This window comes from Mycoplasmopsis equigenitalium (assembly GCF_024498255.1).
Classification (GTDB): domain Bacteria; phylum Bacillota_I; class Bacilli_A; order Mycoplasmatales; family Metamycoplasmataceae; genus Mycoplasma_H; species Mycoplasma_H equigenitalium.
Genome location: NZ_CP101808.1, coordinates 346,030 through 461,372, shown reverse-complemented (window position 1 = coordinate 461,372; position 115,343 = coordinate 346,030). Strand labels below are relative to the sequence as shown.

Annotated in this window: 87 protein-coding genes, 10 tRNA genes and 2 pseudogenes (1 of these 99 running past the window's edge); 51 read left to right on the top strand and 48 right to left on the bottom strand. The window is 31.3% G+C overall.

Features of this window, described 5'->3' with window-relative positions; genetic code table 4:
• Positions 1-441 precede the first annotated feature (441 nt).
• The gene (locus NPA09_RS02105) at positions 442-1,008 is read left to right on the top strand and encodes a hypothetical protein (RefSeq protein WP_129721646.1); all 567 of its coding nucleotides are present in this window, start codon (positions 442-444) and stop codon (positions 1,006-1,008) included.
• A 309-nt stretch (positions 1,009-1,317) separates the two neighbouring features.
• On the opposite strand, the gene NPA09_RS02100 is transcribed toward NPA09_RS02105, so the two are convergent.
• From NPA09_RS02100 to NPA09_RS02085, 4 genes are all read right to left on the bottom strand, one after another.
• Positions 1,318-5,757 (bottom strand): lipoprotein 17-related variable surface protein, encoded by a 4,440-nt coding sequence (locus tag NPA09_RS02100; protein WP_129721648.1) that lies wholly within the window; start codon positions 5,755-5,757, stop codon positions 1,318-1,320.
• A gap of 220 nt (positions 5,758-5,977) precedes the next feature.
• Positions 5,978-9,541, bottom strand: coding sequence for a lipoprotein 17-related variable surface protein (locus NPA09_RS02095; protein WP_129721650.1), 3,564 nt, complete (start codon positions 9,539-9,541; stop codon positions 5,978-5,980).
• Positions 9,542-9,560: 19 nt separating this feature from the next.
• Positions 9,561-11,756, bottom strand: coding sequence for a lipoprotein 17-related variable surface protein (locus NPA09_RS02090; protein WP_129721652.1), 2,196 nt, complete (start codon positions 11,754-11,756; stop codon positions 9,561-9,563).
• Between the two features lie 153 nt (positions 11,757-11,909).
• The gene (locus NPA09_RS02085) at positions 11,910-22,397 is read right to left on the bottom strand and encodes a lipoprotein 17-related variable surface protein (protein ID WP_129721655.1); all 10,488 of its coding nucleotides are present in this window, start codon (positions 22,395-22,397) and stop codon (positions 11,910-11,912) included.
• A gap of 532 nt (positions 22,398-22,929) precedes the next feature.
• On the opposite strand from NPA09_RS02085, the gene NPA09_RS02080 reads away from it, so the two are divergent.
• Positions 22,930-23,005: transfer RNA gene (locus NPA09_RS02080), tRNA-His, on the top strand.
• Positions 23,006-23,096: 91 nt separating this feature from the next.
• On the opposite strand, the gene NPA09_RS02075 is transcribed toward NPA09_RS02080, so the two are convergent.
• Both NPA09_RS02075 and NPA09_RS02070 read right to left on the bottom strand, forming a co-directional pair.
• Positions 23,097-23,639, bottom strand: coding sequence for a hypothetical protein (locus NPA09_RS02075; RefSeq protein WP_129721657.1), 543 nt, complete (start codon positions 23,637-23,639; stop codon positions 23,097-23,099).
• 282 nt (positions 23,640-23,921) lie between these two features.
• Positions 23,922-25,457: an NCS2 family permease gene (locus NPA09_RS02070; RefSeq protein ID WP_129721659.1), complete on the bottom strand. Its 1,536-nt coding sequence runs from the start codon at positions 25,455-25,457 to the stop codon at positions 23,922-23,924.
• A 278-nt stretch (positions 25,458-25,735) separates the two neighbouring features.
• Between NPA09_RS02070 and rplJ the strand changes: the two genes are divergently transcribed.
• The 5 genes from rplJ to nrdE all read left to right on the top strand — a co-directional run bounded on the left by rplJ (position 25,736) and on the right by nrdE (position 30,720).
• Complete coding sequence (rplJ, locus tag NPA09_RS02065; protein WP_129721661.1) at positions 25,736-26,239, top strand: 50S ribosomal protein L10; 504 nt, start codon at positions 25,736-25,738, stop codon at positions 26,237-26,239.
• 26 nt (positions 26,240-26,265) lie between these two features.
• Entirely contained in the window at positions 26,266-26,646 is a 381-nt protein-coding gene (rplL, locus tag NPA09_RS02060) for a 50S ribosomal protein L7/L12 (protein ID WP_129721663.1), read from the top strand.
• Between the two features lie 326 nt (positions 26,647-26,972).
• Positions 26,973-28,061 carry a class 1b ribonucleoside-diphosphate reductase subunit beta gene (gene nrdF, locus NPA09_RS02055; protein WP_129721665.1) on the top strand — a complete coding sequence of 363 codons (1,089 nt, stop codon included), beginning with the start codon at positions 26,973-26,975 and terminating at the stop codon, positions 28,059-28,061.
• Between the two features lie 2 nt (positions 28,062-28,063).
• A complete protein-coding gene (gene nrdI, locus NPA09_RS02050; RefSeq protein ID WP_256541805.1) occupies positions 28,064-28,546 on the top strand; it encodes a class Ib ribonucleoside-diphosphate reductase assembly flavoprotein NrdI in 483 nt (160 codons plus the stop codon).
• A 32-nt stretch (positions 28,547-28,578) separates the two neighbouring features.
• Positions 28,579-30,720, top strand: coding sequence for a class 1b ribonucleoside-diphosphate reductase subunit alpha (gene nrdE, locus NPA09_RS02045; protein ID WP_165036216.1), 2,142 nt, complete (start codon positions 28,579-28,581; stop codon positions 30,718-30,720).
• A gap of 27 nt (positions 30,721-30,747) precedes the next feature.
• Here the strand turns inward: nrdE and NPA09_RS02040 are convergent, their stop codons facing one another.
• The 3 genes from NPA09_RS02040 to mraZ all read right to left on the bottom strand — a co-directional run bounded on the left by NPA09_RS02040 (position 30,748) and on the right by mraZ (position 32,818).
• A complete protein-coding gene (locus NPA09_RS02040; RefSeq protein WP_129721669.1) occupies positions 30,748-31,227 on the bottom strand; it encodes a PTS sugar transporter subunit IIA in 480 nt (159 codons plus the stop codon).
• A gap of 251 nt (positions 31,228-31,478) precedes the next feature.
• A complete protein-coding gene (gene rsmH, locus NPA09_RS02035) occupies positions 31,479-32,384 on the bottom strand; it encodes a 16S rRNA (cytosine(1402)-N(4))-methyltransferase RsmH (protein ID WP_129721671.1) in 906 nt (301 codons plus the stop codon).
• Positions 32,384-32,818: a division/cell wall cluster transcriptional repressor MraZ gene (gene mraZ, locus NPA09_RS02030; RefSeq protein ID WP_129721673.1), complete on the bottom strand. Its 435-nt coding sequence runs from the start codon at positions 32,816-32,818 to the stop codon at positions 32,384-32,386. The genes rsmH and mraZ overlap by 1 nt, the downstream gene beginning before the upstream one ends.
• A 178-nt stretch (positions 32,819-32,996) precedes the next feature.
• Between mraZ and NPA09_RS02025 the strand changes: the two genes are divergently transcribed.
• The 13 genes from NPA09_RS02025 (at position 32,997) to NPA09_RS01965 (ending at position 39,356) form a co-directional block, all read left to right on the top strand.
• Positions 32,997-34,154 carry an endonuclease/exonuclease/phosphatase family protein gene (locus tag NPA09_RS02025; protein ID WP_129721675.1) on the top strand — a complete coding sequence of 386 codons (1,158 nt, stop codon included), beginning with the start codon at positions 32,997-32,999 and terminating at the stop codon, positions 34,152-34,154.
• Between the two features lie 29 nt (positions 34,155-34,183).
• Entirely contained in the window at positions 34,184-35,431 is a 1,248-nt protein-coding gene (gene obgE, locus NPA09_RS02020) for a GTPase ObgE (protein WP_129721677.1), read from the top strand.
• A 71-nt stretch (positions 35,432-35,502) separates the two neighbouring features.
• Positions 35,503-35,579, top strand: a tRNA-Pro gene (locus NPA09_RS02015).
• Positions 35,580-35,585: 6 nt separating this feature from the next.
• Positions 35,586-35,662, top strand: a tRNA-Ala gene (locus tag NPA09_RS02010).
• A gap of 4 nt (positions 35,663-35,666) precedes the next feature.
• Positions 35,667-35,743, top strand: a tRNA-Met gene (locus tag NPA09_RS02005).
• A gap of 22 nt (positions 35,744-35,765) precedes the next feature.
• A tRNA-Ile gene (locus NPA09_RS02000) sits at positions 35,766-35,841 on the top strand.
• 1 nt (position 35,842) lies between these two features.
• Positions 35,843-35,935: transfer RNA gene (locus NPA09_RS01995), tRNA-Ser, on the top strand.
• A 37-nt stretch (positions 35,936-35,972) separates the two neighbouring features.
• Positions 35,973-36,049: transfer RNA gene (locus NPA09_RS01990), tRNA-Met, on the top strand.
• Between the two features lies 1 nt (position 36,050).
• Positions 36,051-36,127: transfer RNA gene (locus NPA09_RS01985), tRNA-Asp, on the top strand.
• Between the two features lies 1 nt (position 36,128).
• Positions 36,129-36,204, top strand: a tRNA-Phe gene (locus tag NPA09_RS01980).
• A gap of 286 nt (positions 36,205-36,490) precedes the next feature.
• Positions 36,491-38,167 (top strand): N-acetylmuramoyl-L-alanine amidase-like domain-containing protein, encoded by a 1,677-nt coding sequence (locus tag NPA09_RS01975; protein ID WP_129721678.1) that lies wholly within the window; start codon positions 36,491-36,493, stop codon positions 38,165-38,167.
• Between the two features lie 6 nt (positions 38,168-38,173).
• Positions 38,174-39,049, top strand: coding sequence for an N-acetylmuramic acid 6-phosphate etherase (locus NPA09_RS01970; protein WP_129721679.1), 876 nt, complete (start codon positions 38,174-38,176; stop codon positions 39,047-39,049).
• Positions 39,042-39,356 carry a PTS sugar transporter subunit IIA gene (locus NPA09_RS01965; RefSeq protein WP_129721680.1) on the top strand — a complete coding sequence of 105 codons (315 nt, stop codon included), beginning with the start codon at positions 39,042-39,044 and terminating at the stop codon, positions 39,354-39,356. Before NPA09_RS01970 ends, NPA09_RS01965 begins: the two co-directional genes overlap by 8 nt.
• 2 nt (positions 39,357-39,358) lie before the next feature.
• Here the strand turns inward: NPA09_RS01965 and NPA09_RS01960 are convergent, their stop codons facing one another.
• Complete coding sequence (locus tag NPA09_RS01960) at positions 39,359-40,111, bottom strand: MurR/RpiR family transcriptional regulator (RefSeq protein WP_129721681.1); 753 nt, start codon at positions 40,109-40,111, stop codon at positions 39,359-39,361.
• Between the two features lie 44 nt (positions 40,112-40,155).
• Between NPA09_RS01960 and NPA09_RS01955 the strand changes: the two genes are divergently transcribed.
• From NPA09_RS01955 to NPA09_RS01930, 6 genes and pseudogenes are all read left to right on the top strand, one after another.
• Complete coding sequence (locus tag NPA09_RS01955; protein ID WP_129721683.1) at positions 40,156-40,767, top strand: hypothetical protein; 612 nt, start codon at positions 40,156-40,158, stop codon at positions 40,765-40,767.
• The gene (locus NPA09_RS01950; protein WP_129721685.1) at positions 40,767-41,087 is read left to right on the top strand and encodes a PTS sugar transporter subunit IIB; all 321 of its coding nucleotides are present in this window, start codon (positions 40,767-40,769) and stop codon (positions 41,085-41,087) included. Before NPA09_RS01955 ends, NPA09_RS01950 begins: the two co-directional genes overlap by 1 nt.
• Positions 41,077-42,561 carry a PTS transporter subunit EIIC gene (locus NPA09_RS01945; RefSeq protein ID WP_129721687.1) on the top strand — a complete coding sequence of 495 codons (1,485 nt, stop codon included), beginning with the start codon at positions 41,077-41,079 and terminating at the stop codon, positions 42,559-42,561. The genes NPA09_RS01950 and NPA09_RS01945 overlap by 11 nt, the downstream gene beginning before the upstream one ends.
• Before the next feature lie 20 nt (positions 42,562-42,581).
• On the top strand, positions 42,582-42,950 hold the full coding sequence (locus tag NPA09_RS01940) for a hypothetical protein (protein WP_129721689.1): 369 nt from the start codon (positions 42,582-42,584) through the stop codon (positions 42,948-42,950).
• Positions 42,950-44,035 carry a DUF871 domain-containing protein gene (locus NPA09_RS01935; RefSeq protein ID WP_129721691.1) on the top strand — a complete coding sequence of 362 codons (1,086 nt, stop codon included), beginning with the start codon at positions 42,950-42,952 and terminating at the stop codon, positions 44,033-44,035. Before NPA09_RS01940 ends, NPA09_RS01935 begins: the two co-directional genes overlap by 1 nt.
• A 19-nt stretch (positions 44,036-44,054) precedes the next feature.
• Positions 44,055-45,159, top strand: a pseudogene (locus tag NPA09_RS01930) (anhydro-N-acetylmuramic acid kinase).
• 91 nt (positions 45,160-45,250) lie between these two features.
• Here NPA09_RS01930 and NPA09_RS01925 read toward each other — a convergent pair.
• Both NPA09_RS01925 and ptsP read right to left on the bottom strand, forming a co-directional pair.
• Complete coding sequence (locus tag NPA09_RS01925; RefSeq protein ID WP_129721697.1) at positions 45,251-45,853, bottom strand: thymidine kinase; 603 nt, start codon at positions 45,851-45,853, stop codon at positions 45,251-45,253.
• Positions 45,853-47,574 (bottom strand): phosphoenolpyruvate--protein phosphotransferase, encoded by a 1,722-nt coding sequence (ptsP, locus tag NPA09_RS01920; RefSeq protein WP_129721699.1) that lies wholly within the window; start codon positions 47,572-47,574, stop codon positions 45,853-45,855. Before ptsP ends, NPA09_RS01925 begins: the two co-directional genes overlap by 1 nt.
• A gap of 144 nt (positions 47,575-47,718) precedes the next feature.
• On the opposite strand from ptsP, the gene NPA09_RS01915 reads away from it, so the two are divergent.
• Positions 47,719-49,107 (top strand): phosphotransferase, encoded by a 1,389-nt coding sequence (locus NPA09_RS01915; RefSeq protein WP_129721701.1) that lies wholly within the window; start codon positions 47,719-47,721, stop codon positions 49,105-49,107.
• 23 nt (positions 49,108-49,130) lie between these two features.
• On the opposite strand, the gene rplA is transcribed toward NPA09_RS01915, so the two are convergent.
• The 3 genes from rplA to NPA09_RS01900 all read right to left on the bottom strand — a co-directional run bounded on the left by rplA (position 49,131) and on the right by NPA09_RS01900 (position 52,612).
• Positions 49,131-49,820, bottom strand: a complete 690-nt coding sequence (gene rplA / locus NPA09_RS01910) for a 50S ribosomal protein L1 (protein ID WP_129721703.1) — start codon at positions 49,818-49,820, stop codon at positions 49,131-49,133.
• Positions 49,820-50,428 carry a 50S ribosomal protein L11 gene (gene rplK / locus NPA09_RS01905; RefSeq protein WP_129721705.1) on the bottom strand — a complete coding sequence of 203 codons (609 nt, stop codon included), beginning with the start codon at positions 50,426-50,428 and terminating at the stop codon, positions 49,820-49,822. Before rplK ends, rplA begins: the two co-directional genes overlap by 1 nt.
• Positions 50,429-50,695: 267 nt before the next feature.
• Positions 50,696-52,612 carry a M13-type metalloendopeptidase gene (locus NPA09_RS01900; protein WP_129721707.1) on the bottom strand — a complete coding sequence of 639 codons (1,917 nt, stop codon included), beginning with the start codon at positions 52,610-52,612 and terminating at the stop codon, positions 50,696-50,698.
• A gap of 90 nt (positions 52,613-52,702) precedes the next feature.
• Between NPA09_RS01900 and NPA09_RS01895 the strand changes: the two genes are divergently transcribed.
• Positions 52,703-55,591, top strand: coding sequence for a lysylphosphatidylglycerol synthase domain-containing protein (locus tag NPA09_RS01895; protein ID WP_165036218.1), 2,889 nt, complete (start codon positions 52,703-52,705; stop codon positions 55,589-55,591).
• A 61-nt stretch (positions 55,592-55,652) separates the two neighbouring features.
• Here NPA09_RS01895 and mgtE read toward each other — a convergent pair whose 3' ends face one another.
• Positions 55,653-57,053 carry a magnesium transporter gene (mgtE, locus tag NPA09_RS01890; protein ID WP_129721711.1) on the bottom strand — a complete coding sequence of 467 codons (1,401 nt, stop codon included), beginning with the start codon at positions 57,051-57,053 and terminating at the stop codon, positions 55,653-55,655.
• Positions 57,053-57,637, bottom strand: coding sequence for a diadenylate cyclase (locus NPA09_RS01885; protein WP_129721713.1), 585 nt, complete (start codon positions 57,635-57,637; stop codon positions 57,053-57,055). Before NPA09_RS01885 ends, mgtE begins: the two co-directional genes overlap by 1 nt.
• 122 nt (positions 57,638-57,759) lie before the next feature.
• On the opposite strand from NPA09_RS01885, the gene NPA09_RS01880 reads away from it, so the two are divergent.
• Positions 57,760-58,944 carry a phosphoglycerate kinase gene (locus NPA09_RS01880; RefSeq protein WP_129721715.1) on the top strand — a complete coding sequence of 395 codons (1,185 nt, stop codon included), beginning with the start codon at positions 57,760-57,762 and terminating at the stop codon, positions 58,942-58,944.
• 164 nt (positions 58,945-59,108) lie between these two features.
• Here the strand turns inward: NPA09_RS01880 and NPA09_RS01875 are convergent, their stop codons facing one another.
• Positions 59,109-59,651: a hypothetical protein gene (locus NPA09_RS01875; RefSeq protein WP_256541860.1), complete on the bottom strand. Its 543-nt coding sequence runs from the start codon at positions 59,649-59,651 to the stop codon at positions 59,109-59,111.
• A 70-nt stretch (positions 59,652-59,721) separates the two neighbouring features.
• Positions 59,722-59,952: a hypothetical protein gene (locus tag NPA09_RS01870; RefSeq protein ID WP_129721719.1), complete on the bottom strand. Its 231-nt coding sequence runs from the start codon at positions 59,950-59,952 to the stop codon at positions 59,722-59,724.
• A 603-nt stretch (positions 59,953-60,555) separates the two neighbouring features.
• Here NPA09_RS01870 and NPA09_RS01865 point away from each other — a divergent pair.
• The gene (locus NPA09_RS01865) at positions 60,556-61,653 is read left to right on the top strand and encodes a hypothetical protein (RefSeq protein ID WP_129721721.1); all 1,098 of its coding nucleotides are present in this window, start codon (positions 60,556-60,558) and stop codon (positions 61,651-61,653) included.
• A gap of 40 nt (positions 61,654-61,693) precedes the next feature.
• On the opposite strand, the gene NPA09_RS01860 is transcribed toward NPA09_RS01865, so the two are convergent.
• Positions 61,694-61,784: transfer RNA gene (locus tag NPA09_RS01860), tRNA-Ser, on the bottom strand.
• Between the two features lie 79 nt (positions 61,785-61,863).
• Between NPA09_RS01860 and NPA09_RS01855 the strand changes: the two genes are divergently transcribed.
• From NPA09_RS01855 to atpC, 11 genes are all read left to right on the top strand, one after another.
• On the top strand, positions 61,864-62,763 hold the full coding sequence (locus NPA09_RS01855; protein WP_256541859.1) for an ROK family protein: 900 nt from the start codon (positions 61,864-61,866) through the stop codon (positions 62,761-62,763).
• A 124-nt stretch (positions 62,764-62,887) separates the two neighbouring features.
• Positions 62,888-63,718 carry a hypothetical protein gene (locus NPA09_RS01850; protein WP_129721725.1) on the top strand — a complete coding sequence of 277 codons (831 nt, stop codon included), beginning with the start codon at positions 62,888-62,890 and terminating at the stop codon, positions 63,716-63,718.
• A 66-nt stretch (positions 63,719-63,784) separates the two neighbouring features.
• Entirely contained in the window at positions 63,785-64,183 is a 399-nt protein-coding gene (locus NPA09_RS01845) for a hypothetical protein (protein ID WP_129721727.1), read from the top strand.
• Positions 64,183-64,947: a F0F1 ATP synthase subunit A gene (locus NPA09_RS01840; RefSeq protein ID WP_129721729.1), complete on the top strand. Its 765-nt coding sequence runs from the start codon at positions 64,183-64,185 to the stop codon at positions 64,945-64,947. Before NPA09_RS01845 ends, NPA09_RS01840 begins: the two co-directional genes overlap by 1 nt.
• A 10-nt stretch (positions 64,948-64,957) precedes the next feature.
• The gene (locus tag NPA09_RS01835) at positions 64,958-65,245 is read left to right on the top strand and encodes a F0F1 ATP synthase subunit C (protein WP_129721731.1); all 288 of its coding nucleotides are present in this window, start codon (positions 64,958-64,960) and stop codon (positions 65,243-65,245) included.
• The gene (gene atpF, locus NPA09_RS01830; protein WP_129721733.1) at positions 65,245-65,778 is read left to right on the top strand and encodes a F0F1 ATP synthase subunit B; all 534 of its coding nucleotides are present in this window, start codon (positions 65,245-65,247) and stop codon (positions 65,776-65,778) included. The genes NPA09_RS01835 and atpF overlap by 1 nt, the downstream gene beginning before the upstream one ends.
• A complete protein-coding gene (gene atpH / locus NPA09_RS01825) occupies positions 65,778-66,335 on the top strand; it encodes an ATP synthase F1 subunit delta (RefSeq protein WP_129721735.1) in 558 nt (185 codons plus the stop codon). Before atpF ends, atpH begins: the two co-directional genes overlap by 1 nt.
• On the top strand, positions 66,325-67,914 hold the full coding sequence (atpA, locus tag NPA09_RS01820; RefSeq protein ID WP_129721737.1) for a F0F1 ATP synthase subunit alpha: 1,590 nt from the start codon (positions 66,325-66,327) through the stop codon (positions 67,912-67,914). Before atpH ends, atpA begins: the two co-directional genes overlap by 11 nt.
• Positions 67,907-68,749 carry an ATP synthase F1 subunit gamma gene (gene atpG / locus NPA09_RS01815; protein WP_129721743.1) on the top strand — a complete coding sequence of 281 codons (843 nt, stop codon included), beginning with the start codon at positions 67,907-67,909 and terminating at the stop codon, positions 68,747-68,749. The genes atpA and atpG overlap by 8 nt, the downstream gene beginning before the upstream one ends.
• A gap of 9 nt (positions 68,750-68,758) precedes the next feature.
• Positions 68,759-70,162, top strand: coding sequence for a F0F1 ATP synthase subunit beta (atpD, locus tag NPA09_RS01810; RefSeq protein ID WP_129721745.1), 1,404 nt, complete (start codon positions 68,759-68,761; stop codon positions 70,160-70,162).
• Positions 70,152-70,562 (top strand): ATP synthase F1 subunit epsilon, encoded by a 411-nt coding sequence (gene atpC, locus NPA09_RS01805; RefSeq protein ID WP_129721747.1) that lies wholly within the window; start codon positions 70,152-70,154, stop codon positions 70,560-70,562. Before atpD ends, atpC begins: the two co-directional genes overlap by 11 nt.
• Positions 70,563-70,595: 33 nt before the next feature.
• On the opposite strand, the gene NPA09_RS01800 is transcribed toward atpC, so the two are convergent.
• The 4 genes from NPA09_RS01800 to NPA09_RS01785 all read right to left on the bottom strand — a co-directional run bounded on the left by NPA09_RS01800 (position 70,596) and on the right by NPA09_RS01785 (position 76,968).
• The gene (locus NPA09_RS01800; protein ID WP_129721749.1) at positions 70,596-71,522 is read right to left on the bottom strand and encodes an ABC transporter permease; all 927 of its coding nucleotides are present in this window, start codon (positions 71,520-71,522) and stop codon (positions 70,596-70,598) included.
• Complete coding sequence (locus NPA09_RS01795) at positions 71,522-73,402, bottom strand: ABC transporter permease (RefSeq protein WP_129721751.1); 1,881 nt, start codon at positions 73,400-73,402, stop codon at positions 71,522-71,524. The genes NPA09_RS01800 and NPA09_RS01795 overlap by 1 nt, the downstream gene beginning before the upstream one ends.
• Position 73,403: 1 nt before the next feature.
• Complete coding sequence (locus NPA09_RS01790) at positions 73,404-75,308, bottom strand: ABC transporter ATP-binding protein (protein ID WP_256541858.1); 1,905 nt, start codon at positions 75,306-75,308, stop codon at positions 73,404-73,406.
• A 313-nt stretch (positions 75,309-75,621) separates the two neighbouring features.
• On the bottom strand, positions 75,622-76,968 hold the full coding sequence (locus NPA09_RS01785; protein WP_129721760.1) for a BMP family lipoprotein: 1,347 nt from the start codon (positions 76,966-76,968) through the stop codon (positions 75,622-75,624).
• 207 nt (positions 76,969-77,175) lie between these two features.
• Between NPA09_RS01785 and NPA09_RS01780 the strand changes: the two genes are divergently transcribed.
• Complete coding sequence (locus NPA09_RS01780; RefSeq protein ID WP_256541857.1) at positions 77,176-78,234, top strand: SPFH domain-containing protein; 1,059 nt, start codon at positions 77,176-77,178, stop codon at positions 78,232-78,234.
• Between the two features lie 107 nt (positions 78,235-78,341).
• A complete protein-coding gene (gene rpmB, locus NPA09_RS01775; RefSeq protein ID WP_129721763.1) occupies positions 78,342-78,533 on the top strand; it encodes a 50S ribosomal protein L28 in 192 nt (63 codons plus the stop codon).
• A 28-nt stretch (positions 78,534-78,561) separates the two neighbouring features.
• On the opposite strand, the gene hpt is transcribed toward rpmB, so the two are convergent.
• The 9 genes from hpt to NPA09_RS01730 are packed head-to-tail and all read right to left on the bottom strand — an operon-like array spanning position 78,562 to position 85,907.
• Complete coding sequence (gene hpt / locus NPA09_RS01770) at positions 78,562-79,104, bottom strand: hypoxanthine phosphoribosyltransferase (protein WP_129721766.1); 543 nt, start codon at positions 79,102-79,104, stop codon at positions 78,562-78,564.
• Positions 79,086-79,766 (bottom strand): deoxynucleoside kinase, encoded by a 681-nt coding sequence (locus NPA09_RS01765; RefSeq protein ID WP_129721769.1) that lies wholly within the window; start codon positions 79,764-79,766, stop codon positions 79,086-79,088. Before NPA09_RS01765 ends, hpt begins: the two co-directional genes overlap by 19 nt.
• Positions 79,766-80,425 carry a deoxynucleoside kinase gene (locus NPA09_RS01760; protein ID WP_129721772.1) on the bottom strand — a complete coding sequence of 220 codons (660 nt, stop codon included), beginning with the start codon at positions 80,423-80,425 and terminating at the stop codon, positions 79,766-79,768. The genes NPA09_RS01765 and NPA09_RS01760 overlap by 1 nt, the downstream gene beginning before the upstream one ends.
• Positions 80,425-80,898, bottom strand: coding sequence for a transcription elongation factor GreA (gene greA / locus NPA09_RS01755; RefSeq protein WP_129721775.1), 474 nt, complete (start codon positions 80,896-80,898; stop codon positions 80,425-80,427). The genes NPA09_RS01760 and greA overlap by 1 nt, the downstream gene beginning before the upstream one ends.
• A gap of 59 nt (positions 80,899-80,957) precedes the next feature.
• Complete coding sequence (locus NPA09_RS01750; RefSeq protein ID WP_129721778.1) at positions 80,958-81,590, bottom strand: BC85_0335 family putative methyltransferase; 633 nt, start codon at positions 81,588-81,590, stop codon at positions 80,958-80,960.
• Entirely contained in the window at positions 81,583-82,002 is a 420-nt protein-coding gene (gene ruvX / locus NPA09_RS01745; protein ID WP_129721781.1) for a Holliday junction resolvase RuvX, read from the bottom strand. Before ruvX ends, NPA09_RS01750 begins: the two co-directional genes overlap by 8 nt.
• A complete protein-coding gene (gene alaS, locus NPA09_RS01740) occupies positions 81,995-84,622 on the bottom strand; it encodes an alanine--tRNA ligase (RefSeq protein ID WP_129721784.1) in 2,628 nt (875 codons plus the stop codon). Before alaS ends, ruvX begins: the two co-directional genes overlap by 8 nt.
• Positions 84,615-85,448, bottom strand: coding sequence for an FAD synthase (locus NPA09_RS01735; RefSeq protein WP_129721787.1), 834 nt, complete (start codon positions 85,446-85,448; stop codon positions 84,615-84,617). The genes alaS and NPA09_RS01735 overlap by 8 nt, the downstream gene beginning before the upstream one ends.
• A 21-nt stretch (positions 85,449-85,469) precedes the next feature.
• Complete coding sequence (locus tag NPA09_RS01730) at positions 85,470-85,907, bottom strand: hypothetical protein (protein WP_129721790.1); 438 nt, start codon at positions 85,905-85,907, stop codon at positions 85,470-85,472.
• Between the two features lie 84 nt (positions 85,908-85,991).
• Here NPA09_RS01730 and NPA09_RS01725 point away from each other — a divergent pair, with 84 nt between their 5' ends.
• From NPA09_RS01725 to NPA09_RS01710, 4 genes are all read left to right on the top strand, one after another.
• The gene (locus NPA09_RS01725) at positions 85,992-86,669 is read left to right on the top strand and encodes an MPN527 family putative ECF transporter permease subunit (RefSeq protein WP_129721793.1); all 678 of its coding nucleotides are present in this window, start codon (positions 85,992-85,994) and stop codon (positions 86,667-86,669) included.
• Between the two features lie 125 nt (positions 86,670-86,794).
• Positions 86,795-89,134 (top strand): class I tRNA ligase family protein, encoded by a 2,340-nt coding sequence (locus tag NPA09_RS01720; protein ID WP_129721796.1) that lies wholly within the window; start codon positions 86,795-86,797, stop codon positions 89,132-89,134.
• 67 nt (positions 89,135-89,201) lie between these two features.
• Entirely contained in the window at positions 89,202-91,889 is a 2,688-nt protein-coding gene (lon, locus tag NPA09_RS01715) for an endopeptidase La (protein WP_256541856.1), read from the top strand.
• Positions 91,889-92,311 carry a hypothetical protein gene (locus tag NPA09_RS01710; protein ID WP_129721799.1) on the top strand — a complete coding sequence of 141 codons (423 nt, stop codon included), beginning with the start codon at positions 91,889-91,891 and terminating at the stop codon, positions 92,309-92,311. The genes lon and NPA09_RS01710 overlap by 1 nt, the downstream gene beginning before the upstream one ends.
• Positions 92,312-92,322: 11 nt before the next feature.
• Here NPA09_RS01710 and NPA09_RS01705 read toward each other — a convergent pair whose 3' ends face one another.
• Positions 92,323-92,628, bottom strand: a complete 306-nt coding sequence (locus NPA09_RS01705) for a thioredoxin family protein (protein WP_129721802.1) — start codon at positions 92,626-92,628, stop codon at positions 92,323-92,325.
• Positions 92,629-92,879: 251 nt separating this feature from the next.
• On the opposite strand from NPA09_RS01705, the gene NPA09_RS01700 reads away from it, so the two are divergent.
• Entirely contained in the window at positions 92,880-94,115 is a 1,236-nt protein-coding gene (locus NPA09_RS01700; protein WP_129721805.1) for a substrate-binding domain-containing protein, read from the top strand.
• A gap of 37 nt (positions 94,116-94,152) precedes the next feature.
• Here NPA09_RS01700 and guaA read toward each other — a convergent pair whose 3' ends face one another.
• From guaA to NPA09_RS01685, 3 genes are all read right to left on the bottom strand, one after another.
• On the bottom strand, positions 94,153-95,694 hold the full coding sequence (gene guaA / locus NPA09_RS01695; RefSeq protein ID WP_129721808.1) for a glutamine-hydrolyzing GMP synthase: 1,542 nt from the start codon (positions 95,692-95,694) through the stop codon (positions 94,153-94,155).
• 13 nt (positions 95,695-95,707) lie between these two features.
• Complete coding sequence (locus NPA09_RS01690; protein ID WP_129721811.1) at positions 95,708-96,865, bottom strand: IMP dehydrogenase; 1,158 nt, start codon at positions 96,863-96,865, stop codon at positions 95,708-95,710.
• 251 nt (positions 96,866-97,116) lie between these two features.
• Positions 97,117-98,031: a tyrosine-type recombinase/integrase gene (locus NPA09_RS01685; RefSeq protein ID WP_129721815.1), complete on the bottom strand. Its 915-nt coding sequence runs from the start codon at positions 98,029-98,031 to the stop codon at positions 97,117-97,119.
• Positions 98,032-98,087: 56 nt separating this feature from the next.
• Here NPA09_RS01685 and NPA09_RS01680 point away from each other — a divergent pair, with 56 nt between their 5' ends.
• Positions 98,088-99,257, top strand: a complete 1,170-nt coding sequence (locus NPA09_RS01680) for a restriction endonuclease subunit S (protein WP_129721818.1) — start codon at positions 98,088-98,090, stop codon at positions 99,255-99,257.
• Here the strand turns inward: NPA09_RS01680 and NPA09_RS01675 are convergent.
• Positions 99,250-100,290, bottom strand: a complete 1,041-nt coding sequence (locus NPA09_RS01675) for a restriction endonuclease subunit S (RefSeq protein WP_256541866.1) — start codon at positions 100,288-100,290, stop codon at positions 99,250-99,252. The genes NPA09_RS01680 and NPA09_RS01675 overlap by 8 nt on opposite strands.
• A 119-nt stretch (positions 100,291-100,409) precedes the next feature.
• Between NPA09_RS01675 and NPA09_RS01670 the strand changes: the two genes are divergently transcribed.
• A complete protein-coding gene (locus NPA09_RS01670) occupies positions 100,410-100,973 on the top strand; it encodes a restriction endonuclease subunit S domain-containing protein (protein ID WP_256541855.1) in 564 nt (187 codons plus the stop codon).
• A gap of 15 nt (positions 100,974-100,988) precedes the next feature.
• Positions 100,989-101,468 (top strand): annotated as a pseudogene (locus NPA09_RS01665) (restriction endonuclease subunit S); the annotation flags it as partial.
• Here the strand turns inward: NPA09_RS01665 and NPA09_RS01660 are convergent.
• From NPA09_RS01660 to rlmD, 10 genes are all read right to left on the bottom strand, one after another.
• The gene (locus NPA09_RS01660; RefSeq protein ID WP_129721826.1) at positions 101,461-102,582 is read right to left on the bottom strand and encodes a restriction endonuclease subunit S; all 1,122 of its coding nucleotides are present in this window, start codon (positions 102,580-102,582) and stop codon (positions 101,461-101,463) included. The pseudogene NPA09_RS01665 and the gene NPA09_RS01660 sit on opposite strands and share 8 nt — an antisense overlap.
• On the bottom strand, positions 102,567-104,144 hold the full coding sequence (locus NPA09_RS01655; RefSeq protein ID WP_129721829.1) for a type I restriction-modification system subunit M: 1,578 nt from the start codon (positions 104,142-104,144) through the stop codon (positions 102,567-102,569). Before NPA09_RS01655 ends, NPA09_RS01660 begins: the two co-directional genes overlap by 16 nt.
• Before the next feature lie 11 nt (positions 104,145-104,155).
• Positions 104,156-107,002: a type I restriction endonuclease subunit R gene (locus NPA09_RS01650; protein ID WP_129721832.1), complete on the bottom strand. Its 2,847-nt coding sequence runs from the start codon at positions 107,000-107,002 to the stop codon at positions 104,156-104,158.
• Between the two features lie 622 nt (positions 107,003-107,624).
• A complete protein-coding gene (locus NPA09_RS01645) occupies positions 107,625-108,143 on the bottom strand; it encodes a hypothetical protein (RefSeq protein ID WP_129721835.1) in 519 nt (172 codons plus the stop codon).
• Positions 108,143-108,466, bottom strand: coding sequence for a hypothetical protein (locus tag NPA09_RS01640; protein ID WP_129721838.1), 324 nt, complete (start codon positions 108,464-108,466; stop codon positions 108,143-108,145). The genes NPA09_RS01645 and NPA09_RS01640 overlap by 1 nt, the downstream gene beginning before the upstream one ends.
• Before the next feature lie 47 nt (positions 108,467-108,513).
• Complete coding sequence (locus tag NPA09_RS01635; protein ID WP_256541854.1) at positions 108,514-111,621, bottom strand: type I restriction endonuclease subunit R; 3,108 nt, start codon at positions 111,619-111,621, stop codon at positions 108,514-108,516.
• A 130-nt stretch (positions 111,622-111,751) separates the two neighbouring features.
• On the bottom strand, positions 111,752-113,230 hold the full coding sequence (locus NPA09_RS01630) for a type I restriction-modification system subunit M (protein ID WP_129721844.1): 1,479 nt from the start codon (positions 113,228-113,230) through the stop codon (positions 111,752-111,754).
• A gap of 3 nt (positions 113,231-113,233) precedes the next feature.
• Complete coding sequence (locus NPA09_RS01625; protein ID WP_129721846.1) at positions 113,234-113,434, bottom strand: helix-turn-helix domain-containing protein; 201 nt, start codon at positions 113,432-113,434, stop codon at positions 113,234-113,236.
• A 253-nt stretch (positions 113,435-113,687) separates the two neighbouring features.
• Positions 113,688-113,903 (bottom strand): hypothetical protein, encoded by a 216-nt coding sequence (locus NPA09_RS01620; protein ID WP_129721849.1) that lies wholly within the window; start codon positions 113,901-113,903, stop codon positions 113,688-113,690.
• A 418-nt stretch (positions 113,904-114,321) separates the two neighbouring features.
• Positions 114,322-115,343, bottom strand: the 3' portion of a protein-coding gene (gene rlmD, locus NPA09_RS01615; RefSeq protein ID WP_129721852.1) for a 23S rRNA (uracil(1939)-C(5))-methyltransferase RlmD. Its footprint extends 253 nt past the window's final position; 1,022 of the gene's 1,275 nt are visible here — the last part of the coding sequence; its start codon lies beyond the right edge, outside the window; its stop codon occupies positions 114,322-114,324.

Sequence of the window (115,343 nt, the reverse complement as noted above, 5' to 3'; positions counted from 1 at the left end):
TTTTATTAAATAATAATTTATTATTATGACAATTTGATTATATTATTTTCTCTTACAAAAAAAAAAAAAAAGCAAAAAATCCCAAAATTTCGGGCAAAAAATATAAAAAATGTAAATTCAAGCGAAAGTGTTGAATTTTGTTGAAAATTATTGATTTTACTTTTTGTTTTTACGTGTTGCGTAAGTGCTTTTCGATATATCAAAGCAGTATTCAATACACACATATTATTTATTTAATATTGGGACAGATGCAGGTATTCCACTTATCAAAACTACGGGTTTATTGGTGAGTTTTATAGCATTATAATCTGACAATATATTTTTATAAATTGCAAATAAAACCTTAAAGTCACTATGAAAAAATGGCAGTTTTTCCTAAATTTTTATTTTTTGACGTATTTTTATCACTTGAAAATACATATATAAGTAGGAGGAAAATAAATGAAGAAAATTCATGAAAACAACATGAATAATAGCAATAAAAATAAAGAACCATTCTATAATGTAATAGAAGGTTCACCACAATTAACCAAGAAGGAGGAAGCGGCAATTTTAAAGAAATATTCAAATATCAAGATACATTATGTTACTTTTGATGATGTTACTGATTGCTTTTGAATAGTCAAAAAAATTGCTAAAGAAAATATGATTCAAGTTACTAAAGATAAAGATAATAAGATTCAACAACTAGAAAACTCCATCAAATTCTTGGAAAACAAATTTGAAGTTTTTGAAAACAGATTTGAAGTCTTGGAAAACAGATTTGAAGTCTTGGAAAACAGATTTGAAGTCTTGGAAAACAGATTTGAAGCTATGGAAAAAAGATTTGAGAGATTAGAAAATACATTTGAAGATTTCAAAAATGTTGTTCTTGGCGCTATTAATACTATAACAGTGAAAATGAATGAAGGTTTTAATGAGTTAACTAAAAGACTTGATAAAGTAGAACAAAGACTCGACGTTTTAGAACAAGATGTCGCTGTGCTTAAAAAACTTCACAATTTGTAGTTAGTAAACTAATTAGATTAAAAAAACCGCCAAATGTGCGGTTTTTTGCTTAATAAGTTTGAATTTTCTTGTTGTTTATTCCTGTCGCATTAAAGCTATTAGCACTGTTATTGTTAATGATTTTCTTAAAACTTTATATGGCTAATAGCACTTATAATCTTATCAATTGTACCAATAGCGTTAAAAAAGTAGTTTTAGTTTTTAATAAATAAATTTTTAACTGTTTGAAAAAAATAATTTGAAAAACATAAAAAACACAAATTAAGGCTAAATACCTGTAATTTGTGTTTAAAAATATGATTTTAGTTATTATAGCATTTTTTTATCAAAACGATTTGTTCCAATTGGGGTTTTTGTGTTTTTGGCTAAGTTGAAGTAGTAATCAACATAGATGTAATGTTTATCATTATGTACATAATGTTCTTTATTAGTTATTTGGAAGTATGGCACATCTGAAAGAATTGATTTATACACTGTTTTTCCCAAGTAAGTGTATTTAATGTTAACTAAAAGTCTAGTGCGATTTTGTTTAATTATTCCGGTAGAAAATGGCTCAGCATAGTCACCAAAAGGAGCATAATAATATCTATCTGTGTTTGCTTCTTGATCTACCAAGTCCTTAATATGATAGTAAGTTACAATAGTAGAATTGGGAATATTTAAAAAATTATATTTCAATTTTATTTCCGATTTTTCAAGTGTATTATTACTATTGATTTTATCAACATAGTAAACATTCATTTTAGGATTATTATTTACTATTTGTACAAAAGTCGTTTTAAAAGGTTTTTTGTATAAATAATATCTCATATCTTTGCCAGGTTCTACTAATTCTGGCGGAATATTTGTTGTAAGTGTTGAAGATTCTAAACGAACCAATTCAAATTCAACATCCATACCGTTAGGCAAGTTTGGTTTTGTAATATAGTTAGGAGTAAGATTATCGGGATCTTCATTTAATTTTGGTTGATGTTTTATATTATCTTGAAGGAGATTACCAAACCTAAAATGAGACAACGTAGTTCCAAAAATTTTGGTGTTTTCATGTGCTCGTTGTAATTTAATGTAACCAAAATCACTTGCATTAAAGACATTGTTCACTACTGCTTGCACGTTATCCGTTTTAACTGGTTTAACTTGCTTATCAGAAGTTACGGTTCGACCATTTTCAGTATATGAAACGGTGTAGTGTACATCAACTTTTTGTAATTGATTATTTGGTTCTTTTTGTATAATGTTAACTTTGTATTTTGGGTCAATTATGCTACCATCTTTAGTTTTATAAGAAATATCGCTAAGCATAATGTTATCAGGTATATTTTTTGTATAGTAACCTTCAGTTGTTGGTTCACCATTGTTGATTAAAATTATTTCCAAATTATTAATTAGCTCGTTTATTTTATTATTGAAATGATTATTTAACTGAATACTTGCATATCCACTAAAGTTGAATGTGATTGCTTTGGTTGTTGTACCATAGGTAATGTTTAGCTTAATGATTTTTGTTCCAAGATTATCATCCGCAGGGCCATGTTCAAGTGGATTTGCATAATTAATATAATTCAAACTTAGTTGACGTGGATTGTAATGGTTTTTATATTTGTTGCCAATATCACCAAGTTTGATATTGGCAATTTGGGCACCATCATTAATAATATCTATCAGTGCAAGGTAATTAAAACTTGAAGGAAGTTCGTTGCGGTGATTAGTGGTGGTAAAGTTAGGTGAAAATGATGCTAAGTATTCATTAAGAACATTTGCTTCGAAGGCTTCGCTACTTAAAAAACCTGTGACCAAAAGTTGTTTTTCACTTACAATACTTGGTATTAGTTTCGATCTTACTGTTACAAGAATTTGATAACTGCCATTATTTTGTGTATTTTGCTTACTAATAGTAATGTTTAAGTTATGTTCGTTAGCTAAAGCAGCAAGATCAAGTCTGGTATCGGTTTTAAGTTCTTCAAGTGTGCTGTAAGTAACTTGACTAACGTGTTTGTTTGTAAATAGTGTGGTTTGTAAATTTTGTTTTTCTAATACTGCTATTACTTTGGCAATTTTAGCACGTTCATTATTTTCGGTTGTTAAGTAACCATTTAAGGTTAGCGTATGCGGACGAATCACACCATTTTTACTTAGTAATAAATAAACAGTCTTTTCACCAGAGTCATCATTGTTTTTAATTTGGTGGTTAGGATCAAATTCAAGACTAACACCAGGCGCTAATGTTGCAAAGTCAAGTGCAATATCAGTTAGCATTGTATTGGTAGTGTCATAATTTACCGCGCTTGCTAATGTGTTAGTATTGATTGTAACGGTTTTGCGTGTTCCCAAGTGACCAATTGCTTGTTCAAGCTCGTTATTAGTGCGTTCAATTGGGGTGATAAAACCTTTGATAATAAACGCGTGTTCATAATGTTTATCTTTGATAACAATATCAAGGGTGATTGTAATTGTTCCGGTTGCATCATTAGATTCTTTATTTTTGATACTAATAACTGCATTATGTGATTTTGCAAGCTCAACAAATCCTTTATTTAGATCATTATCAATGTCTTGTAATTCATTGTAAAACACTTTTGCTTCAGTTGCTAGTTTTGTAGTGTGCAGTTTCGTGGTGTATTCATGATAAATTTTGCTTTTGATTGCGTTTAAATCTTGATCTATGGCTGCGAGGTTACCTAAGAACCCAGTTACTTTCATAGTTACATTTTCAATATGGACACCTAGTTTGGCGTTAAATCTGACGGTTCTTTCGCTATCATTATTATTAAGAGTAGTAAAACCTTCGATCACAATATTTTTGTAATTATCCTTAGCTTTAATTTGCGACACCGCTTCACAATCATTTAGAAAATCTTCAAATGAATGGTAAGCAGATGTTGGATCATCTGAGGTTTTGTTTTTATAGTTTTTAGTTTTTATTGTTATGCTGTTAATTTCTTGTAAGAAAGCATCGAGTATTGTGCGATCTTCTGTTTCTTTTGTAACAAAACCATGCACGATAATTGGCAATTCTTTAGTATAGGTTTTGTATTTTAATTCTAAAACGACTTGTTTTTCACCACGATTTTCAAGAATTTCAGGATTCTTTTGTGGTTTAATAACAACACTGAATCCGTAAAGTTCAGCAATTTTTCTAAAATTACATGCTGTATCTAATTCCAAATAGTAGATGTCATTATTGTTATAGTTAACATCTGATGGGGTTTTGTTAGTTGTATGAGTTTGCAATTCATGATTTTCGTATTGACTTTTAATTTTCTTGAATGCGTACTCAACATAACTATATTCATCTAGGAAACCAGTAACTTTGACTGTTTTTTGATATGTAATGTTATGTTTAATAAAGGTTAGTGTTAATTGTTTTGCTCCGTTTTTATCATTTTGCGATCCACTAGCAAGTGTAATTTTAATATTGTGATTTTTTGCTTCCTCATCATAATGTCAGTTGAGGTCATTAAACATATCTAAATAATCAGCATATTCGTGTTTTGAAGGTAATTTGTCGGTGTGTTGGCGCGTTTCGGCTGTGTTAGGGATTTTATTAGCAAATTCTTTTAATTCTTGAGCGTATGATTCTTTTAATGAAGAAAAACCAGATACAGTAAAGGTAATGACCTTGGTTGCATCATTATGTTTGGCATTAATTGTTACTTCAAGCGCATCATCGCCTTTGATAACAAAGGTTGGTGCTTCAAGTTTTAATAATGGTAATTTGTTTTTGACATTTTCAAAATTAAATTTAATATCTTGGAAAATATTGTCAACAGTTAAGTATTGATTTTTACTTACTTGTTCACTTGTGAAGTAACGGTATGAAGTTTTATAATGTTTTTCTAATTCGGCAAATGCATCATCTAATTGTTTTTGATCAAGACTAGCTTGTGATAAAAAGCCAACAATAACAAAAGAAACTTCTTGACTTGCATCACCGCTTGAGATTGTTGCTGTAATTTGAATTTCAGTATCATTAGCAGGGTTTAATCTTTGTTTAATATCAACCTTAACGCCGTGTTCCTTGTCTTTAGCAATTTGGGTAAATGGTAAAGCAGTATCTAATTCTAACTCGTGAAGTCCATTGTAAAAAACATCACGTGCTAAACGTTCTTTGTTGGTTAGTGAAGAAATTCGGTTGGTTTTGTTTTCTTTGTTAGGAATGATATTAAAGTTTGCTCTTAAACTAGCAATAGCAGCAGCTACATCAAGTTGTTCTTTGTTGTAATTAGTTTGTTTAAAGCCTTTAATTTGCACATTTTTGTCTACAACAGTTCCGTCCTTTGCAACTAAACAAAGCACAGTTTCTAAAACGTTGTTATGCAAATCAGCGAAGATGATGTCGTATTTAACTTCATAATCATTTTTAACAGCACCAATTAGTTGTAGTTCTTCTTTTGTTATGGCTGCTACTGGTTTGCTTGCTTTATTTTCAACATCAAGTGAAAGAGTATTTAATGTTCTTTTCATTTCTTCGAACTTGTCGTTGTTTTTGTTATTTGTGATTTCATTTCAGTTCATTAAAAGCGCTACTGATCCAGCGGTGATTGCAACGGGTACACCAATACCAATTAATGCCCCAATTATTTTTCTTGAATTATTTGTTTTTGGCGGTATTGGCATAGCTTGGTAAGGTACGATTTGTGTTGGTTGTTGCGGTAAATTATATGTATGTTGAACATACTGTGTTGGTTGAGATTCTGGTAGGTTGTTCATAACCTCTTTATTTTGATTTGTATTTTTCTTTTTGCTCATATTTACTCCTATTTTCAGTAAGTTTTTCTTTCATTAAAAGTTTATATGTTTTTTAAAAATATATAACTAGGATATATTATACATAATATATAAAATGTTTAAATTGTAATAAATTATTAAACCAAAAATGAGAAAAATTCCCCAAAAGGCTGAAAAAAACACAAATTCAATAAAAACTGTTGAATTTGTGTTGAAATTTGTTGAATAATGTTTTCTAAAATTATGCCTTACGAGTTTTAATTGTTACATAAAATTCATTACTTGTAAATTGTTGATCGGCAGTAATGATACTTAATGTTAGTCATACTTTAAGACTTTGTGTAACATCATCGGCTTCAAAACGAACGAAATTGATTTTGTATTTTTTGTAATCAATAGTACTATTATTTTTTCATTTAAACTCAATCATTGTTTCCTTTACTTCGCTTGGATTAATTAATGTGTAAGCGCCATTATTTGTGAATTCTTCTTTTAGTACTACGTTAATGTTTTGAATTAATAAATCGGCTCCTTGTTTGAGTAGTGAGGTATCAGCGATTTTTAGAAAACCATTAATTGTTATTGGAACAACTTTAATTAATGAACCGTAGGTAACTTTGATGTAAATTGTCTTAGTTCCATTAACATCATCATTATCATTTGGATGTAAATCAAGTTCTAAATTCATTTGGCGAGCGTTACTATTATTTGCATATTTGTTACTAATAGTTTCTGCTCAAGTTTGTAACTTTTTAGCACTATCATTAAATAGTTCACCAATATTGTTGTAGGTTACATTTTTAGCAAGATGAAAGCGATGTTGCATTGAAGTCATTGGTTCGCTTAATTGTGCAGCCCATTCATCTACAACCTTATTTTCAAACTCGTTATTTGATAAGAAACCTTTAACATGAAGTACAAAATTGGTTGATATTTGGCGATGATTTGCATCTGTCATTTTGAAGGTAAGTATTTTAAGGCCGCCTCGTGATTCTTGTCGGTCTAAATTTAAAATTACATTATTTGTTCTTTCGAATTCATCAATATCAAAACCAGTATCATTTTTTATATCTTCTTCTGTTCAATACATTATTTCTGTGGCTGATTTATTGTTATGTGTGAGTGTCTTAATATCTTTAGGTATTTTCTTAAGTGTGGCTTTAAGACTATCTTTGCTTTCCATATACGATGTATAAAATTTATTAATAAGAACGCGAATGTTTTTAATTACACCATCGTATTCGATATTCATTCATAATGTTTTTCTACCATTGACATCGTCATTAATAATTGGTTTTGTATTATCAAAAGTGTAAGTAATACCTTCAAAAATTCAAGGAAGATCGACACCTGTTCCAGTATTTAATCATTTTCTAAAATCTTTTGCGATGACTAATTTCATATCATTAACATCACTAAAGTTTGTTTTACTTGGTATCGCTTCAAGCCCATCATATTGAATAATATACAAGTAATGCTCTTTTAATAATTTTTCAGCTGTAGCAAAATTCTTTACCGTTGTATTTTTATCGCTTTTATATCCGTAAAGTTTAACTGGATAATCGTATTGGACGCCTTGTGATTCAAGTTTAAGGATAACGGTTGCTTCGCCAGTTGTATTATTATATTTATGACCTGTTTCTGTTTGATCGATTTTTAGTGTAGTATCAAAATATTTTAGAACATAATCAAGGTCAATATTGTTCATACATTTTTCAATCGTATCTATTATGTACTCTTGTTTTCGGAAGTAGCCGTTTTCTCGGTTTTGGTCAACGGTTTTATTTAAATCTATAAATTTAGCTGAAAGACGCAGATCATATTCTGGTTTAATTTTAATTAAAATGTTATGAATTGACCTTTTACCTGCAGATTGATCTTTTTGAAAACCTTTAATTGTTAATAATTGTTTGTGTTTATGATTTCCAATTCTAACTTCGGATAGCATTACTCGTTCTCCGGTGTAATCGTCATTATATGCAAGGTGGAAATCAGTAAACTGAATTTTTGGATATTTTGCAATGATGGTTTTAACATCTTCATTAACATTACTTGCAAAGTCATCTATACCTAGATAATTGCCAGCAAGCGTTGGTATAACTCCGCTTGTTTTCGCGGTAAATGTATTGCCAAGTTCATTAAGGAAAGCATCTAAGGTTTTTTTATCGCTTGTTTCTTCGCTAATAAAACCTTGGACACTTAAATGTTGCACTAAAGATTGTGAGCGTTTCGTGGCCTTAAGGTGAACTTCATAAGCGCCAAAACGAAGGTTATCACCAGTATTATTTTGCGATTCAATTACTAGTGAATCAAGACCATAGCGAGTTTTAAGCGCGCTTAATTCAACTCCCGTGTCTGCTTCTAAAGTGGCAAGATCATATGTAACTTCATTGGCCTTTTTGTCATTTTGTTTTGTTGTCAAAATTTGAGGAAAAGCATTAAAAAAGGCTTGAATATCTAATAAAGCTTTAGTTTCTATTGTTGCAAATTTAGTAATTTTTACTGTCAATTCTTTGAGTTGTTCTGCTTGATTAGCGAATTCTAAAACGACTGTTTTTTCACCTAATTCATCATTGTTAGTTTGAGATTTAAGTTTAACTGTAACAATTTCATTTTTGAAAAAATCGGCTCAATATCAGTTGATATCAGAAAAAACTTCGTATGCGCTTTGATACTTGTGTTCACTTGGTAAAGCGCGGTCATAGGCGCTAGAGTCAGCAACGGCAGGAAGTGAAAGTACAAAATTGTTCAATTTTTCTTGATTAACAACTTCTTGTTTCTTAAAATTGGTTACATCAAAAGCAATTGTAGCGCTGCTTGTGCCTACATTTGCAACAAAAGAAACACCAACGGTTTGAGCACCCTTAATGCTTAATACTAAATTACTGAATTTTAAGTTAGGAAAATTAGTTGTGAAATAATCAGGTGCAAATTTTAAATCAGCGAAAATATTCTTTAACTCCAAATATTTATCATTAATAATTTCACTTGGTGTTAAATGTGAGAATTTGCTTGTTGTAACGCTATTTTGATTAAAAAGCGCTACAACTGATTGCAATTCTGCTTTTTCAAGACTTGCAACTGAACGAAAACCACCAATCGTTAAAACAAAATCGGCTTTGATGTTGTTTTTCGTGGCTTTTAATTTTACTTTTAAAGTATCGATTTCGCCCGAGTTACCTGCTTGCGGTGTTTGTGATACAATTTCTAATTTACATCCGGTAATCGTTTGCAAAACATTTAAATCGGTATCAATTTCACTGCCTAATTCAGTTAAATTGCTATAACCAAAAACAGGCATCAATACCATCGATTGGTAATTTTTAGATAGGACAATACCATTAACCTGTTTTTCGTTTACTTTTTCACGTAGTCGATTGATTAGATTAGACATCGCCAACGCGTCAGGGTGTTGACTTAGTGGTTTAAGTCCATCAATTGTAATTTGTCGTGTTTTTGTTTGTCCTTCAGCATTAAACAAGTATAAGGTAACACTAAGGCTATCTTTAGGTTCTTTTTCTGAGTTGATTATAAAACCATATTTTCAACCTTCAGGTACTGTACCAACCAATTTTAAATCATCAACACTGATTTCGGTGCTTGTTTTTGCTGCTTTATCATCAATAAAAATTGACATTTCATTAATGGTCTTTTCGAGTTGTAAAGTAGGGTTGTTTCGCGCGATAACTTCTTTATTTCGTTTTGATAAAACGGTAATAGTTATTGCGCTACTAACAACAACAGGAATTGCTAATGCGCCTAAGGTGATTGCTAATAATTTTTTGTTAATTTTTACTTTTTTCATCTTGCTCCTTAGTTAAGTTTTAACTTTTGTAGGTTTTGATTGTTTGTGTAACAGGACGTGAGGTTTGGTATTCAAACATAATGTAATAGACAACAGTTAATGTTTTATTTGCATCATCAGGGATAATTTCTAAAACCGTAGCGATTGGTTTTTTATGTTCTTCCACATTTGTAAAGTAAGGATCGGCGTCATCGTGAACCTTAAAGACAATATCTCTTTCTTTTACGCCGCTTGGATTAATACCAGTATAACTTCCGTCAACAATTTCGCCACCATTACTTAAACTAAGTTCAAATTGTTCAGCGAATAAATCTAGTCTGCGAACAAAACCTAGAACCTGGAACTTAATGTGTTTGGTTGCGATCCCTTTTGAAATTTTAAGTCCAAAGCGCGTTCAGCCTTTATATTCATCAAATTCTTGATGACTATAAATTTCAGGGGTTTCTTTTCAAGCAACAAAACTGATTTGTGCGCCATATTGCACTTCAAGCACATTTAAATCAACAGCAAAGTCCTCTTTAAATTTATCTTTTGTATAAATCATATCTTGTGGTAAGGTATCTTTAAAGAGTTTTGTTGTGGCTAGTACTGAAGGTGCATTGGTTGGGGAATTATCGAAATTATTCTTATTAAATTTTTCTTCAATAGTTGTAATAATTTTATTCACCTGTTTGATATTTTCTTTTTCTTCAGGAGTATATGTTTTTGTTTTAAAATCAAAAACACGACAAATAATATTTTTATCGTATGAACCAGCAGAAATGTCAATAGAAACCAATTTGTAAGCGGTTTTTTGGTCATACTGTGAAGGATTTGGCATCGCATAGTCTTCACTTAAAGAATCTAAATCATAAGAGCGCTCAGGAACATAAGGACTAAGTGTAATCTTAACCTTATGTTTTTTTGCTATTGCACCAAAATCAACACCAGTATCTTGCGCTAATTCATCAATATTTTGGTAATTAACTTCCGAAGGGTAATGGTTTTTATGATTTTTTGTTTTTAGTGATAAATCATACGAGAAAGAATCGGGTGTATTGTAAAGATTATTTAAATCTTCTGCTGCGCCATTAATTGCTGCAGTAACGGCCGCATTATGTGCTTGTTTTGGCGTTAAGACGTTGCGAATAGCACAGGTTTGAGAATGTTGAGTACCATCTAACGTGAATAAAAGTGAGAAATTAATTAAACCCAAATCATCCATAGCCATTGGTTCGGGTTGAGTTTCATTAATGGCGATTTGAATGTTTTCAAATTCTTTAAATGTTTGTTTTAATCATTCAACCATTACTGACATTTTTGGTGCATTGGATATAACGCCTTCTTGCGGAATAACAACTAAATCCATTAGTTTATCAAGAACAAGCACATCGCCAACTATTTGTGACGCAAAGCGTGTATTTTTTTCTTTTTCGAGCGCAGGATATCTAAAATAATTTGCAAAACGAGTTAATATTTCAAGTTTTTGTTTTGTTTTTATTTCATTATTTGTAACAAAGTTACTAATTTCAATTGTTTTCTTGCGGCTTACTTTATTTTTAGAAATAATAAGATTTAAGGTTTTAATACCATTGTCATTGTTATCGGGATTAACTGGTTGTTCCCTGTCGGTTACGATTTTCACACCATATGTTTGGCAAATGGTATTAAGATCAAGCTCGATTTCATTTACTCAAGCTACATAACCAGCAAACTTACTTTCGCTGGCTAGATATTTTCTTCTATCATCTTTAATTCTTGTGTTAGTAACCAAATCAAAAGCACGATCAACACTTTCTTGATCGCTTAAAGTTAATGGTGTAGATTTATCTTTTTTCTTAAAGCCGCTAATAGTAATATCCTTGGTTCTGCTTTCGATTTCATAGGGGCTATTGTCTGGTCTAGAGATATTTAATTTAATATGAATCAATCCATCGATATCAACTGGCGTGATTTTTTCAATTGTGATTTTAACGTGGTTGTTTCTGGCGATTCGATTTAAACTAAGCTTGATGTCCTCATCAAGCTCATTAATATCTTTATAATCAACCATACTTGGATATAAGGTTTTGTGATTTTTAGTCTCAGAGTTAATTAATTGCATTAAAGCCCGATCGATATTTGGTTCAGTACTTATAGTGCCCTCTTCACTGTGATTATTATTACAACTAGTAACACTAATGGCAGGAATTAATGCGGTGCTTGTAGTAAGTAAAAATCATCATTTTTTCGTCATAAAGTTCCTTTAATTTCTTATTTATAAAATATTTCATTATATATTATACGTGTAATATTATTATTTAGGCTACAACACTCTATTTAATAAGCAAAAAATGGCATATTTTCGGAAAAAATAAATAAAACCACCAATTATAGCGGTTTTTAATTATTAATTTGAGAACTTATTGTCTTTAACGAATTTGCCATCTTGTTTGGTTACATCATTGTTTCAGAATGGGTAATAACCATAACCAGGTGTGTCTTGGTATCTAGCGAATTGATCTTGTGTTTTTCCATCAAGAATTACAATTCCCGAGACAAGCGATTTATAAACAACTAGACCACGGTATTCGTAACGCACGTTAACATTTAGTTGTCAGTTAACAGTGTGTTCACCGGTTCACTCAAGAGTTAAATCGTATGGCATACCATTTCTTAAACCACCGTTAGAAGAAGCACGTCCACCAAAGACAGGAGCATCACCAAAGAATGATCTTGGTTTTTTATTAAATACAACTTTTTTGCCATCGATTCTAACAAATTCGCGCGCTATGGCAGGTTTTTCTTTATTTAAGTATTTTTCACGTGTGAATTGTCAGTCTTCGAATGAAACACGCATACCCTTAACTTTAGCATCATTAACATAGCCAAATTCTAGTGGGGCTGGGGTTTGGTTAGGGTATCTGTTTAAGTGGAAGTGAATTCCAGTTAGTCCAATTCCTAATCCTTTAGCTCAAAGTGGAATTTCCATTTTTGCATAACCAAATTCTGTTTTAGCAAAGACACGATTAATTACATTACCAGGGTTTTCAGTTGCAACGGTTTTTGTGATCCGATGTGATGTATAGTTGGTGCCTTTATGTTCAGCACTTACTTTGTAAGTTACTTCAAGTAAACGATCATCATCTCTTGGGTTGGTACTAATAATGGTAATGTGGTATTTAGCATCAAGTATTTGTGAACTTCTTTGACCTTTAACGAAGTGAATATCTGATTGTTTAACTTGACTTGGGTCGTTAATGTGATACATTTGTTCAGTATAAGCGCCATTATTATTAAGTCTAATTTCAAGCGAAGATGCAGTGTCGTTAACATCTTTTTGACCGAATTTAATAAAGCCACTAATAGTAATAGTTTTATTTTTAATTACCGCATCAAGACCAGTTCCTCTTCTTACTTGAAGCGTAGCTTGTTTAGTTCCTTCATCAATATTTTCGTTGGTGATTTCATCAACTAAAAGTACGGTCACGCCATGAGTTGCGATCGCTTGATCTCATGATTGATTTGTTAAGTCGGCATCAAGTTCTTTGTAACTATTGTTATAAGTTGCCGAGGTTACTAGAAGATTACCAAACTGACTTGTTTTACCATCTTTAATTTCATTAAGTACTGCATCAACAGCTAGTTCGTTGTTCGCTTTAGCCTTGGTTTTGAAGCCTTCAATTGTGATTTGTTTAGTGTTTGTTACAAGATTTGCGCCTTCGCCAACGCTAAGTCCAAGGGTAATTATTTTGGTTCCAAAATCGGTATTTTCTTGATGAGTAATACTAAAGGTAATTCCTCTTGCTTCTAAACGATCAAGTAATAAGTCGGTATCGTTTACGATATTGTTTGGTGTTGCATAAGTTACTTCTGAAGGCAAGTTAACTTTTTTATTATTGCTTGTGTAAGTATTAGCAAGTTCATTAACTGCCCATTCAAGCAGTTTAGCATTTGCTTGCTTTTTGGTTAAGAAGCCAGTAACTTTTACTTGTTTTTGACTTATGGCATTACCTTTGCTTATTTGTAAAGTGATATTTTTGTAACCATCAAAGTTTTCTTCATTAAGAACTGTAATTTCGACATTTTGTGGTGCGCCTAAGAATGCTAATAAGGCAGTATCTGTATCGTTAGCAAAGGTATTAAAGTCTTTGTTATAGGTTACATCTTTAGTTTCTTGTGATTTATGACTAATAGTATCATACTGTGCTTTGATTGTGTTAACAACAGTATTAACAGCATTTTCATCGTTAATTTGTTGAGTTGTTTTAAAGCCGGTTACACTCAAGTTGTAATTACTTGTTGCTGCACCTTTTTTAATGCTAATTACAAGATTTCTTTGACCATTAGGCTCATCAGGATTATCTTGAACAATTGTAATTTCAAAGCCTTCAGCAACCTTTGCACTTAGATTTATGGCAGTATCAGCATCAAGTGCTGCTAAATCATTATTATAGTTTGCTGTACTTAATAACTGTCCCTTATGGTTTTGTGTTTGGACGCTTGTAGGCAATGAACTAATTAATTCATTGATCTTGTTTAGATTATCTTGAGTAGTTGTTAAATAACCTGTAACTTCAATTGAAACTTTATCACTACCTGCACCTTTATCAATTAATAATTCAATTGTCTTGCTTCCGGCATCATCATTATGACTAGTTGTTCCTAAACGAATTGTTAAGCCATCAGTCATTAATGCTAGAAGATCAAAGTCGATATCTTCATCAAGTTTATTGATGTTAGTATAAGTCACTGTGCTTGGAAGTTTATCCTTATTGAATTTTGTAACTCGATTGTTAATGATTGTTTGAAGTTGTGTTTTAACTTGTGCTACGGCTTGACGATTAGCTTCATCACGTAATTCTTGTTCGTGAATTGCGTTGGTTTTAAAACCAGAAATTTTAATTTCCTTAGTTGTTGTTGCTAGGTCAAGACCACTACCACGTGAAACCTTGATCGTCAAGACTTTATAACCATCAAAATCTGCTTCATTTGTTATTACAAGACTAACACCATGAGTTTGAATGATTTCTGCTAGGTTCATTTCATTAACACCAGCATCAAGGGTAGTGATTGGATCACTTTGAGTTGTATATTTATAATCTTTTGTTAGTGAGTGACTAACATTTGTATCTGTTCCATGAACAAGTTTAGCAAGTGCTTCAGCAACTTGATTGTGGTTTAGGACTTGAAGTGCTGTTCTAAAGCCAGTTACTTTAAAACTTACTTCTTTTGTTACATTACCTTTTAATAATCTAAGGTTTACAAGTTTATATCCATCTTCGTTAGTGATGTTAATAACTTCGATACCTTTAAGTGCTTTAGCTTCAATAATATCTACTTGAATATTAAGTGGGGTATCATCGTCAACATCTTGAAGATTTTGGTATGTAATTTGTGATGTTTGAATATCTTGATTGTTGATTGTAACTTGGTCGGTAAAGAGGTTAGATGCTGCTTCAAGAACTTGTAAATCATCATAATCTTGTTTGGTTTGGAATCCTGTAACTTTAAGAGTTGTGTTTTGTGTTGAAGCTCCCCGATTTACACTTACATTAATTGTCTTTGTTCCATCAGGATTATCACTTGTTGTAAAGGTAATTGTTGTACCAGTTTCAGAAGCAATTCCTTGTAAGTTGAAAGTTGTATCAGCATCAAGCGACGCTAACACATTGTTATATGGATCATTAATGTACTCATTTAGATGTGATTTTGTAACATCTTCTTTATTAAGATTAATTTTTGCAATTGCTTTGTCCACTTGTTTTGCATCATATGCAGCAGCGGTCATATAACTATTAATCTTAATATTTTCTTTTTTAACAACTACGGCATCTTCGCCGTTACCTTTACTTAGTTCTAGTGAAACAAGTTTGTAACCATCGTGGTTAGTTTCGGTAATTAATCTAACAGTGACACCTGCTGGTGAAAGCGTGTTGCCAGCATCTTCGACACTAGCAATTAACTTCGCAATTTCATTTGCAAAATCATCCTGATTTGCCATTTTTTCAGTATTTTTTGTTGAATATTCTTGAAGAATTGCATTTTTCGCACTTTCAACAGCTTTTTCATTATCGTCTTTAGCTTTGGTTTTAAAGCCTTCGATTGTAATTACTTTGGTATCAGTTACTTCGTCTGCACCACTTCCAACACTTAAGTTAAGCGCAATTGTTTTGGTACCCGACTCTGTATCTTGTTGGGTTTGAATTGTAACCTTTACACCTTTACTTGTAAGGTTATCAACAACTAAATTAGTGTTGTTTACAATTTCTTGGATTGTGTTGTATGTTAATGCATTTGGTAATTTGTTTTCGTTACCGTTGCTTGTGTAAGTATCTAATAATTGATTTTTTGCTCAAGCTACTAATTTTGTGTTGATATCTTTTTGTGTTGCGTAACCAGTTACTTTTATTTGTTTTTCTTCAACTGAGTCGCCTTTAGTAACTTGTAGAGTTATATTTTTAAAACCATCGTGATTATCTTCAGTGTTGATGATACTAATTTCGACAGATTTAGGCGCTTCTAAGTAACTTAACAATACAGGGTTGGTGTCATTAGCAAGGGTTGTAAAGTTTCTGTGGTAATTTACATCTTTTGCTTGTTTTTCTTTATTGTTAATTGTTACGTATTCATTTTCAATTAAATTAATTACTTCATTTACTGTTTTTTCATCTTCGATTTGTTTAGTTGTTGTGAAACCAGTAATTGTAAGTCTATGAGTTTTGGTGTAGTGATTGTAATAGTCATTGTCTGTAAAAGTGATCTCGATCTCTTTTGTACCAGCGGCATCATTGTTCGAAATTTCGCTAAAAGTAATGTTGTATAAACTTGAGTAATTAGCAAGTTTTGTTGATAAATTTAAACCTGTATCAGCATCCAATAATGTTAAATTATTAGAGTAATTCGTAGCAGAAGGAAGTTTACTTTTATTGTTAATGGTTGATACTGTTGTTGGTAATGACTTAACCGCTTCATTAATTGCTTTTTCATATTCTGGCATGAATCCGCTAACTGAAATTGTTTCAGTTGCTTGTGCATCATAACATTGAATTGTGAATGAAATAAGCATAAACATTTGACCATGATTTGTTCCATACTTGCTGTTATTCATATTTATTTTTACACTAACATTGGCGTTTTCGGGTTTTCTTAATTCATCATATAATTTTAGTTCTGTATCTTTTACAATCTCGTAAATACTTTCAACATCTTTAGTGTAAATTTTAAATGCCTCACCCATCGTCGAATTTTTGTATTTCTTAGTTATTTGATTATTATTGGCCGCGATATATGCTCTAATTCTTTCAACTTTCTCAGCATTTTCTTTTGCAAAAAGCTGATCATGTGTTGCAAAACCATTGACGCTTATTTCAAGAGTATCTGACATATTTTTAAGTATAGGGTCTTTTGCTGTAATAGAAATTTTAAATGTTTTAAACCCGGCAAAAGAAGTTTCCTCAATTATAAAGAATTCAACATTATACTGTGAGGTAATTTCACTAAATTTAACTCTATCAACAGGTTTGACAATATCTAGATCAAGTTGATCAACTGGAGTAGGACCACCATTAAAGTAATGTATTTGATTTGCAAGCAAATGACTGTATCTTGTTATAGTTTGATTTCTAGAAACTTTTGACTTAGCGATCATAAATTTATTATATGCATCAGCGTATTCTTTTGTTTGATATCCTAAAACTTCTAATTTTACTTCTTTGCTTGCTTTACCTTTTGTTACTCTTAAATGAACTATTTTAGTTCTATCATCATTATTTTCTTCTTTTACAATTGAAATTGTTGTTCCATCCGCTGTTATGATTGAATTTAAATCGTAAGTAATATCGGTATCAAGTTCATTAATATTAGAATACTTAGCTCCTGATGATGATGTATTTTTATGTGAAGTTGTTGTTCTGTCATTTGCTTGGATAGCACTAATTTTTGCAACTGAACTATTAACCGCGTTCAAATCATCATAATCTTGTTTGGTTTGGAAGCCTGTAACTTTAAGAGTTGTGTTTTGTGTTGTGGCATTTCGAGTTACTCTTACATTAATTGTCTTTGTTCCATCAGTATTGTCGGTTGTTGTAAAGGTAATTGTTGTACCAGTTTCAGAAGCAATTCCTTGTAAGTTGAAAGTTGTATCAGCATCAAGCGACGCTAACACATTGTTATATGGATCATTAATGTACTCATTTAGATGTGATTTTGTAACATCTTCTTTATTAAGATTAATTTTTGCAATTGCTTTGTCTACTTGTTTTTCATTATATGCAGCTGCAGCCATATAACCATTAATCTTAATATTTTCTTTTTTAACAACTACGGCATCTTCGCCGTTACCTTTACTTAATTCTAGTGAAACAAGTTTGTAACCATCGTGGTTAGTTTCGGTAATTAATCTAACAGTAACACCTGCTGGTGAAAGCGTGTTGCCGGCATCTTCGACACTAGCAATTAACTTCGTAATTTCATTTGTAAAATCATCGTGATTTGCCATTTTTTCAGTATTTTTTGTTGAATATTCTTGAAGAATTGCATTTTTTGCACTTTCAACAGCTTTTTCATTATCGTCTTTAGCTTTGGTTTTAAAACCTTCGATTTTAATTACTTTGGTATCAGTTACTTCGTCTGCGCCGTTTCCAACACTTAAGTTAAGCGTAATTGTTTTGGTACCCGACTCTGTATCTTGTTGGGTTTGAATTGTAACCTTTACACCTTTACTTGTAAGGTTATCAACAACTAAATTAGTGTTGTTTATAATGTCTTGAATTTCTGAGTATGTTACTGCGCTTGGTAATTTATTTTCATTACCATTGCTTGTGTAAGTGTTAAGTAATTGACTCTTAGCTCAGGTCACTAATTTTGTATTAATATCTTTTTGTGTTGCGTAACCAGTTACTTTTATTTGTTTTTCTTTAACTGTGTCACCTTTAGTAACTTGTAAAGTTATATTTTTAAAACCATCGTGATTTTCTTCAGTGTTGATAATGTTAATTGTTACTAAATAAGGAACGGATAGATAACTTAATAAAGTTGTATCGGTATCGTTAGCGAATGTTGTAAAGTTTCTTTCATAATTTACATCTTTTGCTTGAACTTGGGTATGAGTTTTTGTTACGTATTCATTTTGAATTAAACCAAGTACCTGATTTACAGTGTTTTCATCTTCAACTTGTTTAGTTGTTTTAAAACCACTAATAGTTAAATTATGAGTTTTAGTTGTTGCGTCTTTAGTAATTGTTAGAACAAGATTTTTTTGACCAGCAGCAGCATCTTCTGTATCACTGGTAATTATAATACTTATGCCATCCACCGCTTTATTAACTAAGTTTAAACCTGTGTCAGCATCTAATTTTGCTAACTCGTTATTGTAATTCACTGCACTAGGTATTTTACCTTTGTTAGTTAGTGTTTTAACACTTGAAGGTAATAAGTTAATCAATTCATTAACTTTGTTTTCATCATTTTTGGCTGTCGTTAAATATTCTGAAACAGTAAGTGTAATCGTATCGCTGCCAACACCTTTACTAATTAATAATTCAATTTCTTTTGTTCCTAAATCATTATTTGATCTTGAACTTTCTAATTCAATTTTTAGCCCATTAACCATTAATGAATTAATGTCAAAAGCAATATCTTCATCAAATTCACTAAGAGTTACATATGTAACTGCTTCTGGTAGGTAATCTTTGTTATTAATTGTTACTTGGTTATTGATAATTGCTTGTAATTGACTTTTTGCAGCAGCAACTGTAGCGATATCTGCTTTATCCGCTTGTTCTTTATCGTATGTTGCTTGGGTTTTGAATCCAACAACTTTAATTTCTTTTGTTGCGCTGGCAACATTTGGTACATCACCACAAGTGACATTAATTGTTACTAGTTTATAACCATCAAAATCTTTTTCTTCACTTATGGTTAGTGTTACACCATTTGTTTGTGCAATTTGATTTAAGTCTAATTCACGAATTCCAGCATCTAGTGTAGCAATCGGGTCGGTTTTATCTTTATATTTATAGTTTTTTGTCAAAAAGTCACTAACATCAGCATCTTTTCCGGAAATAATTTGATTAATTGCACTCTCAACTTTTGCGTAATTAGCAGCTAATTGTGCTGTTCTAAAACCAGTGATTTTAAGATTAACTCCTGATTTAGATACATTACCTTTGGTAAGGGTAAGATTTAAGGTTTTTACACCATCTCCATTGTTAACACTAACAATTTGAATTCCACTTAAACCTTTGGCAACAATCACATCATTTTGTAAATCAAGAGCAATGTCAGTATCTACCGCATTAATATCTAGATACTTAACTTCACTTGCTTGTTTTGTTTTGTTGTTTATTGTTTCTTGCGCTGTAATTAATAAAGCGGCAGCATCAAGTTCTAATAAATCATTATGGTCTTGTTCGGTTTGGAAACCGGTTATTTTGAGGGTAGTAGTTTTAGTTGTTGCACCACGTTTTACACTAACATTAATTGTTTTTGTTCCATCAGGATTATCACTTGTTGTAAAGGTAATTGTTGTACCAGTTTCAGATGCAATTTTTTGCAAGTTGAAAGTAGTATCAGCATCAAGTAATGCTAAGTCGCTATTATATGGGTCATTAATAAATTCATTTTGATGCGTTTTAGTTGTATCTTCTGTTTTCTTATTGATTGCAGCAAGTGTATCATCCACTAATTTCTCATCATAACCTGCAGCTGTTAGATAATTAATAATTTTAATGTCTTTTGTGACAGTAACGGCATCTTTCCCTTCGCCTTTACTTAATTCTAAAGTTAAAATTTTAAATCCATCATCATTGTTTTCGGCATTTATTTTGATACTTACACCGTTAGTTGGTTTTAAAGTATTACTTGGATCGTTAACTGTAGCTAGTAAGTTGTTAAGATCGTAATTTATAATATCCAAATCTGCAGTTTTTTCAGTATTTTTTGTTGAATATTCTTGAAGAATTGCATTTTTTGTATTTTCAACAGCCGCTTCATTATCGGCTTTTGCTTTGGTTTTGTAACCACAAATTACAACTTCTTTAACACCAGAAGTCGCTTTATTAGCACCTGTACCTCGACTAATAACAACATTTAAAATTTTGCGACCATCCAAGGTGTTTTCTTTTAATGTTACATTTAACTCAACTTTATATGTATTTTGAACGCGCAATAAGTTAATTGTATCGCCACTGCCCGCCAAAACAGTATCAGCAACAAGTGTTGCTAGATCTAGGTTGTTATAAGTTACATCTTCAGGAAGAGTGTTTGTATTATTAATTGTTGAAGCTTCGGTATTAAGATTTGCGAATGCTAAATCAACCTGATCTTTATTGTATATATTTTCAGGCTTAAAGTTTGTAATCTTGAATGTATGGGTTGAGTCAGTTGTATCGCCTGCTACAATTTTTAATTTAATTGTCTTTGTTCCCGCAACATCGTCATCAATTGCGTAATTATTAACATCGAATATAAAGTTAACACCTAATTCAGCTTCAATACCGCGTAAATTATGAGCGATGTCATCATCTAGTTCTTGATATAAAGTATATTTTGTTTCTGATGCTAAATCGTTGGTGTTTTTAATTGTTGGAGTATCGGTTAATCTTGCTTTTGCTTGCGCGATCAATTCCATTTCTTGGTATTTTTTGTACCCATCAGCTGTGTTATAACCACTAATTGTAATGGTTTTTTCTTTAAATGAATTGTTTCTTGAAACACGAATCTTAACTTCTTTTGTTCCTAAATCATCATGGTTAATTGCTTTAGTTGTTGTTCCTATTTTAACAACTTCAATTATTACTTTGTATGTGTTTCTAAGTTTTAAAATATGTACATTAGGTAAGTCTTCATCAAAACCTTGGACATCAACGTATTGTACAAGCGAAGGTTTAAGTTTAGCGTGTTCATTTGTTTCTTCGATTTTGTCATCTGTAATTTGCGCTAATGCAGCATTAACTTTTTCCATGTCTTTTGCATTAGTGTTGTAACCTTTGATAGTTACAAGCACTTCTTTTTTAATGCTTGGGTTATCTTTTTGAGTAATTAACAATTTAATTGTTTTTGTACCTAAATCATCATTATTTTGTGCTTCGCCAATATTGGTGATATTGGTAATTATTACTCCAAATTTTTGTTCAATTGATGTAATTGAATCATTAGTATTAATTATGGCATCGTTTTTAAAGTCTTCAAAATTGTCGTATTTAATTTGAGTTGGTAAAAACTCACCTTTTGTTATGGTAGAAGCATTGAGGAAAAGTTCTGCTGCTTTTTCAACATTTTCTTTGCCAGAAATTGCTTTAAATCCACTAACGGTTAACTTTTTTGTAATAATGCTTTTGCCGTCTTTTTGGACGGTTACAGCAACAATTTTTTGTCCCTTGTAATCGATGTTTGTCACTTCTTGTACGCTATATGTGTAACCTAATTCATTAATGTATCCAAGTTTGTTATTGGTGTCGGCGTTAAAAGCAGCAAGATCAGGATATGACACTTTTGATGGTAATTTTCCTGTCGAAACTGTTTTGAGCTCTGTTTTTAACAAATCATCAAAAAAACTAAATGCTGGTTTAAAACCAATAACTTCTTTATTTAATTCAGTTACTTTACCATTTTGGGTGATTGTAATTTGAAGTTGTAATTTTCCGAGTCCATCATCAGCACTTATACTTTTTACAGTGAATGTGGCATCTTGAGGGAAATTAATAAAACCTATTTCATTTTGCTTAACATTACTTGCTAAACGTTCACTTTTATCTTTAATGGGTTTTAATTCATAATAAGCAGAAATTGGTTTTTCGGTTTGTTGTTTTCAATATAGAACACCAGTTGATGCGGCTACAGCTGCTAAAGGCGCAACAAGTAGTAATCCTAATATAACTTTCTTTTTCTTAGACATATCTTGTCCTTTCTCGTATACGTTTGTTTAATCATTTTTATATATACATTAGTATAAAATCATTAATATTATATTCTAAATATAATATGGGGTTATTTTTTGATTGTTTTTGCCAAAAAAAAAAAAAAAAAAGATAAAAATCAAGAAAAATGAACAAAAAACATTGAAAATCTGTTGTTTTATTCTAAAGAAAGATCTAGATTTACTGGTTCCTTACTTAGTCATATGTTGTTTTATTTTGTTTTCAAATCGTTAATAGCAACCTGTTTGTTTTTTAATATTCCATACTTATCCCAGATGCTAATAAAAGTTCTAATGATGCAACTTTTTACTTTATATATTTTTAAAATATGTTTTTGTTACATATAAATAAACAAATACAACGTATTTATATAAATCTCCAAAAAAGTACAAATGGTGGTATGAGAATATAAATTTTTAATTTTATAAAGATATATACAATACCAATTTAAGGCGTATAAAAATATCAGAAATAAATTAAGCTAAATAGTATATAATAAAATAACATTTGGCGAGTGTGGCGAAGTGGTTAACGCATCGGGTTGTGGCTCCGACATTCGCGGGTTCGATTCCCGTCGCTTGCCCCATTATGTTGTAAGAACACCAAAAAAACACCATTAATAGTGGTGTTTTTAATTAATTATTTTTAATTAAAGTTAATCAGAAGATTATTAAATATTAAGCGGACATATGATAACTTTCTAACACGGTAACCCTGTCTTTAAGTTCGGCAACATCTTTTTCAATTTTATCTAATCTATTTGATAATCTAGTTTCAACCCCAGCAATTGCACCAAGTAAGGTTTTAGTAAGTGTTTCAAACTTTTCTTCAAATTTCGCCTCAAAGCTATCAAATCTCTTATCAATTTGATCAAATCTTTGGTCTATTTGAACAAATTTTTCATCTATCTGTTCGAATTTCTTATCAATTTGATCAAATCTCTGATCTACTTGAGCAAATTTTTCATCTATTTGTTTGAATTTTTTATCAATTTGATCAAATTTCTGATCTATTTGTTTGAATTTATCGTTTTCGGGTTTTTGTTTCATATTATTTTGATCTATTTTTGCAATCAATCAAAGGATATTAGGTTCGTTTTCAAACATCATTTGAAACATATCAACATCCGAGTAACGCTTTAAAATAGACATTACCTCCTTCTTGGTTAGTTTAGTTGCATCTTTAATTAAATTATAAAGTGCATTTTTATTTTTGAACATATTTCACCTCCTTTCTTTTTTATATCCACCTATATATGTATTCTGGAGGGGTAAAAATACGTCAAAAAATAAAAAAATATGAAAAATTGCTGTTTTTTCATAGTTGCTTTCGTTGATTTTGGTTTTTTTAAATAAAAATAACAATTTGTTAAAAAGGGAGAATTTTAATAATACAAAAATATTGTTTTTTCAGTAAAAAATATTGAATTTTTGTTGTAAATATAAAAAAATAATACAAAAAAACACCTTGAAAACAGGTGTTTTTTTTACATCGATATTTTTTTAAACGAGAAGTGCTGTGAGAGCAAAGTAGGCAATAAATGCTACCGCTAAACCATACATCATTGGGTGAATTTCTTTGAATTTACCACGAACCATTTGCATAACCACGAAACTAATAAATCCAAATGCAATACCGTTTGTAATTGAGTATGTTAGTGTCATAAAGAGAATGGTTGCAAATGCGGGTAAAGTAATGGTTACATCTTCTCAGTTAAGATTTTTAAGCTGTACAACCATCATTGCTCCAACAGTGAACAACACCATAGATGTTGATGCGCTTGTACTAAATATTTTGATAGCAGGGAAAAGTGGAATTGATAACGCAAATAAAACTGCAATAGTAACTGCGGTAAGTCCGGTTTTGCCACCTGCTTTAATACCTGCAGTTGACTCAATATAAGTTGTTACAGCACTTGTTCCTAAAACGGCACCTGCTACAGTTGCAATTGAGTCTGAAATAAGACCTTTATGTGCGCCTTTAAGTTCACCTTTTTCATCAACGATTCCTAATGGTTCGGTTACTCCCATAAAAGTTCCAATTGTATCGAACATATCAACAAACAAGAATGATACTAAAATACCAATTAAACTAATTTTTCAGAAGTTTTGAGTAAAGATTGCGACTACACCTTTACCAATTACGTTTTTGTATTCTGCTAAGGTTGAGTAATCAAATCCTTCAAATTTTGGTAAACCATCTAGAGTCGCACCATTATTTACAGCGTAGTAAATATAATTAATAATAATTCCTACAACAGTAGTAGCTACGATTGAAACAATAAAGTTAAATTTAAAATTGATTGAATAAAGAATAATTGATAAAACGATTCCACCTAATGCAAGTAAAACTTTAGGTTGAGTTAAATCGCCAAGTGCTACAGCAGTACCAGGATTTTTAACAATAATTCCAGCATTTTGTAATCCTACAAAAGCGATAAAGAATCCAATTCCAGCACCGATTGCTAATTTTAGATCCTTTGGTATTGCTTTGATCATAATTCTTCTGAGTGGTGTTAAAGAAATAATTAAGAAGAGAAGACCAGCAAGTAATGCAGCACCAAGAGCTTCTTCTGGTTTATATTTAAATTGACCCATTACTACATATGTAAAGAAAGCATTGATTCCCATTCCTGGAGCTAGTCCTAGTGGTAAATTACCAAAGAATCCCATAACCATTGTTCCGACAAAAGCCGAAAGCGCTGTTGCAAGAAATGCACCACCCCATGGAAGTCCAAGAACTACTGTTTCTGGTTTACCGGTAACAGCATCGATTATTGGTTTTCCATTAATATCGAGTTTATCAACCCTAAACTCAAGCATACTTGGGTTAACAACTAGAATATAGCACATTGCAAGGAATGTAATAATTCCGGCAATAATTTCCCTTTTTCAATTTGTGTTTCTTTCACTTAAACGAAAGAAACGATCTACTCAGCTTTGTTTTTTCTGAGTAACAACCCCATTACCATTCACATTTTGTGAATTTTCAGGGTTGTTTTGTCTGATATCGTTGTCGATATCGTTGTTTTGATTCATATTTCTACCCCTTTTTTTTTAAAATTTGAAACGAAAAATAAAAAAATCCACTTCCGTTTCGTGTGAATTTTCGTAAAACAATCCTCGTTGCCTTACTAGTAAAGTATATAGATATTTTTAAAAAAATATCGTTTTTATTTTTTATTTTTTGAAAAATCTTTTTTCTTAATTTTTGTATAATAGATAAGCAATACATAAAGACAGTAACAGCCTTGCTTAATATGTTACCGAGTGTATCTCTTGTTTTTTATTTATTGCAAAAAATGAAAGGAGGCGTCATGGCCGACTCTAAATTTCGTTTAATTAAAAAAGATACTGTGAAAGAAATTAGTAACAAGCTTGCTAATTCTAAAGCATTAGTTGTGGCACAATACAGTGGTCTAAAAGTTTCGGAATTACAAACTTTACGTCGTGAAGCAAAACATCACGGTGTAGATATCAAAGTTTATAAAAACCGTCTTTTTAAATTAGCTGCTGCCGACGCTAAATTAAACGATCTAGATCAATATTTAGTAGGTTCATCAATTTTTGCTTTTAGTAATAATGATGATATGTCTGCTGCTAAAGTTTTATCAGCTTTTGCGAAAACAAACAAGTTGCTTGTAATTAAAGCTGGTACATATGAAGGAAAAGTGATCGATGCTGATGGTGTCAAAATGGTGGCAAGCTTGCCAACTTATGAAGAAGCGCTTGGCATTCTTGGCCGTTCACTACTCGCTCCCCTTCAACAAATTTCAATTGGCTTAAAAATGCTTGTTGATGAAAATAAATTAGCTAATTAATATATATAGATAAGAAAGGAATTATCATGGCAAAATTAACTAAAGAAAGTTTTATTAGTTCATTAAAAGAAATGAGCATCAAAGAAGTAATGGAACTTGTTGATGCAATGAAAGAAGAATTTGGTATTGACCCTAGTGCTGTTGCAGTTGCTGCTGGTCCAGCAGCTGGTGGTGAGGCTGCTGAAGAAAAATCAACAGTTAAATTAATGCTAAAAGGAGATGGTGGTGCTAAAATCCCTACTCTTAAAGCAGTTAAAGAAGCACTTAACTTATCACTTATGGATGCAAAAAAACTTGTTGAATCAGCACCTGTTGCTTTACTAGACAACGCAAAACCTGAAGAAGCAGAAGCGCTTAAAGCAAAAATTCTTGAACTTTCACCTACAGCTGAACTTGAAGTTGAATAATTAAAATAATTAGAAATAGATTACAGATTACAAAGTAATCTATTTTTTTTTATTTTTCAAAAAATATCGAAATTATCAAAGTGCCTAATTTGCGCCATTTTTTATGTTTTTTTGTTAGATTTTTGCTCATTAACACAAAACAAGCACAAAGCAAAAAATAAGATAAAAAATATTTTAAAAAAAATAAAAAATTTATTTTAAGCCTTTAAAAGTCGCAAAAAATAACTTTTTGGTTTTTATGGTTTTTTTATTTGTGGAAGTACTTTGAGATCTTGTTTTTTGAATTATTATAATAATACACACTATTACAAAAGGAGAAAGGGTTTATGAAAATTACAAAAAAAACACTAAAACCAAAAACACAAAAAAATGACAAAATTCGTCAAAAAAATGCCTATTATTACGAATCGGTTTCACCAATTGAATACGTTAAAAAAGGATTCAAAGGCCGTTTACGTTCAGTTAACTGAAACTGAATTAATGATGATAAGGATTTAGAAGTTTGAAGCCGGGTAACACAAAACTTTTGATTACCTGAAAAAATTCCAGTATCAAATGACTTGAAATCATGAAATTCATTGTCAGAAAACTGACAACAACTTATTACAAGAACATTTACTGGTCTTACCTTATTAGACACAATTCAAGCTACAGTTTGTGATATTGCACAAATTGAAAATGGATTAACAGACCATGAACAAGTTATTTATGCTAACTTTGCATTTATGGTTGGGGTTCATGCTCGAAGTTATGGAACAATTTTCTCGACACTTTGTTCAAGCGAACAAATTGAAGAGGCGCACGATTGAGTAATCAGTAACGAATCACTTCAAAATCGTGCTAAAGCTTTAATTCCATTTTATTCATGTGGTGACCCGCTCAAATCAAAAGTTGCTGCTGCCTTAATGCCAGGATTTTTACTTTATGGTGGTTTCTACTTACCATTTTATTTAGCAGCTAGAAGCAAGTTGCCAAACACCAGTGATATTATCCGTCTAATTTTACGTGACAAAGTTATCCACAATTACTACAGTGGTTATAAATACCAACGTAAATTGGCAAAAGCAACACCCGAAAGACAAGCAGAAATGAAAAAATTCACTTTCGATTTAACTTACAAATTAATCGATTTAGAAAAGAAATATTTAACTGAACTTTATAAAGGATTCGAGCTAGAAAACGGTCAAAGTTTAGCAGAAGACGCTATTCGTTTCAGCCTTTATAATGCTGGTAAGTTTTTACAAAACTTAGGTTACGAGTCGCCATTTACCGATGAAGAAACTAAAATTTCGCCAGAAGTATTTGCACAATTATCAGCTCGTGCTGATGAAAATCACGACTTCTTCTCAGGAAACGGAAGTTCATACGTGATGGGAGTTAGTGAAGAAACAGAAGATGAAGATTGGGAGTTTTAATCATGCATAAAGATATTATTAAAGTTAAAGGAATTGACAAACCAAGTGGTGACATTCTTTGTGTTTATTATTCAAGTTTAACCGAAAATACACACACATTTGTGACCCAAAAGCTTAAATTAGATTCATTACGTATTCCATACGAAAAAAAACTAGTTAATAAAGATGACAAACCAGTTGAAGGTACTATTTTAGTTGATCGTGACTATGTGTTATTTTGTCCAACATTTAGTGGCGGCGGCGAATTCAAAGAAGGCGCCGTGCCAAAAGAAGTGATTAAATTTTTAAATGTTAAACAAAATCGCGATCACTGTAAAGGGGTAATTGTTTCAGGTAACACCAACTTTAATGAAACATTTGCTCTTGCTGGTCCAATTTTAAGTAAAAAATTAAATGTACCATTACTTTACCAATTTGAGTTACGTGGTACAAATGACGATGTTACTAGAGTAAGACAAATTTTGACCGATTTTTGAGGAAAATAACAATTAAAACAACAGAAATATAAAGGAATTATATGAGCAGTAAATTAATGAAAGAGGATGATGAATACATCACTCTAAATGCGATAGCAAGTATGAAAATAAATGGTAAATACCATTTTGAATCGGATAAAGAATCAGTTAAACAATATATGAAGCACCATGTTTTGCCTAAAATGAAAAAATTTGAAAGTGAACAAGATCGTTTATTCTATTTAGTTGAAAATCATTACTATGAACCAGAATGAATTGCAAAATATGGAACAGAAAAAGTTGTTGAACTTATCGAGTATGCAAAATCATTCAATCACAAATTCCCTGGTTTTATGGGGGCGTTTAAGTTTTTTAGTACATATTGTTTAAAATCATTTAACGAACAAGAGTATCTAGAAACTTATGAACACAGAGTGGTGATGAACGCGCTTGTTTTAGGTGATGGAAACTTTGAACGGGCACACAATTTAGTCAAAGATATGATGCTAGGTCGTTTTCAACCAGCGACGCCAACATTCTTAAATGCAGGTAAAAAACAACGGGGCGAATTCGTCTCGTGTTATTTACTTCGTGTCGAAGACAATATGGAATCAATCGCTCGGGGAATTTCGACTAGTTTACAATTATCAAAACGCGCCGGTGGTGTGGCACTTTGTTTAACTAATTTACGTGAATTTGGGGCACCAATTAAGAATCTTGAGAACCAAGCAACCGGGCTAATTCCAGTTATGAAATTACTTGAAGACTCATTTAGCTATGCAAATCAACTTGGCCAAAGACCTGGTGCTGGTGCGGTTTATATTAATGTGCACCACCCTGATGTAATGTCGTTTCTTGATACAAAACGTGAAAATGCGGATGAAAAAATTAGAATTAAGTCGCTTTCACTTGGTTTAGTGGTTCCTGATATTACCTTTGAATTAGCTAAAAATAACGAAGAAATGGCACTTTTCTCACCATATGATGTTCAAAAAGAGTATGGTAAATCGTTTAGTGATATCTCAATTACGCAAGAGTACCATAATTTAGTTAAGAATCCTCGCATTAAAAAAACATACATTAATGCTCGAAAAATTTTCCAAACAATAGCAGAATTACAATTCGAGTCTGGTTATCCATATATTTTATTTGATGATACGGTTAATAACCGTAATCCACACCCAGGTCGAATTGTAATGTCAAACCTTTGTTCAGAAATAGCACAACCATCAACCGAATCAACATTTAATCAAGACTTAACATTTAAAACAATTGGAAAAGATATTTCATGTAACTTGGGTAGTTTAAATATTGCTTACATGATGGAATCAGCAGACGATTTTAGTAATGTTGTTGAACGGGCAATTCGTGCTCTAGATGTTGTTTCACGACAAGCTGATTTAGATAGTGCACCAAGCGTTAAAAATGGTAACGAAGCTAACCATGCCTTAGGTTTGGGAGCAATGAATATGCATGGTTTTCTTGCAACTAATGGTGTTTATTATGATTCGCCCGAAGCCCTAGATTTTACCAATATTTTCTTTTACACCGTTGCTTATTATGCTTACAAAGCATCGAACAAAATGGTATCTGAATTTGGAAAATTTAAAGGTTTTAGCGAGAGTCAATATGCTAATGGTAAGTATTTAGAAAAATACACCAAATGTGATGAAGATGAATATTTACCAAAAACAAATAAAGTAAAACATATTTTTGAAAAAGCCAATATTCATATTCCAACTCAGGCTGAATGAATCGCACTTTCGAAAAAAATTATGAAGGAAGGGTTGGCCAATTCACACTTAATGGCGATTGCACCAACTGGCTCAATTTCATATCTTAGCTCATGTACTCCAAGTTTACAACCTGTTGTAGCACCAGTTGAAATTAGAAAAGAGGGGAAAGTTGGTCGGGTATATGTTCCAGCCTTTAAAATTACCAATACCAACTTACCATATTATGAAAAGGGAGCTTACGAGTTAGGACCTAATCCAATTATTGACTTAGTTGCGGAAGCACAAAAACACGTTGATCAAGCCATTTCGCTTACCTTATTTATGACCGACAAAGCAACTACTCGTGATTTAAACAAGGCATATATTCGAGCATTTACTAAAAAATGTTCTTCAATTTATTATGTTAGATTACGTCAAGAGGTACTTGAAGGTAGCGAAAACCTTGAATGTGAAACCTGTATGATTTAATAAAAAAAGTAGCGAGCGCTACTTTTTTTATTTACTTGCTTTAAAAATTAATTGTTTCTTTTGAATTTTACCGTATTTAATTTGTGATAGTCGGTGTCGTTTTGATTCGGGAATTACTACCATAATAATTCCTGCGAAATCTAAATGTGATTGTAAGTAGGCTAAATTTAATTTTAAAAGTGCCTGTCTTTTGCGTACTTTTTGATTTTGTTTAACTAGTAAATCGATTCCTTGGCCTTGAAGTTGGGTAGTTTGTGTACCAATATGAAGTAAAACACTAACATTTTTATTTGAAATAATCAGTGCATGATTTGTTTCATTAATGGCACTAATAACGCCACTAATAGGAGCATAGAGGGTAACCTCGTCACCATCTGGTTCAATCATTACACCTTCGCCTAAGCGTCCCTCGCAAAAGATTTGATCGTTTAATAATTTTAAGGATAAAACCTCACCATCGCAGGGTGAATATATTCTTGTTTTGCAAAGAAAAAATCATTTAATCATTTACTTCTATTGTAATTGAATTTAAAAAACAATCAAAAAAGCAGACCAAAGCCTGCTTTTTTTGTTGATTTATCAGTAAACTGCAAACCAACCTGGTTATCTTAAGGTTATACGGTTTTATCTTTGTTTTTTGATAAATGCTCAAATGTTTTTAAGCGACATATTACTTCTTTAAATAAACAAGTTTCATATCTTTTTCATCGCTTGTGATTAATGTGTTTAACTATCTTAGAAATCCATCTTCAAGTTAATTAATCAACTAGTTTTGTTAAAACACGAAGTTTGGCGCTACGCGCACGTTTGTTTGTGTTGATTTCGGTTTGCGAAGGGTAAATAGTTTTGACTTTGTATTCTTGACTTAACATAACTGGTAATTTGGGGTCGTTATGTTTAATTAATGAACCAAAAAAGTCTTTAACAATTTTGTCTTCAAGGGAGTGAAATGTAATAATCAGTAATTTGCCATTTCTTTTTAAGAAATTTAATGTTTTCTTAAGCATGTTTTTGAGTGAATCAAGTTCATTATTTACTTCAATACGGATGGCTTGAAAAATTGGTTTGATTAAATTTTTCTTACGTGTCATCGCATTTGGGTAAGTATCACGGATTAAAGTTGCTAACTCGGCAGTGGTGGTAATTGGTCGATGTTCTACGATTGCTTTGGCAATTTGCTTGGATAGCTTCACTTGCCCATAAGCATTTAAAATTTCGGCTAATTTTTCTACAGGATAATTGTTAACAACCTCATACGCGTCAAGTTTTTGTTCTTGATCCATTCGCATATCTAGGCGGGCATCTTGAAAGTACGAGAAGCCACGTTCTTGAATGTCGATTTGTGGTGAGCTTATTCCTAAATCGGCTAAGATTCCAGAAACTTTGTCAATTTTAAGTTGTGCTAGGTAATCGTTAAAGTGTTGATAGTCTGATTTAAATAGCTTAAAATTGTGTCCGATTTTGCCAAGACGGTTGCTACTTTTTTCTATAGCATAGTTATCTTTATCAAAACCGACCAAGAGCCCTGAATTTAACTTTTTGAGGATACAAGAGCTATGACCACCAAGGCCGATTGTTAAATCGACAATGATATCATCCTCTTGAATATTCAGTTGATCGATAACTTCATCTAATAAGACAGGAATATGTAATTCGCTACTCACTAGAATCCTTTATCAGAGATTGCTTGAGCTAAAGTTTCCAGTTTTTCACTTGGATTTTCGTTTTGGAATCTTTCGAATTTGGCTTTATCTCAAATCTCTACTTTATTGCCAACGCCAACAAAGACGAGGTTTTTTCCGATAGCGGCAAGGTTAATAAATGTTTGTGGAACCATAATACGGCCTTGTTTATCGATTTCTAATTGTTGAGTACGCGCAAAATAAGCTCTTTTAAACGTTCTTACGTTGCGATCAAACTCACTTTTTGAATTAAGTTCAGATGCAAACTTGTTTCATTCTGCCTCTGAACGTAATTCTAGAACATCTTCAAGGCCAAGGCTAACAAAAACAACCGAAGTTAACTGTTCACGAAACTTCGCAGGGATCATTACACGGTTTTTATCATCGAATGTTCTGTCAAATTGGCCGTAAAACATTTACCACTCCTTCCCACTATCTACCAATATTAAACCATAAATTACCAAAAACTCACAAAAATATTTTTTATTTTTTGCAAATGTGGAAAATTATGAAAACACAAATGAATAAAACAAGACCAAACTCACTCAAAAACTTAAAAACATCAAAAATCAAAAAATCAATATAATTAACGATATGAAGCAAAAGGCTTGGAAAACATTTACCCTTTTAACAGCAATAACACCATTATTTATGGCCTTTTCTTGTACACCTTTTTGACAAAAACGCCCCAAAACCCCCGATTTGAAGCCACAACCTACACCAACCCCTAATCCAACTCCTTTACCTAACCCACAAGATTTAAGTAAAATAAAAATCGCGCATTGAAACGTCAAAAATCAAAATGGTAAAAAAGAATTAAAAAATATTGCGCTTTCTACTATTATTGATAAAGAAAATTTCGATGTTGTTGGTTTAACAGAAATTGATGATGTACTTGGCGTTAGCGCGATTATTGAACTTCTTAATCAAAAGCAACCAACTTCTGTTTGACAATACACAATTTCTAGCAAGGATTACAAGGCATGAAAAAACAATAAATGACTTGAAGCAGATTCGCAACAACGCGAACATGTGGGAATCATTTATAAAGCAAGTAAATTAAAGTTAATTGACGAAAAACTTTACGAAAATATTCCATGAAGTAATTTACTCGATTTAAAAAACACTAGTGCTAGCAAATACTCTTATGTACGCCCACCTTATGGTGCTAAATTTCTAGATTTAAGTACAAACCAAGATTTTACTTGTGTTTTTAGTCATTTTGATTCACCTGGTGTAGCTAAAAAAGATGAAGTATTAGCAAGCGATTTTAATGAAAATTTTAGTGATGGTATAGGCGCACAAGAAGCCAACGAAGCACTTAATTTAAGTGCGGCAATGGCCGAGTTTGATCAGTGAGACGGTGAAAATAACGAACTAATTTTTATGGGTGATACTAATATTAAATTAGGAAAAGAAGCACTTACCTTTAAACCAATAATTGATGCAGGATACACTTTTTATTCCAAAGATTTGGATGAATGAAAAACTTCGCTTGGTAATAAATTTGGTAAATATGCAAATCCCTATGACAAAATGATTTATAAGGGTGATGCATTAATCAGTGATCCTGGTTTGATTAAAATTTATGATGCGTTAAAAGACGGTTATATTGATCAAAAATGAATCGATGATGTTATTAAAAGCAAAAAAACACCCCCAAGCGATCCCGAATCATATCCATACCAGTTTATTTCAGATCATTGTCCGGTTTTTCTAACAATTAACCTTGATAAAAACGATGTTAATTAAAACTAAATAATGTATATAATAGATAAACAATGAAATTTATCGACAAAACACGAATCAAAGTAACGGCAGGTAAAGGTGGTGATGGCATCATCTCTTTTCGTCGCGAAGCGCACGTAGATAAAGGTGGACCTGATGGCGGCGATGGCGGCGATGGTGGTAACATCTTTTTTGTTGGTGAACCTGGGATGAATACACTTTATAAATTTTATTTTCAAAAAAATATTAAAGGTAATAATGGCGTAAACGGTGGACGAAAAAATCTTTATGGCGCCAATGGAAAAGATGTTTTTGTAAAAGTCCCACTTGGTACCCAAGTGTTTGAAAATACAAAACTTATTGCTGATGTAATTGACGAAAACGCATATTTGATTTGCAAAGGCGGTAAAGGCGGTAAAGGTAATGCTAAATTTAAAACTGCTAAAAATAGTGCGCCACGATTAAGTGAAAATGGAATGCCTGGCGAATCAAAACAACTCGAACTTGAGCTTAAAGTGTTGGCAGATGTTGGTTTTGTAGGAGTTCCTAACGCTGGTAAATCAAGTCTTTTATCAGTTATTACCAATGCCAAGCCGAAAATTGCTAATTACGAATTTACAACAATTGATCCCCAACTTGGAATGGTAGAAATTTTTGGTGAAACATTTGTTGTCGCTGATTTACCCGGCTTAATTAAAGGGGCTCATGCTGGAAAAGGAATGGGGATCGAATTCTTAAAACATATCGAAAGATGTAAAATAATTGCCCATATTATTGATTTTAGTCTTGATTACCAACAAATTAAAGATAACTATCTTATGATTAACAAGGAATTAGCTAGTTATAAATTAAATTTAGGCAGCAAAAAAACATTAATTGTCGCGAATAAAATTGATTTAGAAAACGCAAATGAAAATATCGCTCATTTTAAGAAAGAATTTAAGCTTGAATTAACACCAATAAGTGCACTTAAGCAAGAAAATTTAAATGAATTAAAAGCTAAATTGCTTCAAATTCTAAAAAACGCCTTAGTCGAGGAAGTACCGAACGAACAAGTAAAGGAAGCATTTATTAGTTTTGATGCTCCGTTTAAAATCGAAAAACAAAACAACATTTTTATCATTTCGGGTTCAAAAGTTAAATACTGATATGAACGAATTCCGCTTAACTCTAACGACAACTTGCTCCGTTTTAATAAAATTTTAGAGAAAATGGGCGTTTGAAATGAACTATATAATTTAGGAATTAAGAAACTTGATACCGTAAAAATATACGATTATGAGTTTGAATGAAATGAGTAAAAAAAGTTAAATAAAAATTAATAAAATATATTATAATTACAAGGCTATATCATTTTAATATGCAACGCCGTGGAGAAGTAGCTCAGTTTGGCAGAGCGCTACGTTTGGGACGTAGTGGTCGCAGGTTCAAATCCTGTCTTCTTCACCATTTTATGGGGGGGTAGCTCACCTGGCTAGAGCGCCTGCCTTGCACGCAGGAGGTAGAGGGTTCGAGTCCCTTCCTCTCCACCATTATGGCACTGTAGCTCAGTTGGTTAGAGCATCCGGTTCATACCCGGAAGGTCAAGAGTTCGACTCTCTTCGGTGCTACCATTTGGAATATATTCAGCACACTGGACCCATAGCTCAATGGTTAGAGCACCCGGCTCATAACCGGTAGGTTGCAGGTTCAAGTCCTGCTGGGTCCACCAAGGGCAATTACCCAAGCCTGGCTGAAGGGACTAGTCTTGAAAACTAGCAGGGGCTTCACGGCCCGCGGGGGTTCGAATCCCTCATTGCCCGCCATTTATCTATTTATAATAGATGCCAATTCTTTACACATCGCGGAGTAGAGCAGTTCGGTAGCTCGTCGGGCTCATAACCCGGAGGTCATTGGTTCAAATCCAATCTCCGCAACCATGGTCCAGTGGTAAAGTGGTTTAATACGCCTCCCTGTCACGGAGGAGATCGCGGGTTCAATTCCCGTCTGGACCGCCATGGCTCTGTAGCTCAGTTGGTAGAGCAACGGACTGAAGCTCCGTGTGTCGCTGGTTCGATTCCTGCCGGAGCCACCATATGATGGAAATCGCCCCTTCGGGCTTTTTTTATAGCCATGAGCAGCATTTTGTGCTGCTTATTTTTTTTTATTTTTTCAACAAAAAACGTTGATTTATCATTGAATAAGGTAAAAAAGTTGTATTCTAAATTATTCATCTAAAAAGAATAAATTACCTAAATTTAAATGTAAAATATTTTACAAAATATTATCTTTTTAACGGCGTAATGTTAAAAAATTTACATATCCTAACTATAATATAATTAGTGGTATTAATACCACAAATTTATAGGAAGGAGAAGATAATGAAATTAAAAAGAGTTTTAGTAACACTGATTCCGTTGTCTATTATTGGCTTCGCATCATGTTCGATCTCGTGTTCTAGTGTTTCGAAACATGATCAAAAAGATATTGATCAATTCAAAACCAATTACGTAGATTACGTTAATGCGGATACGAATAATCTTGACATCAAACTTGTAAATAACGTCGAAAAAGCAGAACATGCTTTATCAGTTCTTTCTAAAAGTGCTAAAACACACTTAAAAGATGTTGAAAAAAAAGTTAGAATCATCAAAAAAGTTAAAACCGAGTATAACGCTTACGTTAAAGCTTTTTTAAGTTTTTTGCAAAATGATGACGCTAAACTTGAAAGCGGTTATGAAGCAAGTGGTTATAGACTAGTTAAAATTGCCCAAAAAGCAGTTGATGAATTCGAAAAAGCTAGTCAAGAAACTAAAACATTACTTGCAAAAATGATGCCAGAAATGGGAAAACTAGCCGAATTAAAAAAAATTGAAGCTGACATCGAAATACAAGAAGTTATTATCAAAAACAGTAGCGGTATTTACACACAAGTTGAAATTGATAATGCTAAAAAGCAAATTGGAATTTTAAATGCTAACAAGGCCGCTATTACAAGTGGTGTCGAGGAAGCAAAAACAGGTTTGGTAAAACGTCTTCAATTAATGATTAAAATGCAACAAACGCTTTACCCGATTAAACAACCTAGTGGTAAAACTAAAGCAAAAATTGACGAAATCTTAACTTTTGCTAACACTCTTAGTGGTAAAACTATGGGCGAAAAGGTTGCTGCCATTTCCCAAAAACTATTAGGTGTAACCTATGTTGGTAATAAGATGATTGGTTCTTTCGAAAAAGATATCGAAGAAATGCTTGTTCTTGATGTGTTGAGTCTTGATTGTTTTACGTATTTGGATTATACTGTTGCTTTTGCAATGTCAAAAAACTACGATGAATTCGTTGCTAATGTAGTAAAAGTTAGATATATTGATGGCCGAGTTGATTTTACAACTCGTAAACACTTCTTTACTGATTGAGGTACTGAAAATACCAAAATTGCAACTAATGCTGTTGATTTAATGAACGCCGGCGCTAAAGAAAAACATAAAGATTTAATCATTGAAGTCGAAAAATATATTAATGCTAAAAAAACAAACCCTAAAAAACCAGATGAAGTAACGGAATTTTGATTACCTGGCGTAAAAGCGGTTCATCGCAAATTTAAAGCAATTAAATTTACAAAAAATCACAATATTTTTAACGAACAATTTATTATGGACAATTTTAAAGAAGGTGATTTTGTAATGGTTGGAACCGACCTAGATGGGCTTGATGTTACCCACACTGGTATTTTAGTGTTTAAAAGTGGACCAGTTTATGAGTATGATGAAAATGGCTTAGAAGTTCGCGATGAAAAAGGCAATCCAAAATTAAAACTTGATGCTTCTGGTCAACCAATCATGGCGATAAAACCATTTTACAGAAACGCTAGATCAAATAAATCAGTAGTCGATGTTGATTTATTACATTATATGCGCGACCGCAACTGAAGTACCATTAACAAGCAATGATACGATCAGTTAAATGAAGAACAACTTGCTAAAGCGGGTAAAAAGAAAGCAAAATTAGTTGTGCCATTTATCCTATTCTATAGAGTAAATGAAGAACTTGATGATTAATAAATTATGAGTGAAAATACAATTGATGAATTAGAAACAGAAAAAAGAAACGTTCGTACGAAAAATTTATCGTCAAGTTCAGCATTAGAAATTGTTGAAATGATTAATAATGAAGATCGAATGGTTGCTGATGCGGTCCTTGCTAAAAAGCATAATATTGCCCGCGTCATCGATATTGCGTACGATTGTTTAAAAAATAAAAAAGGAAGAATTATTTATTTAGGCGCTGGTACCAGTGGCCGAATTGGGATTCTTGATGCAACTGAAATTTGACCAACATTTGGTGTAAAAAATAAGGTGATTGGTTTAATTGCCGGTGGTAAGAAAGCACTATTTGAAGCAGTTGAAAAAGCTGAGGATAATACCGAATTCGCGATTGAAGACTTGAAAAAAGTAAACTTAAATGCCAATGATATTGTTATTGGTATTACCGCTTCGGGTCGCACCCCTTATGTTCTTAGTGGGTTAAAATTTGCTAAATCAATTAATGCTAAAACGGCTTTAATTTGTAATTCGAGCCAAAAACAAAAACATGATTTTATTGACGAAATAATCTGTATAACTACCGGTGCCGAGGCTATTGCTGGTTCAACAAGAATGAAGGCAGGTACTAGTCAAAAAATGGTATGTAATATGATTTCTAGTGCTGTTATGACGAAATTAGGATATGTGGAAAGTAATTATATGATTAATCTTATTCCGACTAATTACAAATTAGAGCAACGCTGCAAAAATATTATTAAAACCCTTACTCATGCCCCAAACGAGCAAATTGAAACATATTTCAATTTAACAAAAAACGTCAAAATGACGCTATTAATGATTCAATACAATATTTCAAAAGAAAAAGCCGAAAAAATATATAAGGAGCTCTATGAATAAAACAAAAATTGAACAAGCAGCCTTTGAAATTATTTCCTTTGCTGGCGCTGCAAAAGCCTTATTTTCTGAAGCAATCGATTTAATTTCACAAAACAATTTAAAAACAGCAAAAGATAAAATTAAAGAAGGAAAACTTGAGCTTGCAAAAGTTCATAAGGCTCACTTTGAATTAATTTCATTTGAATCACAAGGTAATCAACTCGAATTTAGTTTATTACTTGTACATGCTGAAGATCAATTTATGTCAGCAGAAAACGCAATGTTTTTAGCGGAAAAATTATTGATTTTACCGCACAAAAATTCTTAAAACTAGTTGTATGAAGATAATTGTAAGTAATGTAAATTACTTTCATCTTTAATTAAGTATTCGAAAATCTTAATATAAAATGACGCTACTTTAAGTAATGAATCAGTAGTATAAAGTCTAAGTCCGCCTTTAAAGTCTTTAATGTTTTCAACCAAATTGAAGACATCAATCTTATCTTTGATTCCCATATGTTCAGGAACAAAGCTACTTGATAAAATGACTTTGGCTTTAGTATTGGCGATTACATCAAGAATTCAAGTATGTTGCAAAGAAAGTGAATTGACAATTAATAAATCTTCATTTGTTAAAAGCCGACTCAATCCAATTTGATCGTATTTGCTTTCCGGTGTCAAGACGCATTTATTTAGTCTTTGTAATTTATGAGCGAAGTCTAAATTATTAATGTACGAACCAGAAACGCCAATAAACATAATTTTATGTGACTTGCCAATTAATTCAGCAGATTTTTTAATCAATTCACTATAGATTGTTTTATCATCATCGTTCAAGATTGACTGATTATGAACAAAACAAAATTCATTAAAGTTATTGAATTCGCATTTTCTAACAAACTTAGAAATTGCTGCTGTTGAGACATTTAATTGTGCGGCTAATTCTTTAGTTTTATTGATTTTTGCTTGATTTTTTACTAATTTTAGTAATTCATTAGCAATATGCATATTAGTTGTTGAAGCATTTTTTCGTAAGTAATTAAGCTTCATTAAGTAAGTGTTCTTGATATTAAAATTTTCCATACTTTAATTATATTTAATTAAATTAAAAAACGAAAGGAGTAAATGTGTTAACTAACAAGTTTCCGAAAGTATTTTGACTTTCTTTATTAGCTGCCATTTTTATGATTATTAGTGTTTTGTTATTTATTCCTAGTGTCATTTATGTCGGCAAATCAAAACAAATTCAACATTACAATTTTAGTGATATCAACTTTATTGTTTTAATTACTTTAGAGATTATTTTTATCGCTTTATTAACTTATCACTTAATTAGTAGTCTTATTCGTGATTTAAAAAATAAATCATGAGCACAAGAAAAAACGACACGACTTAAAACGATAATGTTTTACACAGTTTCATTTACAATTTTGGTTGTTCTAGTGATTTCAAGTTTATTAACTCAATTTGGTTTTATTAATTGAGAACAAAATCTTAAACCGCTTGGTATTATTACCAAAAATGCAGATGGAACCCAAACACACAGTATTTTTGCTGAACCAATTTTACAACAAGCAAAAAAAGTTAATGATAGTTATAAATACTCTTTATTAAGTCTTGTCTTTGTTTATTTCTTTATTATCTTTGCTATCTTGGTAGCAAAAATCAGTTTAATGATAAAAAGTGCACGTGACACCAAAAAACAAAACAATCCAGAACAAGTAAAGGAAAACGTATAATGAATATTCTTTTAATTTGTTCTGGCGGAATGTCGACACATATTCTAATGAGTTCGCTTGAAAAAGAAGCAAAACAATTAGGTATTGAATTTACGGCCAACGCCATCGGCGTTGCTGAACTTGATGAATATGCTAGAAATGACTACGATGTAATCTTAGTGGCTCCGCAAATTCGTTTTAAATTCGCTGAATTTGAAAAAATTGCACAAGCAAAAAGGAAACTTATTTATCAAATTCAACCAACAGAATATAATCCTGTTGGTGTACCAAGATTGCTTAAAAATGTTAAAAAATTAATGGAGGAAAACAATGTCAACTAACCAAAAAGTTAAAAAATCAAGCATTGGTATGAACATTCTAAAGTGAATTGAACATACTTTTATGCCGATAATTAGCAAAATTAGTGATAATCGTTACATTAACGCCATCCGTAGTGGTATGGTTGCCGTTATTCCGATTTTGTTAATTGGTTCTACATTTCTTATTATTTATTTCTTCCCAATTGGAAGAACCGAAACATTTGGTGGCAAGATTTTGTTACCATATGAAGGTGGTCGTTGAGCATCATTCTTTATGTTGCCTTACCGACTAACCTTTCCTATGATGGGTTTCTTTGTTGTGATCGGAATTGCTCGGGCTTTAGCTCGTAGTTATAAACTTGATGATCAACAAGGAGTTTTCATCGCAATTATTGCTTATATTATTTCAATTGTGGGTCCGACCTATAAATCTGTAGGCAACCCCGCATTTACTACTGCCTCATTTGGTTCAGCCACAATCTTTGGTGGAATTATCGTTTCAATTTTTGCCATTGAAATCTTTAGACTTTGTGTTAAATATAAAATTACAATTCGTTTACCAAAATCCGTGCCACCAGTGGTAGCTAAACCATTTAATGCTTTAATTCCCATGCTACTTGTAATTGTTCCTGCAGTTTTACTATTTAATGTTGCTCATTTTGATCTCCATAAATTTGTTGCACTTTTATTACAACCTATCCAAGGATTATTAGCGGGAAACAACTACTTTGGTTTTATTATTGTGATTTTATTTGTTATGCTACTTTGAATTGCCGGAATTCACGGGATGGCAATAGTTGGAGCAGTAGCACGGCCATTTTGACTTATTGCATTAGATGAAAACACATCGTTACTTAGTACGTTAGGTAAAAACACCCTTACTGCTAGCGATGGCGCTAACATTCTTGTTGAACCATTCTTCCAATGATTTGTTTGAATTGGTGGTGCCGGTGCTACCTTAGGGTTATTAATCATTATGTTATTTATCGCTAAATCAAAATACATCAGAGCCGTAACCTATCCTTCGATCGTACCGGGAATTTTCAACATTAATGAACCAGTTATTTTCGGTTATCCACTTGTTTTAAATCCCATTCTTGCGATTCCTGCCATTTTAGCACCGCTAACAATGGGGACAATTTCATTTCTTGCAATGAAATTTAACTTAGTAAATGTGCCAACGCAACTTGTTGGTTGAACATTACCTTCACCAGTTGGTGCCATTTTAGCAACTGGTTTAGACTGAAGAGCGTTAGTGCTTTGCTTACTAATGATTGCTGTCTCAACCATTATTTGATGACCATTTGCAAAAATATACGACAATAAAATGTTAAAAGAAGAAATTGAAATGGAAGTTCAAGAACGTAAAGCAAAAGCTGAGGCTGAAAATCTTATGTTTGATGAAGATGCAGTCCGTGCCGAAATTACAAAAGAATTTAAAGCAAGAAGCATCTTTAAACGTCCTAAAAAACAAGCAAAACAAAATCAAGTTTAATTTTAATTAAAGGGAGAGTAATGCCTGAGTGAGTAATCTATATTTTATTAGTAGTTGCAATGTTGGTTGGTTATTTATTAGCAACATTTTTAGACCGTAACACTAACATTTTCAAGAAGATAAGTAGTTGAATAATTGTTCCGCTACCTTTTATTGTTCTTTTTGTAATTGGAATTCCTTTACTGTTGGTAAGACCACAACTACCATTTGAGACCATTTTCTATTCAGTTGCATTTCCCACCTTATTCTTTTGTGGGTTGTCGGTTGCAATTTATATCGAACGTTACACCAAATGACGTCAACGTAAACTTGATAAAGCAAAAGCGGCACAAAATGCTTTTGCTAAACCCACAAAAGAAACAAAAACTGATTTGCGAAAGGAAAAATAATGCTTGGAATTTCAATATATCCTGATAAACAAGATAAAAAGGAAATTATAAATTATATAAAACTTGCTGCTCGATATAACTTTAAGCGTATCTTTTCTTGCTTGCTTTCAATTAATAAAGAAGCAAAAATAATTAAAGAAGAGTTTTTAGAAATTAACGAACTAGCGAAAAAACTAGGCATGATGGTAATTCTTGATGTTAATCCTCGTGTATTTGAACAACTTGGTATATCTTATAAGGATTTATCTTTCTTTAAAGAGATAAAGGCTGATGGAGTCCGCCTTGATTTAGGTTTTAACGGTTTAACCGAAGCAGATATGACATACAATAAAGAAGACTTATTTATTGAAATTAATATGTCACTTGATTCGAAATATATCGATAATATTTTATCGTGTCGACCAAACATTAAAAAACTTATTGCTTGCCACAATTTTTACCCACAACGTTATACCGGTTTAAGCTTACCTTTCTTTGAAAACAGTAGTAAAAAATGCAAAGACTTTCACATGCGCACTGCGGCATTTGTTAACTCAAGCGGCGCCGTTGGTCCTTGACCTTTAAGTCATGGCTTGCCAACTTTAGAAATGCACCGTGACTTAAATATTAAAGTCCAAGCAAAACATTTATTTGCTACTGGATTAATTGATGATGTTATTATCGGGAACGCTTTTGCTAGCGAAAAAGAGTTAAAAGCATTAAGTAGTATCAACTCTGATTTAATTTGCTTCACTCTTACCAAATCATCATTAAAAAATACCACAAATTTAGAAAAAGAAATCCTGTTTAAAAATAATCATTTTCGTCGTCCTGATACCAACGCCTACACAATTCGATCAACGCAATCACGAGTAAAATATAAAGAAAACGACTTCCCAGCTCATGATACACCTCCAGTTTTAAAACGCGGTGATGTTGTTATTTGCAACAATAATCTTAAACAATATAAAGGTGAATTACAAATTGTTTTAAGCGAACATAAAAACATTGAAATGGGTAAAAATGTCGTTGGCAAAATCGATCCAGATGAAATGATTCTGCTTGATTACGTACTCCCAATAGGAAAATTTACTTTTGAAGAATAATTATCATATTATTGGTTTAATGTCGGGCACAAGTGTTGATGGGCTTGATATTGCTTATGTCGAAATTAATGATGAACAAAAACTAAAACATAAGTTACTACAATTTCAAACTATTCCTTTCCCAGAAACATTAAAAACCAAAATCCTCTCTGCATTTAATAAAGAAAAAAACCGCACGATTCTTTTGTTCCTTAAATTTCGAAATAGCAATTTTCTTTGCTAATAGCGTTAATGAATTTTTAAATAAATATCGTATCGAACACACAAAAATTGATTATATTGCCACACACGGCCAAACAATATATCACTTAATTAACCCTGGTTTAGGCGAAGTAAAATCAACTTTGCAGCTAGGCGATATAAGCGTCATTGCAAAGATGACAAAAATTCCTACAATTGGCGATTTTCGTCCAGCAGATATAGCTGTAGGTGGTCAAGGTGCGCCCTTAGTTGTCTATCCTGATTACTTACTTTTCCGTCATCCACAAGAGACAAGACTTTTACAAAATATTGGTGGTATAGCAAATGTTACAGTTCTTGATGACGACATTAAAAGAGTATTTGCTTTTGATAACGGACCAGGAAATGTTCTTATCGATATGGCGGTAAAACATTTTTATAATAAGGATTTTGATATTAATGGTAAAATCGCAAGTAAAGGTAAAATTAACCAAGCAATTGTTGACTTTTTACTTACTGATCAGTATTATCAAAAACAACCACCCAAAACAACTGGACGCGAAAAATATGATAAAAAGTTATTTCAATTAATCTTAAATAAATTTAAGTCGGTGTCTAGTTATGATATCGTTCGTACTTTAACCTTTTTTACTGCATACATTATTGCTGATAGTTATAAACGCTTTGTATTTGAAAAACACAAAAAATATACAGTTTATTTATCAGGTGGTGGCGCTAATAATCCTGTGATTTTAAGTGATTTAAAAACACTTTTGCCAGACATAAAAGTTACCACTTCAACTGAACTAGGTATTAATCCAGACGCCAAGGAAGCAATTGAATTCGCTATTTTAGGATACCTTTTTGTCAAGGATATAAGCAGCAATGTTCCTAAGGCTACTGGAGCTGACGAATTTACAATTCTTGGCAAGTTAGCAAAATAATTTAAAAAATATCCGCATTTAAAATCGCGGATATTTTATTTTTTCAACAAAAAATACTTAAATTGTGTTGAAAATATTATTTTTGTGTTTTTTAATTTTCCTGAGTTTTTTCTTGTTCACGTTCTTCTTGTTTTTTGGTTTCACCAGCTATATGACAACGGCGACAACGTGCCTCATATTCATCAGAATCGCCAATGTAATTTAGTTTTTTAACATCGACTTTCCGGAATGAACAAGAAGCATCAAGTTTACATTGCATACAAACGGCTTTTAGTTTTGAAACTTCTTCAGCCATTGCTAAAAGTTTTGGCAACACTCCGTAAGGACGACGTAAATAATCTTGGTCTAGTCCTGCAACAATTACACGAATGCGTTTTGCTGTTAATTCTTCAATCACAGGAATAATATCATCTTTAAAGAAGTTAACTTCATCAATCGCTACTGCTTTAATGGAATTATCAACTAGGCTTAAAATTTCTTCAGCGTTTTCAACATTGTGAGCAGGAAATTGAATTGTATTTCTTGAAACAATAAAATCTTCGCTAAAACGAGTATCAAATTTTGGTTTGATAACCAGCGTTTTAATATTAGCGTATTTTAATGTGTTAATTCTTTTAATTAATTCTTCAGTTTTGCCCGAGAACATTGGTCCAGTAATAACTTCCAATGTTCCCTCGCTGTATCTTCTATACATTAGATGAGACCTTCTTTTTTAAGAAGTTCTTTTACTTCTTCTTGTGAGTCAAGTTCAAGTGCTTTCGCTGCTACACTTTGTAATTTTTTAAATGAGAAGCGTGAAATTAATTCACGAGTTTGTAATACTTTTGAAGCTGACATCGAAAATTCGTCTAATCCTAATCCGATAAGCAATGGAACAGCGTTTTTATCTCCCGCCATTTCACCGCACATACCTGCTCATTTACCATTTTCGTGCGCACCATCAATTGTATGTTTAATAAATCTTAAAATTGAAGGGTTGAGTGGTTGGTATAGGTTTGATACATTTTCATTCATCCTGTCAGCAGCCATTGAATATTGAATTAAATCATTAGTACCAATTGAAACAAAGTCTGCATATTTAGTAAATTTATCAACTAAAATTGCTGCGGCTGGTGTTTCAATCATTAAACCAAACTCAATATCTTTGAGTTTTCCGATTTGTATTTTTTCTTTTTTAAGTTCATTATAAGTTTCAGTAAAAATTTCTTTTGCTTTTAAGAATTCTTTCACGTGAGTAATCATTGGAATCATAATTCCAAGTTTACCAAAATATGATGCCCGAATTAAAGCTCTTAATTGTGTTTTAAAAATTTCGGTTTCTTTTAAACAAAGACGAATTGCCCGGTATCCTAAAAATGGATTGTCTTCTTTAGGGAAATCATAGTATTTAAGTTGTTTATCGCCACCAATATCTAAAGTACGAATGATTACACGTTTTCCATTCATTTTTTGAAGTACAATTTTGTAGGCATTGAATTGTTCTTCTTCTGTTGGTCAGTGATCATTATCCATATATAAGAATTCACTTCTAAATAATCCTACTGCTTGTGCGTCGTTTTCAATAACATTATCAACTTCACCGACACCACCAATATTAGCAGCAAGCTCAACTTCATGTTTATCTTTAGTTAAAGATTTTTTACCTTTGAATTTTTTAAGAGTTTCTAGTCACTCAAGGTATTTTTTACCTTTAGCATCATATGCTTTGATTTCTTCCTTGCTTGGATTAATAATAACTTCACCATCAATTCCATCAAGTGTCATTGTATCATCATGCCCTACTTTATCAAGTAAGCCAGTAATTCCAACCACACTAGGAATGTTTAATGTACGAGCCATAATTGCTGTATGTGAAGTTGGGCCCCCGATTTCGGTTGCAAATCCTTTAACAAACTTTTTATCAAGTTGCACAGTTTGGCTTGGGCTAAGATCGTGCGCTACTATAATCACTTCTTCGTTGATTTTTGTTAAGTCAATTTCCTTGATACCTTGAATATTAAAAATAATTTTCTTTTTAATGTCAAGAATATCAGGAATTCTTTCAAGCATATATGGATCATTAATTGCTTTAATCGTGTTAATTGTTTCATCAAATGAGCTACTAATTGCGTTTGAAAGCGTGTAACCTTTTTCGAATATAAAAGTTTTAACGCTTTCTTTAACAAGTGGATCAATTGCAATAAATGATAATGCCGAGAAAATTCCCGCTTGTTCGCTATCTCAAGATAACATTTCCTTGTATAAACCATCTAAATAATCACTAACAGCCTGTGATGCTTTTTCGAATTGTAAGAACATCTTGGCTGCATCTTGTTTTAAATTAATTGTTGTATCAATTTCAAGTTTTTGTTCAATTAATTTGAATACCTTGCCACTGACAACACCGCTTGATGCGGCTATTCCTTTAAGTTTCATTTTACCCTCCGTATTTTTATAGTATGTAATATACGTATTATATATTATTACTATCTAATTGGCTCTTATATATTTGCTAAAAAAACCTTGAAACTTATCCCACATTCTAGGCAAATATAAAGGCACACAAGATATAATTAGAATATGAATAAACTACTAGCCTTGGATCAAAAAATTCAAGAGCAAATTACAGATATTAAATTAATTTATAATGGGTTTCATAATACTAGTTATGAAGCTTTTTGAAACAATCAAAAAGTTCAAATCAGAATTCCAAACACACGTTTAGTAAATTATGAAAATGAGGCAAAAATATTAGCAAAAATGCCAGATACTATTTATTATCAAAATGGTATTTTAATCCGCAAGTGATTTGAAGGTGAAACACTAGAAAAAATTAAACTCGATCATCTTAAGTTAAATAATCTTTTAGAAACTATAAATGATTTTCATAAATTAAATATTGAACTAGCTGATGCTGATTTTTTTTGTTATGGAAAAGGTACAGTTAAATACCAAAAACTAGTAATGAAATATCACAACTCTCCCACAGTTATTTGTCATATGGATTTAAATAAAAAAAATATTTTAATTAATAAAAATAATCAGATTAAACTCATTGATTTGGAATGAGCACGAAAGTGTCACAAGGCCTTTGATGTCGTTAGTTTATATAAAGAATTTAATATCGATAAAGAAATTTTAATAACTAACTTTAATCTTTCGAAAACCGAGTTTAATGACTTTTTATACATTGCAAATGAATTTGAAAAAATGGCATATGCTCACACGTATAAAAAACTTATTAAAGAACATCTTGTTCCAAATAAACAAGTAACATATTTTAATAACCTTGTAATTAAGAAAAAAAACAAAAATAACTATAATTACGCCATAAAACAAACTTTTTTCAATAAGTATATTTTTGCACCAAAAGTTATTTATGAAGATGACGATTACTTTGTAAGCAAAAAAATATCAGCGCAAAACATTAATTTAAAAACGCCATTTTGACTAAAAAAAATTGCTACAACTTTAAGAAAATTTCACGCAATTAAAACAGATACCAACCCCTTTAATTTATTCAAATATATTGATGATAATTTTAGTGAGATTATCAAGAACAATAATTTATTGAATGCAAATTTTACACAACTAGAAATCTCAGAAATTTTAGAGTTGTGTAAAAATATTAAACCAGATGCATTTTGTCATAACGATTTATCGTTGGCAAACATTTTAGTTGATGAACAAGAAAATGTAAAATTTATCGATTTTGAATACACTGGGTTAAATAACCATCACTTTGATTTGGCTTATTTTGCAAGCAATTCAATGTTAAATGAAAATGAAGAAAAATATTTTCTTGCAGTATATAAAAATTACGATTGAACAACCTACATCAAGTGCAAAGTAATTGCCAACTTTTATGGTTTGCTTTGAACTCTGCGCTATCAAGATTCGTTTGATATTAAAGTGAATATTGCTTATATTAAAAATGGTCTTAAAGATTTGAAAAAAATAAAAAACTAGCGAGCGCTAGTTTTTTTTATTAATTAATCAATCTTGATTTTAATACTTGGACCCATTGTTGCTGAAACAGTTAAGTTTTGAATGTATGTTCCTTTAACTGCTGCTGGTTTAAGTTTTTTAATGGTTGCAATTAAAGTTTTAGCATTTTCAACCAACTCTACTTCTTTCATTGTTGCTTTACCAATAAGTGAGTGAACAATTCCTGCTTTGTCGGTACGATAGTTTGCTTTCCCCTTTTTAAGTTCAGCAACTGTTTTATCAGGAGTAGGAGTAACAGTTCCTGTTTTAGGGTTCGGCATTAAACCTTTAGGTCCTAATTTTTTACCATATTTTCCTAAAAGAGGCATCATTTTTGGTTCAGCCACCATTACATCAAAGTCAAGTTTATCTTCTTTAAGTAATGCTTCAAGTTCGGGACCATCAACAATGATATCTGCTTTAGCAGCTTCACAAAGCTTTTTATTTGCAGGATTATCTGTTGCTACAAGCACACGCACAGTTTTTCCTGTTCCATGAGGTAGAACAACAGCTCCTCTAAGTTGTTGGTCTGCTTTTCTAACATCTAAGTTCAATTTAAATGCAAGGTCGATTGATGCAGGAAATTTTGAATATGAAGTTTTAATTGCTAAGCTAATTGCTTCTTCTAAAGAGTAAATATTATTAGCATCAACAAGCTTTCTTGCAGCTTGTAATTTCTTTCCAACGTGGGCCATTATTTAGCCTCCTCTGCTTCTTTTTCTTTCTTAGCTTTTTCTAAGTCAGCATGAGTAACAACTTCAATTGGTTTGTCTTTAGATTCGGCAGCAGCTTTTGCTTCTTGTTCAAGTTTTTCTTCTTGTGCTTGAGCAATTGCTGCTTCTTTAGCAGCTTGTTGCGCTTCAGCTTTTGCCTTAGCGATATCATCAATTCCTTCAACTAAAATTCCCATATTTTTTGCAGTACCTGCAATAATTTTCATTGCAGCTTCAACATCTTCAGTATTAAGATCTGGAAGTTTATATTCAGCGATTTGACGCAATTGTGCACTTGTGATTGTGCCAACAATAGTTGTTTTTGAGTTAGCGCTACCTGATTTTAATTTAGCAGCTTGTAGTAACTTAAAACTTGCTGGTGCGGTAAATAATTTGTAATCAAATGATTTATCCTTGTACACAGTAATTTCGACAGGAACTGGTTCGTTCCCACGATCTCTAGTCGCATCATTAAAAGCCTTTGTAAACTCAGGCATATTAATACCAACACCAGCAAGTGCTGGTCCAGGTTTAGCTTGTCCGGCGTTAAATTGTAATTTAGCAACACGAACAATTTCTTTTTTTGCCATAGTTTTATATCCTTTCAATATATGTGGTACTAGCGAATCATTCTCCCACTAGCTAGAGGCAATTAAAATTGCCTTTTTATTATATAACAAATATGTTGTTTTTTTGTTATTTTATCTTTGTCGAATCCTATGGTCGTTGCTTTGTGATAAATATCAGTTAAAAATAAAAAAACATTAAACTTAAATATTCAAGAAAAAATAAAGAAAATTTACTGAAAATAAATAAAAAATGATTGTATAAAAAACAAGCAAGGCGCTTGTTTTTTATTATCAGATTTTTACCCTTTTTTCAGGGGCTATAAACATTGCATCACTTGCTTTGACGCCAAACACTTCGTAAAAAGCGTCATGATTTTTAATTTGAATATTTGCTCTTAATTTTGTTGGCGCATGAACATCACTTTTAAGAAGTAATTCACCATATTCTTTTCGATATTTACTTCTTCAAACATTTGCTCAGTTATAAAAGAATGATTTCGCATCAAAATCTGGCTCAAGTTTGGCTGCTTCATATGCACAAGCAAACCCGCCTAAATCGGCAATATTTTCGCTAACTGTTAATTTACCATTACATTTTCCATAAGGTGAGTCTTGACCTTCAAATAAGTCAATAACACCTTGTGCTCGTTTTTTAAATTCTTTTCGATCTTCATCAGTTCATCAGTTATTAAGATTACCTTTTTCATCGAACTGTGACCCATTATTATCAAAAGCGTGAGAAATTTCATGAGCAATAACCGATCCAATTCCTCCATAGTTTGCGCTTGAGTTATATTTCAATGAATAGAATGGTTCATCTAAAATAGCCGCAGGGAAAACAATTACATTTTTAAATGGATGAAAGTAAGCATTAACTACAGCAGGTGACATTTCTCAAAGATTTTTATTAACTGGTTCTAAGTATTGCGCAAATGCGTATTTGGTAAAAATCGCTCTAAATTTAAGAATATTTTTAAGAATTGAAGGTGCGCTTTCTTGCGGTAAAAGTGTTTCGTATTCATCGTAAAACGACTCATATTCTTCAGGGTAACCGATTTTCTTTTCAAGTGCTTCAAGTTTAGTGATTGCTTTTTCGATTGTTCTTTTTGATAATCAAGTATTTTTCCGCAAACGGTTTTTATAAATACCAATCATATTGTCAACCATATGCTCAACGTTTTCTTTTGCTTTGGCACCAAAAGTTGTTTTTGCATAATAGATTCCAAATGGCATACGGAATGTGCCAGATGCAACTTGGAAAGCAAACTTCTTAAGAGTTGGTAGTTTTTTTGTACCAGTAATTGCAGCACGGAAAATTTGTGCGGTTTCACGAAAATCATCTGATAAATATTGCGCGTGAGCTGCAATAAACTGACAAATCATTCTCGACTTAAAAAGATGGAAATTATCTTTTGTATAAATTGAATTAATTGCATCAATAAATCGTGGGTTATCAACAATCACGGTGTCAGCGGGTTTACTAATTAGAGCGTTTCCAAGTTTTTTAACATCAAAAATTGCTGATTTTTGATTAATATCGTCAAATTTGAAAACGTTATAACTCTTAACATAATCAGCTTCTTCTTCACTTGATTTTGCCATTTCAATTAATAATTTATCAAATTCAATTGCTTGTTCTACTTCTTGTTTTGCTCGCTTTTCATCAAAACCAAGCATTGTTCATAGCTTGATCATCATTTCACGATAAGCATTTAATAGTTTTTCACATTTTTCTTCATTAGCATAATAAGCTTTATCTGGCAAGATTAAATTTGGATGCCCCATTGCTAGAACTTGTTTTGTATTATCGACAAAATCCTGAGTAATTCCAAATTGAAAAGGCAACAAACTGCCTAAATATTCAAGGTTTTTAAAGTTTTTTGCAATGTCATCATAACTTTGTAACACTTCAAATTCACGAAGAATTACTAATAAAAGTTGTGAACCTTTTATTTGGTTTCTTGATTTGTGATCCGATGTAATCTTGTAAAATTTAGCAAAATTTTTAATTGTATTATCCTTGATATCATCAATATTTTTTACAAGTTTATCAGCAAAAGCGATAACTTTTTTCTCAATTTGTAAATCTAATTCTACAAATCCACCTGTTCCATTTCGATCAGCAGGAATTTTCGCTTTTTTCAATCAATCCTTATTAACTTCTTCATAAAAATCTGTTTTTAAGTTCTGTAAATTATATTTCATATGAACTCCTTTAATACTTTAATATAATATATTTATCAATTATATATATAAATGGATACTATTAACGTATTTTGCTATAAAATAATATTTATGAGTTTGAACCCACTTTACCAAAAATGGAAAAATACCGATTCAGAAGACGAAAATTTTCTTGATTCTCTTTTACGTTTAAATAAAAATAAAAAGAATATCAATGAAACTTTCAGCAAGGGAATAAAGTTTATTAATAATAAAATCGTCGCTAAAATGGGGGCTGGTACCAACTTAATTAATGAGTACACTATTACCAACATTGCCCAAAGCTACATTACTGGAATCGAAAAATCTAACAATATTAAACTAGAAGATACAAATGGCATTCTAGTGTTTTTTGATAATGCAAGAAATGCTGAACTTTACAGCAATATTATTGCTCGGGTTTTTTCTGATAATAATATTAAAACCCACTTCATCAGTGACTCGAAATCGCTGCCACATACCCTTGCCAACTACACGGTTCATAAAAATAACTTATTTGGTGCGATTGTTTTAACTAAAAATGTCGATTCAAAAGATGTTATTGAGTTAGCTTTTTATAAAAAAGATGGTTACCATCTTAGTAAAAAAGAAATTATGGCAATTTCTTTTGCTATGAACCAAACAAATTACTTATCACTAAATCTTCCTAGCGAAATCATTTCATACCAAATGCATCATGTACGCAAAACATATTTGCAAGATGTAATAAGCTCGTATGCGGGCGAACAAATTAATAAAGATATTAAGGTTGCTCTTGCTTTTAATAACCGTGATACAAAAGATTTTTACAAGTTCATTTTTGAAAAATTAAATCTTAAAATCAACTTTAGTAACAATATTTTCTTCCGAGTTAAAACCGACTTTAACAACGCCAAGTCAATGAATAATGCGATGCTTAAAGCAAAAGTAACACGTAGTCATTTTGCGATGTTGATCGACCATAATGGTAGGGGTGTGAATATTGCTGTTCGCATCAAAAAACGTCTTCGTTACTTAACTCCAGGAGAGATTTCAACACTTTATCTTAAGTATCAAAGAATGCTTGAAAATCATAAATTTAATATTCTTAATCATTATACTAACGGTAGTCTTACCAAACGATTAGCTAAAAAGTATAACTATAATTATGAAGAATTCAGTGAATATCGTAACGCCTTTGAAACAAGCGACGCTGATTTTATTGCTGCTAACAAAAATAAATTTTATCTTCAAAAATTTTGTTACACGGAATATGATGGTTTATTATTTGTACTTGATTTTTTAAAAATGGTAACCTATTTCCAAAAACAAAACCTCAGCATTGACCAAATTTTAAGCGACTTAGAAACCGAGAATGGGTTTTACCACGATTCATACAAATCAGAACGTATTAGTCACGAAGCCGCACACCGCTTCTTTAATCGGATTAAAAACCTTACAGAAATTAAAAAAGTTAAAATCTTAAACATTGAAGATATTTCATTAGGAACTCTTGATACTAATAACAAAGTATTTAAAATTGTTATGGATAATAATATCAATTTGATTTTAACCTACTCAATTTTGAATAAACGGTTATCGACGCACCTTAATATTATTAGCACTAAGAACCAAACACTTAACCAAATGGTGTTGCTTGAGCGCGAAATATTAGAAGAACTTGAATCTTATAAAGAAACCAACGAAGTTAAAAAAATCACTTTTTCAAATGTTTTCAAATATACATTCTATGCCGCTTTATTAATTGGGGTCTTTGTATTCTTATTTAATATTGTTTGAAAAATGGAAAATTCAGGAACATCAATTTTAGAAAATATGCGAATTATGATTTTCCAAAGTCAAGGAACAAGATGAGCTTTCTTGTCATTTATAGGCCTAACTATCATTAACATCTTAACTTCCGGATTAGTTACTGTCCGGATTATGAATTATCAAGGTCATAAAATCAAACTTTATCACGCTGCTATTGCTTCATTTCTTGGTGTTGTTGTACAAAATATTACTCCTAAATCCGTTGGATCAGAAATCGCGTTTTACTGATACTTACGGCGTAAAGGTTACGACAAAAGCGCATTACTAGCCACCGTGTTTGCATCTGGAATAGTTTGACAGTTAAGTAATTTCTTAATGACAATTATTTTTGCCCCAATTGGTTTATCCTTGTATTGAGATCACTTTAGTACCAACAATGCAAATACTATTATTTTCATTATCTTTCTAATAGTTGGTCTTTTAGTTGATACTATTATTGCTGCCGTTGTTTTTATTGTAACGTTAAGCATTAAAATTCAAGTCTTTATTGTAAATCACATTATTGCCTTTTTCCAATGATTCTTATTTACTAATGTTTATGATCCGCGAACAAAAGCAGCGAAATATATTCATGATTTTGCCCAAATAAGAAATGGAATAAAAATCGTCTTTAATAAGTGATGAAAAATTCTTGAACTTGTAATTTATAAATGAGTTCCATGAATTCTAAGTGGATTAGCGATTTTTATTCTTTCATATAAAAACGCTGGTCAAACTATTCTTGATAGCAGCAAATTAAAAGGTGGGCCATACATGACAATCTTCTCTGCCTTAACTCTATCAAGAATTGCTAACTCGTTTTCAATTACGCCAGGTGGAAATGGTACATACGAGTATTTTGCCAAAACACTATTTTCAGATATCTTTATTGATACAACCACCGCAACACAAGGGCTTAGAAATACCAAAAATGATTGAGCTTCAATCACAACTGCTATCAACTCAATCGGTGGAACTTTTATCCCAACATTATTCTCTGCTCTCTTGTTCTGCAATATCGGAATAGGTGAAAAACTAATTGATATTAGAAATAAAAAAATAAAAAACGATCAACTTATAAACAATCAAAACACTATTTATGTACAAAAGAAATCAGTATTTTATCTCGTTTCATTAATTATTTGAATTGTTGCATTATCGGTTGGTTTAATTGTTTTTGTAGCATACTAAAATTAAATTAATTCAATAAAAAATAAATAAAAAGCGTTGAAAAACGCTTTTTATTGTATCTTTATGCAAAGGCAATAAATAACACTAACATTGTAATCCCGAAGAAAATTAAAGTTGCAATTGCATCACTTAGCGTTGATAACAATGGCGCCGATAAAACTGCGGGATCCTTTTTAAGTTTAATCGCTATTATAGGAATTAATGTCCCTAAGATTTTTGAAAAAACAACTACTAAAAATAGGGCTAGTGATGACGCGAAAGAGATTAATGAATATGTCTTAGGATCTTCAAGGAAAACTTTATTTGCCGCTAGAAAATAAAGAATAAGTCTTATAAAGTTAGCAATAAATAAAATTAAACCTGCAATAAGACTGACCTTTACTTCCTTTCAAACAATTCTGGAAAGTTGATTGGCTCGAATTTCGCCAAGCGCGAAAGCCCGGGTAATCGTTGTCGATGACTGACTACCAGCATTACCAGCACTACCGCTAATAACCGGAATCATTCCGACTAGAATCGCAGTTGAAACCCCTGCGCTAGCAATTTGGGCACCAATTTTATCCGTAAAAATTTGAATAACAATTTGTGATAATGTCGATCCAATCATCAAAATAACAAGTCAAAAAATACGAGATTTTACTATTTCTCACGTTGTCTTTTTAAAGTATGGTTTTTCAGCATCTTCGGCACTAATCCCGGCCATTTTATAAATATCTTCAATGGCCGCAACATTAATAACGTCGATAATATCATCTGAGGTAACCATCCCAACAAGAATGCCGGCAACATTAACAACAGGAAGCGCTGATAAGTCGTTTTCGGCAAAGATTTTTGAAGCAGCCTCAATATGATCCATTGTGCCAATTTTAGTAACGGGGAACATAAGATTTTCTAGCCTTTCTTGTTTGTCGCTAAAAACTATATCTTCTAATGTCACACTACCTAATAACTTTTTATCTTTATCAACAACATAAAAGTAATGAGACATTTCTGATTTATGTTCATCGTACTCAACTTTAATTTTTTGCAAAGCCTTTTCACATGTATAGTTTGATTTTAAAACCGCAATATCTACGGCCATAATTGAACCAACGCAATCATCTTTATAATTAAGTAATTGATTAATAACTTTACGTTTTTCCTTGGGGGTAATTCTTAATAATTTTTGAGCAATGCTAGCTGGCATTTCCTCTAAAATGTCAGCAATCTCATCACTTTTTAATTCTTCTATTAATTTACTGTTATCCGAGTCGGCAAACTGTTCAATTAGCTTTCATTGAAAATCCTTTTCAAAATACGAAAAAAGCTCAGCAGCGTCTTCGGTACTTAGCATTTTAAATAAAATTAAAATTGATTGGGCATCATAATCTTTTAATTCTTCGGCAATTGCAGGAATTGGTGTCTCTTTAAAATATGTACGAACGGATTTGATATCTAGATTAGCAATATATTCTTTGATCATTAGTTGTTAATCATTTCCACAAGTTTTTCTTGGAATTGCTTGATATCAACTTCAACACGTTCACTCCTACGCATAAGGGTAATTTTGCCGGTTTCTTCACTCACAACAATTGTCACAGCATCAGAAACTTCGCTAATTCCAATAGCCGCTCTGTGGCGTGCGCCATATTTATTATCAACCGATTTCTTAGTGATCTTATAGAACGTTGAGGCATAAACGATTTTATTATTACGAATAATAATCGCACCGTCATGAAGCGGTGATTTTTTATTAAAAATGCTAACAATTAAACTACTAGAAATATTAGCATCAATAATAACCCCATCAGTTCTTAAGTTATCAAGGTTGTCGTTATTTTCAATTGTGATAATTGCGCCCGTTTTTGTTTCACTAAGATGTTCAATTGATTCCCGAAGTTGGTTAATTAATCTTAGCTGCGAGGAACGACCCAAACTACCATAATTTGAAGAATTTTTTCGTTTGGAAATTAAGATAAGTTTGTTAATACCTAATACTAGTAATGATAGTAGGCAAACGCCTAATAAGATACTAACAAGGATTAAAATTATTTTTTCATCGCTCATTTTTCACCTCCTAAATATTGAAATATTTCCATTTTTAACACTGCTATTATATTACAAAGTAAAACGCAAAATAGTATAATAAAAATGTAATGTAATAAATTACATTCTAAACTAGGAGAAAAATGAAAAAATTTATTGATGATGTTCAATTAAAAGACAAAAAAGTTTTACTTAGAGTAGACTTTAACGTACCAATGAAGGATGGTAAAATCACTTCATTAAAAAGAATTAAAGCTGCTCTTCCAACAATTAAAAAAATTATTTCTGAAGGTGGAAAAGCAATTCTTTTCTCACACTTAGGAAGAATTAAAACTGAAGAAGATAAGGCTAAGAAAAATATTGCGCCTGTTGCTGAAGCGCTTGCTAGTGAACTTAAAAAACCTGTTAAGTTTGTTAACGCTACCCGTGGTGATGAATTAGAAAAAGCAATTGCAGGAATGAAATCAGGGGATGTATTATTATTCCAAAACACTCGTTATGAAGATCTTAACGAAAAAGCAGAAAGCAAAAACAACGCTGAACTTGGTAAATACTGAGCTTCGCTTGGTGATGTATTTATCAACGATGCATTTGGTACCGCCCACAGAGCGCACGCATCAAACGTTGGGATTGCTTCAAACATTAAAGTTTCTGCGCTTGGTTACTTAATGAACAAAGAAGTTGAAGCACTTTCAAAAATCGCAAACAAACCAGAACACCCATATGTAGCAATCATTGGTGGTGCAAAAGTTAGTGATAAAATTGGCATTCTTGAATCACTTGTAACTAAAGTAGACAAACTACTTATTGGTGGCGCTATGGCTTACACCTTCCTTAAAGCACAAGGTGTTAAAATTGGTACTTCATTACTTGAAGAAGATAAACTTGAATATGCAAAAAGCTTCTTAGATAAATACGCAAGCAAAGTTGTGTTACCAATTGACCACGCTGTTGCTAAAGAATTTGCTGATGTAAAAGCAGAAGTTTCTGGTAAAGATATTAAAGATGGATTTATGGGACTTGACCTAGGTCCTAAATCAATCGAATTATTCAAAAAAGCTCTCCACGGCGCTAAAAGCGTTTTCTGAAACGGACCAATGGGAGTAAGTGAATTTGAAAACTTCAAAAAGGGAACATTCGAAATCGCACAAGCAATTAGCGAACTTAAAGGCGTTTACTCTGTAGTTGGTGGTGGTGACTCAGTTGCTGCAATCGAAAAACTAAAATTCGAAGATAAGTTCTCGCACGTATCAACCGGTGGTGGTGCAAGTCTTGAATTACTTGAAGGTAAAGTATTACCTGGTGTTGAATCAATTCAAAACAAATAATTATTAAGATAAACTAACACCGAAAATACTATTAATCAAAATGCTGTACAATTATTTTTGGACATAGACATACAGATAATAAAAAATTACACGCAAATTTGCGTGTAATTTTATTTTTTCTGTTTGGAATAATGTAGACGTTACTGTTTAAATACTGAAAATATTTATTTCTTTTTATGTTTCTTATCTAGAATGTCTTTATATAAATTTTTGAAAACATTTCTAAACTTCTCTATCTTACCTAAATTCTCTTTATTTCTGTTCATTAAAATTTTATTAGCGAATGTGTCACGATGTTGTTTATTTCAAAATCATTTATCATTTAAAGCGAATTCCATTATTTCATTACTTGAATAAAGATTTTTGGCTTCAAGATGATTGTTATTTTTTGCTTTTGATACTTCTATAAAGCTAATATTTAAATTATTTTCTAAATTTTCATTAACTCTATTTACTACTTTTTGAATATCGTTTGCACTAAAGATATTTGATGACAAATATGTAACTTTGTCTTTGTTAAAAGCCTTAAAATCTTTATCACTTATTTTAAAAATAGTTGATGTATCAATAAATTTTCACTGATTTTCTATGCCACTTTTATTTATTGTTACTGAAATATTATTTTCATTTAATTCACATGCATCGAATCAAGAATAAAGTCTGTCACACATTGGCAAATAATATTTTTCATTGTTTACATCAAACAAAATTAATGCTTCTTCTTCTGTTTTTTCTTCGAAATCATTGAATACAAGCGATTTTTCTTTTAGCTTACCCTTAGATCAAGTACATAATCATTAAATTCTGATCTAATTTTTGTTTTAACCTCCTTAACCTCGTATAAAAATCCTCATCGGTATTTCTATTTTTCACTACATCAGCAATATATTTCTCATATTCTTGTCTTTTTCGTGGATCGGGATTAATTCTATTAAGTTCATCATTTAATAATTTTTCATCTGAATATAACATATATGATTTAATTTTTTTATCTTCATCTTCAAACACTAGACTAAGCGAAACTTTGGGTGATTTTAGAGATAAGTTGTTGTATAACCCACCATAAATTCTTGTTATATCTTCGTGTTTTAAATGTGTTGTGTTTGAGTAAATAACATTTTTCTATCAAAAACTTTGTTAAAATCTTTTACTTTTATTCTAAAAATTTACGTTAATTCTGCATAGTATTCCTTACTAGGCAAACCTTTTTCATACTTTGTGATTAATATTTCATCATTATTTTTTCTTTATAGTTACCTTCATCATCTTTAGCGCTTCTTGATTTTATATAGTTTATTGTTTTTTTTATTTAAAATCCAAAGATCATCACTATATATTAATAAAGGTTGATATTTTATTTCTTTCTCAAAATTATCAAAAACGATTTTTTTATTCGCTTCAAGCATTTTACTTTTAAGATCATCTATATTTAAAATTAGCATGTGTTTTGACATAATTCTGCATTCGTCTTGATATATCCATTCATTAAAGAAAAAAGCAAATTCAAATGACAAATATAATTATTTTCATGCTAAAAAATTAAATGCGAGGTTACATATATATTTATATTATTTTAATTCTTTTTTAGTTTTTTAAACTATGATTTTAATTATGAAAAGAAAACTAAAAATAACAAGTTTCGGTTTAGCGCTAGCATTGGTTCTTCCTACCAGTGCTATCGCTAGTTCGTGTAACAAAAATCAATTACCAAACGCCGAAAATAACAATGGTTCAGAAGAACTAATTACAGATTTACAAACATTAAAAACTGCAAGCGAACAAATTAGTGTTGATTACGCAAACAAAAACACGACTTTAGTTAAAGATGTTAAACTTGAGGATTTAAAAGTAGATAATAGCAAAATTGATGCATCAATTAAAGATCAAATTAAAATAACCAAAACACTATTAACCGAATTTTTCAACACTTTTGCTGGAGAAATTGTTGTTGAAATTACAACGGAATATAAAAATCAGAAAATATCAAAAACCTATAATATCTCGGGATTTGCTACTGAGAATTTTGATTTTATGGATTTTATAAATCGTATTAAAATCGATGTTGACAGCGAACTTAAAAAATACAGCGCGACCGACATTCTTGCCAAACATATTCAAATTATTGATCCAAAACAACAACAATTTTATGTTGATGTAAATATTGTTGAAAAAGATGGAATTACTTGTGATAAAAACGCCGGAAAAGTAAATGTTGAAATCACATTTACAAACCGCTTTAATAAGACACAAACCATTACCAAAACTTACGAAATCACAGGATTTAATATTTATAAAATTGTTTCAATAAAAGAACTTTCTGAAGCAAATCAAGTTTTTTCATTCAGTAATAAACAAGAAAACATCGATAAAATAAAAGAACTAATTTCTTCTGGTAAAAATAACATCCATATTTTGGAAGGTAAATTTTACAGCGACGCAAGTCTTGAAGAAGCACATGAAATAAAAGATGTTTTTTCAATTAATCAAGAATTAAATCCATTATGAATTAGCACAGTACAAAAAACACTTAAATTCAAAACCGACAACGTTGTTGGTTATATCGAAAGTGACCCAACCTCAACACCAATCGTTATCGCTAAAGAAAGTGTTGGTGGCAAATCTGTTTACTACTTAAAATGATACTTGGTAAAAAATGACAACACCCTCGATAAAACCAAAGAATATAAATTAAAATTATTTGAAGAATAGCGTGATGCGCTATTTTTTATTCAAAAAAGGCATAAAAAAATGGCGGGTTAGAAAGGATTTGAACCTTCGCGGGAGTTGCCTCCCCTACAGTCTTAGCAGGACCGCCTCTTCAGCCTCTTGAGTACTAACCCAGTAATCCTAATTATACAATAAAATTTTCTTTTGTAACTACGAACATAGTATAATTAAATCGTCGACTTAAGGAGAAAAATGACAAACAAAAACTTGAAATTTGCTGCCGTTGATATCGGAGGAACAAATGTGCGTTTTGCCACATTTGATAACAAAGAAAAAATTAAAGAAAAAGTAAAATTTGATGTTGATGCTAAAGATTACACAAAGACACTCGATAAAATCATTGAATTAATTAATAAACATGAAATTGATGCGATCGGAATGGATTTTCCTGGCCCTGCTGATTATAAAAAAGGTGTGGTTCTTAGTGCACCAAATCTAATCAGCTGAAACGGACACAATCTTAAAGATTATTTACTTAAAAACTGTAAACGTTTACAAAAAGTAGAGTGCGATAATGATGCCAACGTTATGGCCCTAGCAAACCATTACCATTTTCGCCGTAACGAAAATGATGTAACACAGTTTTTTACCCTTTCAACTGGACTTGGTGCCGGCTTAATTATCAATAATAAAATATTTTCTGGCGCTTATGGCATGGGGCAAGAAATCGCACGCGCCCCTTGAGGTAGTGTTTACGATGAAAAAACATACCACCTTTTACCTTACTCAGTAGAGTTATATGCTTCAGGTACTGGACTTTCACTTCGTAGTAAAACAAAAGGTAAAAATTGAAGCGCAAAAGATGTATTTATGAATTATGAAAAAGATTCAGTCGCTAAACAAGTAATTGATGAAGGAATTGATTCATTAGCGCGGACAATTTCTTCATGTATGGCGCTTCTTAACCCTAATTTATTTGTTTTTGGTGGATCAGTGGCGCGCTTTAATCACTGATTTGTTGAAAAGGCAATTGAGAAAGCACGCGTTATTACTGACCCTAACCATTTTACAGGTGTTGAATTTAAATTTGAAGAATTAGGTGATAATTCAGCCCTTTATGGTCTCTATTTATTAATAAAACATTCATTTTAAGGCATTTTTTTAGTATTTTTGTTTACATTCTTTTGTTATTTATAAAATAATGTATACTTGACTTGTTGACGAGAAAACATTTTTATATAAAAATGTCTATTCGCAGAAGAATAAGGAGGATAATATGGCAGTTGCAAAATCTGCAAAAAAAACTACAAAAACTACAAAAGCAAAAAGTGCTGCAAGTAGTCGTAAATCAACCTCAGAACGTTGATATGCGACACTAAGAGATGGTGGAAAAGATAAAGATTATTGAGTATTAAAACCTGCTAACAAGGAACCAATCGATGAATTCGAAAACATTGGTGATGCTGTTGAAGCATTTAAGAAACTAAACATTACTGGTACCCTTTGATTCCAAAAAGGTGGAAAATACATCAGAACAATTAAATCATTACGTTCAGAAGAAGGTTTCGAACAAGTTATTGTCGATTCAGACGATGATGAAGCAACTAGAAAAGAAATGGAACGTAAAATGAAAGAGGTTAAAAAAGCGCAAACTCAAGCTGCTAAAACAAATAAACCTAAAGTTGTTCTTGTTCGTGAAACCATACGCGAATACACTGAAGAAACAACAGCAGTAGATAAACAAGAAGAACCAGTTAAAGAAGAAGTAAAAGAAGAAGTTAAAGAAGAAATCAAAGTTTCAGAACCAGTTAAAGAAGAAGTAGTTGTTAAAGAAAAAGAAGACGACAACACTCCTGCGCTTGCTTGTGGCTGTGACACAGAAAACGCTTTAACACTTGAAGAAAGAGTAGCAATTCTTGAAAAAGAAAACCAAGAATTAGCAAATTCACTTCACTCATTAAGACTTTACAAAACTGAAGAAGGTTCAAACAAAGGTTTAAAAGTTCTTATTGCTATCTTCACAATTTTAACTATTTTAATGATTGCAATTTTAGTTGGTTTAGTCGTTGATCATTTTCACCCATTTTTAGATAGCTGATTTAAATAAAAAAACATTAAATGCCATTGGCATTTTTTGTATTTTTAAACAAAAAAGTATTATTATTAAGAAGCCATGAAAAATTTGCAAAAAATTTGACAATGATGATGCGGTTTCAACATAATACTTCTTGTTTTTTTTGTTGCATTGACCCCGATAAATCCTGGTTTGATTTATGGTTTTTTACTGGGAATAGGGGTAACATTTATTAGTCTAATTTCAATTCAAATTACGGCAAAATCGCTGGCAGAAGATAAAGGAAAATTTATTGGTCTTGTCTTGCTAAGATGATTCCTTCATCTATCGGTGATGGGTGGTGTAGTGGTGTTTGTTATTCTTTATAATCGCCAATTCGCTACCGACACCCTCGGCATGATGCAAGCTAAAATAAATCTTTTTACATTTATTGTTGCCAATGTCTTACAAATTGCTATTATTGTATTAGCAAATATTAGTTTAAAAAAGGAGGTGTAATGTCAAAAGACCTACTAGAATTAAAACTACGCGATGTTGATTACCCAATGATTGTCACTTTATGTTTTATTGTCATTGCTGCAATCGCAATCTCGTTAGTTGTCTTTTTTAAGGTAAGAAATATCAAACCACATGAAGCACCAAAAGGTGTCGCCCTAATCGCCGAGCAATACTTCGTGGTTGTATCCAACACATATGATGATGTCAGTCATAAAAAAATTCCTAAATTAGCACCATACATCTTTAGTCTAGCAACCTTTTTACTACTCGGAAATATAGTTGGTTTAATTGGATTAGAAGCTGTTTCAACTAGTTACACCATTCCATTATTCTTGGCATTTATTTCTTGGTTTGGAATTTATGTGATTGGACTCTTATTTCAAAAATGACGTTTCTTTAAACGTTACCTTAATCCCACACAAATCATTGGTGACTTTGCACCATTAATTACCTTGAGTTTTAGGATGTTCGGAAACATCATTGGTGGCTCAACTATCCTCCTACTCTTCTATTCATTTATTGGTTGAATAACTAGTTTAATTCCTGGTTTAAATTCAACACCATATTTACGGTATATCTTGGCCCCGGTTTTTACCTCTATTTTACATTTATATTTCGATTTATTTGGAGCAATCATTCAAACTTATGTCTTTGTGATGATCACTGCTATTTCATGAGCAACGGAAGCACAAAGTGTTGAAAAGAAAATTAAACAAAAGAAAGCAGTTGCTGTAAGCAAAAAAGCGGCAGCAGCCATTTATTAAGGAGAATATTATGATTACAGAATTAGTAACAAAATTAGCATTAGACCCATCAGTAACGAGTAACTCTTCAAACCTTAACGTAGGTTTAGTTGCGATTGGCGCTGGTTTAGCAACAATCGGAGTTTTCGGAACCGGAATTGGCCAAGGTGTTAGTGCCGGCCGTGCCGCTGAAGCGGTTGGACGTAACCCAGAAGCAGCTTCGAAAATCAGAGCTCTATTACTTATTGCACTAGCAATTAGTGAAAGTCCTGCTCTTTATGCATTTATTATTGCCATCTTGTTAGTAACCAAAATCTAATGACTACACCCGTTATTACTTATTTAAGTGAAGGTGATATTAATGTTAGTGAAACATTTAAAAAATTGTTTCCTAACATCCCTTTATTAATTGCAACAATTATCGCCTTTATTATTGTTTTTGGCTTTCTAACTTACTTTTTCTATAAACCTGTTAAAAAAATGTTGGAACGCCGAAACAAATTTATTCAAAAAAACATCGATGATTCAATTCGTAACAAAAAGTTAGCACTTGAGTCGTCGGATGAAGCACAAGAACGACTAATGAATGCGAAAATTACTGCGGCGGAAATAATTGATAAAGCAAAATTTGAAGCGGAAAAAGTTATTATCGAATACACCACTCGTGCCAACAAAGAAGCAGAATTAATTAAATCGCATGCAGAAATTGATATTAAAAACGAAAAAGAAAAATTTGAAAAAGAATCACGTCAGGCCATCATTGATGTCGCCTTTGAAATCGCTAATAAAATCGTAAAAAAAGAAATCAAACCCGAAAATGAGCAAAAACTAATTGAGGACTATTTTAAATAATGATTCGCGAAGTCAACTATTTAAGTTATTCATATGCGATTTACGAAATCGCTCTTGAAGATAATAAAGTATCAACTTTTAATAAAAATGCTCACGAATTTGCTGAAATGATGGAAAATAACGACGATATAGTTAACTATTTAAGTGCTGATGATACACTTTTATCATTCAAGCATAAAGACGATTTACTCAATAAAATTTTAAAAGGGATGAATCCTAACTTTATCAATGCAATTAAACTAATTGCCCAAGATAAAAAAGCGCGATTTTTACCTAGAATCATCAACAGTTTAATTAAAAAATTAAATGCTAAAGAAGATATTTTAGAAGGAATTATCTACACAACTAAAAAAATCTCGCAGCAACAAATCAAACGATTCGAAACTAAATTGGCAAAAGAAAAAAATAAAAAAATCATTTTAAGAAATAAGATTGATCCCAACATTATTTCAGGATTCAAAATTGTCTTTAATGATTTAGTCATTGAAAACAATATTGATGCACAACTAAAAGATTTAAAACAACAACTTTTATATGGAGGAAATTATGGCAATTAGCTCAAGTGATATTTCAGCAATTATTAAGGATAAAGTCCGTAATTTTAAATCTCGAATTGACTATAACGAAGTTGGTAAAATTATCACCATCGGTGATGGGATTGCCAACGTTAGTGGTATCAATAATGTTAAAAATGGTGAAATTATTATTTTAGGCGAAGACACTTACGGTCTTGCCCTTAACTTAGAAGAAGATGTTGTTGGGGTAGCGATTTTAGGTAATGACCAAAAACTAATTGTTGGCGATCCTGTAAAACGTACCTACAAAGTTGCATCAACTTTCGTTGGTGATGAAATGCTGGGTCGGGTAGTTAATGCGCTTGGAATTGCTATTGATGGTAAGGATAAACTAAAAACCAAAAAGAGTCGCGAAATTTTTGCTCCTGCACCAAGTGTTATGACCAGAAAAAGTGTTGATCAACCACTTGAAACCGGAATTTTAGCGATTGATAGTATGATTCCAATCGGTAAAGGGCAAAGAGAATTAATTATTGGTGATCGTGAAACCGGAAAAACAGCAATTGCCATCGATACCGTTATCAACCAAAAAGGTAAAAATGTAAACTGTATTTATGTAGCAATTGGCCAAAAAAACTCAACCGTTGCTCGAATTGTTAAAAAGCTTAAAAACACTGATGCTTTAGCCTACACAACAATTGTTGTAGCTGGCGCTAGTGAACTAGCACCTATGCAATATATCGCTCCTTATACAGGGACGGCAATTGCCGAAGAATGAATGTCAAAAGGTAAAGATGTTTTAATCATTTATGATGATTTAAGTAAACACGCTGTAGCTTACAGAACACTTTCATTATTACTTCGCCGTCCACCTGGTCGTGAAGCATATCCTGGTGACGTTTTCTATTTACACTCACAACTACTTGAACGTAGTGCGCGTGTTAATGAAAAAAATGGTAATGGTAGCATTACTGCACTACCAATTGTTGAAACACAACAAGGTGATATTTCCGCATATATTCCAACCAACGTAATTTCAATTACAGACGGACAAATTTTCACCCGTGAAAACTTATTCAACGCTGGTCAAAGACCTGCCGTTGATGTTGGTTTTAGTGTTTCGCGGATTGGAAGTAGTGCACAAACATCATTAATTAAAAAGATGTCAGGGAGCCTTAAGTTAGCGCTAGCGCAATACAATGAAATGCTTTCGTTCTCACACTTTGGTAGCGACCTTGATGCATCAACTAAAAATATCCTTGATACTGGATCAAAAATTTACAATATTTTAAAACAAAAACAATACTCACCAATCAATCAAACCGTACAAGCAATTTTACTTTTAGCAATTCGTGATAAAGTTATCAACCCAATTCCGCTTTCAGAAATTACTAACTTTAAACTAGCAATTATCGACCATTTTAGTAAAAATTCTAATGGTCTTAAAATTACAAAATCACTCGAACAAGCCGGGGCTTGAACCGAAGATAACAAGACAATTGTTTTAAAAGAATTACTAAAAATCAAAGATCAAATTATTGCTCAGGTGCCAAACTACGATCCTGTTCTCTACCAAAAATTGCCTGACCATTTACTAACACTAGAAAGACAAAATGGCTAATTTACAAAAAACAAGAGAACGAATTCGTACAGTTAATAACATTAAAATTATTACAAATGCAATGCAACACGTTGCAACATCAAAAATGTCAAAAATTTTAACTCATTATAAACGTCACGAAAAATATCATAGTTTGTTTATGCATATGTTTGATGATATTCGTGCTCGTTTGAGCGAAAAAGAAATCGCAAACTTATTTAAAGATAATAACGCTGATGCCAAACTCTATATTATTGTAACAAGTGATATGGGATTAAACGGAAGTTATAACTCAAATATCTTTAAACTAGCAAAAAAGACAATTAAACCAAATGATTTATTATATGTGTTTGGCAGTAAGGGATGTAGTTACTTTAGTGATGATCAATTTAAAAATAAAATTGTTCATAAAGAAATCGACACCGGCGATTTAATTGATTTTAGCCTTGCCAATAAAGCCGCAAGAATTGCGACATATTTGTATAAAAACAATAAGATTAACGAAATTCACATCATTTACACCCAATTTGTTAACAACATTGTTTACAACGAAAATGTTATAAAGATTTTCCCATTTGAAAAAATCAAGAGTGAACAAACTGGTCCACAACAACTAATTGATTTCGAACCAAACGAACAAGAAGTTTTAGCCTACGCCATTCCAATGTATTTAGCAAGTCAAATATATGAAAAGCTAATTACTAGCAAATTATCGGAAACATCATCAAGACGTTTTGCAATGGAAAATGCTACTAAAAATGCCAACGAATTAATCGATAATTTAAAACTTGAGTACAACCGGGTAAGACAAGCAAAAATCACCCAAGAAATCGCTGAAATTATCAGCGGTACATAAGGAGGAAATATGAGCAAAAAAAATATTGGAAAAATTGTCCAAGTTATTGGACCTGTTGTTGATGTTCGTTTTGATGACGGTAGATTACCACAACTCCTTAATGCGCTTGAATTCACCTATGAAAACAATAAGGTAGTACTTGAAGTAGCACAACACATTGGCGATGATGTTGTCAGATGTATCTCAATGGTTTCAACTAATGGTTTAGTTCGTGGAATTGAAGTTGAAGATACCGGAAGACCAATTAGTGTTCCAGTTGGTAAAGAAGTATTAGGAAGAATGTTTAACGTCCTTGGTGAACCAATTGATGAATTAGGTAGTGTCAAGGCGAAAAAAACCGCATCAATTCACCGCCAATCACCTAGCTATGAAAATCAAAACGCCACCGCAAGTATTCTTGAAACCGGAATTAAGGTTATTGACTTATTAATTCCTTACGCTCGTGGCGGAAAAATTGGCCTTTTTGGTGGCGCCGGAGTAGGTAAAACTGTTCTTGTACAAGAATTGATTGATAATATTGCTTCAGAACACGGTGGAATTAGTGTTTTTGCCGGAGTTGGAGAACGTACCCGCGAAGGTAATGACCTTTATTTCGAAATGAAAGCAGCAGGCGTACTAAACAAAACTGCTTTGGTCTTTGGTCAAATGAATGAGCCACCTGGCGCCAGAATGCGGGTAGCATTAACCGGATTAACAATGGCCGAATACTTCCGTGATGAAGCGAAACAGGATGTTTTATTATTTATTGATAACATTTTCCGTTTCACCCAAGCAGGAAGTGAAGTTAGCGCCTTGTTAGGCCGTATGCCTAGTGCTGTTGGTTATCAACCAACACTCGCAACGGAAATGGGACAATTGCAAGAAAGAATTACATCAACTAAAGATGGTGCAATCACTTCAATTCAAGCAATTTATGTGCCTGCCGATGACTTAACAGATCCAGCGCCAGCAACAACCTTTACACATCTTGATGCCAAAACTGTTTTAGACCGTAACATTGCCGCTTTAGGAATTTATCCAGCCGTTGATCCACTTGGTTCAAGTTCACGGCTTCTTGACCCTTTAATTGTTGGCCAATCACACTACAACATAGCACAAAGTGTTTTACAAATTTTACAAAGATTTAAAGAATTACAAGATATTATCGCCATCCTTGGGATGGGTGAATTATCTGATGATGATAAGAAAACCGTTGCTCGCGCAAGAAGAATTCGTAACTTCTTATCACAACCATTCCATGTTAGTGAAAAATTTACTGGAATTAAAGGGGTCTTTGTTCCTTTAAAAGATACCTTAAATAGTTTTAAAGAAATTATTGATGGTAAGTATGACGATTTACCGGAAGAGGCATTTATGTATGCTGGTGACATTGGTGATGTAATTGAAAGAGCAAAGAAATTAAATGGCAAATAAAGTTAAATTAGAAGTCATTACCCCCGGTGGTGTTGTTATTGATAAAGAAGTTTATCTTGTCACTGTACGAACAACTAATGGTAATATCGGATTAATGAGAGGTAAAAGTCCATTCATGGGTAATGTTGTTATCTCAATGATGGAAGTTTACGAAGAAAAAGACGCCAAACCAGTACTATACGCGATTTCTGAAGGTATTGTCTTAGCAACTGCTGATTTAATAAACATTATTACCGATTCGTGCGAAAGCACCGACCAAATTGATATTAATCGTGCAATTCGTAATAAAGAATATGCACTTCGTAAAATCAAAGAACATAAATCGAAAGAAAAAATTCTTGAATACGAACAAAAACTTAAAAAAGAAATTAACAGAATTAATTTGTTTGATCGACGTTAAAAAACAACACCGCTTTGGTGTTGTTTTTGTATTTTATCTGCCCTGCGTTTCGAACGGGATGCCAAGCGCTTTTGGCGATTTCGAATTCCGTTGCGTGAAGGTAAGAATAAAGATTGTAATAATATATGGTGTTGCCATAAATAAATCAGCTGGCACTTTACCACCAAGTGGTGAAATAATATTATTTTCTGCAAAAGTATATAAGTAACCAAAAAGAACTGATGCAAGAATAATATATGTAGGTCTTCATTGACCAAAAATTACCATCGCAACCGCTAAGAAACCAACTCCTTTGGTATTACCATCGAATTGACTACTTGTGGTTTGGAAGAAAATTGCTCCTGCAACTCCAGTTAAGAATGAACTAATTAAAATTGCAATATATCTAATTAAAACAACATTCATTCCCAAACTTGCTGCGGCTTGTGGGTTTTCACCAACAGTTTTAATTTTAATTCCTAATTTTGTTTTATTAAGCACTAGAATTAGAAGAGCAATGATAATCACACCCATAATTACACCAGCATTAAAAATCTTTTTAAAGTCTTTTGTGTGGGCTCCTGGGTGTCAAATATCATCGTAGAAACTAATAAATTGTGTTGATTCATTAAAACCTGGATTAATTCTTGTTGTAATTAAGAATAACGCTACTGCCAAAGCAAACGTATTTAGCGCAATACCCGCAATCGTTTGATTTGCTTTAAGCGTGACGGTTAATAATCCATATATATATCCAAATAGTAATGGTATCAACCCAGAACAAAGTAAAATTCAAATTTGATGCGCTTCATGCATTGATTTAAAATGGTTGGCAATAAGTGCGTAATTTAATCCACCTAAAATCATAAAGGCTTCAATCGAAAGGTTAATTGTTCCAGAACGTTCAATAATGCTACCACTAATTGCGGCAAGAGCAAGCACAACTATAAATGAGACGGCAGTAATTGTAATAATTTCCATTATTTACCCCCTTGTGATTGCTGTGTTTTTAGTTCTGATCTTTCTTTTCAAATCGCAAGTTGTTTTTCAACAATTATCGAATTATGTTTTTTCAATATTTCCTTGCGTTTTTCAGTTTTTTCTGTTGAAATTTCTTTAATTTTGTCTTTTAATAATTGTTGGTCTTGAATATCTTTTTTTGCTTCTTCAATTAACTTGTCAAAATGCTCGTTATTAGCAGTAAGTGCTTGTTGTTTGTTATTTTTTAACTCAACAACTTCTTGATTTTTAAGAGTGTATATCTGTGCATAAATCCGTTGTCAAAATCCATCAACAATTTCACGACACATATCATTCTTATAAAGTTTGTATTTGTTTTTTGCGGCACTAATATCTGATTTAAATTTAATTTTTTCAGTTTTTAAGAAGTTAATATTTTGGTTTTCAGAATTCATTGTGAAATCATGCAACAATCTACGTAAACTTACTGAGTGATCAACTAATGAAATTTCGTTTGCTTTTAATTTTGCGTTAAGTGATTTTAATTGTTGATTATATTCATTTTGTAAGTATTTAGCAATAAATTTGTGATATCCAAGTTTTTGTGCTAATTCATAGTTTTCAACACTTAATGCTTTAGGGTTTGATGATTGTTTTAAGAAGTCATTAACGATATTTTTTTGATCAACAAGGTAATTCTTTTTAAGTGTGTTGAATTCCCGAGTTCGTTTTCTTATACTTTCTTTAATCGCGGCTTTCGTATTCTTAATATCAGAATTGCTTCACTCAATTATTTTATTACGTAACGCAATGTAAGGGTGAATACTTGCGAACACTGCTGAAAGCGAGGCGAAAAGAATAATAATACCAATAACTAATCCAAAGGTTTCACGCCCCATATTAGATGCACCGTATGCGTATCCAGTTCCTTCATGTAGAATTCCATAGAAGATTCCTGCGGGAATTGCCCCAATCGGTGATGAAAACGAAAGTAGTGTAACAGTAATTGCTTCAAATCCGACAGTATCTAATGTTCCCATGAAGTCAGGAATTGCTCCTTTAATTACTGTGTAGTATAAATAACCACCGGCACCAGCAAGCGCTCCTGAGAATAACATTGAATAAATAGTTGTTAGACGATTATTTATCCCCGAATATTTAGCAGCGCTTGTGTTTAAACCATTCATTCTCATACTAAAACCAAGTTTTGTGTATTTAAAAATGAATGCAAGAATAATCATAAATGCAATCGCCACTATAAAGACTGTCGCCACTTCAAATCCTGAAGTTATATCAAGTTGATATGCTTCAGAAATTTTCTTTGATCCGTTTCCTAAATCACGACGGAAGATTTTTTGGTCGGTTAGTTGACGCATTACAAAATAAACTATTCAGTTTAACATAATTGTAGTAATAACTTCGTGAACATTACCAAACGCCTTAAGAAAACCAGCGATTCCGGCAAGTAATGCCCCTACAATCATTGAAAAAACAAATAAAATTAAAACTCATAAAATACGTGGTATTTGTGGTGCAGGAGCGGTAAGTGCAATTAAAACTGACAAACCACCCGAAAGCATCATTTGACCACTTGCACCAATATTAAATAGTCCTGTTTTAAAACTAATACCAATACCACCACCAACTAAAATAAAAATTGAAATACTTATAATTGTAGTTGTAATCAAATTAGAATCTAGTGGTATTTTAAATAGACCTCTAAACGCACTAGGAATCGATGCATCACAGCCAAAAACATCAATAAGCATTGGCAATATAGAAACAAGCATCCCTAGAAGAATTGCGAAAATTGATCCCTTGATCTTACTTAATGCGCCACTAAGTGAATCACCACGTAAGAACTTTAATACTTTAATACCAACATTGTTAACTTTGTTCATCCTAATCCACCTTTCTAGCCATTAATTCGCCAAGTTTATTTCTTGAAATTTGTGCATGTTCTAGCACACCTTGATTGCTACCACCATTAAGAACAACAACACGATCAGCAAGTGTGATAATTTCATCAATTTCATAACTGATTAATAAGATAGCTTTTTTTTGCGCTTTCGCTTCTAAAATATATTTATGAATAAGGTTAATTGCACCAACATCCAATCCTCTTGTTGGTTGTGAAATAATAATTAATTCACTTGGTTTTGAAAGTTCACGACCAACAATAAATTTTTGTTGGTTACCACCACTTAAGCCACGAGCCATTGAATTAACTCCGCTTGAGCTACGAACGTCAAAATTATCAACAATTTTTTGTGAGAATTTTTTGATTTCAGAATATTGAACTATCTTATATTTTGAAAATGGGTGATTAGCAATAATTTGTGAAACAGCATTTTCGCTTAAATTAAGATCAAGCACTAACCCGTGCAGATGACGATCTTCAGGAATATGCGCAACACCTGCTAAATATTTTGAGTTAATATTCATTTTATCTAAACGAATTCAGAATTTGTTTTCATCAATATCTTCTGCTTTATGTTTTAAGCAAGTTCTTTCATATGTTTTAGCATTTTCAGCTGAAACGTAACGATTCGAATTTTTAATTGCTTTATTAAACTTTGCGTATGCCATAACCAAGAATTGAAGATGTTTTCGTGCACTAGCAGTATCTTGTACATATTCACGGTCAATTGTTTCAAGACAATGATAAAATTCTTGTTTGTAATTTTCTACTTTATCAAATTCAAACTCAATTTTTTCATGAGATTTTAAATTAGTAAGTTCTTTGAACTCGGCTAATCTAATATCGTAATTTGGGTTGTTCTTGATATATTTTTTCATTTTAGCAATGAATTCTCAGAAACGCATATGAACGTTGTTGCGTTTATCAACTTGGAATTTTATGCTTCCGCCTTTAATTCCTGATAAACCTGAGATTGCATTAATTAACTCACTTTGACCATTACCTTCAACACCGGCAATCCCAACAATTTCTCCCGCTTTAATATCAAGTGAAAAATCCTTTAATCCAAGAACGTTTTTATATCCTTTTTTATTAACGTTAAGATTTTCGATTTTGAAAATAATATCGTTGTTGTTTACTTCGTTTTCTTTAACGATTTCTTTAATATCTTCACCAACCATAAGAGTTGATAATTCTTTGTGAGTAATTGACTTAATATCAACATCAGACACAAATTTGCCTAAACGAATAACAGTTCCTGTATCAGCAACTTTCTTCAACTCATCAAGTTTATGAGTAATCAAGATTATCGTTTTTCCTTTTGCTTTTAAATCTAATAATGCTTCAAGGAATTTATCAATTTGTTCGGGACTAAGCACCGCTGTTGGCTCGTCAAAAATTAAAATTTCTGAGTCACGATATAACATTTTAAGAATTTCTGTTCTTTGTTGTTCGGCCACTGAACAGTTATAGATTTTTTTGTTTAAATCAATCTTAAAGTTATATTTTTCCATTAATTCTTTAAGTTTTTTCTTTGCTTTTGAATAGTCTAAAAAGATATTACCAAATGCATCTTCGTTATTTAAAACAATATTTTCAAGCACTGTAAAGTCTTCAACTAACTTGAAGTGTTGATGCACCATACCAATACCTAAAAGGTTTGCCTTAAGTGGTGAATTGATATTAACAATATGGTTGTTAATTAAAATTTTTCCACTTGTAGGTTGATACAAACCAAATAAAATTGACATTAATGTCGATTTACCAGCACCGTTTTCGCCAATTAGAGCGTGAATGGTGTTTTCTTTAACACGTAATGTAATGTCATCGTTTGCTTTAAATGAACCAAATGCTTTAGTAATATTTTTCATTTCTACAGCATACATATAGCTCCTTTATTTACTTTATTACATTATTTATTTCTGTATCAGAATAAACTAATGTTAGTAAAATTATATAATATTTAACATATTAGATTAAAAAAACAGCACTTCTGAAAACGTTTGTTTCTTATTTTTCCACATTTCTTAAAAGTTATTTTAATTTAACATTTATTAATCACTGTTGTTAACATATTTGCCGCTTTATAATGCAAAAAACTAGCACTTTCTATTGAAAATCATTGAAAATAAAAAAGTATTTCCTGTTCAAAACAAATAATAAAAACAACACATAGAAATGTGTTGCTTTTTTTAAAAATTATCAACCAGCTTTAGCGTTTAAATCATCGATTTTTGCTTGTCAATCATCTTTGGTTGCATCAGTTCAAGCACCGGCTGGATTGTCTTTATCAAGAGCTTTAGCTCTGATAGTTGCATCATTTTTTATTTGTTCGTAAAGTTTTTGTGCTTCTTCGTATTTACCACCAGCAAGTTTTTTACTTGGGGTTGAGAAAGAAACTAAACCGTTTTCTAATGTACCTACTGTTGTTTCACCTAAACCTTTAATTGATTCTTCAATTGTTACACTTTCAAGCGCTTTGGTTAATTTGAAATCAGGGTTGTCTTTGTTTGCTTCTTTTAGTAATTTTGTGTAAACCTTAATAATAGCGTCTTTAAGATTTTTTTCAACTGATGTTAAGAAGTATTGAGATTTGTCGCCAAATGCTAATTTTTGGTCAGTATCAACACCAATTACTTTAACTCTACCTTTAACTTCATCACTTGATTTAGCAATTTCGTCAAGAAGGTTTTTGGTTTGAGAACCAGCAACAGGCATAATGATATCAGCGCCCGCACCAATAAGCGCTTTAGCGATACCTTCACCTTTACCTTTTGGTTCAAAACCTGAATTAAATTGTTCGGTTCTGTTGCTTGATAAAGCGAATTTAACTGCTTTAGCACTTGGTGTGGTTTTCTTGAATTCTGGTAATAAAGTTTCGTTGTAGTATTTTACACCATTAATAAAACCGGTAATAAAGTCAGTAACGCCAGGGAAGTTACCTCCACCTCATGCTGAAACCATAGGAGTATCGTCTTTCATAATTTCTACTAAATATTTAGCAGCATATACACCAACGAAAAATGCTGATTCATTAGTGTTGAAAGTAATACCAGCAACATTCTTTTCATGTTGTGCATCTCATACTGCTACAGGAGGTTTAGCTGAGAAATCCATAGGGTTGTGAACACCATCAACTAAAATGAATTTTAAGTTAGTATCTTTGTGGTTTTTAAAGAATTTACCCATTGCAGTAATGTGGTTGAAACCAGGAGCAATAACAAATTCAACATTTTCTTTGTTATCTGCAGTTATATAACCTTTAGCAATATCTTCTGCATCAACTTTAAGAGGTGAATTAATATTGTTTAAAGTGTTTAATCCTGTACCTGTAAGAATGTATTCTAGGGCATTTTTACCTTGTTCGTTAAATGATTTATCTGATACAGATCCACCATCAGTTACAAGGTATACATTATCAACAATTTTTTGTGCTTGTAACTCTTCTTCAGTATATTTAGGTCCACCACATGATGTTGCAGTTACAGCAACAACACCTGAAACGGTAGCCAATGAACCTAACATTATTTTTTTAAACTTAGTCATTTCTTTCCTTTCAATCGTCTAAAATAGTGCCTTTTTCAGCACTAAATCAATTATATACCAATTCATTTTTTCATATAGATATCGGCGAATATTGTGAAAATAAATTACATATCGCTTTTATCTTGAAAGTAAAATCGCGCACACACACTAAAGTATTAGTGTCTAAAATGTGTATAATTTTTACATAAAAATTAATTAGGAGACAAAATGAGTTTATGAGGAATGCCAGAATGAGCATCAGGATTAGTAATTGCCCTCTTTGTATTAGCGGGAATGATAATCATTTGAGTTCTAGCTGGTTTTAAAATCGTCAGCGAGTCATATTTCTGAAATATTGAACGACTTGGAAAATATCGTAAAACTTGAAAAAGAGGGATTCACTTCTTACTTCATGGCCTAGACAAAATTACACTAAAAGGACATTTTAAGGAACAAGTTAAAGATTTTCATGCACAATCAGTAATCACTAAAGATAACGCGATTGTTGTTATTGATACAATTGTTTATTTCAAAATTGTTGATCCCAAACTATTTGCTTATGGCGTGGATAAACCACTCGAAGCTATTGATGGTTTAACAACTACTACTTTAAGAAATGTGGTTGGTGGATTAGAGCTTGATGAGTGTCTTACATCACGTGATACAGTAAATGAAAAATTAAAAGCGATTTTGGATGAAGCAACCGATCCATGAGGAATTGATGTGATTCGGGTAGAAATTCAAGAAATTGGCGTACCTGCCAACATCGCCGAAGCAATGAATAAACAACTTTCTGCCGAACGGGAAAGAAGAGCAGAAATTCTTAAAGCAAATGCTGAAAAAGAAGCAGCAATTTTACGCGCTCAAGGGGATAAAGAATCAAAAATTCTTAGTGCTGAGGCTGAAAACAGATCATTAATTCTTGACGGGGAAGCAAAACAAGCCTTTATTAGATCACTTGGTGATAGTAAACTAAACGATAAAATTCTACAATTCCTTGCAATTGAAGCGTTAGGTAAAATGGCTGATGGAAAAGCCACAAAAATTATTATTCCACCTGATTTAGGTTCTGTTGCTAAAATTATGAGCACAATCGCCGAAGTTGCAAAAACACCAAAAACACGCTCAACGGAAAACATCGAAATTGCGCCAAAACCAGTTAAAACAACTAAAAAAGCAACTAAAACTGCATCGAAGAAGCCAAGTAATAATGAAGCAATTATCGAAGAAGAAAGAGCAGGCGATATTACTTTAGAAGAATTAATTGAAGAAATCGAAAATAAATAGCATTAATTGCTATTTTTTTATAATTTTGTCTGAATGAAATTATATTTTTCCGTTATAATACTAATACTTGATTTTACGGCAAGTCTGAAAAAAATGGAAAGGAAGTTATGTCAAGACAAGATATGCTAACTGGCAAAAAAGCGATGACTGGTAATATTCGTTCACACGCTCTTAATAGTACAAAACGTAGATTTAATCTTAATCTACAAAAAGTAACTCTCAATGACGGCGGTAAACCAGTAACCTTACGTGTAACAGCTAAAACCGCAAAAACACTTAAAAAACACGGTTTAGTATAAAAAAAAAATCTCTTGTTGAGAGATTTTTTTATATCTTGCTTTGATCGAAGATACCAATATATGGTAAGTTTCTTAATTTTTCGTCATAATCAAGACCAAATCCAACTACGAAATGGTTTGGAATAACAAAACCATTAATATCTGGATTAATATTTTCTTGGCGATTCGCTTGTTTGTCTAATAGCGTCATAATCCGAAGACTACGAGGACGACGAGCTGAAAGCATATCGTTAATCCGTTTTAAAGTAATCCCAGAATCAATTATTTCTTCAACAATAAGTACGTCCTTATCCTTGATATCTTGTGCCATATCAAGAATCACTTTGGCATTACCAGTTGTTTTTAATCCGCCTTGGTATGACGAAACTGTTAAAAAGTCTAAGACACAGTCAACTGTTACATCTTTAATTAATTGCATCATAAATGGCATTGCACCTTTCATAATACCAACAATAATTAAGTCGTTTGAGTCTTTGTAGGTTTCGTTAACTCATTCAGCTAATGTTTTAATCTTAGCTTCTAGTTCTTCTTTTGTAAATAAAACTTTTTTTACTAATTCGTGTTTTTCCATTTCATCCTTTTTGAAGTTGAAAAATCGTGATTATCAATAATCGCGATTGCTTTTTCAGTTACTTCTTTACTTGTTAAATTATTTACATCAATTATATAATAAGGTATTTGAAATTTTTCAACAACTTCAATAAAAACATCTTTATATAACTCATGCAACCTTTTAAAATAATTATAATTCGCGTCTCAATTACTAGTTTCTACCTCACGATTTCGCTTAAAAAGGTGTTTTTTAAACGTCTCAAATGTCATATCTAAATAAATTGCTAAATCCGGATTTGCTTCTAAATCTAGAATTTCTTCAAATAACGCATTAAATGCTTCTAGATATTTCTTTTCTTTTTTTTCGAGATTCGCAACAGCAAAAACATAATGTTCAAGCACAAAACGATCAAGTATCAATAAATCATTTTGATGATTTCTTGTTTCTAAAAATTTATTATTTAGCCTTTTAAAATTATCGGTTAACGATTCAACGATATAGCTCTGAAATCCAATATCAATGTTTGGTTTTTGTTCATAAATTCAACGCAAGAAGGTATTAAAAACAGGATCATCGTCTTTAAATTCTTCAATTACCATTGATGTTTTGTAATGTTTGTGTAATGCCTTTGAAAGCGTAGATTTACCAGAAGCGATATTACCACTAATGCCAATTACCATTATTTTTGCATCTCACTTTCAATAACTGCCACCGCTTTTTTAAAAACTTGTTCTTCGTTTAAGTTATTGGTATCAATCACTACATAGTTAAGGTTATATTTTTGCGCTTGTGCTATAAATGTAGTTTTGTAATTGTTGTATAAAGTTTGAAAATACTCTTTATTAGTTTCGAAATTAGCAATTTCTACTTCTCTCCCACGTGAAAAAAGACGTTTTTTAAAAGTTTCGAAACTCATATCAAGATAAATCGCCAACGCTGGTGTTTCCTTTTTAGTAATTAAATGTCTAAAAAGCGCATCATACCCTTTTAAGTATTTTTCGCCTTTTTCTTTTAAAATAACATTAGCAAAAATATAGTGTTCAATACTAAAACGATCCAAGAAAATATGGTTCTTTTGCGGATCTAACTTTGCTTCTTTAAATTTTGTAAGTAGGTCATTAAGTTTGGTGGTGTGGTTTTCAACAACATATGATTGAAAACCAATTGTTAAATTTGGTTGTTTTTCATAAAGTCATTTTAAGAAGGTGTTGAAAACTTCGTCGTCTTCAGCGAATTCATCAAGTTTTCAAGTTTCATTTTTTTGATTAAAATAATCAACAAGGCGATTAGTAAGAGTACTTTTGCCGCTGCTGATCATACCACTTATTCCGATAAGCATTATTTATGTCCTATTTCAAGAATTTTGACACTATATTTTTCAGGAGCATCAACTTCGACAACTTCACCAACTCTATGACCTAATACTGACTGTGCAAGTGGTGAAACGTTTGAAATTTTTTTGTTAATTGGGTTTGCATCGATTTCACCAACAATTTGATATGTATTTGTTTTTTTAGTAAGTTCATTTTTAAGTTTAACAAAACTACCAATTGTCACGGTATCAGTGGTTGTTGTTTCGATAATTTTGGCGTTTGTTAAAAGTTTTTCGATTTCCGAAATCCGGGCTTCGATTTTCCCTTGACGTTCACGAGCTGAATCGTATTCAGCATTTTCAGAAAGGTCACCTAATTCTCTAGCTTCCTTAATTTCTTGAATAACCTCAGGACGTTCAACCTCAACAAGATGTTTTAATTCTTCTTGTAATTTTTTAAGACCTGATTCGGTTAAAAGTGTTTGATTTTTGTTTTTCATTTTATGCTCCTTTCGCTGTTAGTATAGTTATTATATATTACAAAAATATATAGGCTTCGTTATTTATTTATTTTCTTGACGATTAAAATAAATTTACGATCGGCACTAAATTCATATAAGTAACCAAACTTCTTAATTTGGTCACTAAGAATTGTTCGTGAGTAATTATTTAATGGATTAACATTGATAATAATCATCCCGTTTGCATTGAGTTTTTCATATAAATTTTCAAGGTAATTATTAATATCCTCGTCATTTATTCACAAAATAGCATCGAATGTTTGATTTAATCCGGCCATTTTATAATTGTATTCGTAACCTAAGTTTTTAATTTTGTTAAGATTCTCTTCGTCAACTTTGTTATGAAAAATCTTAGTTCATTTTAGTTGTTTTGCAATTGTGAAACCATAGTATTCACAATTTTGACCAAAAATAAGAATATTTTCGTACTGGTTAATAAAAATATTATTAATTAAAAATTCTACTTGTTGTGGCTTCATACTAATTCCAAGTTTGTCTTTAACATCATCATTAATTTCACCAGCGTTTTTACGCACCGCTTGATTAGTGTTGCCAAATGAATATTTATTTTTTACACGACGAATAATAAAAAAGAAAATAATAAAACTTATAAATGAAATTCCAATTGCCACAAACATTGAAATCAATAAAATCTTATCTGTTTTATTCATGATTAATCCCCATATAACGCTCTAAAATTAGCTGTGCCGCTAACGAGTCCTTAAATTTCTTTTGCTTACGACGCGCTAAACCACCGCTTTTAAGAATCGCTCTTGCCTCGATAGTTGTTTCGGTTTCGTCTTGTAAAACAATTTTTAAGTTATATTTTGTTTTTAGTAAATGATAAAAGTTTTCAACATAAAGTGTAGTTTGTGATTTTGTACTTGTCTTGCGAAGTGGATAGCCAAGTATAATTGTGTCAATTTCGTATTCCTTTAAATATTCATCGATTTTGTTTAAGATAACTTCGAAATCGTACTCAAAATATTTAATTGTTTCTAATCCAATGGCAAACATATCAAACGGATCGCTAATTGCCACGCCACAAGTAACCGTACCCAAATCAAGGGCGATTTTACGCATCTTTTACCGCACTTTCAATTACCTTTAATAAATTAGAGTCATCGCTTAATTTACCTATTGCAAAGATTGCATTACCACCACCCTTGCCATTAGTTTTGGCAAAGATTTTTTGAAGTAATTTATTTGAATCAACAAGATGCGAGCCAACGCATAAAATCATTCCTGATTCTTGTTTACTTCCTAAAATAACAATACTATTTTTGTGTTTTTCGCGTTGGGTTGCGGCTTGTACGTTTAGAACTTGCGCTGGTACTTCAAAGCTATAAACAACTTCTTTACCGCCGATATTTTTAGTCTTAAATTCTAGTTCAAGATTTTCGTGTTTTTTAGCTTCTAATTTACTTAGCTTAACGAGTTCATTTTTTAGTTCTTCTAAGTAATTTTCCAAGGCTAAAAGTTGTTGTTTTTGATCCTTGTTATTGAAATTTTTAAATTTAAATTTACTATCAAACTTTGTAATTTTTTCTTTTAAAACATCTAGTTCTTGATTTACATTTTGAAGCGAGTCTTTATAGTATTTATCAACAAGTTTGTTAGTAGTTATTGCTCTTAAACGATATACGCCCGCTTGTTTTTTCTCAACCGAAACAATCTTAAATGCTTCAATAAAACCTGTATTAGGTACGTGTGTTCCGCCACATAAATCTTTAGTAATTTCCTTGAAATCAACCATCCGTACAGCGTTAGGATTCATATATTCCATCTCTTCAAGTGTCATATAGACATTTTGTTTTTTAGCCTCATTAAGCGTTATTACATGGTAATCACGTTTAATATCTTTTTCAATAAATTCCTTGAATTTTTCTTCAATTTTATCAATTTCTGCTTTCGTTAATTTACGTTCACTCGGAAAGTCAAATGTAAATCTTTCGTCAGTTATATCACTTCCAAGTTGCACAATGTGATTGCCTAAAACTTGACGCATAATTGAAAAAACAATGTGGGTTGATGAGTGATTTCGCATCATCCCATAACGACGTTCTTTATCTACAAAACACTCAAGCGGTAGGTCTTTTTTAACAACTCCTTTAACAAAGTGAACATGATTATTATTCTTATCCTTAAACACATCAAGAATCTGAATTTTATTGTCAGCTTGCAGCATATAACCATTGTCATGATTTTGTCCACCACTTGTTGCATAAAATGGTGTTCGATCAAGAATTAAATAACACTTGTCTTTTGAGCTAGAAATTTCTTTTTCAGCGTCAGCCATAAATAAAATTTTAGCCTTGCCTTCCATAGTTTCATAACCAGTAAATTCTGATATTTTTCGACTTACTAAAGCAAGTGAATTAATCGCTTTTGTCATACCACTAACTTGTTTATTACGTGACTTGTCAGCGTGGATTGCTTTTTCATTTTCCAGCTTTTTAGCATCAACTTCGATGTTATATTCTTTTAAAATTTCAATAGTTAACTCAAAAGGAAAACCATAAGTTTCGTAAAGTTGAAAAACAGTTTTTTCATTGATAACCTTCTTTGCTGCAATTAAATCAAGAAGCAACTTACGGCCTTTCTCGATTGTCTTGGCAAAAAGTAATTCTTCATTTTTAACAACACTTTCAACCTTTTTTACATCATACTCAAATGGCAGTGTTTCTTTAATTGTTTTAATCAACTTATAAAGGAATGTTTTATCTTTAATTTTTAAAATAAATGATTGGTAATAACTACGACGAATTAAACGACGAATAATGTAACCACGACCTATGTTGCTTACACTAGCGCCATCACCTATAGCATTAGCCACGGTTCGCATATGATCAGCAATAATCTTAAATGAGGTATTAATTTGAGCTTGTTCTTTTTCCTTGGTAAAGTAATTATTTATATCGTATTTATAAGGTGTGAGCTTTTCAATTTCTTTAATAATCGGAATAAACAAATCAGTATCGTAGTTAGTTGGAGCATCTTGCATAATCGAAACAATCCGTTCTAAACCAGCGCCTGTATCGATATTTTTTTGCTTAAGTTCGGTATATTTACCATCACCTAAATGATTAAAAGTTGAAAAAACAATGTTTCAAATTTCAATAAAACGATCATTATCAATATCATGTGCAATTAACTCAACACCCCGTTTGTCAAATTTTTCACCACGGTCGTAAAAGATCTCGGTGTTTGGTCCGCAAGGGCCTAAGCCATGTTCCCAAAAGTTAGTTTTTTTATCACCTGGTACCATATGAATTGGATCGATTCCGTGCTTAATTCAAAGATCGCGTGTTTCTAAATCTTCTTTAAAGTATGTTACATAAATCTTTTCTGGCGATAACTTTAAGTGCTTAATAACAAATTCGGCACCTCAAGCAATTGCTTCTTTTTTAAAATAGTCACCAATTGAAAAATTACCAAGCATTTCAAAAAATGTGTGGTGTCTAGTTGTTACCCCCACATTTTCAATATCGTTAGTACGAATCGCTTTTTGCGAGTTTGTCAAACGAGGATGTGGTGGTTTTTTCTTACCTGAAAAATAATCTTTTAATGTGGCAACACCAGAGTTAATTCATAAAAGCGAATTATCTTTGATCGGAATCAAACTTTTAGGTTCCACAATCAAGTGATCTTTTGATTTAAAAAATTCTAGTCACATTGTACGAATTTGTTTTGAATTAAGCATTGTTCTCCTTTATTTTTGCAACAAAATATGCTTTGGCATTTTGTAAATCTACACTACTAATTTTATCTAATCTTTGATTAGAAATGAGTCGAATTTCTTGGTGAATATTTAAAATGTAATCAGCATTAATAATCGCTTCTTCTTTGGCATCAAAATCAAGAAACTTAAGATGTTGATTTTGATTCATATCAACATGTAAAACACAGTAATACATAAAATCATTAATCTCGATAGTCGCGGCGTAAATCCCATAGTGCAGTTTTAAAATATCACTTCATTTAAAACTAAAACCACTTTCAAGCCTAATTTTAATTGCATAATCTTTAACCAGTAATTTGTTGGCAAATTCAACAAAACCCATTGGAATTTGTTCCTTAATAATTGATGTAGAAATTTTATGTCCTTTAACTAACTGAAGATCGCAAACAACTGTTTCATAATATTTTTTTAAATAATTAACATCTAGTAAGTCGCTGCCAAATTTAAAATCAGCACCACAAACAATAACTGGTTTTTGTTTTTTAAATAACATATCTAGAAACACTTGTCCAGGTAGATGTTTAACCTTACTAAACTCAACCAAAATAACATTGTCAATTCCTAAATCAGCAATTTGTTGCAAACGAACTTCAAGTTGTATAAACTTTTCTTTCGACTTATTAGGCATTACATCCGGATCGTCAAAAATCATCATTACAGTTTGTTTGCCAAATTTTTTAGCAGCTAAAATTAACTCATAATGACCAATGTGAAGCGATTCAAAAGAACCCAGTATAAATACTGGGTTTTTAAATTCATAATCGCTACCATACTTGTAAATGTCCATTATGTCTTTAATTATAATCAATTAGTTGATAGTTAAGATGTTTTTTCTAATATTATCAACGACGACAATATGGATTTTGTTTTTGCTATTAACAAGTTCATCAATCTTGACAACAATATCAAGCTGGGTTTCTCATTTAATTCGTGTTTTGCTTTCCGCAGCAACAAAACTTTCAAGTTCACTGCGACGAATACGAAAAATTGAATTTAAACTTAAAAAGTAAAATGAATCGAATTTTTGTGGTTCTTGCTCCTTGTCCATTCCATCTTCTTTTTCGATTCATATTCCGTTAGTCATTTGTGTTTTTTGGTCCATTTTAGAGGCAAGACAATAGTAATAATAATCTTGGTCCTTAGTGATAATGAAAATCGTATCGATAAAATTTTCGATACTATACTTATCTTTAAATTTTTTATCCAATGTAATTGGCGTTAATGTTGTTAAATTTGTTTTTTCCATACCCTAATACTACCAAGAGGCAAGATGTGATTTTTCCTAACTTTTTCCCGTTTTTTATCCTTAATGTTCTATAATCATATTTATATGAATACCAACTACCGATACAATCCTGTGACAATCAAAATTGCTTACCTAAGTATGATGTTGGCTTTGGTAATTCTTTTTAATTATTTGTCAAATTTTATGACTGTTTTTCAGTTTTTAAAACTAGACTTATCTAGTATTTTTATTATCATTAGCTTTATCTATATTTCTAAAATAGGAGCCATTAGTTTAGCATTAATTCGATTTGGAATTGGTCCTAGTTACTCTCATTTAGGATATGATCCCGTTTCGGTGCTAGGTCATTCAATTTTATTAATAACAACAATTATCTTAGTTCTTCTTTTATGATTAATGATGTTTTTAATTAAAAAAGTAAATACATCTTTTATCAAAAAACAAGTTTTAGTTTACAGCGTAAGCGTAATTATTTGTTCGCTCATAATGTTCATTTTAAATGCTTTACTTTTTACACCAGCATACTTGTACTTATTTAATAGTGTCAAAAGCATTGATTTTAGACCGCTTGCTGCTAACTGAGAAAATATGAAATGAATGACGCTTGGAATTGAGAATTACTGATTAGGTATGTTTGTACTTTATAGCGCCTTCAACTTACTTTCGTATGGCCTTAATGCCCTAGCGAGCATTTTACTTGAAATTGCTTTTAGCAAATCAAATATTATTAAACCGACAATTTTCAAAGAAAAAATCAATTAATTATTAATTATTATTATTAAAAATTACTAACTTTTCATATTTTATTTTTCTTTGAAATCTTGTCATTATTAAATATATAATAATACTATTGCAACACACATCTTTAAGATATAAAGAAGGTACATATGGAATATGATTTTGAAAAAATCGAAAAAAAATGACAATTAAAGTGAAAGCGTAATGGTAGTTTTGAAACAAAAAATAATTTTAAATTACCAAAAAAATACATCCTTTCAATGTTCCCTTACCCAAGCGGAAGACTACATATGGGACATGTACGTAATTACGCAATTTCTGATGCAATTGCTCGTTTTTGACGCAAAGAAAATTACAATGTTTTACACCCAATTGGTTGGGATGCTTTTGGTTTACCCGCTGAAAACGCCGCAATCAAAAATAAAAGCGAACCTAGTGCTTGAACCCGTTCAAATATTAATACAATGCGAGACCAATTACAAGAACTTGGATTTAGTTTTGCATACGAACGCGAATTAGCTACTTGTGATTATGACTATACAAAATGAGAGCAAGATTTGTTTATTAAATTTTATAACGAAGGTTTAATTTACAGAAAGAAAGCAAGTCTTAATTACTGCGAAAAAGACCAAACTGTTTTAGCCAATGAACAAGTTGTGAACAACCGTTGTTGAAGATGTGATGAACCCATTGTTTTAAAAGAATTAAATCAATATTATTTCAATATTAAAAAATACCAAAACGAGCTTTTAGAAGACTTGGAATTACTAAAAAATAACTGGCCGGATCAAGTTATTAAAATGCAACAAAATTGAATTGGAAAAAGCAATGGATACCTTATTGATTGCCCAATTATTGATAAACAAAAATTAACAAAAATCAGTAAAATTTCAATATTTACTACTGAAAATATCGATTTTAACACATTGGCATTTATCAATCTTTCATACGATCATCCATTAGTTAAAGAGTTAATTGAAAATAATAAAATTGATGCTAAAAAACTTGAAAAAATCAAACTATTAACTAACGATTTAACTAACCAAAACTTTAGTTATTATGAGTTGCCTGTCAGCGCTAAAAATCCATTAAACCCATCAGGCGAATTAAAAATTGTTGTAACAAATTATGCTCATTTAAAATATAAAAATGATGTAATTTTTGGTTTGTTTAGCGAAGAAAAAACTGACCGCGATAATCAAATTATTAGCGAACTAAAAATTCATAAAATGCCAGAAATTGAGTACGATATTAACAAACTAATCAAGGATAAAATCATTAAAAAAGAAACACATTTTAACCTTAAAGATTGAGGAATAAGTCGCCAAAGATTTTGAGGTACACCTATTCCTTTAGTACACTGCGAAAAATGTGGAATAGTGCCTGAAGATATTAAAAACTTACCAATCAAATTGCCTAAAATTAAAGTTTTAAAATCTTCAAAAGAAGCACTTAAAGAAAACAAAGAATGACTTCATACAACTTGTCCTAAATGTCATGAATTCGCAACTCGTGAAACGGACACTTTAGATACCTTTATGGAATCGTCATGATACTTTTTACGCTTTACCACACCTAAAAAAGATCGTATTGAAAAAATGTTCACCAAAGAGCTAGACTACTTTAATCAAGTTGATCAATACATCGGCGGAATTGAACACGCAATCCTTCACTTGCTTTATGCTCGTTTCTTCACAAAACTACTTTATAAAATGAAGATTGTTAAATTTAAAGAACCATTTAAAAAACTCCTTACACAAGGAATGGTTTTAAAAGATGGTGCAAAAATGTCAAAATCAAAAGGTAATGTTGTTGATCCAAGCGAGTTAATTAGCAAGTATGGCGCCGACACAGCACGTTTATTTATTCTTTTTGCAGCACCACCGGAAAATGATTTAGAGTGATCAAGCGCTGGTGTTGAAGGTTCATTTAAATTTATTAAAAAGCTAATCGCAAATATAGGCAATGTAATCAAAGTAGATAAACAAATCACTCCTAAAGATCTTAGTGATACTGATAAGGAAATTCGTTTTAAAATCCATAAACTACTTGAAAAATACTACACAACTTTTATGGATGAAAACACCACTTACAGTTTTAATACGATCATTGCCTTAGCGATGGAAGTTTTAAACGACTTAGCAAAAACAAGGAATTACGAAGTCTGAACTGAAGCATATTACATTATGCTAAATGTTTTAGAACCATTCATTCCCCATATTGCCAGCGAACTTTCGCAAGAATTATTTCTTTCTTCTAATTTAAGACATCTAATTTTAGATCAAAATGCGCTAGTGCTTGACTATGTTAAATATGCGGTAACGATTAACGGGAAAGTCCGCGGCGAAATGCAAGTTGATCGTAGCACCGGTAAAGAACTTGTCCTTGCTAAAGCTAAAGAAATCGCAGCAAAGTGACTTGAAGGTAAAGAAATTTTAAAAGAAATATTTATCCCTGGCAAACTAGTTAACTTTGTAATTAAAAACTAAGTTCTAGCCTTTGATATATTACAATAATGTAATATAATACTCATAACATTAAACACAAAGGAGAAAAATGAGTGAAACAACCAAATCTTTTATAACAAGTTTAAATTACTTAAGAAGAAAGAACCTTTCTAGCGAAAAAGAAAAACAAGTCAATGAAAAAATAGTTACTTTACCCGCTGTTAATATTGATGATGCGCCTTTTGGTCTTTTTTCTAATGTTAGAATTGAAGAAGAAAATGTCGTTAATCAAATTATCGATGCTTGCAAAATTGACGACGAACTCAAGAAACAAGCAAATCTTGAAGAATACAAACCACAAATCATTATTTACTTTTCAAAAGCAAGCAATAGCAAGAAAGGTGCTGAAATTCTTGTTGATAAAAAACAAATTCGTGAATATGGATATTTAGTTGATATCCTTGGTTTTTCACACACCAAAACCGGTGGAATTAACGTTGAATACTTTGCCACCAATTTAGTTAAAATTCATGATGTTACAACCGAAATGATCAACAAATATAATGTTCCTTATATTAGTAAAATCACCGGGACAGTAGTTAGCGCATTTGAAACCTTTGAAGAAGGTAAAACACCAAACATTAAAGATGAAATAAACTTTAGTAAAGCACAATTTGATGAATTAATTAACGAAGCTAAAACCAACCCCTCATCTTTAATTTACGACGATTTCGAACAAGCAAAAGCCCTTTATGGATCATTAATTAGTATTAACGAACAAGATTCAGTGATCATCACACACAAAAACGCAATTCTTGCAACAATTGAGTTTTTATTCTGAAAGAAACCGGAATCAAAATCACTAAAACAAATCCAAAGACAGTTCACAATTACTAACAAACTAAAAATTAATTCGCTTACCTTATTTACAAATTTACATAAAATTTTCCTTGATAAAAATGATGATAAATTATCAGCCGAAATCGATAATCAAATCGAAACCAAATTACGTAACGACCTTGATAAACAACAAAAAGACTTCATTTTACGGGAAAAAATGCGAATTATTAAGGATTTAATCGACGACAATAATGATAGTGAAGATATTAGCAACAACAAAGGTGAAATCCAAAACAAAAATAAAAGATATCCTGACAATGTCTTAAAAGTTATTAACGAAGAACAAGAAAAGCTTCGTAATATGATGCCTTCAAGCCCAAATGCTGATATTACCAAAACCTATATTGATAACCTTAAAAGCCTACCTTGAAGAAAAACTAGTGTCTTTAACACAACAATTGCTAATGCTCAAAAAGTATTAGAAAAAAATCACTATGGTTTAGAAGAAGTTAAAAAACGGATTGTTGAATATATCGCAATCGCAATTCGTCGTAACGAATACCTTAAAGAAACCAAAAAACACGAGAACATTAAAATTAACGATAAAGAAGAAATCAATCTTGAGTTATTTAAAGATACTGATTCAAGCAAAAATACCGAAAATTACTCACCAATTCTAACTCTTGTTGGGCCTCCTGGAACTGGTAAGACATCGCTTGCAAAATCAATCGCAAATGCTTTAGGTCGAAAAATGATTAAAATTTCGCTTGGTGGGGTACACGATGAAGCAGAAATCCGTGGCCACAGAAGAACTTATGTTGGTGCTATGCCAGGTAAAATTATCCAAGCAATCAACAAAGCTGGCGTATCAAACCCTGTTATTTTACTTGATGAAATTGACAAGATGTCAAATGATCGTCGTGGCGACCCTACAAGTGCACTCCTTGAAGTACTTGATCCTGAACAAAACTCACATTTCCAAGATAACTACATCGAACTTGAGTATGACTTATCAGAAGTTATGTTCGTTGCAACCGCTAACTACTACGAAAATATTCCACCTGCTCTTATTGACCGGGTAGAAATTATTGAATTAAATAGTTATACAATTAGTGAAAAAATTAAGATTGCCCGTGAATACTTAATTGATCGAGTATTAAAACAAAACTTTGCAAATAAGGATCTATTTAGCATTAGTGATGAGATGCTTAAATATATCATCAAACACTATACCTTAGAATCTGGTGTCAGAGGGCTTTATCGTCAACTAGATAAAATTGTTCGTAAAATCACTGTTCTTAACCTTAAAAAGAAAAAGGGTGATATTAAAACGCTCGAGTTAACCAAAAAACAAATCACACAGCTTTTAGGTGTTAAGAAAATTGATGAAGAAGAAAACGAGAAAAAACCACGAATTGGTGCCGTTAATGGCCTTGCCTACACTTCTTATGGTGGTAGTACGCTAGAAATCGAGGTTACTACTTATCCAGGCAAAGGCGAGCTTAAACTTACTGGTCAATTAAAAGATGTGATGCAAGAATCGGCGCAAATTGCCGCGACATATGTTCGGGCAAATGCGAAGAAATTCGGAATCGATTTCAATTTCGAAGAAAATACCATTCATATTCACGTTCCTGAAGGAGCAACACCTAAAGATGGCCCTAGCGCTGGCGTCACCTTTACAACAGCTATTATTTCCGCTTTAGCTAAAAAAGAAGTTCCTACTAACATTGGTATGACTGGTGAAATTACCTTACGGGGAAAAGTTTTAGAAATCGGTGGTCTTAAAGAAAAATCATTTGCTGCTTACCAAAAGGGAATTACAAAAGTTTATATTCCTTTTGCTAATAAAAAGCATTTGAGTGAAATTCCTAAAGAAGTTTCAGCAAGCATTAAATATGTTCCTGTAACTGACTATAAAGAAATTTTTAACGACCTATTTACAACGAAAAAATAATGATCAATACAAAACCTTTTACCTCGCGCTTTGATGTCTTCTATCGCTTCTGTTTGGTAATGTTTTATCTTAGTTTTGTTCTAATTATTCCAATTATTATTTACGTTTTTAAAAAGAAACAAATTTATTACGAGGTTAATTTAATTAAAACATCACTCGAAAAAATCAGTAACTTAATGTTGCAAATTTCACCCGAGTTAAATATTTATAACTCGCACGAGTTTTTTGACAATTATAAATTAAGAGATAATGTACAAACTTATATTGATGAGCTAAATGTTTTAATTGATATCTATAACCTCCACATCAAATTATTACGAAAAGAATTCTTATTCTTTATTTCTAAACTCATTATTCTTAAACTTAGAATTACGGACTACGATTTACTTGAAACAATTAGTATTAAAAAACAACCACAATAGGCGGTTGTTTTTTATTTAAATTTTTCGATTTGTACAAGCAAATCTTCGTATGACATATATCCCATTAGTTTTGCAACTTCTTTACCATCTTTGTAAATAAAAGTAGTTGGAATTGAAGCGATTTGTCTTTCAATCGCGAATGCTTTATTTTCATCAATATCAATTCGATAAATATCTAGATTTTGTTTTTCAGCAAGTTCTTCTAAAACAGGCTTTAACATTTTACATGGTGGACATCATACAGCGTGAAAATTTAAGATTTTTAGGCCTTTGTCAAGACCGTTTCCAATCCCCTCTTTAGTTGTATTAATTAACATACATATCTCCTTTTTATTTTGTAGCAAATTAAGTTTACCATACATAGAATTAAAAACCAAGCAAAATCCTTGATTTTTTCCATCAACTTTCATATATCAAAAAATGCTAATTTTTTACTTAGATGACAAGGCAATAAAATATGGAAATATTTCACATTTTTTGGACGTTTTGTTCTGCTTTTTGTAACGTGGAAACGTTTTTATATATAATTTCTATATGACAAATAAATAAGAAAAGAGAGGAGATTTAAATGTCTAAAACTAAGAAAATTTTAATGTCAATTTTCGGTGTTGGTGCTGCGATTACTACAGCAGTTGCAACATCATGTGGACCAACAGGTGGTGGAAGTGAAGACGGAAAACTTGTTGCAGTCGTAATGACCGACCCTGAAAACCCAATATGAGTAAAAGCAAAATCAGCAGCTGAAGCTGCATTAGAAAAACAAGGTTTACCAACTGTTGCTAATATTATTAAAAGTCAATCAGATCAAAACTCATGAATTCAAACACAACTTGATGCACACAGCACAATTAAATACTTATTGCTAGCTCCAACCGATACTGGTGCAGCAACAGCTGTTCAAAATGCTAAAGAACGTAATGTGACTGTTATTGCATACGACAAATTAATTCCTGCAATTAGTGATAACTACAACTGATATGTATCATTCGATAATGAACGTGTTGGTGAATTACAAGGTCTAGCATTCTTGTCGGGTATTTACAAATATCAAGAACCAGGAGAAGGCAAAGATAACATCTTTGATGACGAAACAACAATGCTTGAATGAGTAAAAGCTCACAAATTAGCAGAAAAGGGTATTTTCTACACCGTTGGTGGTGACCCTGCCGATAACAATGCGAGATTATTCTACGACCCTGCTGTTGCCTTAATTAAAAAAGCTCAAGAAATCGACCCTAACCTTGTTAATGGTATCCTTAATGACAGTTTTAGTATCGCTGGTACACCAGATTGAAACTATGCGCTAGCAAAAAATAGAATTGCTACTGAACTAGAAAAACTCAAAGTAGAAGACAAAGATAATGTTGTGGGTATTTTAGTACCTAACGATGGTATGGCAAACGTAATGGTGGAAGCACTAGCAGATGCAGAAATTAACAACGTTATCCTTACCGGATTAGACGCTAACGAAACAGCATACAATCACATTAAAAATGGTAAACAAATGATAACCATTGACAAACCTGACTCACGTACTACAGAAATTGCTTCATTAATGATTAAAGCATTATATGAAAAATCAAAAGAAGCAGGCAAAGATGTTGACTTAACTCCTGAAGAAATGGAAGCAGCTATTAAAAAATACGCACCTGACCTTAAATACAAATTCAGAATTGTGTCAACAGATCCAGCATATCAAGTAACAAGTGCTGATGGTAAAAGTAAAAAATTCATTAAATCAGTTATTATTGAACCAGTTATTATTACTAAAGACAACGTTGAACAAATCAAACCTGGCGTTTAATTACACAAAATAAAAAAACCCGAGTTTACGGGTTTTTTTATTCAAACTCAACTGTACCAGGAGGCTTACCAGTGCAATCGTAGAAGACACGATTAATATGTTTAACTTCGTTAACGATTCGGCTAGTCACTTTCTCTAACAAATTTCAAGGTAAATGAATCGCTTCTGCTGTCATAAAATCCTCTGTACTAATCGCTCTTAAAACAATTGCGTAATCATAAGTTCGAAAATCACCTTTAACACCAACCGATTTCATATTGCTTAAAGCTGCAAAATATTGGCTGACTTTTTTATTTAAACCTGCCTTTGTAATTTCCTCACGAAAAATATAATCGGCTTCTTGAACAATATTTACTTTTTCAGCTGTGACCTCGCCGATAATTCTAATTCCTAATCCTGGTCCCGGAAATGGTTGACGATAAACAAGATCATCTGATAGCCCTAGTTCTAGACCAACTTTTCTTACTTCATCTTTAAATAAATCTCTTAGCGGTTCAATAATTTCTTTAAAATCAACATATTCTGGTAATCCACCAACATTATGGTGCGATTTAATTACCGCTGAATCACCCAAACCACTTTCAATGACGTCAGGATAAATTGTTCCTTGAACTAAAAAATCTACCGCCCCAATTCTTTTAGCTTCTTCTTCAAAGACACGTATAAATTCTTCACCAATCACTTTACGCTTGATTTCAGGGTCGGTAACACCTTTTAGTTTTGTGTAAAATCGTTCTCGAGCATCAACCTTAACAAAGTTGATATCATAACTCCCCTCTTTTCCAAACACTTTAGTAACTTCTTCAGCCTCGTTTTTTCTTAATAGCCCATGATCGACAAAAACACACGTCAATTGTTTACCGATTGCCTTGGCCATTATTACAGCGGCCACTGAAGAATCCACACCACCAGAAAGAGCACAAAGTGCTTTACCGTTTCCTACTTTCTTGCGAATGCTTAAAACTTGATCTTTAACAAATGCTTTCATTTTTCAATCTTTCTTACATTTACAAATATCAAAAAGAAATGCTTTAAACATTTTATTACCTTCTTTTGTATGGGTAACTTCAGGATGAAATTGTACTGCATACAAATTTAACTTGTTATTTTCCATCGCAACAACAGGACAATTACTACTTTGAGCTGTTTTAATAAAACCCTGTGGCATTTCTTTAATATAGTCAGTATGACTCATTCAAGTATTTGTTTCTTGTGATACATTAGTAAAAAGCTTAGCTTTATTATTAGTTTTAACTATCGTTTTACCATATTCACTAATTGGTGCAGTAGCTACTTTACCGCCAAGCGTGTAAGCCATTAATTGGGCTCCATAGCAAATACCTAAAATCGGAATCTCTAATTCAAAAAGTTCCTTATCTGCATGTGGAGAACTTTGATCATAAACACTATTAGGACCACCAGTTAAAATAATTCCTTTAGGATTAAGTTTTTTAATTTCAGAAATCGACGTTTTATATGATTTCACAATACAATAAACCCCATTTTCACGAACACGACGAGCTATTAATTGGTTATATTGACCGCCAAAGTCTAAAACAAGAATAAATTCTTTTTCCATAAAACTCCTTGTGTTATTTTTTGGGTTTTAGTATTACATCGTGAGCGCCGCCCTCAGTAATACTAGCTGGTGAGACAAGCGTGATTTTTGCATTTTGTCGAAAGTCAGCTAAATTTAATAAGCCACAATTGCACATTGTTGCTTTAATTTTATTAAGCGAAAGCGCCAAATTATCATGTAAACTTCCAGCATAAGGAACATAAGAATCAACGCCTTCTTCAAATTTTAATTTAGCATCTCCGCCTAAATCATAGCGCTGTCAGTTACGAGCACGACTAGATCCTTCTCCTCAATATTCTTTTACTTCTTTATCATTTACAATTAGTTTTTTTGAAGGTGATTCATCAAAACGAGCAAAGTAGCGTCCAAGCATAATAAAATCAGCGCCCATAGCTAAAGCAAGCGTCATATGATAATCATAAACAATCCCGCCATCAGCACAAACAGGAACATAAATACCACTCTTTTTAAAATATTCATCGCGTGCTTTAGCAACTTCAATCACAGCTGTTGCTTGTCCTCTACCTATTCCTTTTTGCTCTCTAGTAATACAAATTGAGCCACCACCAATTCCAATTTTTACAAAATCTGCGCCGGCTTCTGATAAAAATAAAAACCCTTCTTTATCTACTATATTTCCTGCGCCTATCTTTACTTCATCGCCATATTTTTTATGAGTTCATTTAAGCGTTTCGGCTTGCCACTCTGAAAACCCTTCAGACGAATCGATACATAAAACATTGACACCGGCGGCAACTAATGCCGGAATTCGTTCTTTATAATCTCTAGTATTAATACCGGCACCGACAACCAATTCATTTTTATTATCTAAAAGAATTTGTGGATTGCTATCAATTATACTTTGAGTAATTTTATATTCTTTAACACGCTTAACCATTGCTGCTTGGTCAGTAATGGTTTGCGAACCAAAAATAAAAGCAACTCCACCTTCTTTAGCAAGTGCAATTGCTAGTTTATCATCGCTAACAGCTTGCATAATTGCCGAAACAAGTGGAATATTTGTACTTAATATAGGCTTGGTCCCTTTTTTAAATTTAACAATTGGTGTTTTAAGATTTACATTTTCAACACGACATTCTTTTGATGAATACCCTGGCACTAATAAATATTCACTAAATGTTCTAGATGGCTCCTTTAAAATTTTTGCCATTTCTCCTCTTTCCCTTATTTCTATAATATTTTTATATTATAGTATAGCATTAATGAGGAGCTTTTATATCTAAACTGTTATTTTTGTAATCCTTATATATGATTTATTTAAGGATTTATAACACTATAAATATCGATAATTACCTAAATTAAAAGTTGTCGTTATCAAGTGCGTCGATAACTTCGCTACGTGATGAAATCTAAAATAAAATAATTCTTAGTTTTTAAAAACGGGTGTTTAAATAATTAAATTTATAAAATATCTTTTAACATTTTTTCTATACATCTCTTTTTTTCGTCATTATTAGGATGAACATAGAGATTTAAAGTGGTAGTTACATTTGCATGTCCAAGAATAACACTAACAGTTTTAACGTTGTTTTTAGATTCTATACATCTAGTAGCAAAACTGTGTCTTAACCCATGAAATTTTAAATACGGAATTCCTAGTTTTAATAATATCCTCTTATAATAATTTCTATAAGTTCTAGGCTCAATCGGTTTTTCGTCATTACTTAAAACATAAAATGTATCCTTGCATACTTTCTTTAATGGTCTGATAATCGAATAAAGATAATTAGTTAAGGGTATGTCTCTATTTGATTCCTTTGTTTTAGGCATATCTTCTTTTATTTTTGTATATTTACTTTCACCATCAACCACATAAATTCGCTGTAGTGAATGGTTGATTTTAACAACTTTATTTCCAATATCAAAATTCTCCCATTTTAAAGCGCATAATTCTCCAATCCTTAACCCCGAGCATAAACAAATTACGATCCCTAAATTTTTAAATGAAAAATTATCATTTAAATAACTTAAAAGCATTTTTTGGTTTTCTTTAGACATTACTTTTAACTCTTTTTTAGCTGAGTTTTTGGGATATTTTATATCTATTGGCATTAATGCCATCAAATTCTTTTTTATAGCAAACTTTTGAATCATCTTAATCACGACTACAACATCTTTTACCGTTTTTTCGCTAAGCCCCTTTTTTAAAGAATCTAACACAAACTTTTGCACATCATCTTCAACAAACATTTCCTTTTCGCCAAAATAAGGGATGATGTGATTAACAATAATTAAGGAATATGCAGAATATGTTGATTCTTTAACATATTGTTTTTTATCCGCATTCCATAATTCAGCAACTTCTTTTATTACCATATATTTACCTCCTTTTATGGTTATAAACAATTATAAAATGAAGTTTTTTATGATTAATGTTCCGCAATGTTCCTAATTTAAGATTTAATTCTTTTTCTAATACTTATAATGAAATTACAATTGGAACACACATAATTCAGAAAGGTAGAAAAGCAAAATCAAGCGAATGAAATTTACCCGCATATTCCATAAATAATTCTGTTGGCTTTGCCCTTCAAAAAGATCAATGGGGAGATGCTTCTTATACAAAATTGTCAAAAGAAGGCTATAAATATATAGAAAAAGGTGATTTTGCATATAACCCTGCTAGAATCAATGTTGGTTCTATTGGTTTATATAAAGAAAATACTCCATGTATTGTTAGTTCTTTATATGTATGTTTTGAAACGAAACCATCAATTATTAATGATTATTTGTACATTTATTTAAAATCCGAGAAATTTAACAAAAAAATATTAAGAACTCAGGAAGGTGGAGTAAGAACATATTTTTTCTATGATAAATTAGAAAAAACAAAAATGTATATTCCATCATTAAAAGAACAACTTAAAATCTTAAAATTTCTATCCTTAATAGACGAAAGAATCGAAACCCAAAACAAAATCATTAATAAATATGAATCTCTAATAAAAATAATTATTGATTTAAAAATTTATGATCCATTTAGTGATAAAAAAGCATTAAAAAAATATGCCTCATTAAAGAATGGATATGCTTTTAAATCTGAAGACTATCTCGAAAATGGTCGCTACAAAATTATTACAATTAGCAATGTTACTGGAAATCAATACATTTCTAGAAAAGCGAATAAAATTGACATAATCCCTTACGATATACAAAGCCATCAATTATTAAGAAAAGGAGATATTCTTGTATCATTAACCGGAAATGTTGGAAGAGTATCTATGGTTGATGCTGAAAATTGTCTATTAAACCAGAGGGTTGGATTGATACTTTCGAAAGATATAAAGCTTCAAGAATATTTGTTTATCGTTTTAAATTCATTTAATTTTGAAAAATCAATGATAAAAAAAGCGCAAGGCGCTGCACAACTTAACATTGGAAAAAGCGATGTTGAAAATTATAAAATTCCATGCCCAACTGAAACAAAATTAAAAATTACAAATCTTGTACTTAAATATTTATCTAGATTATTTATCGAAAAAAGTATACTAGAACAGCATAAAAAAGAGAGACAGTATTTGCTGAATAATTTGTTTATATAAACATATTATTCATTAGATAAGCCCTTTCTTTTAGTAAGAGTTCACTATACCTTTTTTCGTTTTCTGCTTTTTTATCAAGAATTTTAAACAAGTCAATAATCAAATTTGTATTTATATCATCTATTATAGGAATATCAATATTTTTTAAAGTTTCAAGAACTATATAAGGCATAGCGCTTTGCTGCTTGTTTTTTCCAATAACCATAGGTAATATAAAACTCAAATAAGCTTTTAAATACAACATAGGAATTTTAGAATTTTGCAAAACATAAGTTCTTTGATATGCATCAAATTTTCCGTTGAAATATTTGATTTGTCCTATTTCTCCGTTTCCGGAAATCAACAAACTTTCGCCTTCGAATGAGTATTTATCTATTCTTAAAATTTCTTTTCCGCAGGTAAAGAAGGGAAAAGAACCGCCTTCAACTGCTTCATTTGCATTTCTTTTTCCAGTAAAAATATTTATAAGATTGTGCAATTTAGTTGTTGTTTTAAGTACAGCTTGATTAGTAAAAATTTTCTGCATAATTGATTTTATTAGAGATTCATATTTACTAATGATTTTGTTTTGGGTTTCAATTCTGTCGTCGATTAAATTTAAAAAAATAGCAATTTTTCTTTGTTCGTCTAAGTTCGGAAAACCAAAAACTAAAGAACCAACTAATTGACTAGATAAGTTACCTTGACCACCTTGCAAATAAGTATCAAGAATTTTTGTTTTATTCTTCTGTCACTGATATTTAATAAAGTTCTTGTCTTGTTCGGTACGAATACATAGAATCGCTTGATTAATTGCACCATCTATCTTTGAAATACCAATTTCACCACTTGTTGCTCCATATAATGCGAGTAACAAATCTCCTTTTTTAACTATTTTTGCTGAAGAGTTTTTTAAAGCGTCGTTATTAATAAATAATGTTGTTTTATCAGAATTAATTTCACCAGATCTAATAAAGGGGATTGTACCCTTATAAAATTTCCTATTTGAAGATAAAGGTGTACCACCCGAGAAAAAATTACAGCAAGAATGTAACTTTAGAAGGAGTCGGGAGTCTTCAAAGTTTTTAAATCTTAAATTAGGAACTTAACAAATAAAATAACCTGAAGGTTCCTAATTTAAGATTTAGAAAATTTCATGATCATTGAATAAAAGTGCCTTTGTCTGAATTCGTATATAGAGTTACAAGAAAAAACAAAACAAACAATTCTTTACTCCCTCTTACATTATCTGCGCAATATGGCATAATAAATCAAAAAACATTTTTCAATAAAACTGTAGCTAGTAAAGATCTGTCTAATTACTATTTATTACTCAAGGGGGATTTCGCTTATAACAAAAGCTATTCAAAAGATTATCCATGAGGTACTATCAAAAGACTGAATAAATTTGACATAGGCGTTGTTTCAAATTTGTATATTTGTTTCAATCCTTATAATGCAAATTCCGATTTTTTAGAGCATTATTTTGAAACAAACAAATGGCATAAAGAAATATCAAACATTGCTGTTGAAGGCGCCAGAAATCACGGATTATTAAATATATTTACCAATGATTTTTTGCTCACAAAGCATTTTATTCCTAGCTCAAAAGAACAAAGAAAAATTGCTATTTTTTTAAATTTAATCGATAGCAGAATCGAAACTCAAAACAAAATCATTGATAATCTTATTTCTCAAAAGAAATACATTTATGATAGGATTTTTCATAATATGTAAAAAAAGAAACTAGGTGAAATATGCAAGTTATATCAACCTCAAACTCTTTCGCGACAGGCAATTGACCGGAATGGTGCTTATTCTGTATATGGAGCTAATGGAAAAATTGGCCAGCATTCAGAATATAATCATGAAGAATCTGAAGTGTGCATAACTTGTAGAGGATCGAACAGCGGAACTGTTTTTATAACCGAGCCAATGTCGTGGATTAATGGCAATGCAATGGTTATACGCCCAATAAGACCTATAAATAAATTATTTTTGAAACAATCGCTACTAACCATCAAATGAGAAAAATACATCACTGGTTCCGGACAGCCTCAGCTGATTCAATCTGTAATGGAGGGTATTAAAATCCCGTATTGTTCTTTTGATATTCAAAATAGAATAGGAAAAGTAGTTGAATTAATTGATTGAAAATTAAAAAGAATGAGAAGAGAAAAAGAGTTATACTTTATTCAAAAAAAATATCTATTAAACAATCTTTTTATATAAACATATTTGTAAGTAAATATTCTTTTTGTGATTTATATTTGCATAATATTTCTTCTTCTAATTTTGTTTTTTCGTGGAAAAAGCTAAACATTTCCGCTATTTTCTTTTGTTGTTTTATCGGCACTATAGGTAATGAGTATAAAGTTTTAATTACACTAGGATGTGCTTTGTTTTGATAGTTAAAAGTCATTTGTAAATGTTGATAAGTTAGCATTTCATATAAAAATGCATAATCAAATTCTGGCTTGATTATTTTTAAAATACCACAAACATTTGTAACATTATATTGATGTTTATTCCGTAAAAAGAAATTTCCGCCACCATCAATAGATCATGTTATTAATTTTTCATCAAACATAAATGAATCATAATATCCCATTAGCCCATCGTTATGAACAGAAGATGAATAAACAGGGTATATAAATTTTTCATTATCCTTGCTGAACTTAGGAATTATATTCCCCCTTTGTAATTTTATAAATTCATTATCAACGAAATGTTTAAGCTTAATTCATTCTCATTTATTTCGTAATATAATGTTCTTTCTTATTATTTTTATTAGAGATTCATATTTACTAATGATTTTGTTTTGAGTTTCGATTCTTTGATCGATTTTTGTTAAGAAATTTCCAATTTCTAGTTGTTCATCATAATCACAAAAACTGATTTTTATTTTTGATATTTGTGGAGAGGTTAATTGTGGTACTCCAGTACTTTCAATAAGCATTTTCTTTGAATTTAATAATGACTCAAAATATTTTAAATCGCTTTTATATATAGGTTTTAACGATAACAATCTCACTATTGGATAAAACTTATAAGGCCTTGCAACCGCAATACCAATGTCTCCTCTACCTGACACAGTCACGCAATTCTCTTGTTTAAATGAATCTGTATATCCATAAAATCCATTGTTTATTAAAGCATTAGCTATGATAGGGTATTTATTGACATCATCTTTTACATGCTTAACTTTTGATTTATTTATGTCTCCACCGACTGATATATTGAAAATACTCTTTAGTTCACAACGACTAATTTCAGTGTTGAATTTTTTAAATCTTAAATTAGGAACATTAGGGACCTTTTTACCTTTATCTACGCCCTTACACATAGCCCTAACTCCTCAAGATATTTTTCTATTTCTTTATCTAATTCATCTCTTTTAGCTTCGAGTTCTTTTATTTCGGCCATAACTTGATGAATATCAATTGGTTCTTCTTCTTCAAATGTATCGACATATCGAGGAATATTCAAGTTATATTCATTTTCTTTAATTTCATCTAATGAAGCGACATGCATATATTTATCAATATCTTTTCTTGCTTTGTATGCATCAAGAATTCTTACAACATCTTCTTCTCTTAAATAATTCTGATTCTTACCATTTTCAAAATACTTAGATGCATCTATGAAAACAACATCATCTGGATTTGTTCTAGTTTTCTTCATCACTAAAATACAAGTAGGAATACTTGTTCCAAAGAATAAATTTGCCGGTAATCCAATAACAGCATCTAAATAGTTATAATCTTTGATAATTTTAGTTCTAATTATTTCTTCTGATGATCTTCTAAATAACACACCGTGCGGAAGCACAACTGCTAAAGTTCCAGCGTTCGATAAATGATAAATCATGTGTTCAACAAACGCATAATCTGCTTTTGATGAAGGAGCATATTTTCCATCATAGCTATTAAATCTCGAATCTTTATCTTTTCCTTCCGGATCTCATTTTGCAGAGTAAGGCGGATTTGCGACAACAGCATCAAATTTTAGAGCTTTGTGTCTTTCTGATGGTTTTTCCAAAGTGTCATCATTAGCTATATCAAACTTCTCATAATCAACACCATGTAAAAGCATATTCATTCTTGCTAAGTTATAAGTTGTAGTCACCATTTCTTGGCCGTATAACTTAATTGCATTTTGATCTTGAACATTATTTCTCACTCTTAAAAGTAGTGAACCAGAACCACAAGTTGGATCATATGCAGATTTTAAATTCTTATTTTCTAAGGTGACAATTCTTGCTAAAAGTTCTGATACTTGCGCGGGAGTATAAAACTCACCCGCTTTCTTTCCTGCGGATGCAGCAAACTTACCAATAAGGTATTCGTAAGCGTGACCTAAGATATCAAAATTAGTTTCAGAGATATCTAAATTCAAGTCATTAATTTTTAAAATAATCTTCCCGATTAATTTACTTCTTTCGGCTTCACCTTTTCCAAGCTTATTGTTATCTAAATCCATATCATCAAATAGATCGGCGAAATCTTCTTGTGATTCTGTACCTATTGTTGATGATGTAATGGCTTTAATTCCTTCCTTTAAATCTTCAACCGAAAATTGATTAACATTAATTTTATTGACAAAACTATCAAATAAATAAACAGGATCTAAGAAATAACCAATTATTCTAACTGATAATTCCTTAATATCATTTCGCATTGATTCGTCTTTCCAAGCCTGATCAAAGCTTAAATTTTCATCTTTTAATTCATCATTTAATGTCTTAATAATCTTATTTGAAAGAAATTTATAGAAAATTAATCCAAGAATATAATTCTTGAATTCACTTGCTTCCATTGAACCTCTAAGTTCGTTGGCCATAGCTCATAATTTAGCATCAACATCTGATTGTTGCTTCGCTAATAATTCGTCTTTATTTTGTGACATTGCAATTTCTCCTAATAGTAAATTGAATATTTGTTTGCTAATTCAATAATATTATCCTTTATCAAAGTTATTAACTCGTTAGTAGCCTTAATTGGATTAAGCTCTGGATGCGCTTTTTTAAATTTGTCTTTAGCTTTCTTGCTTATAATTGAATTAACATCGGCATTATCGACTGTTGTATGATACTGATATTTTTCAAATAAATGATTCAAATCTTCATATTTTAATTCACGTTCCTTAGAGAAATTCATTAAGGATTCTTTTATCTCCTCTTTAACAAACTTATCTAATTCTTGATCGATAGAGACTTTATTTGGAAGGGTTGGAATTACTTTATTAACAAATGCTTCTAATAGCTCTCCCTTGCTAACTAATATAGGATCTGCAGAGCATTTTAATTTATTAATCGCTATCGATATTTCAACAACTTTAATACCTCTGCCGCTTTCAGCGCCCTTTCTTAATAAATCTAAAATATATTCAACATCGACTCTATCTGTTTGTACTAATTCAATATCAAATTCAACATAACCAATAACCGATACTTTATCTCGTTGTTTTCTGAATTCGTTATATAAATCAAGATATTTACTTTTAAATGAATTATATTCGTCAACAGAAATATCATTCTTTAATGTTATAGGGAACGAAAACTCACAAAAATTTTGTAAGCATAATAAAGACTTAGCTACTACTCTAAATAGATTAACAAATTCAAGTTTTTTCTTATCCCCTTCAAGAGCATCTACATCCTCTGGAGTTGGAGTGTAAGCTCTTAGATTCTTTAATGCGTCTCTAAATGATTCTAAATATTCTTCAAAAGATTTCATTATAACTACATCATGATCTTCTTTTGAATATAAGGCTACTGCTTTTTCGACATCTTCACAAGTTGTTCTATAACAAACAATATTTCCAAATTGTTTAGATGAAGAATCTAACCTATTAGTTCGTGAAAAAGCTTGAATCAAATTGTGATACTTTAATGATTTATCTAAAAATAACGTATTAATTCTTTTCGAGTCATAACCGGTTAACATCATATTAACTACTAAAATTAGATCTATTTTTCCTTCTCTAAAGTCTTCTCTAACATCTTCAAAATACTCAGCGCAATTTGAAATAGAATATTTTTTCCCGGTAAGAGCGCCGTAATCGTTCATTGCAGATTGAAGTTTTTGTTGCGCTATTTTTTCATTTACACCAGTTTCTTCTGCGTCTATTTCATTAGGGGCATATGTAAAAATAGTTGCGATCTTAAGTTTTTTATCGGCTTCTAATTTGCTATTTAACTCTTTAAATTTTTCATAATAAGCTGTTAATAAATTAATTTCAGAAAGCGCAAAAATTGCATTATATTTTCTGTTTACAGTTAATTTATCAAAATTATCAATAATATGCTGAGTAACGTTCGTAATTCTAGTATCAGAGAAAATTAATTCTTTTTTATCAATTTCTTCTACTTGTTCTTCTTCTCCTGGTTTTTCGACTATATCTATAGTCTTGAAATATTGAACATTAAAACCTAAAACCATCTTAGCGTTAATCGCATCTTTTATCTTATAAGAGTGAACTGGTGCTCCACCAAATATCGTTTCTGTAGTTAATCCAGTAACGTTCATATTTTCTGCAAATATAGGTGTACCTGTAAAACCAAGCATTTGTGCTTCAGGAAATGCTCTTAAAATATCTTTTCTCATCTCACCAAAATTACTTCTATGGCATTCATCAATAATAAAAATTATCGAATCTTTATTAGTTTTAACTGCTTTTTCAAATTCAGGTCCTTTACATAAATTAGACATTTTTTGGATAGTTGTTGTAATCATCTTAATTGATGAATCAGTAAAAAGATTAAATAATTTATGTGTTTTATTAACATTAACAACCGATCCTTTTTCAAAAGAATTAAAGCTTCTAACTGTTTGTCTGTCTAAATCCCTTCTATCGACTAAAAAAACTACTTTTGAGAACTTGCCCGTATCTCTTAAACATTGAGCAAGCTTAAAACTAGTCAGTGTTTTTCCACTACCAGTTGTGTGCCATACAAACCCATTGTTTTTAGTATTCAAAGCTCTATCAAGCAATTTCTCTACAGCCCATACTTGATAAGGTCTTAAAATCCATAAATCTTTTTCCAAATGATTAATAACAACATAGTTGGTAATTGTTTTACAAATGTTGTACTTTGTTAATCTATCTGAAACAAAATCAAACAATCTGTTTATAACCACATTGTTTGGATCAAGTCAAGTAAATAAATTTTGTCTCTTAAAATTTCTATCACTATTAGCAAAGTATCTAGTCATCGAACCATTAGAAATAACAAAATATTGAATATAATTAAATAGTCCACTATAAACAGTTCTTCGATATCTTTCGATCTGACCAAATGCCTCATTAACATCGATGCCGTTCTTTTTAAGTTCAATTTGAACTAGAGGTAATCCATTAACAAGGATTGTTACATCAAATCTTCCTTCAAATTCTCTTTTTTGCTTAATTTGATGTGCGACTTGAAATATATTTTTGTGTCAATCATTCTTTTCAAATATTTTGATATTTTTCTTTGTACCATCATCCATTTCAATGGTTTGCATTTGTCTTAAGTTTTTAGCACACTCAAAAACCGTATTATGTCCTTCTAGTTCATTAATAAAACGTCTGAATTCTGTATCAGAAAATTGTATATTATTCAACCTATTAATTTGCTTTCTTAAATTTCTATGTAATGATTCATCATCGTGAACAGCAACAAAAGTATCCTCATAACCCGATGAGCGAAATTGCGCACTTAATTGTTTAATTAATTCATTTTCAAGTTCTAATTCGGTTTGTTCACCATTAATATTTGGCATATATTATTCCTCCACTACATTATATTTTTCGTTAATTCTCTTCTTAATACCTGTTAAGTGCTTTTTTAGTCTATTGCTTCAACGCAAAAAAGACAGTTTTTTTAGCAAATTATTCGCAAATTAAGACGTTTATTTCTTTAGTTCTTTTATAGACTTTGTCCAATTCATAAAATTGCTATTTTTTAAATATTTAACATATATATGTTAACATTTTTTACAAAAATGTATTGGTTCTTGGCTTAAATTAGTTTATAGATTTTCATAAAATCTAACTTAAAATCCTTTCATTTCTTACTATTTTTAAATTTTATGTATCAAAACTATTCTTAGATTTTAGAAATAATATTGCTATTAGTTAGACAAGAAATCTATATCAAAAATTGACGAATTACAAAATAACCATAATTGCGTCACTCTAAGTTCATCATTTTCATTTTTTAAATTTGCTGCATCTAAGCCAACTTCTATGCTTTTCTTTCAAGTAAAACGAGAGTTTCTATGTGCAAGACAACCCACAGTGCTACCTAACATATATCTATAAAGATATATTTTGGAACAAATAGACGTTAAATAAAAGCAACACAAAATCTGTTTTGTTAGTGCTTTGAGACCTTATTTTACGTTAATATCTATCAGAGATATCTATCGTAGGAATAGAACCAGAATCTATATTTTCTTTTTTAAGAAAAGCTTCTGCAGACCATACAATCTTGTTACATAAATTTTCTACATTAACATACCACTCGGTTACTTCAGTTTCATCGCATGTTTGTGTTTTTGATGAACATTCACACAAAGCATCCTTTCCTATAAGAAGTTTGAATTTATCTATTTTTATATCTTTTGATATATCTTCAGCTCCTTCATGGAGCATGGCACATCTAAGTTTGTAACAAGCATAACCGTCCATATAAGGTAGATTCCATTTTGAATCTTTTTTAGCAAGTGGAGATTGCTCATAATCACCAATATACTTATCAAACCATTTTTTATATCTTTCAGTTGTGCTTGCAGAAGGATATAAAATTTTACCACAGACATCTGGAATGACTAATGCAACAATTAAAGCGGAGATATAATTTTCACTATTCAGAGAAGAATTAACTTCATCAATAAGAAGCTGAATTGAATTCTTTTTCATTAACTACACACCGCCAAATTACTAAAAATACTAAGCAACGAAATAACTTCTATTATTATAGAAATAATAACATATAATAACTTTCTGCTTTTAACGCTCAAGATAATACCGAACGCTAAAGCAATAGCAATTATAACTCCAACAATAAAGTAAGCTGAAGATAAGTAATCTTTAATTCCTTGTTTAATTGCTGGAACAAAAATAGGAAATATACCTTTTATGGTTTGCCAGATTACATCTAGACCCTGAAAAACCGCAGTAAATCCTCCTGCGATAAACAATATAACTAATATAGAAATAACGGGCACTAATTGTTTCTTCATATTCCCTCCATTTTGAAAAAACTCGCGAGATTAACTCGCGAGCTCTCTTAATTTTCGTTCATGATGTATTCAGCTTGTTTAATTACTTCATCCACAGCTTGTTTTTGATACTTAGGTGGATAATTATATTTCTTTAAGCACTCTTTAATCTTTGTTCTCATCTTTGCGCGAGTAGATTCTTTATTAGACCAGTCAGTTGAAGCATATTCTTCTACTACTTCTTTTAATTCTCTAGCAATTAATTTTAATGTTTCATCATTTAATAATTCTTGAGCAGACTTGTCTCTAATCAAAGCATCATAGAATGCTCTTTCTCTACCAAAGATACCTAGTTTATTGGCTTCTTTTTCATCAGAAACCATCTCCCCAGCAAAGCTCACCAAATCAATAATAGTTGATTCTGGCGCAAATGTGCCGTCTCTATCGTTGTATTTTTCAAGTATTTTTCTTAAACGTTTAGAATATTCTTGCGATTTAAAGAAGTTATTCTTTCTTGATTCAGCAATAGCTCTTTCAAGTAATTTCTTAACTATCTCAACAAATACTAGAGGAGGATTTTTCTTTCTTAACTCTTCTATCTTTTCAGCACTTAATAAATCAATAGCGTTGATTGAATCATCTTTACCAAAAGTTAATACTTTTACTTCATCGCCCTTAATAGCATCTGCTAAAAGATTTGAAACATATTCATTCATCTCTTTAGTAGTTACTGAGCCAGTCTTAGTTCTTAACTTTAAAATATAGCTTCTAATAGCCAAATAATAATAAACATCATTCTTTTCATCTTCTGTAGCAATACTACCACATACAACAAAGGCTTGTTTGATTGTTAAAGATAAATCTTGGATGAATGTATCCTCTCTCTTTTTATCACTTAAGATAAATTGAGTTCCTTCTTGGATAGCAGTAAATCTAGTTAATGAGTCTTTACTATAGAATTTAGATTTATCAATCTTATAGAACCATTCATTAAGAATAGAAAGCTTTTCTTTTAGAATGTTATAAATTTCTTTCTTAATATCTTGGCAGTTATTTTCTCTGTCTCTATCTGTATATTGAGTTAAAGCATCATCTAAAGCTTTACCTAAACCAATATAATCAACAATTAAACCATAGAACTTTCCAGGATAAACTCTGTTTACTCTAGCGATAGCTTGCATTAAGTTATATGATTTTAATCTCTTAATAAAGTACATTACATCAAGATCTGGAACGTCAAATCCAGTTAGCCACATATCACATACAATAGCTATCTTATATTTTGAATTGTCTTTCTTAAACTCCTCACCTAGTTCTTTTCTATAATCACTATTCTTAAATAGTTCTCTTTCTTCTTCAGTATCTTTATTAGATTCGGTAGCAACTAAGATGACTTGATCCTTCATATCAGGTCCTAGCTTTTCTACTATTTTTCTATAAAGTTTAGCTGCAGCAACTCTAGTCTGACATACTATCATTGCCTTACCATTTAAGAAATTCTTTCTGTCATCATAATGAGCTAAAATATCTTTAGCAAACAAATCAATCATATCATCATCTTCTAAGATAACTTTAATCTTAGACATTTCTGCTTTAGATCTTTCAATTGATTTAAAATCAGCTCTCTCGTTTTTTTCTAGGTCATCATAATATTCGTCAATTTGTTTTAGAACTTCATCATTAGTCCATACCTTAGTAAGTCTAGATTCATAATAAAGTTTGACTGTAGAACCATCTATAACAGATTGAGTCATATCATAAACATCAATGATATCTCCAAAAATATCAGTAGTTTGTTTATCTTTTGTAGAAACTGGAGTACCAGTAAAACCAATAAATGTAGCATTAGGCATGGCTTCTCTAATATATTTTTCTACACCATATTTAAATACTGCTTCCATTTCGTCAGTTTCTTTATTCTTTTCATAATGAACAGTCTCATAAATTCCATAATGCCCTCTATGAGCTTCATCGGTCATAACAATAATGTTATTTCTTTCATTCTTTGGAAGGTTCTCTTTATCAAACTTTCCAACGGTAGTTAAGATAACTCCGCCTTGTTTAATCTTATTTAATTTCTTAACTAAGTCTTCTCTTGATCTAGCAATAACTGGTTCGCATTTTAAATATTGTCTAGCACTATAGAATGTCTTATATAGTTGATCGTCAAGATCAATTCTATCTGTTAACAAAACAATAGTTGGTACATTAAGTGATTTTTCAATTAATAATCTATGAGCAAGCATAACCATTGAGAATGACTTACCACTACCTTGTGTATGCCATACAATACCAGCTTTACCATCACCATTAGGTTTAACTGTTTTAAGAATAGAATCTAATGCTTTGTTTACACCGAAATATTGGTGATATTGAGACATGATTTTGATAGGTTTATCATTCTTGTCTTGAATAAAGAAAAGATTGTTCTTAATGACATCTAATAATATAGAAGTATCGAATAAACCATCAATTAATATATTTAGCTTAGTAACACATGAGCTATCATATCCTTTTTCACCAGATACACTCTTCCATTCATTATATCTATCAATCTTAGATGTTAGTGTTCCAACTTTAGTTGTTACTCCATCAGAAATAACTAAAAATGCATTATAGTTAAATAATGTAGGAATATCATAGCGGTATCCATTAGATTCACTATGAGAACCTAATTGAGCATATGCATGATCTAATGTCGCATTAGTTGCATCTTCATCAAAAGATTTGAGTTCCATAACAACCAATGGAAGACCATTTACATATATAATTACATCAGGTATTCTTGTGTTTTTACCTTCTTTAAATTTTACTTGGTGGCAAACCTGAAAAACGTTGTTTTCTGGATTGTTGAAATCAATAAACTTAATTAACGGATTAACTTTATAGACCTTAGATTCAATTGTAATTCCGTCAACTAAATATTTATGAAAAGCGAAGTTTCTTTCAAATAAAGAAGGATTTTCTAATCTGGTAATAGCATTAATAGCATCTACTAATACACCATCGTTTTTAACTTTATTAATTTTTCTTAGGCATTCTAAAAGCAAGTCTTTATTAATAAACTCATCAAGACTTCTATTTGCAACCCAATGGTCATTTTCATCAATTAGTTCATAACCTTTATTTTGTAATAAAGATATGATTGTTTCTTCTATTACACTTTCGTATACCATTGAATTCACCTCTCTTTCTAAAAGAATATCACATTTATACCAGTTTTGTCTTGGTTTTGCGAAAAGGAAATATCAAAAAATGTCTTAATATATTTATAAATTAAAATTTTCTAAAACAACATAGTTAACACTATCTCAATTCTTCTTCTAAAATCTCTTTAACTTTATCTTCTAGTTCCTTTCCCTCCTTCATTAATTCTAATAATTCGGCTGTAGTCTTTCTTAACTCCTCTTGAATTTCTTCTTGAGTCATTTTGTTAGACTCATCAGCTCCTACATATCTTCCCGGATTTAAAGAATAATCTTTTGATTGAATTTCATCATAAGACGCTCCTTTACAGAAACCAGGTATATCTTCAAGATTTCCGTTTGTGAAATCTTTATAGGCTTTTACAATTTTATTAATGTCTTTTTGTTCTAAAACTCTAATCTTTCTAGAAATTAAAGTCCCCATTTCATCAGCATTAATAAATAACACGCTTCTATCTGTTTTAGCTCTATTTAAAATCCAACATTGGACAGAAATAGAAACATTAGAGAATAATTTATTAGGTAACGCTAAAATTGCTTCTACTTTTCCAGATTCAATCATAGCCTTTCTAATTTTATAATCATCATGTGTATTGCTTGTTGTTGCACCATTAGGCATAAGAATTGCTGCTTTTCCTCTAGGAGCTAATTTTGCATACATTAAGGATAACCATGCATAGTTACCATTCTTATCATCTGGTCTACCAAATAACCATCTAGGATCTCCTTCAAGAGATGGTTTCCAATATTGTTTTAGGTTATATGGTGGATTTGCGATGATGAAATCTGCTCTTAATGCTTTATGCAAATCATCAGTAAATGAATCACCATTTCTTTCACCAAGATTACCTTCTAATCCTCTGATAGCTAAATTCATCTTGGCCATCTTCCATGTTCCTGGATTTGATTCTTGACCGAAGATGGAAATATCATCAACATTACCTTGATGTTCTTTTACGAATTTAGAACATTGAACGAACATACCACCAGATCCACAACAAGGATCATAAACTCTACCTTGATATGGTTCTAGAATATCAACCATCAATTCAACAACAGATTTAGGAGTAAAGAACTCTCCGCCTTTTGTTGGAATATATTTAGCGAATGCGCCAATGTAATATTCATATACTTGTCCGAAGAAGTCACCATCGGCATCTTCCATATTTAAGTTATTTGAGAAAAAATCTACAAGTTCACCCAATGCTGTTTTATCTAGATCACTCTTTGAATATGTTTTAGGTAAAATACCCTTTAATTGATTATTGCTCCTTTCAAGACAAATAAATGCATTATCGATTATTTGGCCTAAATCTTCTTGTTTTGAATGAGAAGCTACAGTATCCCATAAAGCTTCTTTAGGGACGATAAAAACGTGATCTGAGATGTAATAATCATCGTCTTTTTCTCTTCCGTCACCAACTTTTGCTAATTCTTTATATTTAGCAGAAAACTTGTCACTTACGTATTTTAAGAAAACTAATCCTAAAACAACATTTTTATAATCTGCAGGATCGCATTTATCTCTAAGCTTTTCAGCAGCACCCCATAAGATATCTTCATTAATGATTTGTGACATTGTTTACTCCTCCTCCACATCTACATCGATATTATATTTTTCAAAGTAAGGTTGTAATTTTCTTTTAACTTTAGTAGTTGGTCTATACTTACCAGATTCCCATCTATTTACAGTACCAAAAGAAACTTCAAACATATTAGCAAATTCAGTCTGAGTTAAAATCATCTTTTTTCTCAACTTTTTAATTGCTTCAGAGTATTTCATATTACCGCCTCCAATTTGTTTATTTCTTTATGTGATTAGTATATCACTTTTATGATCTTTTGTCCACGAAACCAAATAAACATAATTTAGAAAAATTCTCATTATTTTCTCAGTTATTCCCACTAAAGTCTTATATTTTCTCATAATCTCAAAATAAATACCTGATTTTTGAAAAATTTAGGTCACGTATATTGGAGGCCTTGCGCACGATACCAAAGGCTTTAAAAATAAAATCGAGACCGGGGGGAGTAAATTATTTATCTTCTGGCCAAAGTTCTACAGCTTCAGCAGTTTTCTTTTCTAGAATCTCTAATTCAAACTTTCTAGGTGAGTAATCTCTACCAAACTTAATCATCAAAAAATATTTACAAGCATCTATATCTGGTGGATAGACTTTCTTAGTTTTAACAATTCTTTGTTTCTTTCTATCTTCTACTATTTCAATATTTTTCCTTAATTCTCTTTTCACTGGCTGTTACTCGCTTTTTTAATCTATTGCTTCAACGCAAAAAAGACAGTTTTTTTTAGCAAATTATTCGCAAATTAAGACGTTAATTTCTTTAGTTCTTTTATAGACTTTGTCCAATTCATAAAATTGCTATTTTTTAAATATTTAACATATACATGTTAACATTTTTTACAAAAATGTATTGGTTCTTGGCTTAAATTAGTTTATAGATTTTCATAAAATCTAACTTAAAATCCTTTCATTTCTTACTATTTTTAAATTTTATGTATCAAAACTATTCTTAGATTTTAAAAATAATATTGCTATTAGTTAGACAAGAAATCTATATCAAAAATTGACGAATTACAAAATAACCATAATTGCGTCACTCTAAGTTCATCATTTTCATTTTTTAAATTTGCTGCATCTAAGCCAACTTCTATGCTTTTCTTTCAAGTAAAACGAGAGTTTCTATGTGTGGCGTTTGTGGAAACATATCAAAAGGAATTACTTCTTTAATTTTAATTTCTTTAAACAATTGCAAATCCCTAACTAAAGTATGGGGATTACAACTTAAATAAATAATATTTTTGATACTTGATTTGTTAAGTATATTAATCTCAGCACTACTTAAACCGCTACGAGGGGGATCAACAATTATTGTATCAATACCTTCGAGTGTCTGACTAGTTATTTTTGAAGCGTTTTTACAAATGAAATTAGCATTAGTTATCTTATTTAAATTAGCATTAGTTTTAGCGTTATTTATTGCTTCGGGTACAACTTCGATCCCAAGTATTTTATCAACTTTTTCGGCAACATATAACCCTATTGTCCCAATACCGCAATATAAATCCAGCACGCTTTTTGAGTTTAACCTACTAATAAATTCTTTAATTTTATTGTATATATTTTGCGTTTGTTCTTTGTTTACTTGATAAAACGAATTAGGATTAATTTCAAATGTAATGTGTCCAAATTGATCAAACAAAGATAACTGATTTTTATAGTCTAAAATTTTATTTTCTTTTTTCAAAACTAGAGATTTAACTTTCTTATAATTTAATAAAATTTTTTCAGCAAAATTGTTATTAATTTTATTCAAATTTTCAGTATTTAAAATAAGTTGAATTTCATCATTTCCTGTTCGAATCGTTAAAGACTCAACACCACTAAAATCTGAAATTTTAAATGTTTTTAAATAATTAATAAAATCACTAATTAAGGTGTCTGCAAGTTTAAAACCTTGCTGAGAAACGACAATATTAGAATTCTTCATTTTCAAGCCAAATTCAGTATTTTTTATTGAATTTTGCAGAAAAATGGTTATTTTATTTCGGTAATTTCATTCTTTTGGTGATGGTACTATTTGACTAACATTCTCATATCCAAGTTGACGTCTAAAAAGCATTTTAACAAAATTTTGTTTGAATGCTAATTGTTTATCATATGAAATATTAC